The sequence below is a fragment of the Exiguobacterium profundum genome (assembly GCF_001909285.1).
In the GTDB taxonomy this organism is placed as follows: Bacteria; Bacillota; Bacilli; order Exiguobacteriales; family Exiguobacteriaceae; genus Exiguobacterium; species Exiguobacterium profundum.
The window spans coordinates 221,850-337,192 of record NZ_MRSV01000001.1 but is presented as its reverse complement, the minus strand read 5'-3'; the positions used below and the strand labels follow the sequence as shown (position 1 = coordinate 337,192).

121 protein-coding genes (1 of these 121 only partly in view) are annotated in these 115,343 nt (G+C 48.1%); 76 read left to right on the top strand and 45 right to left on the bottom strand.

Annotated features, from left to right (window positions below):
- The 4 genes from BBB58_RS01865 to BBB58_RS01850 all read right to left on the bottom strand — a co-directional run.
- Positions 1-1,406 carry the 5' portion of a catalase gene (locus tag BBB58_RS01865; protein ID WP_074035142.1) on the bottom strand. It extends 604 nt beyond the left edge of the window, so the window shows 1,406 of its 2,010 coding nt (coding positions 1-1,406); it begins with the start codon at positions 1,404-1,406; its stop codon lies beyond the left edge, outside the window.
- Positions 1,407-1,529: 123 nt separating this feature from the next.
- Positions 1,530-2,183: a hypothetical protein gene (locus BBB58_RS01860; RefSeq protein WP_074035141.1), complete on the bottom strand. Its 654-nt coding sequence runs from the start codon at positions 2,181-2,183 to the stop codon at positions 1,530-1,532.
- Positions 2,184-2,231: 48 nt separating this feature from the next.
- Positions 2,232-3,434: an NAD(P)/FAD-dependent oxidoreductase gene (locus tag BBB58_RS01855; RefSeq protein WP_074035140.1), complete on the bottom strand. Its 1,203-nt coding sequence runs from the start codon at positions 3,432-3,434 to the stop codon at positions 2,232-2,234.
- 100 nt (positions 3,435-3,534) lie between these two features.
- Positions 3,535-7,041, bottom strand: coding sequence for a DUF8508 domain-containing protein (locus tag BBB58_RS01850; protein ID WP_074035139.1), 3,507 nt, complete (start codon positions 7,039-7,041; stop codon positions 3,535-3,537).
- Positions 7,042-7,413: 372 nt separating this feature from the next.
- Here BBB58_RS01850 and BBB58_RS01845 point away from each other — a divergent pair, with 372 nt between their 5' ends.
- The 5 genes from BBB58_RS01845 (at position 7,414) to BBB58_RS15110 (ending at position 10,786) form a co-directional block, all read left to right on the top strand.
- A complete protein-coding gene (locus BBB58_RS01845; protein WP_074035137.1) occupies positions 7,414-8,175 on the top strand; it encodes an alpha/beta hydrolase in 762 nt (253 codons plus the stop codon).
- A gap of 132 nt (positions 8,176-8,307) precedes the next feature.
- Complete coding sequence (locus tag BBB58_RS01840; RefSeq protein WP_074037853.1) at positions 8,308-9,963, top strand: glycoside hydrolase family 13 protein; 1,656 nt, start codon at positions 8,308-8,310, stop codon at positions 9,961-9,963.
- A gap of 54 nt (positions 9,964-10,017) precedes the next feature.
- Positions 10,018-10,356 (top strand): hypothetical protein, encoded by a 339-nt coding sequence (locus BBB58_RS01835; protein ID WP_143180208.1) that lies wholly within the window; start codon positions 10,018-10,020, stop codon positions 10,354-10,356.
- Between the two features lie 57 nt (positions 10,357-10,413).
- A complete protein-coding gene (locus BBB58_RS01830) occupies positions 10,414-10,617 on the top strand; it encodes a YwbE family protein (protein ID WP_015880320.1) in 204 nt (67 codons plus the stop codon).
- A 1-nt stretch (position 10,618) separates the two neighbouring features.
- Positions 10,619-10,786 (top strand): hypothetical protein, encoded by a 168-nt coding sequence (locus BBB58_RS15110; RefSeq protein WP_015880321.1) that lies wholly within the window; start codon positions 10,619-10,621, stop codon positions 10,784-10,786.
- Between the two features lie 39 nt (positions 10,787-10,825).
- Here the strand turns inward: BBB58_RS15110 and BBB58_RS01825 are convergent, their stop codons facing one another.
- Entirely contained in the window at positions 10,826-11,806 is a 981-nt protein-coding gene (locus BBB58_RS01825; protein ID WP_074035133.1) for a hypothetical protein, read from the bottom strand.
- 387 nt (positions 11,807-12,193) lie between these two features.
- Between BBB58_RS01825 and BBB58_RS01820 the strand changes: the two genes are divergently transcribed.
- The gene (locus BBB58_RS01820) at positions 12,194-13,666 is read left to right on the top strand and encodes an alanine/glycine:cation symporter family protein (RefSeq protein WP_074035131.1); all 1,473 of its coding nucleotides are present in this window, start codon (positions 12,194-12,196) and stop codon (positions 13,664-13,666) included.
- Positions 13,667-13,716: 50 nt separating this feature from the next.
- Here the strand turns inward: BBB58_RS01820 and BBB58_RS01815 are convergent, their stop codons facing one another.
- Together BBB58_RS01815 and BBB58_RS01810 are read right to left on the bottom strand one after the other, a co-directional pair.
- Positions 13,717-14,517, bottom strand: a complete 801-nt coding sequence (locus BBB58_RS01815; protein WP_074035130.1) for a formate/nitrite transporter family protein — start codon at positions 14,515-14,517, stop codon at positions 13,717-13,719.
- Between the two features lie 93 nt (positions 14,518-14,610).
- Positions 14,611-15,000 carry a VOC family protein gene (locus BBB58_RS01810; protein ID WP_074035129.1) on the bottom strand — a complete coding sequence of 130 codons (390 nt, stop codon included), beginning with the start codon at positions 14,998-15,000 and terminating at the stop codon, positions 14,611-14,613.
- Between the two features lie 80 nt (positions 15,001-15,080).
- Between BBB58_RS01810 and BBB58_RS01805 the strand changes: the two genes are divergently transcribed.
- From BBB58_RS01805 to BBB58_RS01795, 3 genes are read left to right on the top strand one after another with little or no spacing between them, the layout of a single operon-like run.
- Complete coding sequence (locus tag BBB58_RS01805) at positions 15,081-16,199, top strand: GTPase (RefSeq protein WP_074035128.1); 1,119 nt, start codon at positions 15,081-15,083, stop codon at positions 16,197-16,199.
- 13 nt (positions 16,200-16,212) lie between these two features.
- On the top strand, positions 16,213-17,355 hold the full coding sequence (locus BBB58_RS01800) for a YcjF family protein (protein ID WP_074035126.1): 1,143 nt from the start codon (positions 16,213-16,215) through the stop codon (positions 17,353-17,355).
- Positions 17,356-17,403: 48 nt separating this feature from the next.
- On the top strand, positions 17,404-18,366 hold the full coding sequence (locus tag BBB58_RS01795; RefSeq protein ID WP_074035124.1) for a 2-hydroxyacid dehydrogenase: 963 nt from the start codon (positions 17,404-17,406) through the stop codon (positions 18,364-18,366).
- Between the two features lie 41 nt (positions 18,367-18,407).
- On the opposite strand, the gene BBB58_RS01790 is transcribed toward BBB58_RS01795, so the two are convergent.
- From BBB58_RS01790 to BBB58_RS01775, 4 genes are all read right to left on the bottom strand, one after another.
- Positions 18,408-19,013 carry a YflT domain-containing protein gene (locus BBB58_RS01790; RefSeq protein WP_074035122.1) on the bottom strand — a complete coding sequence of 202 codons (606 nt, stop codon included), beginning with the start codon at positions 19,011-19,013 and terminating at the stop codon, positions 18,408-18,410.
- A gap of 12 nt (positions 19,014-19,025) precedes the next feature.
- Positions 19,026-19,541 (bottom strand): YflT domain-containing protein, encoded by a 516-nt coding sequence (locus BBB58_RS01785; RefSeq protein WP_074035120.1) that lies wholly within the window; start codon positions 19,539-19,541, stop codon positions 19,026-19,028.
- A 111-nt stretch (positions 19,542-19,652) separates the two neighbouring features.
- Positions 19,653-20,555 carry a hypothetical protein gene (locus BBB58_RS01780; protein ID WP_244150771.1) on the bottom strand — a complete coding sequence of 301 codons (903 nt, stop codon included), beginning with the start codon at positions 20,553-20,555 and terminating at the stop codon, positions 19,653-19,655.
- Positions 20,556-20,557: 2 nt separating this feature from the next.
- Positions 20,558-20,971: a methylglyoxal synthase gene (locus BBB58_RS01775; protein ID WP_015880332.1), complete on the bottom strand. Its 414-nt coding sequence runs from the start codon at positions 20,969-20,971 to the stop codon at positions 20,558-20,560.
- Between the two features lie 224 nt (positions 20,972-21,195).
- On the opposite strand from BBB58_RS01775, the gene BBB58_RS01770 reads away from it, so the two are divergent.
- Both BBB58_RS01770 and BBB58_RS01765 read left to right on the top strand, forming a co-directional pair.
- The gene (locus BBB58_RS01770; RefSeq protein ID WP_074035117.1) at positions 21,196-22,947 is read left to right on the top strand and encodes a mechanosensitive ion channel; all 1,752 of its coding nucleotides are present in this window, start codon (positions 21,196-21,198) and stop codon (positions 22,945-22,947) included.
- A gap of 103 nt (positions 22,948-23,050) precedes the next feature.
- Positions 23,051-24,529, top strand: coding sequence for an HD-GYP domain-containing protein (locus tag BBB58_RS01765; RefSeq protein ID WP_074035115.1), 1,479 nt, complete (start codon positions 23,051-23,053; stop codon positions 24,527-24,529).
- A 34-nt stretch (positions 24,530-24,563) separates the two neighbouring features.
- Here the strand turns inward: BBB58_RS01765 and BBB58_RS01760 are convergent, their stop codons facing one another.
- Complete coding sequence (locus tag BBB58_RS01760; protein ID WP_074035113.1) at positions 24,564-24,863, bottom strand: AzlD domain-containing protein; 300 nt, start codon at positions 24,861-24,863, stop codon at positions 24,564-24,566.
- Positions 24,860-25,591: an AzlC family ABC transporter permease gene (locus BBB58_RS01755; RefSeq protein WP_074035112.1), complete on the bottom strand. Its 732-nt coding sequence runs from the start codon at positions 25,589-25,591 to the stop codon at positions 24,860-24,862. The genes BBB58_RS01760 and BBB58_RS01755 overlap by 4 nt, the downstream gene beginning before the upstream one ends.
- 114 nt (positions 25,592-25,705) lie before the next feature.
- Here BBB58_RS01755 and BBB58_RS01750 point away from each other — a divergent pair, with 114 nt between their 5' ends.
- The gene (locus BBB58_RS01750) at positions 25,706-26,407 is read left to right on the top strand and encodes a CBS domain-containing protein (protein ID WP_074035110.1); all 702 of its coding nucleotides are present in this window, start codon (positions 25,706-25,708) and stop codon (positions 26,405-26,407) included.
- Here BBB58_RS01750 and BBB58_RS01745 read toward each other — a convergent pair.
- Both BBB58_RS01745 and BBB58_RS01740 read right to left on the bottom strand, forming a co-directional pair.
- Positions 26,387-26,725, bottom strand: a complete 339-nt coding sequence (locus BBB58_RS01745; RefSeq protein WP_074035108.1) for an antibiotic biosynthesis monooxygenase — start codon at positions 26,723-26,725, stop codon at positions 26,387-26,389. The genes BBB58_RS01750 and BBB58_RS01745 overlap by 21 nt on opposite strands.
- Before the next feature lie 76 nt (positions 26,726-26,801).
- The gene (locus BBB58_RS01740; RefSeq protein ID WP_074035106.1) at positions 26,802-27,641 is read right to left on the bottom strand and encodes a M15 family metallopeptidase; all 840 of its coding nucleotides are present in this window, start codon (positions 27,639-27,641) and stop codon (positions 26,802-26,804) included.
- Positions 27,642-27,815: 174 nt separating this feature from the next.
- Between BBB58_RS01740 and BBB58_RS01735 the strand changes: the two genes are divergently transcribed.
- On the top strand, positions 27,816-28,034 hold the full coding sequence (locus tag BBB58_RS01735) for a hypothetical protein (RefSeq protein ID WP_074035105.1): 219 nt from the start codon (positions 27,816-27,818) through the stop codon (positions 28,032-28,034).
- A 55-nt stretch (positions 28,035-28,089) separates the two neighbouring features.
- Entirely contained in the window at positions 28,090-28,557 is a 468-nt protein-coding gene (locus BBB58_RS01730) for a hypothetical protein (RefSeq protein ID WP_074035104.1), read from the top strand.
- Positions 28,558-28,574: 17 nt separating this feature from the next.
- Here the strand turns inward: BBB58_RS01730 and BBB58_RS01725 are convergent, their stop codons facing one another.
- A complete protein-coding gene (locus BBB58_RS01725) occupies positions 28,575-29,678 on the bottom strand; it encodes a glycerol dehydrogenase (protein ID WP_074035103.1) in 1,104 nt (367 codons plus the stop codon).
- 374 nt (positions 29,679-30,052) lie between these two features.
- Between BBB58_RS01725 and BBB58_RS01720 the strand changes: the two genes are divergently transcribed.
- The 5 genes from BBB58_RS01720 (at position 30,053) to BBB58_RS01700 (ending at position 33,841) form a co-directional block, all read left to right on the top strand.
- Positions 30,053-30,712 (top strand): type 1 glutamine amidotransferase domain-containing protein, encoded by a 660-nt coding sequence (locus BBB58_RS01720; protein WP_074035102.1) that lies wholly within the window; start codon positions 30,053-30,055, stop codon positions 30,710-30,712.
- A gap of 109 nt (positions 30,713-30,821) precedes the next feature.
- A complete protein-coding gene (locus BBB58_RS01715; protein WP_015880345.1) occupies positions 30,822-31,247 on the top strand; it encodes a DMT family transporter in 426 nt (141 codons plus the stop codon).
- 14 nt (positions 31,248-31,261) lie between these two features.
- Positions 31,262-31,936, top strand: a complete 675-nt coding sequence (locus BBB58_RS01710; RefSeq protein WP_074035100.1) for a Crp/Fnr family transcriptional regulator — start codon at positions 31,262-31,264, stop codon at positions 31,934-31,936.
- Positions 31,937-31,947: 11 nt separating this feature from the next.
- Positions 31,948-32,421, top strand: coding sequence for a DMT family transporter (locus BBB58_RS01705; protein ID WP_074035099.1), 474 nt, complete (start codon positions 31,948-31,950; stop codon positions 32,419-32,421).
- Positions 32,422-32,512: 91 nt separating this feature from the next.
- Positions 32,513-33,841, top strand: coding sequence for a hemolysin family protein (locus BBB58_RS01700; RefSeq protein WP_031424263.1), 1,329 nt, complete (start codon positions 32,513-32,515; stop codon positions 33,839-33,841).
- Between the two features lie 9 nt (positions 33,842-33,850).
- On the opposite strand, the gene BBB58_RS01695 is transcribed toward BBB58_RS01700, so the two are convergent.
- Positions 33,851-35,035 (bottom strand): amidohydrolase, encoded by a 1,185-nt coding sequence (locus tag BBB58_RS01695; RefSeq protein ID WP_074035098.1) that lies wholly within the window; start codon positions 35,033-35,035, stop codon positions 33,851-33,853.
- Positions 35,036-35,163: 128 nt separating this feature from the next.
- Between BBB58_RS01695 and BBB58_RS01690 the strand changes: the two genes are divergently transcribed.
- Positions 35,164-35,712: a LemA family protein gene (locus BBB58_RS01690; protein ID WP_074035096.1), complete on the top strand. Its 549-nt coding sequence runs from the start codon at positions 35,164-35,166 to the stop codon at positions 35,710-35,712.
- A gap of 18 nt (positions 35,713-35,730) precedes the next feature.
- The gene (gene htpX, locus BBB58_RS01685; protein ID WP_074035094.1) at positions 35,731-36,615 is read left to right on the top strand and encodes a zinc metalloprotease HtpX; all 885 of its coding nucleotides are present in this window, start codon (positions 35,731-35,733) and stop codon (positions 36,613-36,615) included.
- Between the two features lie 285 nt (positions 36,616-36,900).
- Here the strand turns inward: htpX and nagE are convergent, their stop codons facing one another.
- The 3 genes from nagE to BBB58_RS01665 are packed head-to-tail and all read right to left on the bottom strand — an operon-like array spanning position 36,901 to position 39,745.
- Positions 36,901-38,391 carry an N-acetylglucosamine-specific PTS transporter subunit IIBC gene (nagE, locus tag BBB58_RS01675; protein ID WP_015880354.1) on the bottom strand — a complete coding sequence of 497 codons (1,491 nt, stop codon included), beginning with the start codon at positions 38,389-38,391 and terminating at the stop codon, positions 36,901-36,903.
- Positions 38,388-39,236: a PRD domain-containing protein gene (locus BBB58_RS01670; RefSeq protein WP_074035093.1), complete on the bottom strand. Its 849-nt coding sequence runs from the start codon at positions 39,234-39,236 to the stop codon at positions 38,388-38,390. The genes nagE and BBB58_RS01670 overlap by 4 nt, the downstream gene beginning before the upstream one ends.
- Positions 39,237-39,256: 20 nt before the next feature.
- Positions 39,257-39,745 carry a PTS sugar transporter subunit IIA gene (locus tag BBB58_RS01665; RefSeq protein WP_015880356.1) on the bottom strand — a complete coding sequence of 163 codons (489 nt, stop codon included), beginning with the start codon at positions 39,743-39,745 and terminating at the stop codon, positions 39,257-39,259.
- 458 nt (positions 39,746-40,203) lie between these two features.
- On the opposite strand from BBB58_RS01665, the gene BBB58_RS01660 reads away from it, so the two are divergent.
- Positions 40,204-42,120, top strand: coding sequence for an endonuclease MutS2 (locus BBB58_RS01660; RefSeq protein ID WP_074035092.1), 1,917 nt, complete (start codon positions 40,204-40,206; stop codon positions 42,118-42,120).
- 54 nt (positions 42,121-42,174) lie between these two features.
- Here the strand turns inward: BBB58_RS01660 and BBB58_RS01655 are convergent, their stop codons facing one another.
- Entirely contained in the window at positions 42,175-42,741 is a 567-nt protein-coding gene (locus BBB58_RS01655; RefSeq protein WP_015880358.1) for a hypothetical protein, read from the bottom strand.
- A 143-nt stretch (positions 42,742-42,884) separates the two neighbouring features.
- Between BBB58_RS01655 and BBB58_RS01650 the strand changes: the two genes are divergently transcribed.
- From BBB58_RS01650 to BBB58_RS01625, 6 genes are all read left to right on the top strand, one after another.
- Entirely contained in the window at positions 42,885-43,535 is a 651-nt protein-coding gene (locus BBB58_RS01650) for a response regulator transcription factor (RefSeq protein ID WP_074035091.1), read from the top strand.
- Positions 43,532-44,800, top strand: a complete 1,269-nt coding sequence (locus BBB58_RS01645) for a sensor histidine kinase (RefSeq protein WP_074035090.1) — start codon at positions 43,532-43,534, stop codon at positions 44,798-44,800. The genes BBB58_RS01650 and BBB58_RS01645 overlap by 4 nt, the downstream gene beginning before the upstream one ends.
- Positions 44,791-45,534, top strand: coding sequence for an AAA family ATPase (locus BBB58_RS01640; protein ID WP_208606721.1), 744 nt, complete (start codon positions 44,791-44,793; stop codon positions 45,532-45,534). The genes BBB58_RS01645 and BBB58_RS01640 overlap by 10 nt, the downstream gene beginning before the upstream one ends.
- Before the next feature lie 213 nt (positions 45,535-45,747).
- A complete protein-coding gene (gene licT / locus BBB58_RS01635; protein WP_074035086.1) occupies positions 45,748-46,599 on the top strand; it encodes a BglG family transcription antiterminator LicT in 852 nt (283 codons plus the stop codon).
- A gap of 102 nt (positions 46,600-46,701) precedes the next feature.
- Positions 46,702-48,552: a beta-glucoside-specific PTS transporter subunit IIABC gene (locus tag BBB58_RS01630; protein ID WP_074035084.1), complete on the top strand. Its 1,851-nt coding sequence runs from the start codon at positions 46,702-46,704 to the stop codon at positions 48,550-48,552.
- A 16-nt stretch (positions 48,553-48,568) separates the two neighbouring features.
- Positions 48,569-50,014 carry a glycoside hydrolase family 1 protein gene (locus BBB58_RS01625; RefSeq protein WP_074035082.1) on the top strand — a complete coding sequence of 482 codons (1,446 nt, stop codon included), beginning with the start codon at positions 48,569-48,571 and terminating at the stop codon, positions 50,012-50,014.
- A 111-nt stretch (positions 50,015-50,125) separates the two neighbouring features.
- On the opposite strand, the gene BBB58_RS01620 is transcribed toward BBB58_RS01625, so the two are convergent.
- The gene (locus tag BBB58_RS01620; protein WP_047795794.1) at positions 50,126-50,563 is read right to left on the bottom strand and encodes a hypothetical protein; all 438 of its coding nucleotides are present in this window, start codon (positions 50,561-50,563) and stop codon (positions 50,126-50,128) included.
- A gap of 187 nt (positions 50,564-50,750) precedes the next feature.
- The gene (locus BBB58_RS01615; RefSeq protein WP_074035080.1) at positions 50,751-52,538 is read right to left on the bottom strand and encodes a type I phosphomannose isomerase catalytic subunit; all 1,788 of its coding nucleotides are present in this window, start codon (positions 52,536-52,538) and stop codon (positions 50,751-50,753) included.
- Between the two features lie 134 nt (positions 52,539-52,672).
- Between BBB58_RS01615 and BBB58_RS01610 the strand changes: the two genes are divergently transcribed.
- The 9 genes from BBB58_RS01610 (at position 52,673) to BBB58_RS01570 (ending at position 59,927) form a co-directional block, all read left to right on the top strand.
- Positions 52,673-52,969 carry a PTS sugar transporter subunit IIB gene (locus tag BBB58_RS01610; protein WP_015880368.1) on the top strand — a complete coding sequence of 99 codons (297 nt, stop codon included), beginning with the start codon at positions 52,673-52,675 and terminating at the stop codon, positions 52,967-52,969.
- Between the two features lie 5 nt (positions 52,970-52,974).
- Entirely contained in the window at positions 52,975-53,319 is a 345-nt protein-coding gene (locus tag BBB58_RS01605) for a PTS sugar transporter subunit IIA (RefSeq protein ID WP_074035078.1), read from the top strand.
- A 23-nt stretch (positions 53,320-53,342) separates the two neighbouring features.
- Positions 53,343-54,650, top strand: coding sequence for a PTS cellobiose transporter subunit IIC (gene celB, locus BBB58_RS01600; protein WP_041918122.1), 1,308 nt, complete (start codon positions 53,343-53,345; stop codon positions 54,648-54,650).
- 37 nt (positions 54,651-54,687) lie between these two features.
- On the top strand, positions 54,688-56,112 hold the full coding sequence (locus tag BBB58_RS01595; RefSeq protein WP_143180207.1) for a glycoside hydrolase family 1 protein: 1,425 nt from the start codon (positions 54,688-54,690) through the stop codon (positions 56,110-56,112).
- 79 nt (positions 56,113-56,191) lie between these two features.
- The gene (locus BBB58_RS01590) at positions 56,192-56,920 is read left to right on the top strand and encodes a GntR family transcriptional regulator (protein WP_074035076.1); all 729 of its coding nucleotides are present in this window, start codon (positions 56,192-56,194) and stop codon (positions 56,918-56,920) included.
- 41 nt (positions 56,921-56,961) lie between these two features.
- Positions 56,962-57,636: an ABC transporter ATP-binding protein gene (locus BBB58_RS01585; protein WP_078146062.1), complete on the top strand. Its 675-nt coding sequence runs from the start codon at positions 56,962-56,964 to the stop codon at positions 57,634-57,636.
- Positions 57,633-58,640 (top strand): ABC transporter permease, encoded by a 1,008-nt coding sequence (locus tag BBB58_RS01580; protein WP_074035072.1) that lies wholly within the window; start codon positions 57,633-57,635, stop codon positions 58,638-58,640. Before BBB58_RS01585 ends, BBB58_RS01580 begins: the two co-directional genes overlap by 4 nt.
- Positions 58,637-59,248: a class I SAM-dependent methyltransferase gene (locus BBB58_RS01575; RefSeq protein WP_074035071.1), complete on the top strand. Its 612-nt coding sequence runs from the start codon at positions 58,637-58,639 to the stop codon at positions 59,246-59,248. Before BBB58_RS01580 ends, BBB58_RS01575 begins: the two co-directional genes overlap by 4 nt.
- A gap of 7 nt (positions 59,249-59,255) precedes the next feature.
- Complete coding sequence (locus BBB58_RS01570; protein ID WP_074035070.1) at positions 59,256-59,927, top strand: NAD(P)H-dependent oxidoreductase; 672 nt, start codon at positions 59,256-59,258, stop codon at positions 59,925-59,927.
- 38 nt (positions 59,928-59,965) lie between these two features.
- Here the strand turns inward: BBB58_RS01570 and BBB58_RS01565 are convergent, their stop codons facing one another.
- Both BBB58_RS01565 and BBB58_RS01560 read right to left on the bottom strand, forming a co-directional pair.
- Complete coding sequence (locus tag BBB58_RS01565; protein WP_074035069.1) at positions 59,966-60,601, bottom strand: nitroreductase family protein; 636 nt, start codon at positions 60,599-60,601, stop codon at positions 59,966-59,968.
- Positions 60,598-61,044: a MarR family winged helix-turn-helix transcriptional regulator gene (locus tag BBB58_RS01560; protein ID WP_074035068.1), complete on the bottom strand. Its 447-nt coding sequence runs from the start codon at positions 61,042-61,044 to the stop codon at positions 60,598-60,600. The genes BBB58_RS01565 and BBB58_RS01560 overlap by 4 nt, the downstream gene beginning before the upstream one ends.
- A 181-nt stretch (positions 61,045-61,225) precedes the next feature.
- Between BBB58_RS01560 and BBB58_RS01555 the strand changes: the two genes are divergently transcribed.
- From BBB58_RS01555 to modB, 6 genes are all read left to right on the top strand, one after another.
- Positions 61,226-63,409: a malate synthase G gene (locus tag BBB58_RS01555; protein WP_208606699.1), complete on the top strand. Its 2,184-nt coding sequence runs from the start codon at positions 61,226-61,228 to the stop codon at positions 63,407-63,409.
- Positions 63,406-63,702 (top strand): hypothetical protein, encoded by a 297-nt coding sequence (locus BBB58_RS01550; protein WP_074035065.1) that lies wholly within the window; start codon positions 63,406-63,408, stop codon positions 63,700-63,702. The genes BBB58_RS01555 and BBB58_RS01550 overlap by 4 nt, the downstream gene beginning before the upstream one ends.
- Positions 63,703-63,777: 75 nt before the next feature.
- A complete protein-coding gene (gene aceA / locus BBB58_RS01545) occupies positions 63,778-65,055 on the top strand; it encodes an isocitrate lyase (RefSeq protein WP_015880381.1) in 1,278 nt (425 codons plus the stop codon).
- Between the two features lie 145 nt (positions 65,056-65,200).
- Positions 65,201-65,908, top strand: a complete 708-nt coding sequence (gene ric / locus BBB58_RS01540; RefSeq protein ID WP_074035063.1) for an iron-sulfur cluster repair di-iron protein — start codon at positions 65,201-65,203, stop codon at positions 65,906-65,908.
- Positions 65,909-66,015: 107 nt separating this feature from the next.
- A complete protein-coding gene (gene modA / locus BBB58_RS01535; protein ID WP_074035061.1) occupies positions 66,016-66,747 on the top strand; it encodes a molybdate ABC transporter substrate-binding protein in 732 nt (243 codons plus the stop codon).
- The gene (gene modB, locus BBB58_RS01530) at positions 66,747-67,385 is read left to right on the top strand and encodes a molybdate ABC transporter permease subunit (RefSeq protein ID WP_244150653.1); all 639 of its coding nucleotides are present in this window, start codon (positions 66,747-66,749) and stop codon (positions 67,383-67,385) included. Before modA ends, modB begins: the two co-directional genes overlap by 1 nt.
- Here the strand turns inward: modB and BBB58_RS01525 are convergent.
- Positions 67,382-67,753, bottom strand: a complete 372-nt coding sequence (locus tag BBB58_RS01525) for a DUF3221 domain-containing protein (RefSeq protein WP_074035058.1) — start codon at positions 67,751-67,753, stop codon at positions 67,382-67,384. The two genes, modB and BBB58_RS01525, sit on opposite strands and share 4 nt — an antisense overlap.
- A gap of 134 nt (positions 67,754-67,887) precedes the next feature.
- Here BBB58_RS01525 and BBB58_RS01520 point away from each other — a divergent pair, with 134 nt between their 5' ends.
- From BBB58_RS01520 to BBB58_RS01490, 7 genes are all read left to right on the top strand, one after another.
- On the top strand, positions 67,888-69,015 hold the full coding sequence (locus BBB58_RS01520) for an MFS transporter (protein WP_015880386.1): 1,128 nt from the start codon (positions 67,888-67,890) through the stop codon (positions 69,013-69,015).
- Positions 68,996-69,283, top strand: coding sequence for a hypothetical protein (locus tag BBB58_RS01515; protein ID WP_074035056.1), 288 nt, complete (start codon positions 68,996-68,998; stop codon positions 69,281-69,283). Before BBB58_RS01520 ends, BBB58_RS01515 begins: the two co-directional genes overlap by 20 nt.
- Entirely contained in the window at positions 69,276-71,522 is a 2,247-nt protein-coding gene (locus BBB58_RS01510) for a molybdopterin oxidoreductase family protein (protein WP_074035054.1), read from the top strand. Before BBB58_RS01515 ends, BBB58_RS01510 begins: the two co-directional genes overlap by 8 nt.
- Positions 71,519-72,061, top strand: coding sequence for a 4Fe-4S dicluster domain-containing protein (locus tag BBB58_RS01505; RefSeq protein ID WP_015880388.1), 543 nt, complete (start codon positions 71,519-71,521; stop codon positions 72,059-72,061). The genes BBB58_RS01510 and BBB58_RS01505 overlap by 4 nt, the downstream gene beginning before the upstream one ends.
- Positions 72,062-72,081: 20 nt before the next feature.
- The gene (locus BBB58_RS01500; protein WP_015880389.1) at positions 72,082-72,588 is read left to right on the top strand and encodes a QcrA and Rieske domain-containing protein; all 507 of its coding nucleotides are present in this window, start codon (positions 72,082-72,084) and stop codon (positions 72,586-72,588) included.
- Positions 72,578-72,781 carry a hypothetical protein gene (locus BBB58_RS01495; RefSeq protein ID WP_015880390.1) on the top strand — a complete coding sequence of 68 codons (204 nt, stop codon included), beginning with the start codon at positions 72,578-72,580 and terminating at the stop codon, positions 72,779-72,781. Before BBB58_RS01500 ends, BBB58_RS01495 begins: the two co-directional genes overlap by 11 nt.
- Before the next feature lie 110 nt (positions 72,782-72,891).
- Entirely contained in the window at positions 72,892-73,584 is a 693-nt protein-coding gene (locus tag BBB58_RS01490; RefSeq protein WP_034780597.1) for a Crp/Fnr family transcriptional regulator, read from the top strand.
- On the opposite strand, the gene BBB58_RS01485 is transcribed toward BBB58_RS01490, so the two are convergent.
- The gene (locus BBB58_RS01485) at positions 73,585-74,097 is read right to left on the bottom strand and encodes a hypothetical protein (RefSeq protein WP_074035053.1); all 513 of its coding nucleotides are present in this window, start codon (positions 74,095-74,097) and stop codon (positions 73,585-73,587) included.
- A 222-nt stretch (positions 74,098-74,319) separates the two neighbouring features.
- On the opposite strand from BBB58_RS01485, the gene BBB58_RS01480 reads away from it, so the two are divergent.
- The 13 genes from BBB58_RS01480 (at position 74,320) to BBB58_RS01425 (ending at position 83,742) form a co-directional block, all read left to right on the top strand.
- Positions 74,320-75,636: an MFS transporter gene (locus BBB58_RS01480; RefSeq protein ID WP_047795803.1), complete on the top strand. Its 1,317-nt coding sequence runs from the start codon at positions 74,320-74,322 to the stop codon at positions 75,634-75,636.
- Between the two features lie 63 nt (positions 75,637-75,699).
- Positions 75,700-76,707: a GTP 3',8-cyclase MoaA gene (gene moaA, locus BBB58_RS01475; RefSeq protein WP_074035052.1), complete on the top strand. Its 1,008-nt coding sequence runs from the start codon at positions 75,700-75,702 to the stop codon at positions 76,705-76,707.
- Positions 76,708-76,712: 5 nt separating this feature from the next.
- The gene (locus BBB58_RS01470; RefSeq protein WP_015880395.1) at positions 76,713-77,216 is read left to right on the top strand and encodes a MogA/MoaB family molybdenum cofactor biosynthesis protein; all 504 of its coding nucleotides are present in this window, start codon (positions 76,713-76,715) and stop codon (positions 77,214-77,216) included.
- Complete coding sequence (locus BBB58_RS01465) at positions 77,213-77,761, top strand: molybdenum cofactor guanylyltransferase (RefSeq protein ID WP_074035051.1); 549 nt, start codon at positions 77,213-77,215, stop codon at positions 77,759-77,761. Before BBB58_RS01470 ends, BBB58_RS01465 begins: the two co-directional genes overlap by 4 nt.
- Entirely contained in the window at positions 77,761-78,996 is a 1,236-nt protein-coding gene (locus BBB58_RS01460) for a molybdopterin molybdotransferase MoeA (RefSeq protein ID WP_015880397.1), read from the top strand. Before BBB58_RS01465 ends, BBB58_RS01460 begins: the two co-directional genes overlap by 1 nt.
- On the top strand, positions 78,972-79,448 hold the full coding sequence (mobB, locus tag BBB58_RS01455; RefSeq protein WP_074035050.1) for a molybdopterin-guanine dinucleotide biosynthesis protein B: 477 nt from the start codon (positions 78,972-78,974) through the stop codon (positions 79,446-79,448). Before BBB58_RS01460 ends, mobB begins: the two co-directional genes overlap by 25 nt.
- Positions 79,426-79,881, top strand: coding sequence for a molybdenum cofactor biosynthesis protein MoaE (locus tag BBB58_RS01450; protein WP_015880399.1), 456 nt, complete (start codon positions 79,426-79,428; stop codon positions 79,879-79,881). Before mobB ends, BBB58_RS01450 begins: the two co-directional genes overlap by 23 nt.
- Complete coding sequence (locus BBB58_RS01445) at positions 79,878-80,105, top strand: MoaD/ThiS family protein (RefSeq protein ID WP_015880400.1); 228 nt, start codon at positions 79,878-79,880, stop codon at positions 80,103-80,105. Before BBB58_RS01450 ends, BBB58_RS01445 begins: the two co-directional genes overlap by 4 nt.
- A 3-nt stretch (positions 80,106-80,108) precedes the next feature.
- The gene (moaC, locus tag BBB58_RS01440) at positions 80,109-80,573 is read left to right on the top strand and encodes a cyclic pyranopterin monophosphate synthase MoaC (protein ID WP_074035048.1); all 465 of its coding nucleotides are present in this window, start codon (positions 80,109-80,111) and stop codon (positions 80,571-80,573) included.
- A complete protein-coding gene (locus tag BBB58_RS01435) occupies positions 80,570-81,580 on the top strand; it encodes a ThiF family adenylyltransferase (RefSeq protein WP_074035047.1) in 1,011 nt (336 codons plus the stop codon). Before moaC ends, BBB58_RS01435 begins: the two co-directional genes overlap by 4 nt.
- 18 nt (positions 81,581-81,598) lie before the next feature.
- Positions 81,599-81,766 (top strand): hypothetical protein, encoded by a 168-nt coding sequence (locus tag BBB58_RS15105; protein WP_160300237.1) that lies wholly within the window; start codon positions 81,599-81,601, stop codon positions 81,764-81,766.
- Positions 81,767-81,982: 216 nt separating this feature from the next.
- Positions 81,983-83,308: a PepSY-associated TM helix domain-containing protein gene (locus tag BBB58_RS01430; protein ID WP_074035046.1), complete on the top strand. Its 1,326-nt coding sequence runs from the start codon at positions 81,983-81,985 to the stop codon at positions 83,306-83,308.
- Positions 83,305-83,742: a hypothetical protein gene (locus BBB58_RS01425; RefSeq protein WP_074035045.1), complete on the top strand. Its 438-nt coding sequence runs from the start codon at positions 83,305-83,307 to the stop codon at positions 83,740-83,742. The genes BBB58_RS01430 and BBB58_RS01425 overlap by 4 nt, the downstream gene beginning before the upstream one ends.
- 26 nt (positions 83,743-83,768) lie before the next feature.
- On the opposite strand, the gene BBB58_RS01420 is transcribed toward BBB58_RS01425, so the two are convergent.
- Both BBB58_RS01420 and BBB58_RS01415 read right to left on the bottom strand, forming a co-directional pair.
- Complete coding sequence (locus tag BBB58_RS01420; protein ID WP_047795807.1) at positions 83,769-84,032, bottom strand: LlsX family protein; 264 nt, start codon at positions 84,030-84,032, stop codon at positions 83,769-83,771.
- A 65-nt stretch (positions 84,033-84,097) separates the two neighbouring features.
- Positions 84,098-85,291: a LysM peptidoglycan-binding domain-containing protein gene (locus BBB58_RS01415; RefSeq protein ID WP_074035044.1), complete on the bottom strand. Its 1,194-nt coding sequence runs from the start codon at positions 85,289-85,291 to the stop codon at positions 84,098-84,100.
- Positions 85,292-85,556: 265 nt separating this feature from the next.
- Between BBB58_RS01415 and BBB58_RS01410 the strand changes: the two genes are divergently transcribed.
- Positions 85,557-86,306: a FixH family protein gene (locus tag BBB58_RS01410; protein ID WP_015880407.1), complete on the top strand. Its 750-nt coding sequence runs from the start codon at positions 85,557-85,559 to the stop codon at positions 86,304-86,306.
- Between the two features lie 31 nt (positions 86,307-86,337).
- On the opposite strand, the gene BBB58_RS01405 is transcribed toward BBB58_RS01410, so the two are convergent.
- From BBB58_RS01405 to BBB58_RS01380, 6 genes are all read right to left on the bottom strand, one after another.
- Positions 86,338-87,963 (bottom strand): ABC-F family ATP-binding cassette domain-containing protein, encoded by a 1,626-nt coding sequence (locus BBB58_RS01405; protein ID WP_074035043.1) that lies wholly within the window; start codon positions 87,961-87,963, stop codon positions 86,338-86,340.
- Positions 87,964-88,128: 165 nt separating this feature from the next.
- On the bottom strand, positions 88,129-88,848 hold the full coding sequence (locus tag BBB58_RS01400) for a PDDEXK family nuclease (protein ID WP_074035041.1): 720 nt from the start codon (positions 88,846-88,848) through the stop codon (positions 88,129-88,131).
- Positions 88,835-89,299: an SACOL1771 family peroxiredoxin gene (locus BBB58_RS01395; RefSeq protein WP_074035039.1), complete on the bottom strand. Its 465-nt coding sequence runs from the start codon at positions 89,297-89,299 to the stop codon at positions 88,835-88,837. The genes BBB58_RS01400 and BBB58_RS01395 overlap by 14 nt, the downstream gene beginning before the upstream one ends.
- A gap of 52 nt (positions 89,300-89,351) precedes the next feature.
- On the bottom strand, positions 89,352-90,590 hold the full coding sequence (gene pepT, locus BBB58_RS01390; RefSeq protein ID WP_074035037.1) for a peptidase T: 1,239 nt from the start codon (positions 90,588-90,590) through the stop codon (positions 89,352-89,354).
- Between the two features lie 97 nt (positions 90,591-90,687).
- Positions 90,688-91,362 (bottom strand): LrgB family protein, encoded by a 675-nt coding sequence (locus tag BBB58_RS01385; RefSeq protein WP_074035035.1) that lies wholly within the window; start codon positions 91,360-91,362, stop codon positions 90,688-90,690.
- Complete coding sequence (locus tag BBB58_RS01380) at positions 91,359-91,712, bottom strand: CidA/LrgA family protein (protein ID WP_074035034.1); 354 nt, start codon at positions 91,710-91,712, stop codon at positions 91,359-91,361. The genes BBB58_RS01385 and BBB58_RS01380 overlap by 4 nt, the downstream gene beginning before the upstream one ends.
- Positions 91,713-91,861: 149 nt before the next feature.
- On the opposite strand from BBB58_RS01380, the gene BBB58_RS01375 reads away from it, so the two are divergent.
- A complete protein-coding gene (locus tag BBB58_RS01375) occupies positions 91,862-92,599 on the top strand; it encodes a YwqG family protein (RefSeq protein ID WP_074035032.1) in 738 nt (245 codons plus the stop codon).
- Between the two features lie 45 nt (positions 92,600-92,644).
- Here the strand turns inward: BBB58_RS01375 and BBB58_RS01370 are convergent, their stop codons facing one another.
- A complete protein-coding gene (locus BBB58_RS01370) occupies positions 92,645-95,797 on the bottom strand; it encodes an efflux RND transporter permease subunit (RefSeq protein WP_074035031.1) in 3,153 nt (1,050 codons plus the stop codon).
- A 32-nt stretch (positions 95,798-95,829) separates the two neighbouring features.
- Positions 95,830-96,396, bottom strand: a complete 567-nt coding sequence (locus BBB58_RS01365; RefSeq protein WP_074035030.1) for a TetR/AcrR family transcriptional regulator — start codon at positions 96,394-96,396, stop codon at positions 95,830-95,832.
- A gap of 226 nt (positions 96,397-96,622) precedes the next feature.
- Here BBB58_RS01365 and BBB58_RS01360 point away from each other — a divergent pair, with 226 nt between their 5' ends.
- The 3 genes from BBB58_RS01360 (at position 96,623) to BBB58_RS01350 (ending at position 100,162) form a co-directional block, all read left to right on the top strand.
- Complete coding sequence (locus BBB58_RS01360; RefSeq protein WP_074035029.1) at positions 96,623-97,684, top strand: Fe(3+) ABC transporter substrate-binding protein; 1,062 nt, start codon at positions 96,623-96,625, stop codon at positions 97,682-97,684.
- Between the two features lie 133 nt (positions 97,685-97,817).
- Positions 97,818-99,455: an ABC transporter permease gene (locus tag BBB58_RS01355; protein ID WP_031424332.1), complete on the top strand. Its 1,638-nt coding sequence runs from the start codon at positions 97,818-97,820 to the stop codon at positions 99,453-99,455.
- The gene (locus BBB58_RS01350; RefSeq protein ID WP_015880419.1) at positions 99,455-100,162 is read left to right on the top strand and encodes an ABC transporter ATP-binding protein; all 708 of its coding nucleotides are present in this window, start codon (positions 99,455-99,457) and stop codon (positions 100,160-100,162) included. Before BBB58_RS01355 ends, BBB58_RS01350 begins: the two co-directional genes overlap by 1 nt.
- Before the next feature lie 50 nt (positions 100,163-100,212).
- Here BBB58_RS01350 and BBB58_RS01345 read toward each other — a convergent pair whose 3' ends face one another.
- From BBB58_RS01345 to BBB58_RS01335, 3 genes are read right to left on the bottom strand one after another with little or no spacing between them, the layout of a single operon-like run.
- The gene (locus tag BBB58_RS01345) at positions 100,213-101,112 is read right to left on the bottom strand and encodes a class F sortase (protein ID WP_074035027.1); all 900 of its coding nucleotides are present in this window, start codon (positions 101,110-101,112) and stop codon (positions 100,213-100,215) included.
- Positions 101,113-101,131: 19 nt separating this feature from the next.
- Positions 101,132-102,472 (bottom strand): copper amine oxidase, encoded by a 1,341-nt coding sequence (locus BBB58_RS01340; protein ID WP_074035026.1) that lies wholly within the window; start codon positions 102,470-102,472, stop codon positions 101,132-101,134.
- Positions 102,473-102,511: 39 nt separating this feature from the next.
- The gene (locus tag BBB58_RS01335; protein WP_074035024.1) at positions 102,512-103,336 is read right to left on the bottom strand and encodes an AraC family transcriptional regulator; all 825 of its coding nucleotides are present in this window, start codon (positions 103,334-103,336) and stop codon (positions 102,512-102,514) included.
- Positions 103,337-103,460: 124 nt separating this feature from the next.
- Between BBB58_RS01335 and BBB58_RS01330 the strand changes: the two genes are divergently transcribed.
- Complete coding sequence (locus tag BBB58_RS01330; protein WP_074035022.1) at positions 103,461-105,110, top strand: glycoside hydrolase family 13 protein; 1,650 nt, start codon at positions 103,461-103,463, stop codon at positions 105,108-105,110.
- A 103-nt stretch (positions 105,111-105,213) separates the two neighbouring features.
- Complete coding sequence (locus BBB58_RS01325) at positions 105,214-105,720, top strand: flavodoxin domain-containing protein (RefSeq protein ID WP_074035020.1); 507 nt, start codon at positions 105,214-105,216, stop codon at positions 105,718-105,720.
- On the opposite strand, the gene BBB58_RS01320 is transcribed toward BBB58_RS01325, so the two are convergent.
- A complete protein-coding gene (locus BBB58_RS01320) occupies positions 105,684-107,282 on the bottom strand; it encodes a glycoside hydrolase family 55 protein (RefSeq protein ID WP_074035018.1) in 1,599 nt (532 codons plus the stop codon). The genes BBB58_RS01325 and BBB58_RS01320 overlap by 37 nt on opposite strands.
- Before the next feature lie 261 nt (positions 107,283-107,543).
- Here BBB58_RS01320 and BBB58_RS01315 point away from each other — a divergent pair, with 261 nt between their 5' ends.
- From BBB58_RS01315 to BBB58_RS01300, 4 genes are all read left to right on the top strand, one after another.
- On the top strand, positions 107,544-107,744 hold the full coding sequence (locus BBB58_RS01315) for a cold-shock protein (protein WP_015880427.1): 201 nt from the start codon (positions 107,544-107,546) through the stop codon (positions 107,742-107,744).
- Between the two features lie 117 nt (positions 107,745-107,861).
- Complete coding sequence (locus BBB58_RS01310; protein WP_143180203.1) at positions 107,862-108,275, top strand: pyridoxamine 5'-phosphate oxidase family protein; 414 nt, start codon at positions 107,862-107,864, stop codon at positions 108,273-108,275.
- Between the two features lie 183 nt (positions 108,276-108,458).
- Positions 108,459-108,965, top strand: coding sequence for a DoxX family membrane protein (locus tag BBB58_RS01305; RefSeq protein WP_074035013.1), 507 nt, complete (start codon positions 108,459-108,461; stop codon positions 108,963-108,965).
- Between the two features lie 80 nt (positions 108,966-109,045).
- Complete coding sequence (locus tag BBB58_RS01300; protein ID WP_074035012.1) at positions 109,046-109,342, top strand: DUF3817 domain-containing protein; 297 nt, start codon at positions 109,046-109,048, stop codon at positions 109,340-109,342.
- A 21-nt stretch (positions 109,343-109,363) separates the two neighbouring features.
- Here the strand turns inward: BBB58_RS01300 and BBB58_RS01295 are convergent, their stop codons facing one another.
- Positions 109,364-110,617 carry an MFS transporter gene (locus BBB58_RS01295; RefSeq protein ID WP_074035011.1) on the bottom strand — a complete coding sequence of 418 codons (1,254 nt, stop codon included), beginning with the start codon at positions 110,615-110,617 and terminating at the stop codon, positions 109,364-109,366.
- 109 nt (positions 110,618-110,726) lie between these two features.
- On the opposite strand from BBB58_RS01295, the gene BBB58_RS01290 reads away from it, so the two are divergent.
- Positions 110,727-111,917, top strand: coding sequence for a helix-turn-helix domain-containing protein (locus BBB58_RS01290; protein ID WP_074035010.1), 1,191 nt, complete (start codon positions 110,727-110,729; stop codon positions 111,915-111,917).
- Positions 111,918-111,921: 4 nt separating this feature from the next.
- On the opposite strand, the gene BBB58_RS01285 is transcribed toward BBB58_RS01290, so the two are convergent.
- Positions 111,922-112,929, bottom strand: a complete 1,008-nt coding sequence (locus tag BBB58_RS01285) for a S66 family peptidase (protein ID WP_074035007.1) — start codon at positions 112,927-112,929, stop codon at positions 111,922-111,924.
- 63 nt (positions 112,930-112,992) lie between these two features.
- Positions 112,993-113,319: a winged helix-turn-helix transcriptional regulator gene (locus BBB58_RS01280; RefSeq protein ID WP_015880434.1), complete on the bottom strand. Its 327-nt coding sequence runs from the start codon at positions 113,317-113,319 to the stop codon at positions 112,993-112,995.
- A gap of 106 nt (positions 113,320-113,425) precedes the next feature.
- Here BBB58_RS01280 and BBB58_RS01275 point away from each other — a divergent pair, with 106 nt between their 5' ends.
- Entirely contained in the window at positions 113,426-114,229 is an 804-nt protein-coding gene (locus tag BBB58_RS01275; protein ID WP_074035005.1) for a VOC family protein, read from the top strand.
- 13 nt (positions 114,230-114,242) lie between these two features.
- Here the strand turns inward: BBB58_RS01275 and BBB58_RS01270 are convergent, their stop codons facing one another.
- Complete coding sequence (locus BBB58_RS01270) at positions 114,243-115,235, bottom strand: 5'-3' exonuclease (protein WP_074035004.1); 993 nt, start codon at positions 115,233-115,235, stop codon at positions 114,243-114,245.
- Positions 115,236-115,343 lie beyond the last annotated feature (108 nt).

The following is a 115,343-nucleotide window of genomic DNA, read 5'->3' as shown; positions in this document are numbered from 1 at the left end:
AAACTGCAGGCATCTTGGATGTGTTGTTTTTCGACATCGGTCATGCTGTTATAGAAGAGTTTCGCCTGTGAATAGAAATCAAGGAAGCTGTCGCTACGTCCCCGAATCTTATGTCCATCGATTTTCTCTTGATAGTGCTCAAATCCACCTTGATCGGCTGGCACAGGTTCCGGCTGATTATTGTTGAGCGCATTTTTATGGTAGCTCGTCTGACCTTTGTGGACGGCCATTTGATGCATCCCGTCCCGCTGGTTGTTGTGGAAAGGACAGACGGGCTTGTTGATTGGGATCTGGTGGAAGTTTGGTCCACCGAGACGTGAAAGCTGCGTGTCCGTATACGAGAACAGACGACCTTGTAAGAGCGGATCGTTCGAGAAGTCGATTCCTGGGACGAGATGACCCGGGTGGAAGGCGACTTGTTCGGTTTCCGCGAAAAAGTTGTCGACGTTCCGGTTGAGTGTCATCTTCCCGACGAGTTTCACTGGAATCTCTTCTTCCGGCCACAGTTTGGTCGGGTCTAAGATGTCGAAGTCGTAGTTGAACTCGTCTTCTTCCGGGATCAGCTGCAGGCCGAGCTCCCATTCCGGATAGTCGCCTTTATTGATGGCTTCATACAAGTCGACACGGTGGAAGTCAGCGTTTTTCCCGACTGCCTTTTGGGCTTCGTCCCATACTTGTGAATGAACCCCGAGCTTCGGTTTCCAATGGAATTTGACGAAATGCGCTTTTCCTTCCGCATTTACGAGACGGAACGTATGCACCCCGAATCCTTCCATCATGCGTAGACTACGCGGAATCCCCCGGTCACTCATTGCCCACATGACCATATGGGCTGTTTCATGGTTTTGTCCGACGAAATCCCAAAACGTATCGTGCGCGCTTCCCCCTTGCGGCACTTCCGTATGTGGTTCAGGCTTCACGGCATGAACGAGGTCAGGGAACTTGATGGCATCTTGGATAAAGAAGACCGGAATGTTGTTTCCGACTAAATCATAGTTCCCTTCGTCTGTATAGAACTTCGTCGCAAAACCACGGACGTCACGTACCGTATCCGCGGACCCGCGTGAGCCTTGGACGGTCGAGAAACGGACGAATACCGGTGTCGTCTTCGAAGGGTCATTCAAAAAGTTCGCTTTTGTGAACTCGGCGAGCGGTTCATACACCTGGAACTCCCCGTGTGCCCCGACGCCGCGCGCGTGGACGATTCGTTCCGGAATCCGTTCATGGTCGAAGTGGGTCATCTTTTCGCGGAAATGGAAATCCTCGATCAATGTCGGACCACGACGTCCTGCTTTCAGCGAGAATTCGTCTTCCGCCATCTTCAGACCTTGGTTTGTCGTCAAGCCAGCTTGTTGTTCGTTATCAATCGTATGTTGTTTTAACTGCTCTTCTTTCTTGTTCCCCATGTGATTGCCTCCCTTAAGTATGACTGACCGTCGTAAGTCGCGTTTTGACCTACTGTATCGGTGTTCCCTAACGCCAATAAAAAAATCCCTCTTTTTCAAAAAAGAGAGATTTCACACAAATATTTATAACGCGGCCCACACATGTTGTTTCAATACGATTTGTTGTACCGTTTTTGGGTCGAGTTCGTATTTTGTGGCAATGATGCGTGTTACTTTCGCTTTCGCATCGGGGTCGTCAGGATTTTGTTTCGTATATTGATTTTGCCATGACCTCCAAATTTGAATCTCTGCATCGGTCAATTTGGTCGCCCATTCTTTTTCTCGAAGTTGCCAACCGAACATCATCTCGTCTGTTTGACCGGGTTCCACCCAGTCTGCAAGTGCATAGTCGCCTTCCGGAGCGAATACGGCTTCACCAAGTGGCGGTTCCGTCCCGATATAGGCAGCATCATCATAAAATCGTAACAAGGCGGCCTGGAACTGATCAGACTGTTTCACGTCATCGATGACGTCATGGCTGACAGATTGAAGCTCATCCGTACTCGGTTCACCATGTACGACGATATCATATTCGAACCGAGTGATACCGTCTTCTTCAATGGGAGTACGTTCTTCAATCGTATATATTTCCTCGGAAATGGATGCTTGTTCAGCCTTTAACTGCGTCGTGGGGACGGATTCCTGTGGCCAAAACCAGAAGGCGCAACCGAGAGGGACAAGGAATACGGCAAGACGACGTAGTCGGTACACCCTGTTTGATTTTCTTTTTTTCTTCAATCCAAAAACACTCCTTCAATTATGTAACAATCCCCAAAATGTCGAGGATTACGTTCGATCTAAACGAACGAGGTCCGCATCGGGATGCGACTGACCACGAACGAGAGCACTCAAAATACGAGAGCCAAGCATGCTATACACGGTCCCATTTCCCCCATATCCGAGCAAGTAAAACAAGTTCGGTCGATTCGGGTGCTCCCCGATGAACGGGAGTTGGTCCACCGACTCTCCAAACAAGGCGACCCAAGCATAATCGACTTCTAGGTCATACATCGGGAAGAGCTCGGCGATTTTTTCTTTCACTCGTTCCGCCCGATCGTTCATGAGCGCCTCATCGTGCGGCGTTTCGGCCTGGTCTTCGTCAAGCCCACCCGCGATAATTCGCCCGTCCGGAGTCGTGCGTAGATAGAGATATGGTCGTTTCGTCTCCCAAATGAGCGCGCGTCCTTCCCATTCGCTGAATTCGGCGATTGGATTCGTTGCGATGGCGTATGAGCGATTCAAATCGATCCGATGGGAGTCGAGTAGCGGAGCTGGCCCATAACCTGTCGCAAAGATGACTTTATTCGCTTTAAATGTCCCGTTCGAGGTGAACACAATCCATCCATCACCATCAGACACGACCTCATCCACCGACGTCTCTTCAAAAATCGGGACGTGTTGTTTTGATAAATGGCGGATGATTTGACGACTGAGCGTGAGCGGATTGACCTCGGCATCGCCTTTTGTGATGAGGGCCGCCGGTTTTTCAAATGGGAAGCGTTCACGTAGTGCCTCACGATCCAACCACTCTACATCAAAACCGTGTTTGGCTAGCATCTCATACTCACGTTGCAATTTGGCAACATCGTCCTCTTCACTCGCAAAACAAAGGCTGTCCCGTCGAATATATATATCGGATGCATCGACATCTTTCGCCACCTGGTCGAGCGATTCGACCGCGTCGAGACATAATTGATAGAAGCGTACCGCTGCCGCTTCTCCAATTTTTTCTGCAAGTTCATGTAACATGATGTCATTTGAATATTGAATTAAACCGGTATTTGCTGATGTGCTTCCTGTACCGACTTTTCGCCCATCGAGCACCGCAAAATCGACTCCATCCTGCTGAAGCGTATAGGCCGTCAACGTTCCAGACATGCCGGCTCCGATGACGAGTACGTCGTAATGCTCTTTTTTGTCAGGTCTTTCTAACACGACATCCTCTGATTCGGTCGTTGGCCAATATAAATCTCCGTTATACAATTCCATCGGTCTCATCCTCCATGATATTCAGTATCTTCCTCTTTATCCCCGCTTCAAGAGAGGTGAAACCAAAAAACCGCAGACGATGTGTCTGCGGTTCAACATGTTATTTCTTGATGATGATTGATGAAGGAGAAGCACCTTTCGTATATGTGATGCGTTGGACATGTTTCGCCCCACGAATCTCAGCAAGGTTTTTCCCGTCAACGATTACTTCTTTTACCGTCGCGCCTTTGAAGTCGATGATGGCACCGGCTTCTTTCGGTTTCACTTGAACGACGACATTTTTCAACGGTTCTCCTGTCAATTCCGTGTATACGCCACGAACGAAGATACCGTTTTTAAAGTTCGTGCCTTTTCCGATTGTCACGCCGATGTAATCCTCTTGAAGGACGAGGCGAGCAGCTTTATGGTTTTCTACAGTGTAACGCGTCAATTCCACTTCTGGTTCCGGTGTGAAGTCGATTTGTGCAAGTACTGGATCATGGTCACTCGCACGCCCTGACATCTCAGTGAAGTCCGAGTTGACGTGAATCATGTCAATTTTCGTAGAAGCGGCCAAGCGGTTCGAGACGAGGATATGATCGAGTACTTGTGAGTTCCCTTGATACACATACGAGTAGCGGTCGACAGCAGGAACTTTCTCGACCATGTTCGTCATCAAGTCACCTTTAAAGATTTGGAGCGCATCCGAGAATTCGAAATCGTTGAAGTCACCAAGTGCTACAACATTCGCTTCTGGATTCTTCGTCTTCACGTCTGCGACGAAGTTGTGGACGACTTGTGCGATTTTCTTACGTTGCACTTCACTTCCGAGTACGACCGGTTGTTGTGACCCGAAGAAGCCGGTGTCACCACCTTTTGAGTTCCAGTGGTTCGCGATCACGATGACGTTCTCGCCTTGGAAGTCGAATTGAGCAGCCAATGGTTTACGTGAACGATCGAACGCTTCGTTCGTCGGATCGATACGTCCCGGATTGTGCGTCAATTTCCCGTCAGCGTATCCGACGGCCGTCGTCGCGTCACCGGCAGGCATTCCCTCCGTCAATGACACGCGCTCAGGATCGTACAAGAAGCCGACACGGATGTTGGCATCCGGTGCACCACCGTCTTGGTTGTTCTCTGGGTCGATGTTGACGTATTTATATGTCTTCCCACCGACAGCGACAATGTTATCGATTAAGCGCTGATAGCTCTGGTCAGCGGCAGAACCTGCCCCTTTATCCTGTCCATCGTTGTCCTGTACTTCCGTCACACCGATGATGTCAGGGCTGTTCAATTCGTTGACGAACGCTTTCGCCAGTTTGAGTGCCTTTTCATCTGATGTTTCTTTGATGTTGTTCGAGAAGTTCTCTAAGTTATACGATGCAATCGTTAATTGATCTTCTTCTGCCTCGATGAATGTCTTCTCACGCTGCGCATCTCCTTTGACGAAGGCAGCTTTCATGTCTTCAAGTGAGGCTTGAATCTTATAGTTACCGAATGAATAGCCGACGACACCGACGATCGGTCCGTTGAAACGGTCGCCCGTCGCGACATCGAAGTCACGAGCTTCTGCATTTGGTTCGAGACGGAACTGAATGCGTTCTGGGTTCGCGTCGTTCTTTTTCAATAAGACACCGCCATTATATGTCTCTGTTGGCGTATCTTCGAGAACTGTGACTAAGTCACCATATTCTTGTGGTCCAACCGATTTCAAGTTGTTCGTTTGAACGCGCATCCCTTCAAGGCTCTCCCAGAAGTCGATGGCATCCTTCTCCGGGTTGAAGACGGCGAGGTTATCGCTGTCGATAAACTCGGTCGGAAGGTTTGAGGCATCAATCGTAATTGGAGTCGGAAGTGTCACGCCGCTCGCGACGACTTCAACTTTTCCGTTACGCGTATCGATTTGTGTCATCTTCATATCCGTCTGTTGGCGATCACTATATCCTTCGATTGCGTACTCGCTCACTTTTCCGTTCACTTTTACGAGGTCCCCGACTTGAATGCCAGCAATCGAACGTCCGCCGTAAAGGACAATCCCTTCAGATGTCCGTGCATCGTCATCGGCTTCCGAATCAGGCGTTTGGATGAAGTAATAGGTCGTTCCACTTGAGACGAACGTAGACGTGACGATTCCTTCGACACCTTCAACCGTCTGTCCGTTCATCGGAGTCGTATGGTTCGCACCTTGGATGTCGTGAATGCGAATCTTGTCTGTGATCTTATAAGAGAACGTTGAGACGGCGCTGAATGTGTCTCCCGTTTTCACGACCGTCTTCAATGTCGTCGAGTTTTCAATGCGGATTGGGTTTTCGTAACGAAGCCCATTCTCTTTTGGATCAGAGCCGTCGAGCGTATAGAAAATCTCAGCGTCTGCTGTCGTTGTCGAGAGCGTCACGTCTTGTGGACCAACGAATGTACCGGCACCTGGTTTCGCGACAGCCGGCCGAAGAACGGACGTATCGATAACCGTGTCCGCCGGGTCACGAGGGATGATTTGGTACGTATCGTCAAACTGTTGAACGATTCCTGTGATCGATGAATAGTTCACATCCGTCTGTAAATCAAGGATGCCTCGCTCGTCGCGAACGATGAACTCTTTTGTTCCATCCGTCGCCGTCAAGTTCTGACCGCTACCTGTGAGTGTGACATTTTTGACGGTGACGAGTTCTGATTCCACGTCCTCGTTGATTTGTTCCCCTGTCAAGACTTGGGCAGTAGGAAGTGTTGCTGCCTGTTTCGAGACGACGACGGCATTGTTCAATTGAAGAAGCTCACGATATGAACCGACGACCCCTGTGACAACGATCTCATCTCCGACGTTGACGGCAAGAGATGTCGGACGGATAGACAGACCGCCTGTCGCGTCTTGAACGGAGATGGTGTTCGCTAATTTAGCCGTGACGACTCCTTTTACGGTGACCGTCTCATTTTCTGCCTTTGTTCGTGCATCAGCAATTGAAATTGGTGTGATTGGTGCAGGAGGCTCCGTTGTGCCGCCATCTCCGTATTCGACGCCTTGGAACGTATGTAACCCGAGATTGTCGAACGTGTCTTGTGGTGTCGATGACCATTCGACAGCCGGATCGAAGGCATCACTGCCATCACTGTCTCCCTTTGCGACCGTGTCTTTACGGATGAGTGATTGGTCAGCAGTCGCAACGGTCGTTCCCCATTTTGTCCCTGGGTCGAAGCCGAGTTGACCGAAGACATCCAGAACCGTGTCTCCTTTTTTCAAGACGATCGTGTCATCCCCGTTGAAGTTCGTCACGGCGCTCGTCGTATCCGATTTTGCTTTCAATGTGTCCGACGCACTGCCGTTCACAATGACATATGTAGCTCCTGGTGCGAGTGTGCCCGTCAAATTCAATGTATTTCCGGCAGTCGTACCTCCGTTTGAATACAGTTCAATTTTGTAAGCGGAAAGGTCGATTGTCGCGTTCGTTCCGTTGAATAACTCGATTGCTTTATTGTTGCTCGATCCTTCTACGTACTCTGAAATGAAGAGGTCTGATGCGTTCAACGTCTCGGCGTTTACGTTTGCCGCAATCGGTGTCATACTGCTGACGATGAGTCCTGCTGATAAGGCGAGGCCAGTGACTGCCTTAAATGATTGTGTTGGTTTCCCCATGTGTAAGTCTCCCTTAGATGTAATGGTCTAATCCGATTTCCCCAACTCGCGTCGTTATAAATAAGTGAATTTATATCCTCCTTTTTCAAAAAAACGACATGATAGCGCTTACATTACTTTTCTTGTGACGAATTCCTTGAAAAATTATTCGTGTATTGTCAAAAATAACACGTTCATTTCCCAAGTTTTTTACTACATGTTAAACATAACCAAGCAGACGTCAGAACTCAATCCACTAAACACGAAGTTATGATTACATTTTGATTACAAGGTAAATGTAGTCGGAAGAACTTGACGAGTAGCTTAAGAACTCTTACACTCTTCTAATACGAATTAATTGTATCGGTTAAGTTGGAATTAAAGGAGGCACTAATGAAAGCAGTCAATTACCCAGTCATTCCTGGAGCAGGCGCGTTTTATTATGAAGGAAACGAAATCGGTATTTTGCTTTGTCACGGCTTTAACGGGACACCTCAGAGTGTACAGGACGTCGGAATTGAGTTGATGAAGCAAGGGTTTACGGTGTATGCCCCGCGCTTGAAAGGGCATGGGACACATCCGGAAGACTTTCGATGTTCCACGCATCGATGTTGGTATAAAAGTGTGACGAAAGGAATCGAGCGATTACGCGAGTCGTGTCAGACGGTCATCGTCGTCGGTCAGTCAATGGGTGGGACGTTGGCACTCAAGGCTGCCCTTGAAGGAAAGGCGGATGCGATTGTGACAATCAATGCCGCGTTATCGGTACCAGGATATGCGTGTCATGCGTCGGATACCGAGTGTCGATTTATCGACGAAGATGCGCCCGACATCTTGGCAAAAGACGTATATGAGATTGTCTATGACCGTGTGCCTACAAGAGCGATTCGGGAATTGCTTTCGCTGATTGACGAGGTGCGACCGCACGTCGGAGCGGTTGATGTGCCGACATATGTCATCCATTCTGCTGTCGACAACGTGGTGCCGCCTTCCGACTCCATCTGGTTGTTTGAGCAGTTACAAGGAACAAAAGAATACGCGGTGCTACCAAACTCGTATCACGTCGCGACAATGGACCATGATTGGAAGCATTTGTCGAAGCTGATCACGACCTTCTGTGAACAGGTTGGGGCGCGCCATCAAAATGCAGTGTAAAAACTGCATTTTTTTGTGGGCTGATTCTTTGCAAACGCTTGCACTAGTGCTATGGTAGATGTGAATCATACCTTATTGTAGGAGGCAAGGTGCCGTATGGAGACGTTGTTCAGCCAAACGAAACAAACAGAAATCAGTCGTGTATGGTGGAAAGAGGCCATCGCCTATCAAATTTATCCACGAAGTTTCAACGATTCGAACGGGGATGGAATCGGTGATCTTCGCGGAATCATTGAAAAGCTCGATTACTTAGAAGACCTTGGAATTGATGTCATTTGGATTTGTCCGATGTACAAATCGCCAAATGATGATAACGGATATGATATCAGTGACTATCAAGACATTATGGACGAGTTTGGGACGATGGAGGATTTTGATGCCTTGCTAGAGGCGGTGCATGCACGAGGGATGAAACTGTTGCTCGACCTCGTTGTCAACCATACGTCGGACGAACATCCATGGTTCCTTGAATCGAAAAGCTCGAAAGACAATCCGAAACGGGATTGGTACATTTGGCGAGATGGGAAAGATGGGATGCCACCGAGTAACTGGGCGAGTATCTTTGGCGGGTCCGCTTGGGAATATAATGAACAGACCGATCAATATTACTTGCACGTCTTCTCGAAGAAACAACCCGATTTGAATTGGGAGAATCGTGAAGTTCGGACGGCTGTCTATGACATGATCAACTGGTGGCTCGATAAAGGAGTCGACGGATTCCGTGTCGATGCGATCAGTCATATTAAAAAGATGCCGACGGAGACGATGTTACCTTCTCCGGACGGGAAATCGATCGTTACGGCGTTTTCGATGTACTCGAATATCGATGGAATCCATGAATATCTACAAGAGATGAAGCGAGAAACGTTCTCCAAATACGACATTATGACGGTTGGGGAGACGAATGGCATTGAGCCGGAAGAAGCCGACCAATGGATGGGACCAGAGAATGGTGCGATGAATATGGCCTTTCACTTTGATCATGTCGATATCATGCGACGGTCGCGTCTTGCCCCGCTCGATGTCGTCGAGCTGAAACGAATCTTCGATAAATGGCAGCAGGGGTTACGCGAAACTGGATGGAACGCATTATACATTGAAAACCATGACATGGTGCGAGCGGTATCTCTCGTCGGGGATGAGCATCATTATTGGCGTGAAAGTGCCACGGCGCTTGGGATGATGTACTTCTTCATGCACGGGACACCATTCATTTATCAAGGACAAGAGATTGGGATGAAGAATGTGCCGCTCCCATCTATTCATGACTATGATGATGTCGCGACGAAAAACGAGTACTTCGAACGGATCGCGAACGGGATGAGTGAAATCGACTCGATGCAACAAGTATGGGGCACATCTCGTGATAACGTCCGGACACCGATCCAGTGGGATGCCTCACCTTATGCCGGTTTCTCGACGACGACCCCATGGATGCCGATTCACGAAGAGTATGAGACGCTCAACGTCGAAGCACAGCGAAACGACCAGCACTCCATTCTGTCGTTCTATAAGGAGATGATCCGTCTTCGTCGAGCTGAGGAGACGTTTACGTATGGTCGTTATCGTGACGTCTTGCCTGAACATAAGCAAGCCTTCGTCTATGAGCGTACGTTTGAGAACAACCGATTCTTCGTGGTCGTCAACTTGACCGCCAATCCGGCAGAAGTGACCGTTCCGGAAATTGCAGGCGCCACGCTTGTCATGACGAATGAGATTGACCCCGAGACGATTGATACGGAAACGTTTATGCTTCGACCATTCGCAGCACGGTTATATCGTTTATGATAGAAAGGTACCTTCCTAGGAGGGTACCTCTTTTGAATGAAGGGTGGGACGAGGATGCATACGATTGAATTTTCTAATGACAACGAGGTCGTACGCATGGTCATTGGTGGTGCCGATCGCGAACGGTTGGAATTGATGATTGATGAGCGACGCGTTACGATTTACGTGAAAGCGTATCTCGATTTTGGAGAGGCGTTCGCTAAGGCGTTTCATTCGTTGAAAGGGACGGCCGCACTCCGTGATGTGGAAGGACAGTATGTCATGGATGTGACCTTTTCGCATCGAGGGGTCAGCGTTCGATTGCATGATCCGTTTCCTAAGAAGACGCTTCAGACCGATCAAAGTTACATGACAGAAACGATGCGACAAATTGGCATCTGGAATAGGCTGTGACAAATGAGGGAAAAGAGCATATGATAGAGATTGACTAAATGGAAAGGGGTGTCGGGTATGGATGGAACGAAACGTGCTGACATTCGCCCAGGACTCCACGTCCAAATCGTTTTAAAACAAGATCAACGAAGCGGAAAGCTGACGAAAGGCGTCGTTCAAGATATATTGACGAACTCGCCACGTCATCCGCACGGAATCAAAGTGCGTTTGAGCGATGGGCAGGTCGGTCGTGTGAAAGTGATCGAAGCTGGAGGTGAGTAAGATGAGTGAGAAAAAACTATCTTTTCAAGAGGCGATGAAACAAAAGCTGGCAGAGAAGAAGCAAAATCAAACGAAGGTTCCCACGGGTTTACATGGTACAAAACAGAAACCGTTGACGAGCCAATTGACGAAAAAACCAAATAACCAGAAGAAACGTACTGGTATATAAAAAGCAGTCGCTCCTCAAAAGCGACTGCTTTTTTATCTGTTAATCGTGTAACGTGTTTACGAAATAACCATTGTTAAACTGATCGAGAAGTTTTTGATAGTATTTCATTTGATCAATATTTTTGTTGGAAAGAGCGACTTCTGCACCTGACAATAGTTCACCCACGGTCAAGCCAGTCGATACACCACTGTCTTTATAAATGAGCTCAAGACTCAAGAGCGATGGATCGTTCAATAGTACGTTGATTTTTGCAGCTGTTAATTGCATAATCAAACGTTTTTCTTCAGTCATTGATTTCGACGAGCTTGTCATTAGTGCGGACAAGGCTTGCTGTCCTTCAAGCGTGCTGACATCATAAGCAATTCCTTGAATATAAACGATTGATCCATATTCGAACGATACTTTCTCATAATTGAAGATGTTTTTCCAGAAACCAATTGTATAGACCCCATAATCAAATTCTGGTGGCGGTGGTGTACAGTCTTCAACGGTAAGTGTCACATATCGTACCCAAGGATTTCCTGTACCTGGATCACCAGGATAAGCAGTTTCCGTTTCTCCATTAACGATTGTATCTAGGTGGAGGAAGACGTTAAATTGGAAACCGTCTGATTTTAGAACGCTTTCGTCCACACCAAGATAACTTGCTAACGAGGCGTAAGGAATTAAGAGATATGTTGGATCAACGAGGGATTTTGTTTTAAACTCATATGCGCCAGGACTACCGCGCTCAAGCAATTCACTTGTTAATCGAAAATCAATTTTAATGTTTTCAGGTACGTCGGCTAACGTCACTCCGTCATTTAAATCGATGACAATCTTTAAGCCTTCCGCGATAAACTCAAAATCAACGGCTCCAATGGGAATGTTTTGACCAGCATAGATAGTAGAATCAGAAGTCGAAGATACACACCATTGCGTCTCTCTAGTCGCTTCCGCCACATTTCCCTTCATAGGCAACAATGACAACACGAAGGCCAATACGACAAACCAGGATAACCACTTCCGATGTCTTTTCATGATTCTTCCTTCTTTCTTCTAGATGACTTTTCGTGATGAACAGAAGGTGACAGCTATAGTTAGTTAATACCCGGGAAACAAAAAAATCATAGATTAAATGTGAAAAAACAAATGATAAAAAAGGATGAGTGATTGATTTATCCTTGGAAATAATGAAATTTAATTTTAAAAAGTATCTGCGCAGACATGATTTAATATTTCTAAACATTTTTATGTAAGCGCTTTAAGTGCTTATAAATAAGGGATCTCGCTTATATGATGTGAAAAAAGAGTGAAATGACCTATAAAAAAATTATTGATAATTGTCAGAATCTTTGTATAATTCAGAACTAAGACATCATAAAAAATTCTCAACTTCAGATTCACACAACAGGGAGGAACTTATTCATGGAAGCGATTCAAGGTATGTTACAAGGAAGCGTCGACTTTTTGAACAACATCTTATGGTCGTACGTATTGATCGCCGTTCTCGTTGGAGCCGGGATCTACTTCACGGTCAGAACACGTTTTATGCAGTTCCGTTACTTAAAAGAAATGTTACGTACGGTGACAGATAAATCGGACGTTACACTTTCAAAAGACGGGAAGAGTATTTCTTCAATGAAATCATTCTTTATCGGTGCCGCGACTCGAATCGGTACAGGTAACCTTGCCGGGGTCACGGTAGCGGTCACACTTGGTGGACCGGGAGCGGTCTTCTGGATGTGGATCGTCGCCCTTCTAGGTGGTGCGACAGCCATGATTGAAAGCACGCTCGCTCAAGTATACAAAGTGAAAGACGATGTCGCGTACCGCGGTGGTCCGGCTTACTACATCGAAAAAGGTTTAAACAACCGTGCACTTGGAATCGTATTCGCGGTTCTCATTGCTGTCACATTCGGACTCATCTTCAACTCTGTTCAATCGAACACAATCGCTGCGGCATTCGATAACGCATTCGGAATCGATGCAGCAATCGGTGGAGCAATCTTGGTTGTTCTTACTGGTCTTGTCATCTTTGGTGGTGTACAACGTGTCGCGAACTTCTCGGCAATCGTCGTACCTGTCATGGCTGTTCTCTATCTTGCCATCGCACTCTACGTTGTCGTTGTGAACTTCGCTGAACTTCCAGGCGTCTTCGCTATGATTTTCCAAAGCGCATTTGGTTTGAACGAAGCAGTCGGTGGTTCAATCGGTGCTGCAATCTCAATGGGTGTACGCCGTGGACTCTTCTCGAACGAAGCAGGTATGGGTTCTGCACCAAACGCAGCAGCAGCTGCTGAAGTATCGCACCCTGCGAAACAAGGTTTCCTTCAAGCACTCGGTGTATTCTTGGATACGTTGATCGTATGTACAGCAACTGCAGCGATCATCCTTCTCTCAGACAGCTACGCTGCTGGAAACGGTGAAGGGATTGTCCTTCTTCAAAACGCATTGACTGAGCAAATCGGAGCACTTGCTCCAGCATTCATCGCTGTCAGCGTCTTCTTGTTCGCCTTCAGCTCGATCGCAGGAAGCTACTACTACGGTGAAACGAACATCGAATTCATTAAGAAGAGCAAAGGTGCAGTCCTCGGATTCCGTCTCGCGACAATGGCATTCGTCTTCATCGGAGCGGTCGCAAGCCTCGGATTCGTCTGGAGCCTCGCTGACCTCTTCATGGCAGGGATGACATTGATCAACATCGCGGCGATCACATTGCTCGGTGGCGTTGCCTTCAAAGTTCTCAAAGACTACGAAGAGCAACGAGCTCAAGGTCTCAACCCACGCTTCTCGGCTCGTAAACTCGGTATCGAGAATACAGAGTGCTGGGATGTGGAAGAAGACGAAGTGGCACAAGGTACTGTTCAAGCAGCAGCAGCCGACGCTTCAAAATCATAATTCGTGAAATGCAACAAACAGGGACCCTGCTAATCGGGGTCCCTGTCTTTTTATGCATGATAACGTATCGGCTTGACGGTTTGTTCCGTCTCCGATTTGTTCAAATACAAGTAACTTCCGGCAACGAACAACGCACCACCGACAATATTACCGAGTGTGGCGAAGAATAGATTGTAAAGGGCACCGCTAAAGGTGACGAGGTCCGACGGTACATAGTGGAGCGCGAGAGCGAAAACGCCCATGTTCGCAATCGAGTGCTCGAATCCAGCGGCGAAAAATACGACGACCGGAAGCATCGTCAGCATAATCTTCGCGACATCATTGTTCGTTTTGAGTGGCATGAAGATGGCCAAACAGACGAGCACGTTACATAAGATTCCTTTCAAGAAAATAGCAAGGGCGTCTCCACCGATTTTCTTCGCGGCGACGACAGCAAGCAAATGGTCACCCGACACGTCACCCATGCTGTGAGCTCCGATGACGAGAAGCGATAGCAGGACGGCACCAATCAAGTTACCGACCCAACTGAGTCCCCATATCTTTGCGAGGTCGAACCAAGCGACACGTCCTCGTTTTGCACCGGTGTAGAGATACATGGTGTTGCTCGTGAACAACTCTCCCCCCATCCAGACAATGAAGACGAGGGCCACCGAGAAACTGGCGCCTGCAATCAGCATCGTACCGGGGACATCGATGAACATGTTTCCGACGGTGAATGAGAAGACGACTCCAATCCCGATTAAAAAACCGGCGATTATCGATCGTAACATGTATTTAGGAAATGAATGTTGAAGCAATGATGATTTCTTGAATGCGGCTTCTTCCATATAATCGACGACTTGCTTTTCCATGAAAAAACCTCCTTTAGACCCTTTCAGTCTAGGAGGTCGACGTCAAGTTTGCAATTGTTTTCACAAACTTTCAAGAAGTTCTCAAGAAACCGTTCACATCGCTGCCACGAGTTCAACTTTGATGCGGTCCGGGTCTTCAAAAAATAGTGCTGTATAGTTTGGGCCACCTGCGTGGGGGAAGCGGTCCGCGTACAATTCACGAAACCCGTGGGATGCAAGTTGTTGCCGAACTTCTTCTAGTTGTGCGAGGGAGGACGCATGAAATGCCAAGTGATTAAGACCAGTCTTTTTTCGGTGATAAGGTGGCGTCAGGTGGGCCTCTTCCGTTTGAACGAACACGAGATATGTTTCACGGTATCGATAGCTCCGTCCTTCTGGCCAAGATTGATAGAGCGTGTAATCAAGTTGTTCACACAGGAGCCATTCCCAGGCACGTATACTGTCGTGTAGGTTTGAAACGTAAAGCTCAACATGGTGAAGCATGAGAATCATCCTTTCGATGGACGTTTGAAAATGGTCCGTTCGGTATAATTGAACTATACAACGAATGAGGGAGGAAACGTATGGATCGGACAGGGCTCGTCTCAAATATTTTGATTGCCGGAAAGACCGGTGTCGGAAAGAGTGCGTTTATCAACTATATATATGGACATGACGTCGCCGAATCGCGTGCTGGAAGTCCGGTCACCGCAGAAGGACTTCACGAATATGAGTATTACGATTTAGAGCGGGGTATCTTGTTTCGTTTTTTTGATACGTGGGGGCTCGAAGCAGACCGCTCTGAAGAGTGGCATCAAGCGATCTTATCCATCGTCCATCAGCGTGAAGGCGCGCTCGATATCGCGGAGTGGTTTCATACGATTTACTACTTGTTGTCGGTGCAGTCAGGACGTGTCGAGGCATATGAGCTCGAGGCGATTTTAAAACCTTTATATGAGCGGGGGAGCAACGTCGCCCTAATATTGACTAACTACAATGAAGACGACCCGATGAGTGTACAAAAGGCAGAGGCGATGGAACGGGTATTGTTACGTGCACTACCGATTGAAGAAGAGAACATCATCCGTGTCAACAGTGTCGAAAAGAAGTTACTCACAGGAAAACACGTCCCGGTAAGAGGATACGAAGAGGTATGGAATCGGAATCGGACGAACCTATGGAAAGACATCGAGCGAAAACTTCCCATTAACCTGACGAATCATCTTCTTGAAGAGTTAGAGGATTGGCGAATTCGTAGTATCGCTTCGTCAGAGACGATTCGCATGCTAACCCCGCAAGCGATGATCAGTTGGAAAGCTAGAAAAATAGAGAAAGATTTAGAAAAGACGCTTGAAGAGGCAGCTTTGACGACGGAAGAGGCGATGGCAGAAGGGGTGCGTCATTATATCCAACTCATGCAACGATACCCGCTAGTCGGAGAGCAAGCAGACCTTTTGTTTAGAACGAGACGAGTTGAGCTCGGATTTGACTACTCGTTCGGAAAAACAGTTCGAAAGATGGTTCTCGGAATGATTCCTGGAGTGCACTTCATCTACTGGGCATTCAAGCGTCGGACGGCAGAGCGAGGGATTAAAAAGGCCATCGAGCAACAATATGCATCTGTAAGACAAACGATTGAAGAAGAGATTCGACGCGGCTTTGAGCGCGAGATGGGTCAGCTTGGTCGCACGCTCAACTCATAAGGGGGAAACGTAAATGGAATCGACGAAACGATTTGATTTTAAAGATTATGATTTAAAGGCAGAGCTCGAGCGGCTACGGGGTAATGTCAAAAAACCAAACATCCTCATCGCGGGAGCAACGGGAGCAGGAAAGAGTTCTGTTGTGAACTACGTGTTTGGACGTGATTTGACGAAAGTAGCAGCCGGGGAACCGGTCACAAGAGGAATTCATCAATATACGAGTGATGATATCGCAGTCACCTTGTTCGACAGCGAAGGATATGAGATCGGGAGTGCGCGGCAACAACATTACGAAGAGGAAGTCATCGGGTTTGTGGAGAACGCAAAGCGGCAAGAGGCATCCAAACGAATTCATCTCGTCTGGTATACCATCAACGCTGCGACAAAGCGTGTCACACCACTCGACAAGGCCTTGATTCGCCGTCTACGTGAATCGACCGCTGTCGCTGTCTTATTCACACAAATCGATCAGGTCGATTTAGAGGAACTGACGGCATTACGGAATGAACTGAATGGAATCCTTCCGGAAGAAGCGATCTTCCAAGTCAGCATTTCTTCGGAAATATTGAACGATGAAGCGTTGCGTCAATATGTGGATTGGGAACGACTGATTGCGTGGTCGGTTGAACAGCTAGATGCTTCCTTGCAGGAAGGGCTCTTGATGGAGATTCATGCAGAGAGTGAAGCGATGCTCAAGTTAAAGCGTAAAAAGGCGAATCGAATCATCTCTGGCTATGTCGCGAGCGCAGGAACGGCTGCTGCGGTTCCGCTCCCGTTTGCTGATGCCGTGGCATTGACGCCGATTCAGGTGACGATGAGCGTCCATCTATTTCGCTATTGGGGTGTCAAAGCGAGTGATGATTTGTTAAAGACGCTCATTGGAAGTACCATCATTCCACAAATCGGTCGCACGTTATCGAAAACGATCTTATTGAACGTCATGAAGTTTTTCCCGGGAGCGAACGCAGCGGCCGGTGTCATCAATGCGACCGTCGCATCAGGGATCACGTGGGCCATCGGACTCGCAATTAACGAAATCGCTTATCGTAATGCTATGGATTCATCGAAAACGATTGAACAGTTGTTAAATCAAGAGTTCGGATCGCTATTTGAACAGTTTTTGAAGCAAAAACCGAAGGCGGATCAACCCTCTTAACGCCTCCCATTTGTTAGACTACAAGTAAGTGTAGAGAGGGGGAGAAAAATGAAAAAACGAATCTATATTACGCGTCGCTTGCCAGAAGAGGCAGTCGAACCGCTTCGCGATCAATACGATGTGCGCATGTGGAAGCATGAAGGGGAAAGTGTGCCGCGAGAGGTTCTTTTAGAAGAAGCGTCATCTGCGCATGCGCTCTGGACCATGCTCAGCGACACGATTGACCGTGAAGTGTTTGAGCGTGCCACAGATTTAGAGGTCGTCTCCAATTTGGCGGTCGGATATAACAATATCGATTTGAACGCAGCGAAAGAGAATGGCGTCATCGTCACCAACACACCCGATGTCTTGACGGAAACGACAGCAGATTTGACGTTTGGTCTCATGATGATGACGGCACGACGTCTCGGAGAGGCGGAACGTGACTTGCGCGCCGGGGAGTGGAAGTCCTGGCTGCCGATGGGCTACGTCGGGATGGACCTTTATCAAGCGAAATTGGGTATCATCGGAATGGGGCGAATCGGTGAAGCGGTCGCACGTCGGGCAAGAGGATTTGACATGGAAGTTCTATACCATAACCGGACACGGCGACATGAGTCGGAGTCGATGTATGGCTTCACCTATGCGGAACTCGATGAACTATTGACACAATCCGATTTCGTCGTCGTTCTCGCACCGCTCACGGACGAGACACGGGGAATGCTCGGGGCTAAAGAGTTTGCCAAGATGAAGGAAACATCCATTTTCATCAATGTGGCTCGTGGAGAAATCATCGATGAACAGGCGCTATATGAAACACTTAAAGCGAGGAAGATTTGGGGAGCGGGATTAGACGTATTCACAAAAGAACCAATCGACCTCGGTCATCCATTATTGACGCTTCCGAACGTGACGACATTACCGCATATCGGGAGTGCGACGATTCGGACACGTCTGGCGATGATGGCATTGAATCGAGATGCCATCACAAATGTGCTCGAAGGGAAAGAACCGAAGAATCGTTTGACGTAAGAAGAGCCTGACGCGGGTGCGTCAGGCTCTTTGTTACTATGTTAGAAACGTCGGATATTATCCGGATCTTCTACGTCATTTCGATAAGCACGATCATCGAGACCACGTAGTTTTTCCTCGCGATCTGGATTCTTCGTTTCTTTATCCAGTTTATCTTGCTCCGGGTCTACGGGATGGCTTGGGTCGACGGTCTGAGCCTCACGGTAAGGTTTTGAGTCGATTTCCAATCCATCGTCAGTATGACTACCAAGATGAGTCGATGATGCGTCTTGATATGGTTTCGAATCGACTGTCACCCCGTCTTGATGACGACGTTCAAAGTCTTCATCCACATAAACGAGGATTTTCCCGGCTTCTACATCGTCATAGTGACGTTTTACTTCCTCTTCGCTCAGTCCCATGTTGCGTAGACCGGCGTGCACGTCTTCATGACCGCTGAGGAACGCCCGAACCTTATCGAACCAGCTCGCTTGATGGGTCGCTTCCGTATGAACATCTGTATCACGTCTCAAAATCGAAACGTTGTCTTCATGTTTTGTGACGACATAAATGTGGGAGTCTTCATAACCTTTCGCTCGCAACTCCTCGATTTTCCCAAGTGCTGCATCCTGCGTATCGTGCATGCTGATAAATCGTTTCTCATTCATAGTCGTTCCTCCTTATAATCGGCGATGATCTTCTAATCCAGAATGACCGCGTACAATCGGATCATCCTTTGTACCACGTGGCTTCTCGTCGTGATCGTTAAATGGTTTCGCGTCAAAGGCGATCCCATCCGCTTTTTCCCCTTTATCATGATCGAGCTCACTGTCTTTTTTATACATGTTCGGATAGCGGTCGTACGAGTGTCGATCGATGTAGAGTAAAATTTGTCCTTCATCGATGGCATCATAATACTGTTCCGCTTCGGCATCGTTGAGCCCCATATTGCGTAACTCATCACGAATGCGGTCACTTCCGTGTAGGAATGCTTTGACACGGTCAAGCCAATTGACGTCACGGATACCGGACTCGGCATTCACATCCGTGTGGTCACGTAACGCAGAAATTTCCCCGTCCCGCTTGGCGACCACATGCATATTCTTTTCAGCCTCCCCTGCGGCTTTCAGCTCTTCCACTTTGTGCATGACTTCCTGTTCGCTCTGGAACAGGCCAATCATTTTTCGATCTGACATCGAATACCCCCTTTAGAATTTTCAATCTAAAACAAGCGTCACAATAGGAGTAATTTCCGTTCTCGCCATAATTGAAACAAAAAACGCCATCTCCTAAGAGGAATGGCGTGGTTAGTAATAAAGCATGAGCGTATCGTCTCCGAGAGAACAACGTGTACTCTTCCAGACGAACTCGATTAATGTCCAGATGGCCATAAAGCCACTGATTGCCATTAAAATGAGCGCATAGAGTGGGGTCAACTGAATGACGAATGACCAACCAATTGTCATTAAGAGCGGTTGAATCAGGAAAATGGACGTGATGTAGACGACAACGATGAGTAAGGCGAACGTAATCCGCCGACCTAGCGTCTGGATGTGATGTCGGAAGCGGGTCAATATGCCGAAGATGGCACCGGTCACGAGGACGGGTAACAGGAAGGCCAGATAATCAATTGGATACGTCGACATGGGGGCGGTGAATAGTCGACCGCTAAAGACATCGTCAATCACGAGCAGTAAGTTGGCGTAGGCAAATGCCAAAATCATGCCGAGTAGCCAGCCGAAGCGGTTCCAAATCGTACGAGACGATTTGAGTGCTTCAATCTTTGTGTAGGCGAGGAAGGCAAGGTCGCGCACTTCGATTTCTTTTAACGAAAGCTTGGCTTCGTCCAATTGATTGACGGCCCAATCGAATTCCCGGTTTGCTTGCGCTTTTTCATGAGGTTTTAATTCATCCGAGGCATCAATCAACACGTGATAGCGTCGACGATATTCTTCATTTGTTTCGGGTTGTTCAATGAGGAAACGAGCGTATTCCTGAGGATCTTGATTTAAAAGGCTTTCGAGCGACTGACCACTTTTCTCAGCATGCCGGATGTAGCCAGCGAGTGCGAGTAGATGTCGGTCCGCTTCCGCCTCATTTCCAAGAAGTTCGATGAGGCGCTGGCGCACTTCGTTAAAGAACTGTTGGACGTTCGGGTCGTGAATCATATTCGGTTCCAGGGAGATTCCTCTCCTTTCTTGGTTTGTCATGGTCAAGCGGGTGGTTCGTCATTATGAGAGAGTTTAAGTGACTCGAAATCACCTTGCTCGATACTTCGAATCAAAATCTCGCTTCCTCCCATGTTCGTCGAAAGTGGGATGGAGTAGACGTCACAAAGACGCATCAATGCGCTCACATCCGGTTCGTGAGGTTGAGCAGTTAATGGATCTCTGAAAAAGATGATCATATCCATCTCCCCGCGTGCGACGGCAGCACCGATTTCTTGGTCCCCACCAAGCGGTCCTGATCGGAAGCAATGAACAGGTAAGCCAGTCGCTTCCGCAATCCGTTTACCCGTTGTACCGGTCGCAAACAACTGATGCTTTTTTAGAATATGCGCGTACGTTTTAATGAGGACGATTAAATCGTCTTTCTTTTTGTCGTGAGCCACTAGAGCGATATTCATCCTAAATTCCTCCTAACATGACGTCTCTTGTTATTCGTATCATATTTGACTTCATTTGGCACGATTTCTCTCTTAAACTAACGTACCCATTTCCAATGAATCGTAATAGTCATGTAAACGAATTGACTTACAGTTCAGGTTTGATGATTTTGAAATATAGGTATGTATGAAATAGCACTGTTAAATAAAAACAATCATTTCATGTGAAAAAGGAGGAAGATTCGATGAACAACACAACGTATAACTTCAATACGTTCATGTCATGGCTACCAGAGCTTTTGCTGGCAATTGTTATTCTTGTAGTCGGTTATATCTTGGCAAAAGTATTGGAAAACGTGACACGTAAAGCATTGAAGAAGGCACGACTCGATGAGCGGGCCGGTATCAAAAAAAATGAGGAGAAAGGAGAAAAGTGGACCCCTGAACGCATTATCGGAAAAGTCGTGTTCTTTGGGGTATTACTCCTCGCATTCCTGATCATCTTTGAATTCATGAACGTTCCAGCCATTACGGAACCATTCAGTCAGATTTATGAAGGATTCTCTGGATTGATTATCGGTGTCATCAAAGCCGGCTTGATTTTACTCGTTGCCTGGGTCATCGCTACCCTGTTGAAAAAAGGGATTCAAATGGCGGGACATCGTTTGAATTTGAGCAAGTTGATGGAAAAAACGGGGCAAGAATCGACAAGCGTCAACCAAACGAAGTGGGTCGACACGGTCGCGAACATCGTCTTCTATCTCGTGCTCTTATTGGCATTACCGGCTGTACTTGACGCCCTTGGACTTCGTGGGGTCAGCGGACCATTCGAAGATTTATTGAACAGTTTCCTCGGATTCATTCCGAAACTTGTCGCAGCAGCGCTCATTTTTGCAATCGGATATGTGGTTGCGAAGATTGTCCGCGACATTTTGACGAAATTCCTCGAAGCTGCAGGACTAGATCGCTTGGCAGAGCGATTCCATCTATCTGATTACGTGAAGGGATCGAGTCTTGCGAAAGCAATCGGTACAATCGTCTTCATCTTCATCATGATTCCGGTGACGATTTCGGCGCTTGAGGCGCTCGATATTCGAGGGATTTCGGAACCAGCGATTGCGATGCTCAATGATGTACTGGTCATGATTCCAGACATTCTCGTTGCGATCGTCCTCGTCCTCGTCGGGGTGTTCGTTGCAAAATGGTTGAAAGGGGTCGTTGTATCACTTCTTGAAAATCTTGGCGTCAACTCGTTGGCTCAAAAAATGGGCTTCGGGGAACGTGCGTCTTCGATGTCAATTGCCCAAGTGGTCGGTGTCATTGTCCAAGTAATCGTGATCTTGCTCTTCGTATCCGAAGCGCTTCAAGTCGCGAATCTTGAGTTCATGGCATCCCTCGCAACAGCCATCTTTGCTTACTTGCCGATGGTCATTGCAGCACTCATCATCTTGGCAGTCGGATTTTGGTTGGCGAACATGGCAGAGCGCTTAGTTGGAAGTGTACTTGTTGATGGAGCTGGACAACCGAGTGCGCTTCGCTACGTAGCGAAGTATGCGATTCTCGGACTCGTCTTCTTCATGGCAATTAGTCAGCTCGGCATCGCACCGATGATTGTCAATACAGCATTCCTTCTTATTCTTGGAGCTGTTGCCCTTGCCTTCGGTCTTGCTTTCGGTCTTGGTGGTCGCGAGACGGCGGCACGTTATTTGAAAAAGGCAGAGCGACGTATTGATGAAACGGAAGTTTCAAAAGAAGGTCTCGAGCAGGAGAAAGAACAGATGAGCCGCGAAGCGGAAGCTGCAAAACAACAAGCGAAGCAAGGCGTGGAGCAGTCGAAACATGAAGCGGAACAATCGAAACACGAGTTGAAGCGAGATGTTCAAAATCCAAAAGTTGACCATGTTGATGGACCGGAACCGAATCCGTTCCATGAAAACATCACTCCGGATCAGGACAATCGATCACTTGATGATAACGATGGTCCGTTACGCCCATAATCGATGCTTGAACGGGTCTCCTACAAGGAGATCCGTTTTTTTGTGTTCAACTCAAGCATAAATCTGGTCGATAGTAAAAGAAAAGAGTGTAGGGGTGAGGGGAATGTTTGAACGTTTTCAACGGACGCTCGTGATGAACTATATCATCGGCTCAGGTTTGGCTGTCTTTGGAGTAGGTGGTGTCTTTATTTTTCAAACGCTTGACCTGTCCATTCGAGAGATTTTACTACTGTTAGGCATCATGTTGGGGTCAGGGATAGTTATGATTTTCTCAGAACTACTCTTATACCGTCGCCACATTCGACCGATACGACAGCTTTTTATGACCGAATCCCCATCGATTGACGAATTGACGTCGGCATTCGAACAAGCGAGTCGATTCCCGATTTTAACGGTGCAACGGATTTTAGGTCCTCATTTGTTTGGATTATCCATCCCGTCAATTGGTTTAACCGCCGTTTTTATTCAGATGGGGTGGATTGACTTACCTTATCGTTTGATCGGCTTGGCTGCAATCGGGGCCGTCATGATTGCGGTACTACATGCCTTGATTGAATATTTTTTGACGGTTCGATCGGTTGAGCCATTACTTGTATACATGAAAGAAAGGCATCTCGAACTTTATCATCTGCCTATTCATGCAACGTATCGATCATTTAGTGTCCGAACTAAATTATTGATCAGTATGCTCATTACGGGTATCTTTCCCATCATGTTGTTCATGTTGGCGTCGAGTGTCCAATTGTCGACTTCGACTCGAACGGATACGTATTGGAATTGGGCGCTCGTGATTCTTGTCATCATCGTTGGAATTGCGGTGTTATGCAGTTTCTTACTCTATGACAACATCAAACGTCCGATTGGATTTTTGACGTCCGGCATCGAACAAATGGAGTCGGGACAACTTCAGAAAATCGAGAATCCGTACTTAGATGAGTTCGCCCAACTGATTGGGGGATTCAATCAAATGGTTGAGACGGTAACTGCTCGTGAACAAGAAAACGCACAGCTGTTAGACAGCCTCTTCATTTTATTCGCAGCAACGCTCGATGCACGTGATCCCTACACAGCAGGTCATTCTGAGCGTGTCGCGATGTATTCCGTTGAGCTTGCTCGCGCCATTGGCTTACCGCATGCACAAGTCGATTTACTCAACAAGTCGGCACTTCTACATGACATCGGGAAAATTGGAATTCGAGATGACGTCCTACTAAAAGAAGGGAAGCTGACAGACGAAGAGTTTTCAAAAATTCAAGAACATCCGACCATTGGCATCCATATTTTGAGTCAAATTCATTTACCTGCATCGCTTCAACCGATTTTAGCCGGAGTTCGATCGCACCACGAACGAATCGATGGGAAAGGATACCCGGACCGCTTACATGCGGTCGACATTCCGTTATTCGGAAGAATCATGGCGATTGCCGATGCTTATGATGCCATGACATCAGATCGACCCTATCGGTCAGGGATGCCAGTGGAAAAGGCGCTTTCCATATTGGAGAGCGGTCGGGGAACACAATGGGACGCGGAATTTGTGGACGTGTTCGTCCAGCTTCGTCGTCAGGCCATATCAGCATAAGAAAAGGAGCAGCACCTCGTGTGCCGCTCCTTTGTCATATAGTTTGAAAGGCATATACCCCGAATACAGCTCCAATGACGACAACGACGAGGTTGACCCGTAGTAGCGCCAGGAAAGTGGCTACCACTCCTCCGAATAAGGCAGACGAGGTGGTGGTCGTGGAGGATAGGACGCCCGGAAAAATCAAACTAGCCAGTACCGCATACGGGATGAAGGAAAGAAATCGTTTCATATATGCCGGTAACGCCAATTCCTTTAGCCAGAGTAGCGGGACGAGGCGAGGGAGATACGTGACAAGTGCCAATCCTAGAACGAGTAGAAACAACGATATCATGTGACCTCTTCCTCCTTGAATAGAAAAGCACCGAATCCGGCTGCGACAACGGTCGCGACGATGATTCGAATCCCATCTGAGATTGAGAAGAACGGGGTGATGACCCAATGGAGTATGGCTTGAATAATGATAGCTAAGCTTGCTACGACGAAGACGGGACGAGTCGTTAATGATGGAACGAGTAACCCGATGAACATCGCATATAGCGCAATCCCCATACTCGCCTGTAATGTGCTTGGAAGACCGAAGGCGAGGAAGACCCCCATCCACGTCCCGACATTCCAAGCAAGAAATGCGATTGTATTCAACCCGAGCACGAACATACCGGAACGGGCCTCTTGACGAGTAGAGGCGATGCTGAACGTTTCGTCGGTCACACCAAACGCGATGGTAGCCAATAGTCTTCGAGATGTACTCTCAATCCGTTGGGATAGTGAGGCGGACATTAAAAAATGACGAGAGTTTAGAATGAACGTCGTCAAAATGATTTCCCAATACATCGAACCGGCCATCAGAAGTTGTACCGTAATGAACTGACTTGCCCCGGCAAAGATCAAAAAGGACATCGATAATGTGATAGCATTCGGCAAGTTGAAAGATTGTGCCAAAAGACCGAAGGCAATCGCAATCGGGATATATCCGATGGCGACGGGAATGCCGGCGCGTAGTCCTGCGCGAAACGTGGGTTGCGGTGAAGTTGGTGATGTGGGATGAATCGAAGTCGCCATGATAGCCCTCCTCCATAATTAAGATGATTTTTATGTCATTCGGGATGAATAAACGGTTTCCTGCTCAAATGATAAAAAAGAGGGTATACATGTATCGTTAAGGAGGGTGATCACATGAGTCGTGCTGAAGAATTTTTGGCATCCTATCATCGAATCGAGGACTACTTGAGTCGAGAGATGGGAGATGGGCAACATTTCAGTTTTAGTAACATGGTGAATCGGTTAGCGAAACAAAATCCAATCATCGACCGGTATAAAGAAGATTTACATCAGATGAGTCAACTACGAAATGCCATCGTCCATGAGCGGCGTGAACCTGATTTTATTATCGCGGAGCCACACGAGTCGCTTGTTGCATTGATTTTAGAAGTAGAGCGAGAGCTCCTTCATCCACGTCTCGTCATTCCATTGTTTGCGAAATCGGTGGTGACGTTTCAGTCGGAAGATTTTTTGACGGAAGTACTCCGGGAGATTCGAGATAAAAATTATTCGCAATTCCCTGTATATCATGACAATGGGTCTTGGCGCGGACTGTTGACGAAAAAAGGAGTGACCAGTTGGCTAGCCGAAACAATCGACGGGCCCAACTTGTCACTCAAAGGAGTTCGCGTGAAGCACGTGCTCCACCACGATCCGCATATGCACCGGTATCGATTCATTCGAAAGGATGCGACCGTAATCGAGGCACAGCACTGCTTTACGCAAATGAAAGAGGGCGCACGATATGACGCCCTTCTGATTACAGAGACCGGAAATCCAGATGAACCGCTACTCGGCATCATCCGTCCTCAAGATTTATTGAACGCGCTCCGTTGAGGCAAGATGTTCAATGGCGACCTCATATTGGGTAACGGTGTTGCCGAGGACGATTGGTTTCACTTCTGAAGTCCCGTCATCACGTTTCTTATGGGCGTGCTTATAAGCATTGCTGTCGCGCCAGTTCTCAAAGCTGTCTGCATCACGCCATGTGGTCATGATGACGACATGATCCATCGCCTCATCAGACGTATCCGTCAACACTTGCATACGGACAAAGCCATCCATCGCTTCGATTCCTTTTGTCGTTTCGAAGCGTGCTTTGACCGCGTCGGCCTTTCCTTTTTCAACGTCTAGTTTGTTCATCACAATCCACATCCCACATTTCCCCCTATACGAATAAGATGACTCCATTATAACGTGAACAGGGAAATGCCTGAAAAAGGATGCTCACTCAACGTTTGCTCCACCATTCTTCGAACGCCCAGTTCTTCTGCTTCATCATCGTCGCTTCAGTGACACCGACATAACGCAAATGCCAAGGTTCGTAATTGTATCCCGTGATTTTCTCTTTTCCTTTTGGATAGCGGACGATAAATCCATAGAGATGGGCGTTTTGAAGCATCCATTTCCCTTCAGGCGATCGGTCGAAGGATTCATATAGCCCTAGACGCATGCGTTGACTCGTCATATCAACGGCGAGACCCGTTTGATGTTCACTATGACCGGGACGTGCCACATATTTTGAAGCATATGCGACCCCACGTGTGTTGACGTAATAGGCATAGAGTGACTTTTGTGTCGAGTAAGATCGGTAGGCGCTAAGGGCGTATAACGTATGACCTTGCTTCCGACCGGCGTAATATAGTTTAGCCAAAGCGTATGCTGCTTCCGCTGTCATCAAGGTCCGTTCACTCCCTTTTTGATAAACAGTTGGAATGGTTAATGTGACAAGTTGTGGGGAACGGTAAGTGGACGGGAGTGCATTCGCCTTGTTGACTAGTCGTAAACGGTCTGCAGAAGGCATTTTAGGGATGCCGGCTTTCAAGTTGGCAGAGGGAGTGAAGTACTTCGTATTTCCGATATAGACGTTCGACCAGCTCCGGTTACAGGTCGTGTAGCGGACCGGGACGTTCGTTCGTAGCGTCTTAAGAATTGGAGAAGATTGCATGGCACGACCGTACAAATACGTCGTTTTAATCGTATAACCTAGTTGTGGGGACGAGGATGCCGCTGTCACCGGCGACACTTGAAACAACAGCAAACAAATGATCAAGATACGCAAGGACTTCATGGCAAAACGCCTCCTCGAGAGTTAGATGATGTTCCTTTTCCCGTTTTCTTGATAGATTGTGCATCTTTTATCCATCTTTAGGTCGGAAGAGGATACGGCTTGGGCCCGATGAAGGTGAGCAAGAAATCCATTACAATTAAAATAACGAATGAGATCGTAGAGAGGAGTGAGCGAATGGAAGCTTTAGTCGGTTTACCACTTTTATTGCTCGTCCTATTCTTTGCCTTTTTGTATTTTAATATCAAAGGGCTATCGAATATGTGGAAGGACTATAATCGAACGAAATCGATGATTCCGCTTGGTTTTTTCATCGTCGGGATTATCGGGATTTTCACAGGAGTGTGGACGTGGCTCGTCATTTTGATTTATTACGTCGTCCGACCGAAAGAATAAACACTGTATGCAGACGCATACAGTGTTTTTGCTATACTGAGGACGAGGTGTTGAGATGGAGAAATTGATAAAAGCATGGTTTATCGTGACGTTGATCACGTTTGGAATCTTTAAGCTCGGTGAAGTGCTGACGACCCCTTACTCGGAAACACCGGGTGAAGGGAATCTATACTGGATTGTTCTCTTGATTGGATGGCCGTTTCTTTTATTGTTTATTTGGATCACCATTCGTTTGACATATCGAGTCGTCTCTTCTGTGCGACCGTTTGGAAAGGTCAGTTTAGCGATCGGAAGTTTCGTCATGGCCGGTATAGCTTGGATGACTAACCAATCACAGGCGACGTCTCTTCGAGAAGGAATTCGTTTATCAGCCAATGAGTCGTACGCAGAAGGATGGAACCAGTTCACGAATATCATCTATATGAACCAGCTGACGTTCTTCCTTTTGACGGTCAGTTGTATGGGAGTCGGAATTCTCTCATCATTCTTCCTGAACAAAAAACAGCGAGACGAAGCCGTGTGAGCTTCCTCTCGCTGTTTTTATAGGTGTTCTTTATAAAGACGTGCATAGCGATCCGCAGCGATGATGGCGTCAGCAACTTCTTCAGGTGTAACATCGAAACCGCTATGAATCGTTTCGCCATCTGCCGTGGCCGCTTTCCCGACCTTCAAGATATCGTCTCGAGATGCATCTTTTAATTTGATATCTTCAAGTGTGACCGGTAAGTCGAGTGCCATATAAAAGGCAACATACTGCTCGAACTCTTCTTGAGGGCGTCCTTCGAGTGCGAGTTGCACGAGTGTTCCAAATGCAACTTTTTCACCGTGCGTCAAATGGTGGATGTCTCCTTCAAGTGCGGTGAATCCATTGTGAATGGCATGGGCTGCAGCCAAGCCACCACTTTCAAAGCCGAGCCCGCTCAATAAGGTGTTGGCTTCCACAACAGCTTCAAGCGCAGGTGTGACGACTTTTGCTTTCACAGCTTCATACGCTTGAATCCCATATGTGAATAGAACCTCTTCACACCGTTCGGCAATCGCCTCCGCTGCAAGTGTCGGGACACCGCCAGCCATCGTCTTGCCTCCGAATGCCAGGACACTTCGCACTTCCACCCATGTGGCCAATGCATCGGCAATACCTGACGCTAAGAAGCGTGGCGGTGCTTGTGCAATCAATTCCGTATCCACAAGGACGAGATCCGGATTCTTTTTATAGAAACGGTAGCTTTCGAAATTGCCTTCATCTGTATATATGACCGACAATGCGCTCGTCGGTGCATCCGTAGAGGCGATGGTCGGTACAATGACGATACGCGCATCCAATTCATCTGCGACCGCTTTTGCTGTATCGAGCGTTTTCCCACCGCCGAGACCGATAACAAACGCTGTTTCATGCTTCTTAGCGTCTGTAGCGATTCGAGTGATTTCGTGCTTCGACGCTTCTCCGATGAAATCAGCTTTCGTCGCCTTGAGCTGGCTCGCTTGCAGAGACTGGGTCACCCGTTCGCCGATCAACTCCCATACGACGTCATCCGCGATGAGTAAAGCGTTGGAACCGAAGTGAGCGACAAACTCTCCGATGCGATCAATCGTTTGCTTCCCTTGCACATACTTGGCCGGACTGATGAAAATGCGTTCTGACATAGTGAACTCCATCCTTTCATATCAGGTTTGGTGTAAGTGCTTACAAGGCAATCATACTACAACTGGTAAAGAATATACGTGAAGATTACATGAAGAACGGCAGCTGACCAAGCACAAGCAATAGGATGATGATGGCGACGACAATGAGAAATCCCCAGTCGTTCATTCGTTTCGTCATAGCACACGTCTCCTTCATGGGTTGGAATTGCAATTCTTCCTCAGTATAGAAGGTGGTAAGAAAAAGGGAGGATGAATAAATAACCAGGTTAAAAAAAGTTACGCCTTGTCGTGAGCGGACAGGTCATCGGGTTTAACAGATGATGAATCGGGAACACTAGAGTCGTATGTTGATTTTCTTGAAGGAGGAATTGAGTATGTCGAAACATGTACTGATTGTCACAACGTCAGCAAGTCAATTATCAAATGGTCATGCAACGGGATTATGGCTTGAAGAGTTTGCCGTCCCTTATTTATTGTTCGAAAAAGAAGGGTATAAAGTGACGGTCGCGAGTATCGAAGGTGGAGACGTGCCAATCGATGCGAATAGTTTAGAAGATGGTTTGTCAGAAGACATTCTTAACACACGGGAATTGCTTAAAGACACAGCCCGTCTCGATCAAGTCGCAGACGAGTCGTACGATGCAATCTTCTTACCGGGAGGTCACGGGACAGTTGTCGATTTCCCAGGGAATGAAACATTACAACGTGTCATTCGTAACGTATACGAAAGTGGAAATATTGTCGGGGCAGTTTGTCACGGACCAATTGGATTGGTCAATGTGAAACTCAGCAACGACGAGCCACTCGTTAAAGATAAACAGGTGACAGGGTTCACCGATGCGGAAGAAAAAGAGATGCAACTCGATTCTGCCGTACCGTTCTTACTTGAAACGGGACTACGCAATCAAGGCGGGCAGTTCAAAGGAGCTGACAACTGGGCGGTGAACGTGGCAGTTGACGAACGTCTCGTCACTGGTCAGAACCCTCAGTCTTCTGAAGCGGTCGGGAAAGAACTTGTTAAGCTACTCGGATAATCGTGTGAAGCAACTTCGAATGTCGAAGTTGCTTTTTAGTGTTTGGACATATGTCCTATTCAAGTCTTCTTTCTTTTCGTAAAGTCAGACGGAGAGAAAGGGGAATGACATGGGAATTTTATTTGCCATCTTATCAGGGACGTTCATCGCCCTTCAAGGAATCTTTAATGCAAAACTAGGAGATGCGGTAGGCGCATGGATGTCCGTCACCATCGTTCATTTTGTCGGACTTCTGTTGGCACTTGCGATTTACTTCTTCAAGCGAGATGCGGACATGACAGCCTTCAAGCGCGTACCTTGGTATTATAGTTTAGGAGGATTGTTCGGTGTATTCGTTGTCTTCGGCGAATTGACGGCGATTCAACAACTAGGGGTCACATGGGCAATCTGTGTATTGCTTGTGGCACAATTAGTAGGAGCCTTCATCATCGATTTGAATGGTTGGTTTGGTGTCAAACGGAAACCGATGAACACGGGACAGGTCATGGGACTCGTCTTGATGGTTGTTGGAATCGGAATCTATACATTTTCTTAAGGAGTTCACTTTACATGATGGATATTATGGATGCACTGAAACGATTGCAGTGGAATCATCTGTTTTCGAATGAAACGCTTGAGTCCTCGTCCGTAGTGACATATGCGTCTGGGACCATGTTATGTTCGAACGATCAGCACATCGAATCTTTATTCGTCGTCCTTGAAGGGCGTGTCAAAATTTATACGCTCAGTGAAGAAGGGAAATTGCGATTGTTGCGTCTGAAGGCTGCTCCAACATTGATTGGAGATATCGAATATGCGAGCGGACGCAATGTATTGCATACGGTTGAAGCGGTCGGTCCCGTGACGTGTCTGCGCATCCCTTTCGAGGCGCTTCGACGATATAATCGCACGGTCGAATTCACGGAGCATCTGTTACGAGGCGTGTCCGAAAAATTATTCATCGAGGCAAACGCCTCGTCGAATCATCTCATGTCGACTCTCGAAGAGCGGTTGGCCGGTTACTTGATCTCACTCAGTGAATCTGGGAATGAACTGTTTCAAGCGGAGATGAGTCAACTGAAACGGAAAGAAGTCGCAGAGTGGCTAGGGACGAGTTATCGTCACTTGAACCGAACGTTGCAGGCATTCGTGGATGAAGGATTGGTCAAACGAACGAGAAAAGAAGTCATCATTTTAAATAGTGAACGATTGAAAGAACGTGCGAACGGCATGTTTTATGAGTAAGGAGGAGTTATATGATTTTTGGTATCATCTGTTCGGCTGTGGCTGGGGCGTTTATTAGCGTACAGGCGGCGGTCAACGCGAAAATGAATACAAATTTAGGGGCTTGGGCCACCACCGTATTGGTCTTTATCGTTGGTTTGGTCGGATCCATCATCCCGTTAGTATTATTTGGAGGAAATCTTGCTGGATTACGTGACTTGTCGCCAATCTATTGGCTCGGTGGTTTATTTGGTGTCGGTGTCGTGTACTGTGTCATGCGCAGCATCCAGTTACTCGGACCCACATTGTCTGTGTCACTCATTCTCGTGTCACAACTCATTTGGGCGTTAGTTGTCGATTTGTACGGAGCCTTCGGGATGCCTCGAATCACGTTATCGGCCGGACAAATTGTAGGGCTCACCATCCTTCTTGTCGGGGTCATTCTCTTTAAACAGTCTCAGACGGCGGCTATCGCCAAACAAGCTGTCAACGAAGCCACTTCTTGAGGAGTGGCTATTTTTCTGAGCAAAACGGGTACAGGTTGGTAACGATTTTTTGATAAAATGAAGCAGTATGCTTTAAAAATTAGCTGAGGTGATGAAAAAAGTGGATTCTTCCATAGTGATTGATTTGTTGATTGTTTTGTTTTTGATTGTGTTGAACGGGATTTTTGCGATGACAGAAATTGCGCTCATCTCATCGAAACCTGCAAAACTTGAGGTTGAAGCAAATCGAGGAAAACGAAGTGCCAAGATTGCGCTTCATTATTCGAAAGACCCGACAGATTTGTTGTCGACCGTTCAAGTCGGAATCACATTGATTGGGATTATTAACGGGGCATACGGGGGCGCACGCTTCTCGGCACCGCTCGCATCGGCATTTGAACAAGCCGGAATGAGTACGCAGTATGCCGGAACCGTTGCTTATGTGGCCGTCGTTACGATTATTACGTATCTGTCGCTCATCATTGGTGAATTGGTCCCGAAACGGATTGCGCTCGTTTCGCCTGAGAAAGTCACGATGGCGATTATTCCTTCGCTCGATTTATTCAGTAAAGTGATGAAACCGTTCATTTGGATTTTATCGAAATCGACACTCTTTTTGTTCAAATTGTTAGGGTTGAAGGCGGAACAGACGAGTGGGGAGACTGAGCTCGAGATCAAACAACTCTTGTTTGAAGGCGCCCAGCAAGGGCAGTTCGCTCATGAAGAAGTTCGACAAGTCGAACGGGTCTTTGCGTTTCATGATCAATTGATTTATGAGCTCATGCAACCACGGACGACGCTCGAATGGGTCGACTTAGAAGATGACATGGACGATATGAAGAAATCGATCTATGAAAGTAAACATAACAAGTTACCGGTTGGACGCGACTCGCTTGACGATTTTGTCGGGTACATCGACGTACGTGACATCTTGACGTTGCCGACACTGCGTGAGCCGTCACAGATTTTGAAGCGCATCAAACAGCCGCTCATCGTTCCAAAACAGCGAGAGGCGAGCCAGGTGCTTCAAATGATGCAGAAAAATGGCGTCGAAATCGCCTTTGTTTTAGATGAATACGGCGGATTCCTTGGCATGGTCACCTTGTTCGATATTTTAGAAGAAATCGTCGGAGAGGTGATGATTGAAGAGGATACACCGGAAGTGGTACGTCGTGAAGATGGATCATATTTGGCGGATGGGTTACTCGGGATCGAGGATTTGAAGCGAACGTTCGAGATTCGGGATGACCGATTCGATGAAGGGCGCAACTCCTATCATACGCTCGCAGGACTCGTCATTTACGCACTCGGTGATTTTCCGAAACGAGGCGATGTGGTCGAAGCCTATGGTCTTCGCTTTGAAGTCGTGGATATGGACGGAAAGCGTGTCGACCAAGTGCTTGTTTCAGAATTAAAAGAACCAATTACTGAAGAGGACTGATGCGATGCATCAGCCCTCTTTTTCGTGTGTCATCCACGTTCGTCGTAAAGCTCCTAACAAGACTTGGGCTGTGTGCAACATCGCTCGTTCATCCACGTCGAAGCGGGGATGATGATGCGGAAAGATTGCGGAGAGCTCGGGATTTCCTGCTCCTGTGAAGAAAAAGCTACCAGGAACGTGCTCGACATAATAAGCGAAATCTTCCCCGACCATAAGTGGTGCCATCTCAATGACACCGTCTGCACCAACGACCTCCACCGCACTCTCACGGACGAGTTCCGTTTCGGTCACATGATTCACGACAGCAGGATATCCTTTTATATACTCCAATTCATAATCAGCATCGCTCGCTTCACAGACGGAACGAATGATCCGCTCCATATCGGAGATGATTTTTTCTTGCGTCTCCCGAGTGAATGTACGCACGGTACCCGATAATTTGGCTTCTTCGGCAATGACGTTGAACGCTTGCCCGGAATGGAGCGTACCGATGGTCAGCACGGCAGGTTCGAGCGGATCGATTCGCCGACTGACGACCTGTTGGAGATGATTCGCCACGTTCACGGCAACCATGAGGGCATCGACTGTATGTTGCGGAATCGCGCCATGTCCACCTTTTCCTGTAATGGTCAATTCAAAGCGATCTGCCGCAGCCATGACAGGACCTGTTTTCACGCCAATCGTTCCGAACGGAAGTGGCGTCCAAATGTGCGCACCGTATATATAATCCACGTTGTCGAGACAGCCGTCTTCAATCATCGGTTTGGCACCACCTGGAGCCAATTCTTCGGCGAACTGGTGAATCAACACGACGTCTCCTGGAAGGCTCATCTCAGTCAATACTTTCGCTAAAACGAGAAGTGTCGCCGTGTGGGCATCGTGTCCACACGCATGCATGACCCCGTTCACTTTTGAACGATACGGGACATCTTTCACATCTTGGATGGGAAGGGCGTCAAAATCGGCACGTAATGCGATGGTCGGACCGTCACCGCCTTTGATTCGACCGACGACCCCATTGCCGCCAACGTGCTCACGTACTTCAATCCCAAGTTCACGGAGATACGAGGCAATCATCTTTGGTGTTTCGACTTCTTGAAAAGACAGTTCAGGATATTGGTGAAAATGGCGTCTTAGGGACACCATTTCTTCGAACAACTCGGTCAAACGTACTTCGGCATGCGTGACGATCATTGCGAACACTCCTTTGTGGTTACCATGTCAAGAAATGAATTCATTTACAAATTGTTATGAAAGTTAAGCTTATCTTATACGAGTAAAGGGAATTAATACAGGAGAAAATGAAGAAATGAGGTGCCAACATGGGGTGGATTATTGCGATTGTAGCGGTTGTCGTGCTTGTACTCATCTATTTTTCGATGTACAACGGGCTCGTCAAATATCGAAATTGGGTCGATGAGGCATGGGCTCAAATCGATGTACAGTTGAAGCGGCGGTATGATCTGATTCCGAACTTGGTCGAAACGGTGAAAGGCTATGCGAAACATGAACAAGAAACGCTTACAAAGGTCGTCGAACTGAGAAACCAGCTCGGAGAAAAGTCGAATCGTCAAGACCAGATGGCAGTGAACGATCAATTGAGTGGAGCACTGAAAAATCTCTTCGCGCTTCGTGAGGCGTACCCAGATTTGAAGGCGAATGAGAACTTCAAGATGTTGCAGGAAGAATTGACGCAGACAGAAAACAAAGTGGCGTATTCGCGCCAGCTCTATAATAATACGGTCATGAAATATAACACGAAAATCGAATCGGTCCCGACGAACATCATCGCTTCCGTCCATCATTTCGAAAAGCGCGATATGCTCGAGGCACGTGCCGAAGAGCGCGAGAACGTTCGCGTTTCGTTTTGATGAATCGAGGTGGCGCGTATGCTCCTCTATGAACAGATTCGAAAGAATAAAGTGAAGACGGTCTTCATCGTCACAGGGTTTGTCCTATTCGTCCTTCTCGTTGGGGCGGCGATTTCCTACGTCAACTACGGGGACGCAGTTCCAGGTTTAATTTTCACACCTATTTTCTCGTTGTTTTATGTCGGTATCGTCATCATGTCGAGTACGAACATCGTCATGAAGATGAATCGGGCGCAAGAAGTGACATCGGTGGAAGAGCACCGCTTTTTATGGCATACGGTCGAAAACATGGCGATGGTCGCGCGAGTGCCGATGCCGCGCATCTTTATCATCAACGACCCATCGCCAAACGCATTTGCGACGGGGTTGAAGCCAGAAAAGGCGGCTGTCGCCGTCACGACGGGACTGTTGGATCGATTATCGCGCGAAGAAATAGAAGGGGTGATTGCGCACGAGGTCGCGCATATTAAAAATTATGATGTCCGACTCTCGACGGTCACGCTCGCACTCGTTTCAGTCATCGCTATCATGAGCGATATCGGGTCGCGCATGCTGTTCTTTAGAAGTATCGGTGGAAGACGCGATCAAAACCAGAATCCCATCCTTTTGATCATCGGACTCGTCTTGTTGGTGTTGGCACCGCTCATCGCGATGCTCATCAATATGGCGATTTCACGGAATCGTGAGTTTTTGGCAGATGCGAGTGGGGCGGAACTGACCCGCAACCCGGATGCTCTCGCCTCAGCGCTTGAGAAGATTGCGAACGTCGAGACACCGGTCGAGCAAGCGTCGAGTGCCTCGGCACCACTTTACTTCTCCGATCCACTCAAGAAGAAAGTGAGTGGTCTATTCTCAACACATCCCGATCCGGTCGAACGCATTTCCCGACTTCGTCAAATGTAGTCAGAGCCTGTCCGGTTGCGGCAGGCTCTTTATGTTACACTGAACTGGGAAAATAAGGGGGTGGATGAGTTGAATAAAAAGATATACATAGGTTTAGGCGGCGCTTTACTAGTCGCATTATTTTTATTTGGGCTAGGGCCATATATTGTACATACAGTACTTAAGGTTTTCATGTGGCTCACACAGTACATCTTACCGTGGATCTTCCTCTACTATTTCATTCAATTTTACAAACAATATACAGCCAAACAAGAAAAGCCACCTGAATGAGGTGGCTTTCGACATTTATCCGGCGCGGTGGCTACGGATTTTTTCAATCTCATCGAGGACGAACTGAACGTTTGTGCCGACAATGACTTGAATATGGTTTGGACTGACGACTTTGATTCCCGGAATACCGGCTTTTTTGATTTGATCTTGGTTGACCGTATCCATGTCTTTGACATCGACGCGTAGGCGTGTGATGCACGACTCGATGCCTGTGACGTTGCTGTCACCGCCAAGACCGTCATAAATCATATGTGCCATTGCTGAGTATTCGCTACCTGAAGCTGATGCGACCGGAGCGACTTTCGCTTCACCGTCTGCCGTCTCACTTGCAACCGCATCGACGACTTCATCTGGTTCACGGCCTGGCGTCGCCAAGTTGAGCTTCACAATCATAAAGCGGAAGATGACGTAATAAATGACTGCGAACACGAGACCTTGAACGATGAGCATGTACGGTTGGTTCGCAAGCGGCAAGCGTGAGCTCAAGATAAAGTCGACCAAGCCTGCGCTGAACCCGAAGCCAGCTGTCCATTGGAACGTTGCTGCAACGAAGAGCGAAATTCCTGTAAGGACTGCGTGTACAAGGTAAAGAACAGGAGCGAGGAACATGAATGAGAACTCGAGCGGTTCTGTTACACCTGTGAAGAATGAAGCGAATGCCGCTGCGAGAAGAAGTGAAGCGGCTTGTTTTTTCCGTTTCGTTTTCGCTGTGTGGTACATCGCGAGTGCTGCGGCCGGAAGACCGAACATCATGATTGGGAAGTAACCTGCTTGGTACATCCCCGTTACACCTTTTTCACCTTGACCTGACCAGAAGTTTCCGATGTCGTTGATTCCTGCGACGTCGAACCAGAATACAGAGTTGAGGGCGTGGTGAAGGCCGGTTGGAATCAAGAGGCGGTTAAAGAATCCGTAAAGTCCGGCACCGAATGCGCCAAGTTTTGAAATCGATTCACCGAAACCGACGAGACCTGTATAGACGACCGGCCAGATGAAATAAAGTGCGACCGATACAAGAATCATCGAGAAGGCTGTCATGATTGGTACGAGACGCTTCCCACTAAAGAAGGCGAGAGCATCTGGCAATTTGACTTGACTGAAGCGGTTATACATGGAAGCGGCGACGAGACCGGATAGAATCCCGACAAAAGCATTCCCAATCTTACCGAATGCCGGGTTGACGGCTTCTACGTCGATTCCTTGGAACAATGCTACCGTTCCTGCGGAGAGAAGCGTTGTGACCGTCAAGAAGGCAACGAGTCCACTTAGTGCTGCTGAACCGTCACGGTTCTTAGCCATTCCGAGCGCGACCCCGACTGCGAACAGAATTGGGATGTTATCAATAATAGCGGCCCCTGCCTTAATTAAGAATGCAGCGGCAATGTTTTCAGATCCCCAGCCGACTGGGTCAATCCAATAACCAATCCCCATGAGAATGGCAGCAGCCGGTAGTACGGCGACCGGTAACATGAGGGAACGTCCGAGACGTTGGAAAAAGTTCATCATTGTTGATTTCCTCCTTTTTGATGGTGTTGATCTTGTAGACGTTGGATGTGAAGCGTAATATAACCAAGTTCTGACTCGGGCAAGACGATGCCATAGGTCTCTTCCATTTCTTTTGCGACATCTGATGCACACGCATAGGCAGAGGTGAACTTTGTCTGAATCATGCGGAGCATGTCTTCATCAATCGTATGATGATCGTAATGGTTGACCCGATCCATGACGAACCGTAAATGAGTTAATAATCGTTGGTAGGATAAGTCATCTTCTTCAATGGATACATCGAGTCGTCGTGAAATCGATTGAATCATGTCGCGGACAATTGTTGTCTGTTTGACCGTCTTGCGTAAATCACCTCCTTTCACTTTCATCGTATGAATATGAAGCGCGATGAACGCAGCTTCGTCTTTCGGCATTTGGACGTTGAGCTTTTCAGCGATATGCTCAATCGCCCATAGTCCAATCTCATATTCATTCCGATAGAGGATTTTAATCTCGTTCAACAGTTTGTTGCGTAATGAGATGCCATCCATTTCCCGCTCGATGGCGAACGAGATGTGGTCGGTCAAGACAATGTGGATATGTTCGTTGAACGATGTCTCGAGACGTCTTTCCGCATAAGAGATAATATCCTCGGAAACGGTGAAGTGTTCAACGGGAATCCGGCTCAATAACTGTTGGAACTTGTCATTCTCTGGCATGATGAACAACTTTTCGATTTTATGGGGATTGACGATGTCGTTCTTCGCTTTTTTAAACGCGACGCCAGGGCCAATCGCAATCTTTTCTTCACCCTCGTCTGAGACGATGACCGCATTGTTGTTTAGAATCTTTTTGATTTTAATCATGTGTCCTCCTTATTCCGGAGTCACGCTTCCACTCGGGCGACAATCGTCTTGCCCGGAACAGCTTCCTTCGTGAACGTGAAGGCGTAATGATGGGCAAGTGCGCCACCATTCGTCACGACCATTGGCGTGACCGTGTCCTTACCAGCTTGATGAATTTGCGCCAAGTCTGCTGTGAGTAACAGCTGTCCCGTCTTGACGTGGTCGCCCACATCTACTTGAAGATCAAATGGTCGACCTTCGAGTTCAACGGTATCGAGTCCGACGTGTATCAAAATCTCAGCCCCATCCTCGGTCCGAATGCCGATGGCGTGCTTTGTTGGAGCGATTTGTACAATCTCTCCATCAGCCGGTGAGACAACGGCACCGTCTGTTGGTGTGATGGCAATGCCATCGCCCATCATTTTTTCACTAAAGACCGGGTCCGCAACTTGTTCGAGTGGAATGACGTCTCCTTCCATTGGTGAGTGCAGTGTCGGTTTGTGTCGATTCATTAACTTATTCCATAGCATGTCTACTACATCCTTTCTTGAAACAAAACACCGAAAAACAAAACAGGCATGGAGTATAGACGGGTGGCATGCACCGTACGTCTTACCCCATGCCTGATCGAATCAGTCACATGTGATCACTATTCGTTTCTTCACGTTCAACATAACATGTGTTGGTTTGAGACACAAGTCTTTTTTTGAAAGCGTTCTCTAAAATTTTACAAGGGAACGAATCTATTGTATAGTAAGGGCGAATCTAAGTAAGAAAGGTGTTGCATGTTGATGAGTGAGGTTGTATCTGCCTAACGAACTGAAAAATGTCGGATGACACGTCTTTTTGTCATGCCGTCATGTTCCGTTACAGATACCGCCCATCAAAAACTGCCAGACACCCGTCTGTCTTTTTGCGTTGGTCGTCATCGACCGACGCTTTTTTGTTTGCGCGGTATCTCGATTCTATCATTTGAGGAGAGAGAAACATGAACGAACAAACATTTGAAAAATTACAATACAGCGAATTGATGATGAAAGTAGAACGCTTCTGCATCAGCGGATTCGGGAGACGATTACTCAGACAGCAACGCCCAACGAGCCACATTACGACGGTGAAGAAGCGCCTGCAAGAAACATCCGAAGCCCGAGCGATTTTAGATGCGACGTCACACGTCCCGTTCATCGGTGTGTCTGACATGGAGACCATTATCGGAAAACTGCAACGAGGCATCCAACTCGAGGCAACAGAGCTTGAAGCGGTCGCCGAGTTTTTACGAGGGGCACGCAAACTCAAGCGATTCATGCTCGAGCATGAATTCTTTGCACCGCTTCTTTCGGCTTATGCTTCAGGAATGGGCGAATGGCGGACGTTAGAAGAAGACATCACACAATCGATTCGAGCCGGACAGGTCGTCGATGAAGCATCAAAAGAGTTGAAGCGGATTCGGAAGCAAGTCGACATTTTAGAAGGACGAATCGAGGAACGATTGAACAAGTTCTTAAAGAGCGCCGCCAATCGCGAGATGATCCAAGACGGATTCGTCACGAAAAAACAGGATCGCTTCACCATCCCAATCAAAGCTTCCTATAAGCATAAAGTGGCAGGGACGATTGTGGATACATCGAATCGTGGGACGACGGTCTTTATCGAACCGGAAGCGATCGCGAAGTTAAACGCTGAACTTGTCGTCAAGCGTACAGAAGAAGCGGTAGAGGTGTATCAAGTGCTAGCGACGTTGACGGGAGCGGTGACAGAAGTCCTTCCTGACATCGAATCGACGCTCGATGTCATCGCCCAGTACGATATGGTCTTCGCCAAAGGGAAGTACAGTCAGTCGATTGACGGGGTGACACCACACGTCAATGCGAGCGGTCGCATCCGATTGAAGCAAGTACGTCATCCACTTTTAGAAAGCGCCGTTCCACTCGACTTTGCCATCGGTACAGACTATCGCGGCTTGATCATCACCGGACCGAACGCCGGAGGGAAGACGGTCGTCTTGAAAACGATTGGACTCCTTAGTCTCATGACGATGACGGGACTGCATATCCCGGCTCACACCGATACAGTCATTTCGACATTTGATGAGGTGTTCGTCGATATCGGAGATAATCAGGATTTAGAGTCGGCACTCAGTACGTTCTCTGCACACATGTACAATGTGGCGAATATCATGCAGACCGCTGGAAAACGGTCGCTCTTGTTATTCGATGAAATCGGAAGCGGGACGGAACCGAACGAAGGGGCGGCTCTTGCAATTGCCATCTTAGAAGCGGCATATAAACGGGGCGCGATTGTTGTGGCGTCGACGCATTACGGAGAAATCAAATCGTATTCTGAAGCGCACCCGGATTTCATGAACGCTGCGATGCAGTTTGACCCGGAAACGCTTGAACCGAAATACAGACTGCTCATGGGACAGTCTGGCGACAGCAACGCCCTCTTTATCGCCCGTAAGATGAAGTTACCGGAATCGATTCTGAAACAGGCATCCCGTTACATGAACGAGAAAACGTATGATATGACGAAAGTCGATGATTCTAAAATTACGCGAGAAGTGGAAATGGTACCACTTGAAGAGGCAGAGCACTTTGAAAAAGGTGACCGTGTCCGCTTGTTAGAGACGAATCAAGTCGGTCTTGTCTATTCGTTTGATGCATCGCGTCGACATGTCCGCGTGTTCGTAGATGCGGAATATGTAGAGTTGCCGAGCCGCCGCGTTCGTCTTGAGGCACGTGCGACAGAGCTCTATCCGGCTGACTATGATTTAGATACGTTGTTCACGACGTATCAGGAACGTAAGGAGGCTCACGACTTTGCCCGGGGATCGAAGAAAGCGTTACGACGAGTAGAGAAAGAGATCCGAGAAAGGAAGAAACAAGAGCAATCTAACCGGAAATAAAATGTCTAGATTCATTTAGAAAGGGCGGCCACCGCGAGTGACTGCCCTTTTGACTTATAAGCTGTTGCTTTGATTTTCTACGTTGCTGTCGCTCTCTGTTGAAGCATCGTCATCTGAAGAAGAAGTATCATCATGGTGTGGACCGTGTCCATGACGACCACCTTCACGTCCACCTCGCATACCACGAATATCTTCCAAGTCATCGTAACTTGTCACATCGGCAAACCGTTCTTCGTGATCCGCAAGAATTTGATCGGCTTCTTCTTGCGTCAAGTTCCCTTCTTCCACAGCGGTTGCGAGTTTTTCTTCATGCGACGTCATGATGGCGTCGATGAACGCTTCAATTGAAATGCCTTTTTCTTCTGCGAGTTCAGGGAGAGATTGCCCGTTTTCGCGAGCCGCATCCACTTCTTCTTCCGTTAAACCGAGCGCTTCGATGAGAGCGGCATGACCTGCTTCCCGGTCACCGAACATACCAGGACCTCGTTCACCACGTTCGCATTGTGTGGATTCCGTCGTTGGTGATTCATCAGTCGTCGTGTCATTCGTCGCGGCATATACGCCTGTGCCTGAGACGGCCAATAGACCGGCTAAGGCGATTGCTAGTTTTGTTGATTTCATGTGTATCTCCTCCTTTGTTAATTCAAGTGTAGGACTGAAGGCGTTAGAAGTTGTGAGGGAGTTGCAAGATTTCTGCAAATTGTCTTTGGGAAACGGTGGGACGTTCGATGGGTACGATATAATGGAGGTGGAGGCGATATGAGATGAACGTACTCGTTGTGGAAGATGAACTAAAACTGGCGGACGGCATGTCCCGCTTTTTAACATATGCCGGATTTGAGGTGACCGTGGCGATGACCTTGAGTGAGGCGAAGCAACAGTTACATCAACGGTTTGATGCGGTCTTATTGGATGTCCGTCTCCCTGACGGAGAAGGCTGGACCTTGATTCCGACATTGAAAGCGCAACATCCTACACCCGCTATCATCTTGACGACGGCCCGCGGGGAGGCGGATGACCGCGTGTTCGGATTGGAACTCGGTGCAGACGATTATTTAGTCAAACCCATCGTTTTAAAAGAGTTGGAGATTCGATTGAAGCGTCTCGTGAAACAGACGGATATGATTCAGTTCGGGGCGCTCACCATCGACGTCAAATCGAGAATGGTACAAGAGAACGGACATCCGCTTCGATTGACGAATAAAGAGTATGAATTGCTACTGTATCTTTGGAAACATGTCGGGGAGGCGTTAGACCGGAACCGCTTGCTCGACGACGTATGGGACTACGCATTCGTCGGAGATACACGAACGGTCGACACCCATATTAAACAACTGCGGGACAAATCGCCGACCTTAAAAGAACAATTGAAGACGGTGCACCGGGTCGGTTATCGATTAGAGGGACTGTCATGAATCGATTAATGAAGAAGTTACTTTGGACGGCCATTCTACCACTTGCCGTGATGGCACTCTTAACATTCGGACTCACGTCATTATTGATCGGACGCTTCGCAGAAGATGAGACGTACGCACAATTGGAGCGTGAGGCGGCGATTGTGTATGAAGCTATTCAAGAGGGACGTGGAATCCCGGGGCAACTTGACGTGCTTGTATTCCAAAATGGACAACGAATCGAGTTCGAACGAGGCGGACGGATGCATCGCATGATGCCGATCAGCCTCGACCCGAATGACTTAGCGATTCAGGACGAAGTGAGCGTGAATGGGACTCGTTTCTTGACGTATCTACAAGAAGAAGGGGACATTCAAATCGTGACGTATAGCCCCGTTCCGTTCTCGAATCCACAATTCCAGCAAATCTACCTCATCTTAGCGGGTGGGTTTATTCTGGCCGTACTTGTCGCAATCGCTGTCACGTATTGGATGAGTCGTCGGCTCACGCAACCGCTCGTCGAGTTGAAACAAGCGACCGCATCCATTATGGAGGGGCGACACGATGTTAGCTTGCCGAGCGTGACGAACGATGAGATTGGGGATTTGACCGTCACCATCGGACAGATGAACACATCACTTCAAGAAAAAGAGGCGCTTCAAAAATCATTTATCTCTGGGGTCACACACGATGTGCGTACACCGCTCGCTATCGTTCGAAACGAGGCGGAACTATTAGAGCTCGGTGTCGTCCATGAAACAGAGATGGCCACAACCGGTAAAAGCATTACCGAGGAAGTGGACCGGATTGACCGACTCGTCAATCAGATGCTCGAATACTCTAAATTGTCCGCAGGTTCGATTCCCCTTGAAATGGAATCGATTCAACTGGATGAATTGGTTCGTCGGTTGACGCCACGCATGTCTGAGTGGTTCCGACAAAAAGACGTGACACTCGACCTCCGACTCGAAACAGTATCAATCCAAGCTGATCGATTGGCGATGGAACGAGTGCTCTCGAATTTCATAAGCAATGCGTATGAGGCGAGCCCTGTCGGGGGAAGAATCACCATCACTCTAACCCCGAAGCGATTAGAAGTGACCGACGAAGGAAACGGGGTTGATCCTTCCATTCAGCATGCGATATGGGATATGTATGTGAAAGGAGATCGCTCCAACGGCCATGGTTTAGGTCTCGCTATCACGAAATTACTTCTTGACGCACAAGGACTTTCTTACGGGGTCGATTCAGATAAGGGGGCGACGTTTTGGATCGGATGGACATGACTTTATTTTTACGAGGGGTACGGTTAGAGAGGGAACGCATTCATTCAACGGGTTATCCGTACTCGTTACCAATCTTTCAGACACTCGATGAACTGACGTTTCATCATCCTGTCACGTTTCTTGTTGGAGAGAACGGGAGTGGGAAATCGACGTTGATTGAAGGGATGGCGGTGGCGGCCGGATTCAATCCGGAAGGCGGGGCGCCGTCCTTCCAATTCGAAACAGAGTCGACACATAGCTCGTTGTATGAGGCGTTGCGTCCGATTCGAGGACCATATCGACCAAAGGATGGCTTTTTCTTACGCGCCGAGACGGCATACCAGCTGTCGAGTTATGTGGATGAGATGGCGAAATTAGGACGAGATCCTGAGCGGTTTTATGAATCATACGGCGGACGTTCTCTTCATGAACAGTCGCATGGGGAAGCGTTTCTCTCCCTCATGTTGCACCGATTTCGTGGAGAAGGGCTTTACATTTTGGATGAGCCGGAGGCCGCATTGTCTCCGATGCGCCAACTGACGATGCTCGCACGCATGCATGAACTTGTCCAGTCCGGGAGTCAATTTATCATCGCGAGTCATTCACCCATCTTGATGTCGTATCCGGGTGCGATGATTTTACAAGTGGAAACGGGACTCTCCCCGACGTCGTTTGACGAACTCGAGCACGTGAGGGTGATGCGTGACTATTTACAGGCACCGGAACGGATGCAGCGAATCTTGTTTGAAGAGTAAAAAACGGTCACGATGTAAGCGGTTTACTTTTTATGTTGACGTCAAGATTTATAGGGAGTATGCTTATATCGAAAAGAAGAAAATCCACTTTAGGATTGTTACTGGTGATGCAGGCAAAACCTAAATTGACGCCACGACTGTATGTTGGACGTTGGTGTGAATTTAGGTTTTTTTCTTTTTAGTTCAGTCGAATGAGAGTGAGGTGAGGAGACCATGCAGATTTCAAAAGTGTTCAATAATAACGTCGTAGCAATTGATGCGAACGGTCAAGAACAGGTCGTGATGGGGCGCGGGATTGCATTTCAAAAAAGGCCAGGCGATCCGATTGACCAGACGCGAATCGAAAAAATCTTTACGCTCGAGAGTAAAGAAAGTTATGAGCGTTTCGTTCACTTTTTAAATGAAATGCCGACGGATGAGATGGAGACGGTGAAACAGATTGTCAGATTAGCCGAAGAGCGATTAAAACAACCTATTCATGATTCGCTCTACGTGACGCTAGCGGACCACCTTCATTTCGCGCTTAGTCGGTATCAGGATGGAATCCAGATTCGTAACCCTCTCGTTTGGGAAGTGAAACGATTTTATGCTCCGGAGTTCGCTGTCGGCAAAGAAGCGGTAAAATTGATTAATGCGCAACACGAGGTCAACCTGGATGAAGATGAGGCGGTAGCGATTGCCTTACATCTCGTCAATGCGACGATGTCTGGCGTGAAAGGTGAAAACCTGCATCTCGTAACGGAGATGACAAAAGCCACCCAAGCCATTTTGACCATTATCACGTATCATTTTCAAATCGAGCTGGATGAAGAGTCATACGCCTATTCTCGATTTCTGACTCATTTAAAGTACTTTGTGCAGCGCCTCGCATCGGGGGAAAAGGTCAAGTCCACAGGTGACGAAACCTTGTTCTTGATGGTGAAGCAGAGATATCCGGAAGCGTTCGAATGCGTTGAAAAAATCGCTGGATTGATCGCGACGAAATATCGTTATGATGTATCGATGGACGAACGGCTGTATATGATGATTCATATCGAAAACTTAATGAAAGAACGTCGATCCTAAGGATGGTTACTGATGACGCAGGCCAAACCTAAATGACTACACCTTTATTTGTGTAGTGATTTAGGTTTTTCTTTTTATCCAAAAACATGAGGAGTGAACAAGATGGACCAATATAAACAACTGGCAGAGACGATTGTGCAGCATGTCGGTGGGAAAGATAACGTCAAAAGTGTCTTTCACTGTGCGACACGACTGCGTTTCAAATTAAAAGATGAATCAAAGGCAAATGCGACTACGCTGAAGGAACAAGATGGCATCATCACGGTCGTTCAAAGTGGAGGACAATTTCAAGTCGTCATCGGGAACAATGTACCATACGTCTACAAAGAGGTTGTCGATGTTGGTGGTTTCCAGACATCTTCGACTGATGATGAAGAAAAATCAGGAGTATTCAACCGATTGATTGATGTGATTGCTGGAATCTTTACGCCGATTCTCGGACCGATGGCAGGTAGTGGTCTGTTGAAAGGGTTACTCGCCATCCTTGTCGCGTTTGGATTATTGACAGAAGAAATGGGCACATATGTCGTCTTGAATGCCGCGGCGGATGCACTATTTTACTTCCTACCCGTGATCTTAGGACATTCGGCGGCTAAGAAATTTGGTGGGAACCCGTATATTGGGATGATTATCGGTGGGGCGCTTGTCTATCCATCGATTGTGGCCATTCAAGGAGCCGGGGAGGCCTTGACGTTCCTCAATGTGCCTGTCGTCTTAATGAGTTATGCGTCTTCGGTTATCCCGATTATTTTGGCGACATACGTTTCTTCAAAAGTCGAAACATTCTTTAACCGTCATACGCATGAAGCTGTACGAAACTTCACAACACCGATGATGGCGTTGTTACTCGTTGTCCCGTTGACGTTTTTAGCAATTGGACCGGTTGCGACGTATGCGAGTCAAGGTTTAGCGAATGGTTACTCGTTCTTGTATGAGTTGAGCCCAACCATCGCCATCGCGTTCATCGGTGCGTTCTGGCAAGTGCTTGTCATGTTCGGTCTCCATTGGGGACTTGTACCAATTATCATCAATAACTTATCGGTTGTCGGTACGGATACGATTGTTGTCGGTGTATTGATGGCCACGTTCGGTCAAGTAGGGGCAGTTCTAGCGATTACCTTAAAAGCCAAAAATCCGAAAGTGAAAGGGTTAGGAACATCTTCCACGATTGCAGGTGTGTTTGGAATTACGGAGCCGGCTATCTATGGCTTGACGCTTCCCCGTAAAAAACCATTTGTGTTTGGGGTTGTGGGTGGAGCGGCTGGTGGTGTCGTAGGAGGTTTGTTCGGTACGGCGGCTTATGCGATGGGAGGCCTCGGAATCTTTAGCATCCCAGTCATGATTCCTCCAACGGGTGTCGATTTAGCCTTCTATGGAGCATTTATCGGAATGGCGGTTGCAACAGTAGTCGCTCTCGTCTTGACGATGGTCTTCCACAAAGAAGAAACGACCGTCGAGTCGACAGAAAAAGTGGTTGTACAATCAATCTCTGAACAAGTCGGCTTTCCTGTATCGGCTCCATTGAAAGGAGAAGTCGTGTCGCTTGAAACGGTTCGTGATGAAGTGTTCTCAAGCGGGGCGATGGGGAAAGGGATTGCGATTATGCCTTCAGAAGGCGCGGTATATGCACCGTTTGACGGAGAAATCGTCACGGTCTATCCATCGAAGCATGCAATCGGTCTTCGATCTGATACAGGTGTGGAAGTATTGATTCACATTGGATTAGATACGGTCAAGCTAAATGGACAGTATTTTGAAACGGTCGTTACGGACGGTCAGAAAGTGACAGAAGGAGAACTGCTCGTCCGATTCGATATAGATGCCATCGCTCGTGAAGGGTATGATACCATCACCCCGATTATCGTAACAAACACCGAACATTATCTCGATGTCTTACCGGTTTACACAGGTGTGGTTGAAGCCAATCATGGCGTATTGCGTGTCATTGTATAACAAAGGAGGAGACAGTATGAAACAAGTATCAAGTGAATTTCTATGGGGCGGGGCTACTGCGGCCAATCAGTTAGAAGGTGGTTATCAAGAAGGTGGTAAAGGACTTTCGATTGCTGACGTGATGCCAGGCGGAAAACAGCGAATGAAGATTATCCATGATCCGACGTTTGATTTTGAACTACATGAAGAGTATTCATACCCGAACCACGAAGGAATCGACTTCTATCATCGTTATAAAGAAGATATTGCCCTCTTTAAGGAAATGGGATTCAAGACGTTCCGCATGTCAATTGCGTGGTCACGAATTTTCCCGAACGGAGATGAAGTGGAACCGAATGAGGAGGGACTCCAATTCTATGATCGTGTGATCGATGAATTAGTCGCCCAAGGCATTGAACCACTCGTGACCATCTCCCACTATGAGATGCCCCTACATCTTGCGAAGCATTATGGGGGATGGCGAGACCGTCGCTTAGTCACATACTTTGAACGATACAGTCGTGTCTTGTTCGAACGTTATAAAGGGAAGGTCAAATACTGGTTGACGTTCAACGAAATCAACGGGGCACAGTTCATGCCGATGCTCAGTCTAGGGATTGCGGTTCGGGAAGAAGAGAATACGTTACAGCTCACCTATCAAGGATTGCATCACCAACTGGTCGCAAGTGCCCTTGCGACAAAGGCGGCCAGAGAGATTGACCCATCGATGCAAATCGGATGTATGCTCATTGCGGCTCCGGTTTATCCGTATAGTTCAAACCCGGATGACGTTTGGTATGCTCACGATGCAGAACGGATGATGAACTTCTTCTGCGGAGACGTCCATGTACGCGGCAAATATCCGAGCTTTGCGAAACGATTCTTCCGAGACAATGGCATTGAACTCGCTATGGAAGATGGCGACCTTGATATCCTCAAAGAGAATACTGTCGACTTCTTCTCACTCAGTTACTACATGTCGCGCACTGAAAAGGCTGAAAAAGGTCAGGATGAGGCGGAAGGTAATATTATGAGCGGGGTCAAGAATCCATACTTACAGGCGAGTGACTGGGGATGGGAAATTGATCCGACAGGACTCCGCGTCATCTTGAACAAGTTATATGAGCGTTATGAGCTCCCATTATTCATCGTTGAAAACGGGCTAGGTGCTTATGACAAAATTGAGTCGGACGGAACGATTCATGATGACTATCGCATCGATTACTTACGTGATCACTTGAAAGGGATGATGGATGCAATCGACGATGGAGTCGAAGTGATGGGATACACGAGTTGGGGGTGTATCGATTTAGTGAGTGCCTCGACAGGTGAGTACAGCAAACGGTATGGTTTCATTTACGTGGATCGACATGACGACGGTACCGGTACGTTAGAACGAAAACGGAAAGAGTCGTTCTTCTGGTATCAAGAGGTGATTCGTTCACAAGGTGCGAGCTTATACGAAGAAGAATCAGTCAAATGAAAAAGCGGCCTCGGCCGCTTTTTCATGCTTTCGTGATTTTTCGCAATAAGATGATCGCGAGGCTAATGCCCCCAGCAATCAACATATACAAGATAATTTCCATCCAAGTGTTCATTCGTCGTCTCCATCCGCAAAGATTGCGAGCTCCCCTTGTGGCATCGCGACCAACAGATAGGCGTCTCCACCAAGTGGTCTCGCGTCCCCTGCTTGCCAGCACTCAAAGTGTTCTTGATATCCATTGATGAAGAGAAGGGATCCGGATTCAAATTCCAGTTCGAGGTGGGGGTGTTCGTCACCGAGGCGTACTTGATGGATGCGCTCTCTTCTTAAGCGCATGAGCTGTTCGAGTTGTTCACCTTCGTCAAACGTATTTTGCGTCGCATGGACATGCCACGGTCCCTCAATGGAGATCCAAGATTCCAGTCCTTGACGACTGAAATAGAGAAGATGATGGTTCGGACCAGAACCGAAATCGATTCCGACAAAAGAAGAGGCGGTAAAGAGGTGATGCAAAATAGATGTCGCTTGTTCGTGCTCTGTGGTAGACACACCGTCACCTCACTTTAAAGAGTTGTTATCATTATCATTTCACGTTACCACGCTAAAGTAAACGAATCTAACTCAATCTAGAAAAGAAACTGTAGATGATTCGCAAAGTATAATTTTGATTTATTTCACATTTCTGTATACAAAAAAACGGACATTCACGATGAATGTCCGTTTTTTTCAAACCTCATTATGCTTCGACAAAGGCAGCGCCGATCACACCCGCATCTCCTGACAATTGAGTGAGGCAGAGACGCGTTTTTCCACTAGCATGTGGATACATTTTATTCGAGACTGCTTGTTGTAATTCGTTCCAAAATAATGAGGCCGACATCATGACGCCGCCTCCTAATACAATCACATCAGGATCGACGGTATGAATGATGTTAGCTAGTCCGCTAGCCAGTTCCTCGACGAAGTGATGGCGGTACTCGTCATCTGATAATAGCGAAGGGACGTTTGTATATCCTTTTTCGCTTGCGCGACTCATGAGCGCGGTACCACTTGCGAGTGATTCGAGAGAGCCTCGATTCAGTACAGGGTGAACTGGTCCGTTCGAACGGATAATCATATTTCCGATTTCACCGGCACTGCCGTTCGCCCCTCGAATGATTTGATGTTTATAGACATAACCGCCACCGATTCCAGTGCTGACTGTTACATAAAAAACAGCATCGAATCCTTTTCCTGCTCCAAATTTAGCTTCTGCGAGAGCTGCTGCATTCGCATCGTTTTCAAGGGTGACAGAAAAGCCGAGGCGCTGTGTTAAAGGCTCAACGATTTTTTGATTGTGCCAATTCGGGAGGTTTGGAGGCGTTAAAAACATCCCTTGTTTCAAATCGAGTGGACCTGGAGCCACAATTCCAACATGCTGGATATCGAATTCAACATTGAATTGATTAATCGCAGTCTCAATAGATTTTAGTGTCTCTTCGAAAGGAAGTTGAGGCTGCGTGTTAAACGTGAGTTGTTTCAGTACTTCACCTTTGAGTGAAACAGCTGCAATCCGAGTGTTTGTCCCTCCTAAATCAATCCCGATTCGGACAGCTTGTTTTTCATCGGAAGGAACACCAGTCACTAGACAAATCGCTTCTCCCTCAATCAAGAACGACTCATTGGCCGGGAGAAGGAGTGTACCTCCCGTAGGTACTTCCATCTCATCAATGATTAATGTTCCTTGCACGACAGATAGTAACCGGAACGTGTCGGTCGAAATCTTTTCTTTCGCTGTAACATGCCATTTTTCCACGAAGAAGAATGGATTCTTCGTCAAACGTGTTCGAAAGTGATCGAGTTGACGGATTGGTTCACTATAGCCAAGGTGAGGGACGAAAGAAGCGAGAATGCCCTTTTCTACGTGAAGTTCACGTGGACGACCGGTCGTCACATCCAGTCGCTCGTAATCGTATAGACGATAGGTTGTGTCCGAACTTTGTTGAATTTCCAGTACGCATACCCCTTTTGTCAATGCATGGACCGTTCCAGCTGGGACATAGAAAAAATCACCGGCATGAATCGATTTTCGTATCAATCCGTGTTCCAAATCGCCTGTTTCAAGCGCTTTGTTGAAGTCTTCTGAGGTGGCATAGGAGTGACCGTAAATGAGTGTCGCATTTGCTGGAGTATCGAGAATATACCAACATTCATTTTTTCCATATGATTCGTTTTCGAGTTGTTCCGCTAACGAATCATCAGGATGAACTTGAATAGACAAATCATCGTTCGCATCAATCCATTTAATCAGTAGCGGAAACACGTCCGCTTTAATTTGAAACAACTCTGGATATTGTTGATAGAGTTCACGCAAAGAAAGACCAACGTAGGGTCCGGAAGCAACGGCTGAACTACCTTTTTCTAATGCAGAAGCCGTCCAAGCTTCACCGATCGAAGGGTCATTGAAATCGAAACCAAATTGCTTCAGACGCTCCCCTCCCCAAAGTCGCTGTTGATAGTGTGGTTTTAAAAGAATAGCGCTCATATCCTGTCCTCCTGTTAATTTGATATACACTTATGAATTTAAAAACTAAACAAAGTTTAAATCAAGTATAGACATGAAATAAATCATGTGTATAATAAAACATGTAACCGATTTCAAATAAGGAGTGAGGACACATGAAGAAAATCTTATTAGCGTGTAGTTCAGGGATGTCGACGAGTTTACTCGTAACGAAGATGAAAGATCATGCCACATCAATCGGGGATGAGGCGAAGATTTGGGCAGTCGGTCAAGATCAGGTCGTAACCGAGATGGACGAGGCAGATGTGATTTTGATTGGTCCACAAATGCGTTTCTTGTTGGATAAATTGAAAGCGCAAACATCAACACCGATTGAAGTGATCGATATGATGGCATACGGCACGGCGAATGGAAAAGCTGCATACGAACAAGCGATGAAATTAATGGGGTGAACAACGTGGAACAGGTAGACGAGTTAACCTTGGAGCAAATGGCATTCATGATGATTTTGCACAGTGGCAATGCGAGAAGTACGATTCAGGAAGCGATTCAACTGTATAAAACGAGTTCTTATGAAACGTTCGAAGAAAAGATTGATGAGGCACGTGGACAATTAAAAGAAGCACATCAAACACACTTTTCACAAATCCAAAGAGAAGCAAAAAAAAAAAAAACAGACGTCTCTTTATTGCTTCTTCATGCAGAGGACCATTTAATGTCTACGCAAACGATGCTTGATTTGACAGCGGGTTTGGTCGAAATGGTCGAACAAAAGATTGTAAATCCTAATCAAGAAGGGTGAATCATATGTCACAGGACAATAAGATGTTCAACATGATCAGTAAACTGCTCATGCCGATGGCGACCTATTTAAACAACAGTCGCTATTTACAAGTATTGCGAGATGCATTCATGCTCGCTTTCCCGATTACCATGTTTGGGTCAATCATCGTCGTCATTGCAAACCTGCCGTTCCTCGACCGTTTCATGTCCGAGAGTACACTCAGTGTATTTAAAACATCACTCGGAAACGCACCATCTGCAACGATGGGGATTATGTCTATCTTTGTCGTCTTCGGCATCGGGTATTATCTATCGAAAAGTTATCAAGTCGAAGCTGTCTTCGGAGGAGCGATCTCGCTCGTGTCTTTCCTTCTCTTAACGCCTTTCTTGATTGAAGTTGACGGTATGTCAGAGGCAGTCGGGAATGTCCTTCCGTTGGATCGCCTTGGAGCGAAAGGGATGTTCCTTGCGATGATTACCGGATTCCTGTCCGGTGAGATTTATCGATTTGTCGTTCAAAAGAACTGGACGATTAAGATGCCGGATGGAGTACCGCCAGCTGTTGCGAAATCATTCTCAGCACTTGTTCCTGCATTATTAACCTTGACTGTATTTTTAACATTCAACATCATCGTGACGAACTTATTCAATACGAATCTTCATGACGTCATTTTCAACGTCGTTCAGCAACCACTTGTGACATTGGGGAATGGTCTCATTCCAACGTTGATTGCAATCTTCTTCGTTCAGCTATTTTGGTTCTTCGGACTTCACGGTCAGGTCATCGTCAACTCGGTGATGGACCCGATTTGGAACACATTATCTGTGGAGAACTTGACGGCTTATACCTCGACTGGAGATGTTCCGAACATTATCAGTAAACAGTTCATTGAAATTTACACGGTAGGGCTTGGTGGTTCCGGATCTACACTTGCTGTCGTCGTGGCCATCTTGTTGTTCTTGAAATCGAAACAGTTGAAACAAATCGGGAAACTATCTCTCGGACCTGGACTATTCAACGTAAACGAGCCGGTCATCTTCGGACTTCCAATCGTTATGAACCCGCTCATCATGATTCCTTGGATTGTCGCACCGCTCGTGACGGTAACGGTCACATATTTTGCGATGTCGACAGGCTTAGTCCCACCACCAACGGGTGTCGCTGTTCCATGGACTGTCCCAATGTTCTTGAGTGGTATCATGGCGACGAACTCGCTTGCCGGAGGTCTTCTTCAAATCGTGAACTTCTTCATTATTTTGGCGATTTGGTTCCCGTTCTTGAAATTTATCGACCGCATGAACTTGAAAAAAGAGTTAGAAGAATCAACAGATAAACAAGAAGCAGTGTAAACAAATAGAGAAAATAGAAATAAGGGAGAGATAAAAGATGACGAACCCGACACAAACACGAATGAAAGAGCAAAAGACCTATCAATTTCCGACAGACTTTTGGTGGGGAACGGCTTCTTCTGCTACACAGATGGAAGGTGCTGCTTTTGAAGGTGGAAAAGGATTGAACATCTGGGATTACTGGTACATGCAAGAGCCGAATCGCTTTTTCAATGGCGTGTGCGCAACAGAGGCCTCAAACTTCTATCATTTGTATGAAGAAGATATCGCATTGATGAAAGAACTCGGGCATAACACGTTCCGTTTCTCCATTTCATGGTCACGTCTTTTTCCAAAGGGTTTCGGGGAAGTAAATGAAGAGGCAATCACATTTTATAACAATGTCATCAATTGCTTAATCGATCATGGTATCGAACCGTTCATCAATCTGTATCACTTCGATATGCCGATGGCGCTTCAAGAACAAGGTGGTTGGGAATCACGGGAAGTCGTGGAGGCATATGTCACCTTTGCGAAGACATGCTTTGAGTTGTTTGGTGACCGCGTCGAGAAGTGGTTCACGCATAATGAACCGATTGTACCGGTAGAGGGTGGATATTTATATGATTTTCATTATCCAAACGTTGTTGATTTCAAGCGAGCTGTCCAAGTAGCGTACCACTCGATCTTATCGAGTGCGAAGGCAATCGAAGCGTATCGTGACATGGGACAATCTGGGCAAATCGGGATCATCTTAAATCTGACACCCTCATATCCGAGAAGTCAGCACCCAGCTGATTTGAGCGCAGCGCGCATTGCTGATGCGATGTTCAATCGCTCGTTCCTCGATCCATCTGTTTTAGGCACGTTCCCTCAAGAACTAGTAGAAGTACTGAAGTCTGAAGATGCGATGCCACAGATGGAAACAGGCGATCTTGAACTCATTCGAAAACATACAGTCGACCTGCTTGGCATCAACTATTACCAGCCGCGTCGCGTGAAAGCAAAAGCATCACTGCCGAATCCGGACGCACCATTCTTACCGGAAAACTTATTTGATTTTTATGAGATGCCTGGACGTAAAATGAATCCATATCGTGGATGGGAAAAAAAAGAAAAAGGAATCTATGATATATTAATCAATCTAAAAGAAAACTATGGTAATATTCCTTGCTTCATTTCAGAGAATGGAATGGGGGTCGAGGGTGAAGAGCGTTATCGTGACGAGAACGGAAGTGTCCAAGACGATTATCGAATTGATTTCATTCGCGAACATCTGAAATGGATGCATCAAGCGATTGAAGAGGGTTCGAACGTAAAAGGCTATCATCTTTGGACGTTCATGGACAATTGGTCATGGAGCAATGCTTATAAAAATCGCTATGGATTTGTAGGCATTGACTTAGATACGCAACAACGTACTGTAAAAAAATCAGGGCACTGGTTTAAACAGTTGATTGACGCTAATGGTTTTACAGAATAATGAAGTAAGCTGACAAAGACTACTCTTTGTCAGCTTTTTTTGATATATTGTACATATATGTCTATACATGAGGTGCTATATGTCTACTAAAAAAAAACCGAAATATGAAACCATTGCTGATGAAATTCGTAAAAGAATTATTGAACACGTTTATCCGCTAGAACATGCATTACCTGATGAAATCCATTTGGCCCAAGAGTTTGGGGTGAGCCGAATGACGATGAAACGTGCGCTTGAGATTCTCGTCATGGAAGGGCTGATTTATCGTAAACGTGGTAAAGGAACATTCATTTTACAGTCGAGCTTCCAAAAAGATCGCATCAACGTGATTAGTAAAGAAACGAGAGGGTTGACTCAAGTAATCGGAGATCGCTCGTTACGAAGTGAGGTCCTCAATTTTGAGGTAAAGTTTCCGTGTCAGGAAGTCGCCAATCATCTCATGATTGAGCTGACAGAACCAGTCTATGAAATACGTCGTGTGCGTTACGTAGACGATGAGCCATATGTCATCGAATTGACGTACATGGTTGCTAACCTCATTACAGGAATCACACGTGAAATTTTGGAAAAATCCGTGTACGCGTATATTCAAGAAGATCTTGGTTATACGATTACAAGCTCGCATAAAGTGATTCGAGCAGATAAACCGGATGAGTACGATCAAGCTTACTTGAAGAATGATATCACTGAACCGATTATCGAAGTCGAGCAAGTGGTCTATTTAAGTAACGGGAAACCGTTCGAGTATTCGTTTGCCCGTCATCGATACGATAAATTTGTGTTTTCATCGGTCAATATTGTGAAGTAAAAGTCGCCGCGATGGCGACTTTTTCGTAAGGAGGACCCATCGTGGATGTGAAAATTGAACAAGCAGGATACGAGATAAACGAGCCCGTCATCCAAGACATTTCGTTTGATGTACGGGCAGGTGAGATTTTAGGGGTGATTGGGTCGAATGGTGCGGGAAAAACGACTACCATCGCCTGTCTTACCGGAACGATTCCTTGGATGAAGGGAACGGTCGAGATGGAACGCTATGCGTTTATCCCGGAACAACCGGTCTACTATGATTATTTGACGCTATCTGAACATATCGCACTCGTCCAAGAATTAACGGGAATCGATTCCACAGAAAAAACGGAGGAGTTGCTACAGCTATTCCGGTTAGAGCATGTGACCGATCGGTATCTCTCCTCTTTTTCAAAAGGGATGAAACAGAAGGCGATGATTCTATTGGCGCTCATTCAAGAAGCGCGGGTATTGATTGTCGATGAACCATTTATCGGATTGGATGCGACGACGACGATTCAGTTACTTCGACTGTTAGAAGCGGAGCGTACGAGGGGGGCAAGTGTCTTATTAGTCACACACGTTCTTGATACGGCCGAGCGATTATGCGACCGATTCGTATGGATTGATGATGGACAACTGCTCGCGAGTGGGACGAAAGTGGAGATTCGTGAAGCGCTCGATACAGAGGGGATGACCTTGTTTGACATGATGGAAGATGTGGCGATGCGATGATTGCGAAACGATTGTTTTGGATGCGTGTCTCCCGGTACATAAAACAGCAATGGAAGACGGTCCGATTGATTGTCGACTGGACGATTTTTTTATACGTTGTCCTTCCTCTTCTCATATGGGCAGGCTATTCCTACTGGCAAGTCTGGGAAGGGAACTTCCCCTGGTTAGGTGACATCCCTTATTTTCTCTGGGCACTTCTGATTGGATGGTTCATGTGGCAAGACCGTATGTTTGTCTGGATTGAGCGTGCCGATCTCATCCTTGTGTCAAACCGGAGCATGATTCGGGATTTAAAAAAGTATTCGGTTTGGTATCAACTTACGCAACACGTGATTCAATATGGATGCTATCTGCTGTTGCTTGCACCGATTCTATACGTAAAAGGAAGGGACGTGGGCGAGATTCTCACGTTTGGGGCTGCACTTTTTCTACTCGCTTGGTGTCACGCATGGGTCCAGTATCATCTACGTCTCCGACATGCCCATCTCATGAAGCGATTTTTAATCGTACTCCTTGCTTTTGTAGGCGTGTATGCGTTATTGATTGAGTCGATATTGCTTAGTGTGTTGATCGGAAGCATCATGGTCACATTTGCGTCATACGTAGGGGAAGGATGGATGTCGAAACATCCGAGTGTCGGTCGAGAAATTGAAATCGGAGAACGTGAGCGTGCCTCATTCGATCGTGTCCTGTTGACGACGTCAGGAGCCATCGAGAAGACGAGTGAGCGGAAACGTCCCCTGTATCGACCGAGACCGAATCGCTTCGGCACCGTCAGACGGACGATGGCACTCCTTATGTACTTCAGAACGCCGAGTCATCGAAATTTATGGTTTAGACTCATTCCGCTCGGGATCACGAGCGTGATTCTTCTCCCAAGTTGGTTCAAACTAGTGGTTCCGATTTATCTGTTGTATGTCGCCTATCAAGAACAGACGTCGTTCACGAGAGAAATGGAGCGACATCCATTCTTTCAATCCATTCAAGAAAGAGGTTCATCATGAACGAACAGCAGTATGAGCAACTGTTACAAATCGAGACGGCCAAACCTCAGCAAGGATTCCCGTCCTCAGCCGAGTATAACCGTTATGAACCGACTCCTTACGAAGCACTCGATTTGCTTCGGGATGCGTATCCGTTAGAGTCCACAGATACCATCGTGGATTTCGGTTCAGGAAAAGGACGTCTGCCGTTCTATTTAGCGTATACGTTTCGTGTCAGGGCAATCGGTGTCGAGATGGACGGTGGATTTCATGAGGAGGCACTTCAAAATTGGATGAGCTATACGAAGAAACATCGTAATCGGGGAAGTGTTCAATTGGAACAGGGATTCGCGGAGGGATTCATGATTCCACCGGATGCGAATCGATTCTACTTCTTTAATCCGTTCTCGGTGAACGTCTTCCGCCAAGTGATTGCCAACATCATCGAATCTGTTGAAACGGTTCCTCGCCCGGTCGATGTGATTTTATATTATCCGGCGGATGAGTACCTCCATTATTTGAACGACGAGACGCCTTTTCAGTACGTACAAACGGTGCGATTGCCGCTGAAGAATCTTCATGAGCGATTTTTGATTTATTTTTTTGATATGATGGAGTCATCTTGGTAATGGAGGAGTGAGCACGAAGAAAAAGAAAGACATTTTAGAAGCGTATCGTTGGCGTCAAGCGACGAAAGCGTTCGATGCGGATCGTAAAATCAAAGAAGAGGACATGGAGTTCATTTTAGAGACGGGACGTCTTTCGCCGAGTTCGTTCGGATTCGAGCCATGGCAATTCGTCGTGGTGCGTCGGGAAGATTTACTCCAAAAGATTAAAGATCATGCATGGGGAGCGCAAGGTCAGGCACTGACTGCCAGTCACTTTGTATTGATCCTCGCAAGAACACCGAAAGCCATGCGTTACGATGCAGACTATATTCGTCACATCGTCACAGGCGTGCAAGGACGGACGGAAGAAGAGTACGCACAGCGCGTGAAACGAGTGCAAGAGTTCCAGGAGAACGACTACCGTCTCTTAGACGATGAGCGTGTCTTCCAGGAATGGATCAAGCGTCAGACATATATCCCTCTTGGGAACATGATGACGGCTGCCGCACAAATCGAAATTGATTCATGCCCGATTGAAGGGTTCAATCAAGAGGAGATCGATGAGTTGTTAATCTCAGAAGGTGTGATGGAACGTGGGGAATGGTCACTTTCAGTCATGGTCGCATTTGGGTATCGAGCGCGCGACTTTGCACCAAAAACACGTCGTGATTTTAACGAAGTCGTCAAATATATCGGATGAAAAAAAGGTCAATCGCCTCAGCGATTGACCTTTTTGAATTATTTCCAGTCTGTGATGCGGTCGACTGGGAAACGGACTGATGGGTAACCTTCTTCGGCTGCTTTCCCGATAGAGAGAAGCATGACTGGGAGGTAACGCTCTTTGTCGAGACCGAACGCTTCAGCGATGTTCGCTTTATCATATCCACCGATTGGGTTTGTGTCATATCCGTGTGCGCGTGCGACGAGCATAAGCTGCATCGCAACGAGACCTGAATCGAGCATGATGCTATCTTTGATCATTTCTTTCGGTGCATCTTTGAAGATGCCTTTGATCATGTCGACTTGACGGTCACGGACCTCAGCCGGCATCATACCGCGCTCTACTGCTGTATCGAAAATCTCTTCTGTGTAATCTGCCATCTGATAGTCGGCGAAGAGTGCGATCACAGCTGAAGATGTTTCCACTTGGCGTTTGTTGAAGCTTGCGAGCGGGAGGAGTGTTTCTTTTCCTTCTGCGCTATCGATGACGACGAAGCGCCATGGCTGTAAGTTAAGTGATGAAGGAGCTGTTGTTGCTTCTTCAAGAATTTGTGTCATTTCTTCTTTTAAAATTTTGACGTTCTCATCGTATACACGAATCGAGCGACGTCCTTTGACAATCTCCATAAAGTCTTTTTGTGTGGCATTTTTCATATTGTAGTCTTCCTTTCATGGTCAATAGTATCTTGTAACATCGTTAGGGATGCTAATAACTGTTGTTGATCCTCTACCTTCATGTTGACAAAAAGTCGGTCCGTTAAGCACTCTTTTTGCTCAGTCCATTGTGCAATTTGTTCACGACCATCGTCTGTCAATTCGACATAGATGACACGGTTGTCTTGTTCACAGCGTCTCCGCGTGATGAGTCCTTGTGTCTCTAACTGTTTCAAGTGCCTGGTGATGGCGGCATGGTCGACATCGACGCGTTGCTGCAATTCACGTTGCCGCAATGGACCGACATGATACAAGTTGCTTAAAATGTCATAGCGGCTCAAGCTGAGCCCGTCCATTTCAGAGTCGAATAATTGCCCCAATTCTTTTTGTACGGTGATGATGTGATAGAGAATTTGATCCCGAAGCGAGCAAGAATCTCGCATGCACATCGCCTCCTCAAATCATTGATGACTCAATCATTGATGGGTCACACAATGTATAATAAACCCATCCTGACGATATTTCAAATAAAAAGTTTTAAAAAATAAGTTGTCAAACTGTTATATAATAGTCTATATTATAAACAACTGATATATAACAATGATTAAAGGAGGATGTGAACGCTTGGAACACTATGAACGACTAGATAAGTATCATATTCATGAGAAACTGCTCGAATTTGTGAATAAAAACGTTCTTGAACCTCATGAAATCAATGATTTTTGGGAAGGGGTCGAATCGCTTCTAGAGCGTTTCATTCCAGTGAATCAGACACTTCTGGAGCAGCGCAAGACATTCGAGCGATTGTTACAGGAGTGGTACAGTCGTCAAGACGAAGTCGATCCAACCGAGTACGAGACATTTTTAACGTCGATCGGCTATATCGAACCGGTAGTCGAAGATTTTCAGATCGACGTGTCGAATGTCGATCGCGAAATCGCTCATCAAGCGGGACCGCAACTCGTCGTACCGTTAGACAATGCCAGATATGCACTCAATGCCGCCAATGCCAGATGGGGGAGTCTCTACGACGCCCTTTATGGGACGGACATGATTGACGAGGCAGACGGCATGGAAAAGGGGCGAACATATAATCCTGTTCGCGGAAATGAAGTCATTCGGTTAGCTAAACAGTTTTTGGATGACACGTTCCCACTGTCGTCCGGGTCACACAGAGACGTATCACGATATGTCGTTCGTGACGACGTCGCCTACGCGGTGATTGGAGACGAGGAGCATTTATTCGCTTATGATTCCTTCGTCGGTTATACCGGCGAACCGAACGAGTTGAAGACGTTGATGCTAAGGCACCATGCCTTACACGTTGAACTTCAATTCGACCGAGAGCATCCGATCGGAAAGATTGATCCTGCTGGACTGATGGACATCGAGCTTGAATCAGCCCTCTCCGCTATTGTGGATTGCGAAGACTCGGTCGCAGCCGTTTGCGCAGAAGACAAAGTTCATCTGTATCGTAATTGGCTCGGTCTAATGGATGGGACGCTTGAAGCCTCGTTCCAAAAAGACGGGAAGCGACTCTCTCGGCGTTTAAGCGAAGACAAGCGTTTGATTGGAAAAGGTGGGGTGGAAGTCGTCCTCCCAGGACGCGCGCTCTTGTTCATTCGGAACGTTGGACACTTGATGACGACGGACTTGATTCTTGATGCAGAAGGTCGCGAGGTACCAGAGGGGATCGTGGATGCCATCTTTACTTCATTGATTGCAAGTCGCCATCTTCATCGTCGTCTCAACTCTCGGGAAGGATCGATTTACATCGTCAAGCCGAAAATGCACGGCTCTGAAGAAGTGGCATTCACCAATGTTTTGTTTGATGCCGTGGAAAATCTGCTGGACCTTCCTCGCTATACATTAAAAGTCGGCGTGATGGATGAAGAAAGACGAACGTCGCTCAACTTGAAAAATTGTATCGCGCAAGTAAAAGAACGGGTCGTCTTCATCAACACGGGCTTCCTTGACCGGACGGGAGACGAGATTCATTCTTCGATGACGCTCGGACCGATGCGTCGGAAGGGAGAAATGAAGACGTCACCTTGGCTCGCTGCATATGAACGGTTGAATGTATCGATCGGTCTCGAGAGTGGGTTCCATCATCAAGCACAAATCGGAAAAGGGATGTGGGCGATGCCCGACCGGATGCAGGACATGATGCGTGAAAAAATGGCACACGTACGCTCCGGGGCAACGACGGCATGGGTGCCTTCCCCGACCGCGGCGACACTCCATGCGATGCACTATCATCAACTTGATGCTTTTGATGTACAGCGAGAATTGATGCAACAGCCTGTTTTGAAACACGAACGACAACAGCTTCTTGATATCCCGCTCGCGACGCGCATCTATTCGCAAGAAGAGATCAAAGAAGAGCTTGAGAACAATTTGCAAGGATTGCTCGGGTACGTCGTCCGTTGGGTCGAACAAGGTGTCGGTTGTTCGAAAGTGCCGGATATTCACCATGTCGGACTGATGGAAGACCGGGCGACACTCCGGATTTCGAGCCAACACGTGGCCAACTGGTTGCATCACGGCATTTGTTCAGCAGAACAAGTCGAGGTCACCCTTTATCGGATGGCACGAGTCGTCGATGAGCAAAACGAGTCAGACTCGAATTACCGGCCGATGACACCGAACGTCGATCAATCGATCGCCTATCAGGCCGCCCACGAACTCGTGTTTCATGGGTTGAAACAGCCAAACGGGTACACGGAGCCAATCTTGCATCGTCGCCGCCGTGAATTTATGAAACGTCAAACTGTGGAGTTAAACCTTAAAGGAGGAACCTCATCATGACAAAAAAAAAAATGGAAAGCGAACAGTTGATTGAACGTTGGGTCGTCCGCCGCATCGTATCTGGAGAAACGACAGCATCTTTGGCGAATACGGCATTCGTATACGGCAACGACTTGATGCGCCTCGTCTTGGATCGTGCAGACGGTTCGCTCCAAATCATGAAAGAGCCGATCGATGAAGTCGTCGTTTTCCGCAAACCAGAGGACCGTGACGAAGAAAATGTCTGTCGTTGCTGCGGGATGGAGCATTCGACGTTTAAGGCAGCGTTGGAATGCTGCGCTTACCTCGACTAAATCATTTCGTTTGCACTATCTGTTATATAACAAATTAAATTTTATTAAATTAATATAATACAGGAGGGTTTGTTGATGAAAAAACGCGAAGAATTGTTGAACAGCTGGAAGTCAGAACGATTTGAAGGGGTAGAACGTCCATACTCTGTAGAAGACGTCATGAAATTACGAGGGTCTATCGTGATTGAACATACGCTTGCGACAAAAGGAGCGGAACGCCTGTGGCAATTGATGCACGAGCGTGACTACGTCCATGCACTCGGTGCGTTGACAGGGAACCAGGCGATTCAGCAAGTAAAAGCAGGACTCGAAGCCATCTATTTGAGTGGTTGGCAAGTAGCGGCGGATGCGAACCTGTCAGGTCACATGTATCCGGACCAGAGTCTATATCCGGCCAACTCGGTGCCAAGTGTCGTCAAACGAATCAACCAAGCGCTTCAACGTGCTGACCAAATTCAAACGGCAGAAGGGAAAGGCGACACGCATTGGTTCGCACCGATTGTCGCGGATATGGAAGCCGGATTCGGTGGGGTGCTCAACGTATTCGAATTGACGAAGGCGATGATCGAAGCGGGGGCTGCCGGCGTTCACCTTGAAGACCAGCTCTCGTCTGAGAAGAAATGTGGTCACCTCGGTGGGAAGGTGTTACTCCCTACGCAGACGGCTGTGAAAAACTTGATTTCGGCTCGACTCGCGGCAGACGTCATGGGTGTCCCGACAATCATCGTAGCGCGGACAGATGCGCACGCGGCGAACTTGATCACGAGCGACATCGACCCAATCGATCATCCGTTCATCATTGGAGAGCGTACGCCGGAAGGCTTCTATCGTACGGAAGCTGGTATCGAGCAAGCAATCGCTCGTGGTCTCGCTTATGCACCGTATGCAGACCTCGTCTGGTGTGAGACGTCCGAACCAGATTTGGCAGAGGCACGTCAATTTGCCGAAGCGATTCATGCGAAGTATCCAGGCAAACTTCTCGCTTACAACTGCTCGCCATCGTTCAACTGGAAGAAGAAGCTGTCAGACGAAGAGATCGCCACGTTCCAACAAGAAATCGGCGCAATGGGATACAAGTTCCAGTTCGTTACACTCGCTGGATTCCACGCGCTCAACTTCGGCATGTTTGAGCTCGCACGCGGTTACAAAGATCGTGGCATGGCGGCGTACTCGGAGTTACAGCAAGCAGAATTTGCGGCTGAAGTACATGGTTACACGGCGACACGTCATCAGCGTGAAGTCGGAACGGGTTACTTCGATGAAGTCTCGCTCGTCATCTCAGGTGGACAATCATCAACGACAGCGCTCGCAGGTTCGACCGAGACTGAACAGTTTGAAACGCCGTTGCATTGAGCGATGCCCCTCGACAAGAGGGGTTTTTTGTGTCCAAATTTGGAACACCTGCATCCTGTTCACTTAAATGTGACGTATTTCACATTTTTGTTGTCGAACTCTTGCTACGCTGAACATGTCAAAATGAATATGGAGGTTATGACAGATGACACAGACATTCACGGGCGATACGCACGTATCTGAAATCGTCAAACAATGCCCGCAAGCGGCAGACATTTTCAAACGGAACCGAATCGATTTTTGTTGTGGCGGCAACCGACCACTCGATGAAGCGACTGACAAATCGAAACGGTCGACGGAAGACATTTTAGAAGAAGTTAATGCGCTTTATCAACGCAAGCAAGAGATGAACGAGAAGAGCATCGATTGGGATGCCGCTTCTTCTTCGGAATTGATTGAGCACATCATTTATAAGCATCACCAATTTTTGACGGACGAATTGCCACAGCTCACACCATATGTGACAAAAGTGTTCCGGGTCCACGGACAAAATCATCTGCACCTCGGACGCATTCATCAACTGTTCAATCAATTGAAAGTGGAACTTGAACAACATATCGTCAAAGAAGAGACAGAAGACTTCCCGACGCTGCTTCGTCACGAGACCGCACCGACAGCTGAAACGAGACGGGAGCTTGATGACATCTTGGCCTCGCTCGAGTCAGAACATGCAACAGCCGGGGACATTTTAAAAGAGTTGCGTCACATCACAAACGACTATACGCCGCCTGAAGGAGCGTGTGGGACGTATCGTCTTGTCTATCAACGGTTAGAAGCGCTCGAATCGGATACGTTTGAACACATTCATCTCGAAAACAACATTTTATTCCCGCGGGCGCGCGCGTTCGCTTAAGCAGTGGCACACCTCTACTTACGTAGAGGTGTCTTTTTGTGACGTTTGATACAGATGGGAGGCAAATCAAGCGCTACGATAAAGGGGAGGCAAAGGAGTGATTAATCATGAAACGGGTGAGTGAAGTCATCGTAGGGGTGACGGTCGCCTTATTACTAAGTCAAGTCTGGTCGAGTTCAGATTCGGAGGACACCGTGACCATTTTGGCGGCGGCAAGCTTAGGACCGGCTTTAGAAGCGGTCGAGCGACAACTTGAAGCAGAGTTCGATGGGATCGATGTTCGAGTCGTGACGAACGGGAGCGGCGCCTTGCGAGCACAAATCGATCACGGGTCTCCGGCAGATATCTTTTTAGCCGCGAGCGTTGATGATGTCGACCGACTACAAATCCCGATTCTAGAGCGGGATGCGTTCTTGTATAACGAGCTGTGGCTCGTGACACCGAAAGGGAAACCGTGCGCGGAGACATGGTACGACTTAAACGCATGTGCTCGGATCGTCATCGGTGACCCGGTCAATGTCCCGGCCGGTCGCTACGCGAAAGCGGCGCTAGAAGTGGAAGGCGTGTGGGAAGAAGTGGAACCGCGAATCATGTTCGCCCAGAATGTAAGACAAGTATTGACGCTCATCGAACAAGGCGACGCCAATGCGGGATTCGTCTATAAGACGGAACTGACGACGGACGTCGAGTCGCTTCAGTCGGTCCCGTTTGAAGCGACGGGTACGATCGCGTATCCGGCGGTCCGGTTGACGCACAACCCATACGTACACGAGGTGTACGCGCGTTTGTTTGACGATGATATCCAAGCTCACTTTTTAGCGAAAGGATTTTCTAAATGATGCAACATCCACTTCAACTCACATTCGAAGTCGGGATGATGGCGACGGTGAGCGCCTTCGTCCTCGCCTTCGGAGCGGCTTATTTCATGCATCACCGTCAATTCAAAGGAAAGCGGCTGCTCGAGACGGTGTTTTTACTGCCGCTCATCTTGCCGCCGACAGTCATCGGACTATACGCCTTGATTGTCCTCGGGAACAACGGGATCGGCGGATTGTTACCGATTACGATCTTGTTCACGAAACAGGCGAACATCATCGCATCCGCCTTGGCCGCGTTTCCGCTCATCTACCAAACGATTCGTCTCGGTCTTAAACAACTCGATGCGGAATGGTATGAGGCCGGACGCGTGCTCGGTGGGTCAGAGCGCCAACTGTTCACCTACGTGACGATTCCGCTGCTGTTACCTGCGTTGACGAGTGGGTTTGTCCTTGGTTTCGCACGGTCAATCGGCGAGTTTGGGATCACGATGATGATTGCCGGAAATATCCCGGGCGAGACGATGACGCTCGCCACAGCGATTTATATGGCGACAATCAACGGAGATATGACCCAGGCGCTCGTCTGGAGCGGATGGTTGGTTGGTTTGGCATTTTTAGTCCTCTGGCTGAGTGAACGTTATGGCAAGCGTTCATATTAGTCGATCACGTCGATTTTTTTCACATAAGACCGGTTCGGAGTATTTAAGATACTCGGACCGGTCTTTTTCCAAATGTGGACGTGGTCTCCGACAGTGATTTGCTCGAACATGGCTTTCACTTGAAACTTGAACCAGCTTACGTCTTCCGGTTCACTTTGTGCGAACAAGGTGTCAGGAGAGAGCGTGGCCTCTTCTGCGGTAATTCCGCTGATGACGAGTGCGGTGCGGTCAGATTCATTTATTTCAATCACATACCCCTCGACATCTGGTTCGGTCGTCGCTCGATTGGCGAAGACGAAACCGATGGAAAAGACGACGAGCATGGCCGCGATGGTGAGGAATAACATGATTTTAAGCGATGATTTCATAAGGGAACGCCTCCTTCGTTCATTATTCTGTCACGTCTCGAATCGCTTATCTGTGAAAAAAGTAACAGTTAAGTCGAGATGTCATCTTTATGATGAAACTATGAAGTCGCTCGGAAAGAGAAGGGGGAACACATATGTCCGATCGTTATTTTTATTCGACCGCCGCAAAGTGGTCGTTCGTAGGATTCACCGTCTTGGTGCTCTCGACATGGATCGCCTCGGCAGGATTTGAGCACGTAGACATGGCGCTGTTCGGCTACTATATCGCCGCCGTCATTTGCATGATTGGGATGGTCGTCCGCTTGACGTTATTTTTTGCACGGCCGGCCACCTCACAAGTATTGAAGCGGAGCCTCAAACAAATGAAGGCAGAAAAGAAACGGGCCGGTAAAGCCGTCGCCACGACAACTGTCAATAACATCGTCTTACAGAAGTTCATCTGGGAACGTGGCTGGTACCGCTGGACCCAACATATGTTGATTGCCTGGGGATGTCTCGGGTCGTTCGCCATCACATTCGGGCTGACGTTCCAATGGATGCGGTTTGATTTGATTGATATCGAGACGTATCAGATTGTCGTCTTTAACATCCCGACCATCAAGATGGCTGCGCACGGGTTGTTCGCGGAGCTCGTCTATAACGGGTTGAACATCACCGCGCTCATGTTGCTCGTCGGCGTGCTCATGGCACTCTATCGCCGGATCAACGACCAGGACGTGAAAGTGACCCAGCGGTTCGAATTTGATATTTTACCGCTTCTCATGTTGCTCATCGTCACTGTCTCGGGGTTGTTGTTGACCGTTTCGTACGTGTTCTTCGGAGGCTTCATCCATCACGAGCTCGCCTTGTTCCATCAATTGACCGTCATCATCTTTTTATGTTACTTCCCGTTCGGTAAACTGTTCCACTTGCCGGTCCGACCGATGGCGGCCAGCGTCCCGATGAACTACCGGGAAGTCGAAGCGGATGAGACCCGTGTCTGCGCCGGGTGCGGGACACGTTATGCGACGGACAATCAAGTCGAGGACGTCCAAGCGATTTTGCAAGCACAGACGATCCAGCTCGGGCTCAGTGACGGGACCCAGCTCTCCGATTACTGCCAACCGTGTCGACGTTCGATGCGTGTGAAGATGCAATTGAACTTGATGAACGGACAGTTACCGACACACCCGGTCGATACGAACACAGGCATGTCGATGCCAGGATTCGGCCGACCGAAGGAGACGAAAGGTGAGGCAAAAGATGAGACACCTGTGCGTTAAGTGCGGCGAACCGACCGGCACGCTTGAAGAGATTGAACAAGTGAAACAATTGCTCGAAGGGTCGGACCAACTCGTGAAAGTCGATGCGGCGCACACGGTCCAAGACCTCTGTCACGGCTGTCGTCGTCGGGCCCGGCTCGATTCGGCGCTCGGACGGCCTGGAAGTGAAGGGATGCATTATCCGCTTCAAACGATTAACGGCTATCACGTCAGTGGATTTTCAAAACGAAGAGCGGAAACGTTCTATGGAGGGGAAGACGATGAGTGACTTTTTAACGTCGCCAGAAGTACAGAACTTAATCAAACCAGGCGAAAAATTGATTACAACCCATTGCTGTTACTGTGGCATGCAGTGCGGCATGCATATCCGGGTCGATGAGAAAACCGGGGCCGTCAAAGGCGTTGAACCACGCTACGATTTCCCGGTCAACAAAGGAAAACTTTGTCCGAAAGGCGTCACGGCCTATCAAACGATCGAACATCCGGACCGCATCATGACTCCGCTCATCAAACGGAACGGCAAGTTTGAAAAAGCGACATGGGAAGAAGCACTCGACGTGATCGAAGCAAACTTTAAACGCATTCAACGAGAGCATGGGAAAGATGCGGTGTCCGTCTTCGGCGGCGTCTCGATGACGAATGAAAAATGTTACCTCGTCGGGAAGTATGCGCGGGTCGCACTCGGCACACGGTTCATCGATTACAACGGTCGCTTCTGCATGTCGTCAGCTGCCGGCGGTTTCTTAAAGACACTTGGGATTGACCGCGGAGCGACGCTTCCGTGGACGGAGTTCGAGCACGTCGACACATTCTTTGTCGCCGGTTCGAATATCGCCGAATGTCATCCGACGACGACGCAACATATTTGGAAGGCGAAAGACAAAGGCGCGAAAATCATCGTCGCCGACCCGCGTGAAATTCCGATGGCGCGCGTCGCCGATGTCCATCTCGATTTGAAGCCAGGGACGGATGCGGCGCTTGCGATGGGACTGCTCAACTTTTTAGTCGAACACGATTATGTTGATCAAGCGTACGTGGATGAGCGTTGCGATAACTATGAAGAGTTGAAAGCGTCGGTCCGAGACTGGACGCTCGAACGGACGAGTGAGGTGACCGGTGTCGCCATCGAAAAACTCGAGAAGGCAGGTCATATTTATGGGAAGAGCCCACGTTCGGTCATGTTGTTCGCTCGCGGCGTCGAACAACAGTCAAAAGGCGTCGACAATGTCTCGCTCTATACGTCGATGGCGCTCTTACGAGGCATGATTGGGCAGTTTGCTTCGGGCGTCGCCACGATGACGGGGCAAGGGAACGGGCAGGGTGGACGAGAACATGGACAAAAAGCAGACCTGTTACCAGGCTACCGAAAATTAACTGATCCGAAAGCCATTGAATATGTGAGCGGGGTTTGGGGCATCGATCCTTCCGAGATGCCAAAACCAGGTGTGTCCGCGTTCGAAATGTTCGATGAGATTCAAGCGGGAACGATTCGGGCGATGCACCTCATGTGTTCGAACCCAGCCGTTTCGGCACCGAACCTTCCGTACGTGTGGGACAGTTTCAACAAACTCGATTTCTTCGTCGTTAGTGACTTCTTCATGTCGGAATCTTGTGAGTTCGCTGATGTCGTCTTACCGGCTTGTTCGTGGGCCGAAGACGAAGGGACGACGACAAACTTAGAAGGACGAGTCATTCGGATCCGGAAAGTGCGCGAACCGCTCGGGGATTCGCTTCCAGACTGGGAAATCATGAAGCGGATCGCTGAGCGGATGGGACGCGGACAGTACTTCCCGTATGAGACGGCGCGTGACATCTGGGAAGAGTTCCGCATCGCGACGAAAGGTGGAGCGGCTGACTACTCTGGGATCACATGGGAACGAATCGACGACGAGTATGGTGTCTTTTGGCCATGTCCGTCCGAAGATCATCCCGGCACACCGACGATGTTCAAAGAACGGTTTGGAACGGCGAATGGAAAAGCAAATTTGCCTGTCGTCACATATCGGCCGGCCGGTGAATATGCGAATGAAGAATATCCGGTCACGCTCACGACAGGTCGGGTCGTCTTCCATTACTTATCGGGCAATCAGACGCGCCGTGTCGACTTCTTGAGCACGATGTCAAAACTGCCGTTCGTGGAGATCCATCCGGAGTTAGCATCAAGTTATGGCCTTCAAACGGGCGACAAAGTCGAGCTTCGCACACGTCGCGGGTCGATTGTCGTCGAAGCACGTTTGACGAAGGCGATTCGAAAAGATACGGTCTTCGTCCCTTATCATTGGGGCAAGGAGCTTGCCATCAATCAATTGACGAACCCGTGTCTCGATCCGATGTCACGCATGCCGGAGTTCAAGGTATGTGCGGTACAAATGAAAAAGTTACCGGCCAACACCCCGTTACACATTAATCCGTTGACGGTCCCGCTCGGATCAAGTGTGCCGTTCATGGCGGACCATACGATTGCGACGAGCTGTCACGTCATGGATGAGGAGGTTCATACGAAATGAATAAGGTCATGTATTTAGAGTTTGAACGTTGTATCGGCTGTCGGGCCTGTCAGGCAGCTTGCCGCGAATGCGGGGACCACGAGGGGCTCGAGCGCAACTATGTGGATTATATCGATTTCTCGGAGAACCGTCAGACGTTCCCGATGATCTGTATGCAGTGTAAAAATCCGGCTTGTGCTCAAGTATGTCCGGCGAATGCGATTCAAATCACGCCAGAGGGCGTCGTATTATCGGCTTCAGAAGAAAAATGTATCGGCTGCCGGAACTGTACGTTCGCTTGTCCGTTCGGGATTCCGAAGTTCGACTTTGAGAAGAATAAGATGTATAAGTGCGACATGTGTTACGACCGCTCCAAACATGATATCGCGCCGATGTGTGCGTCGGTTTGTCCGTCGGATGCGATTCGCTTCATCGACCATGACGAGATGATGCAACTCCGTCGTCAACGCGTCCAAATGAACATGATCGAAGGGAAAAAGCCTTCGCAAGACGATAAATGGAATTACGTCCCTGAATTCTTTGGCGTCTATTCCGATTGAGATGGAAAGGAAGATGACTTATGTCGAATGAATCAAAAGACCGGGAACGCTTATCCGAACTCGTCGATAACTTGAGTCGGGCCGATGACGTGAAACTGAATCGACGGGCGTTCATCAAATCAACGTTCGGCGCAGGTATCGCACTCGGTCTCGCGACTATCCCGTTCAATATCGCGGCCTTCGTTCGAAGCGAGCCGAGAACCGACCGTCAGTTCATCACGACGGTCGAGGCGCTAGAGCGCGGGAAATCACTCGAATTTGAATATCCGGGTACGGAACCATCGTTGCTCGTTCATTTAAAGAATGGTGAATTCGTCGCCTATAACAACAAATGCACTCATCTGCAGTGCCCAGTGTTTTATGTGGAGGAAGAAGATGTTCTTCTTTGTCCGTGCCATCGTGGTTACTTCGGTGTCGACGGCCAACCACAGGCCGGTCCGCCGCAGCGGGAACTCCCTAAAATCTTGCTTGAAATCGAGAACGGGAAGATTTTTGCGGTCGGAAGAGAGATTCATCATGGGGCGTAACGGTTGGAGTTTAATCGGATTGGTCATATTGCTCGCGACGAACATGATACTCTTGCAATATACAATTGAGAGCTACATGGTGTATAATCACGCCTCGATGCGACTGTATATGATCATCGCCGTCATCAATGTCGGATTGATCGGCTTATTATATCGATATTGGAAAAAAATTGAATATCGTACGAAAGAATAGTCCTCCCCTTGAAACGCTTCCAAATGTTGATTGCGTTTCGAGGGGGTTTGTGTTTAGAATGAAGGCAAGCTTTCATATGGCGCAACGTGTTTTAAGGAAGGTCGGTGGAAATGGCTCATTCAAGTAAAGCGATGGTGCTCGAGGAAACAAAAAAATTGGCACATCGAATCATTCATGTCCCAAAAGGCGGTTTTCTGTTCCGAGAACAAGAAGACGCAGCTGAATTTTATATTGTAAAGAGTGGACTGATTCAAATTTCGAAATTGACGGAAAATGGAAAAGAATTGACGTTACGTTGTTTAAGCGCTGAGGCTTGTTGCGGAGAGTTGACGTTATTCGCAATCGAACCAAAATATTTATTTAACGCCAAGGCGTTAGAAGATAGTGAAATTTACGCGGTCAAAATCGAGCGTATTGAAACGATGATTTTGTCGTCGAACCCGGAATTCGTCCGCGAGTTCATGGTCATGATCAACGAACATATGCGGAAACAGCATACGAAATTTAGAGACTTGGTGCTGAACGGGAAAAAAGGAGCGCTCTACTCGACGCTCATTCGTATGGCGAACAGCTATGGGGTGGAAGTCGAAGACGGCATTCTCATCGACTTGAAACTGAAAAACCAAGAGCTCGCCAACTATTGCGGGACATCGCGTGAACGCGTGAATCGCATGTTGAACGAGCTCGCCCAAGAAGGGATTATTTCACTCCCTTCCCGTCAAATCATTATCCATGACCTCGACCGGTTGAAACTGCTCAACCATTGTGAGGACTGTCCGGTCTCGGTCTGTGTCATCGATTGATCACATTACGGCGGCAAGCGATAGCTCGCCTTCAAAATGCTCCAATCCATCGGTCTCGATTGTACAGGCCGATACATAAAACTCGCCATCTTCCATCAATTCATAAGACCGGAGCACGCCTTCGGCTAGCTTGATCCCGTTGGCACGGACCTCGACGACGACACCTTCCATCGAGCGGACACGCGCTGCGGACAAAAAGTCGAGCCATCGTTTGAAATGGCGATAAACGGTGACCGTGGTCCCGTCCCCTAAGTAACCGATAACTGCCTGGGTATCATCGATCGTCACGTCATGGTGAGTGGCGATCCGAACGAGCAAGGTGTGCAGCGCTTCTAGTTCTTCTAACGGACTTTCAAGTGGGAATGTGATATCGAGCCCCGTTTCGGTGAACGCAGCCTCGGCGATCGCGACGCCGAAGACACGGAACACGTGGGCCCCGTCTTGACTGAAGAAATATGGTTGTAGCGCCAAGCGAACTTCGGGCGCACAGTGGATTTGAATGAGATGTGACAAATTAATCCCTCCTCTATTCCTTATCGTAAGGAATCGGGGAGGGTTTTTCTGTGTTCAATGTCACAGAAACAAAAGATAGGCGATTTTGTCACAGATTGATGACAGGGTGAGAAAAAAACGCAAGATGCGAAATAAGTGTGAAAGAAGGCACACTTTTTTTAGGGGGTGGCCGATAGGATGAGATTAGGGTACGAATTGAACCGTTAAGAGGAGGAATAGACTATGCAACAATTAGACAAAGGGTCACACGCACTCGCGGAGTGGAAGCCAGAGGATGTGGGATTCTGGGAAGAGACGGGAAAACAAGTCGCCAATCGGAACTTGCTCGTTTCGGTCCCGGCACTGACGCTTGCATTCATCGTCTGGCAAATGTGGTCGGTCGCGGCCGTCCAATTGAATTCGATCGGGTTTAGCTTTACGCAAGGCCAGCTGTTCACGTTGGCCGCCCTACCTGGACTCGTCGGGGCGACGTTGCGCTTTTTCTATACGTTCGCAAACAGTATATTCGGCGGTCGGAACTGGACGATCTTCTCGACATCGATTTTGTTGTTGCCGCTCCTAGGCATCGCCTATGCCGTTCAAAACGTCAATACGCCGTATTGGGTATTCATGATTTTGGCCGCACTTTGCGGACTAGGCGGCGGAAACTTCTCGTCATCAAACGCCAACATCGGCGCGTTTTATCCGAAAGCGAAAAAAGGGACGGCGCTAGGGATTAACGGAGGCATCGGGAACTTGGGCGTCTCGCTCGTCCAATTGATCACACCGCTCGTCATCACGACAAGTATTTTCGGGTTCATCGGCGGGAACGCCCTCGTGACCGAGACCGGCGAAGAGATTTGGCTTCAAAACGCCGCGCTCCTTTGGGTCGTGCCGACCATCATTTTGACGGTCTGCGCATACTTGTTCATGGATAACTTACCGACCGCGCGTCAATCGCTTCGTGAACAGGCGAGCGTGTTTAAAGACAAACATTTTTGGATTCAAACGTTGCTCTACACGGCGGCGTTCGGTTCCTTCATTGGATATGCCGCAGCGTTCCCGATGATTTTAAAGTTAAAGTTCCCTGAGTCGGACTTGATGGCGCTCGCCTTCCTTGGTGCATTCCTTGGCGCCTCTTCGCGTCCGTTTGGGGGCTGGATCAGTGATAAGATCGGAGCGGCCAAAGTGACATTAATCGTGTTCGGAATCATGGCGCTCGGTACGATCAGTGTCATCATGGCCATCACGAACAGCAACTTGACGATGTTTTTCATCTCCTTCGTCGTCTTGTTCATCGCAACAGGACTCAACTCTGGAGCGACGTTCGCGATGATTCCCCACGTATTCGTGGCGACGAAGACACCGGCCGTCGTCGGATTCTCGGCAGCGTTTGCTGCTTACGGCGCATTCTTCATTCCGAAGATGTTCGGTTGGTCGCTCGAGCTCGTCGGTTCGTTCAACGGTGCGTTGTTCGTCATGCTAGGGCTCTATGCGATCTCGATTGCCACCACAATTTATTATTACTTGCGCAGCGGTGCTGAGAAGCCGATTCGCTGACAAATCGACGCAGGGACTGTGAGGGTCCCTGCTGTCGTTGATGGATAGAAAGGATGAACCAAGATGACACCATGGACCGATCGGCGGAGACGACCGTTGGAAGACTTACGCATCTCAGTCATTGATAAATGCAACTTTCGTTGCCGATACTGCATGCCGGAAGAAGCGTTCCGCCACCACCAATTTTTAAAACGAGATGAGTTGTTATCGTTTGACGAGATCGAGCGCTTCGTTCGCATCATCGCCCCACACGGCGTGAAAAAAGTGCGTCTGACCGGGGGCGAACCTCTACTCAGGCCGAATCTCGATGAACTGATTCGCCGCCTTCGCGCGGTCACGACCATCGAGACTATCGGGTTGACGACGAACGGCGTCTATTTAGAACGGATGGCGAAAGTGTTGAAGCAAGCTGGGCTCGACCGGGTCAACGTCAGTCTAGACGCCTTATCGGCCGAGACGTTCGGGATGATGAACGGACGCGGCACGTCGCCCGAGACGGTATTACGAGGAATCGATGAGGCGAAACGGCAAGGGCTCGAAGTGAAAGTGAACATGGTCGTCCGAAAAGGCTGGAACGATCATGAAGTCGCCTCGATGGCCGCTTATTTCAAAGAACGGAACATCACACTCCGTTACATCGAGTTCATGGATGTCGGCACGGCGAATGAATGGAACGTCGAACATGTCGTGTCGTCTGAATCGATTCTTGAGGTGTTGAAACAACGAAATGGATTACTTGAACCGCTTGCACCCGAAACACTAGGAGAAGTCGCGCAACGTTACCGTTACACGGATGGGGCGCAAGTCGGCTTCATCTCTTCGGTCAGCCAACCGTTCTGCGGAACGTGTACGCGAGGTCGCCTATCGAGTGACGGCAAATGGTACACGTGCCTGTTCGCAGAAGACGGGACCGATATCCGCGAATTGCTCCGTAGTGGGGCGAGCGATGAATTGATTGCCATGACACTAAAAATGGTATGGGAAGTACGGGACGACCGCTATTCGGAAGAACGGTCGCGAACTGGGAGTCGGACGCGAAACCGAATTGAAATGAGTTATATCGGAGGATGAAGACGATGCAAGCACACAACCATGTACATCAAAACACACAGCGTGTCCGGGCAGCGATTTTGACGATCTCGGATACGCGAACACTGGATACGGACGTGTCTGGCGAACATATTTGTACGCTATTAAAAGAAGAAGCACATACGGTCACATACCGTGAGATCACGAAAGATGACTCATTTGAAATCGAAGCGGCCGTCAGACGAATGGTCGACGAAAAAATGGACGTCATCTTGACGACCGGGGGAACGGGCATCACGAAACGGGACGTCACCATTGAGACGATTCGACCGCTGCTTGACCGAGAAATGGTCGGCTTCGGCGAGTTGTTCCGTTATGTCAGCTTCACGGAAGATATCGGACCGGCGGCGATGTTGTCGCGAGCTTTAGCAGGACGCATCGGGGATACGATCATCTTTTCGATGCCAGGGTCGCGAGGCGCCGTCGACTTGGCGATGACTCGCTTGATTCTCCCTGAGCTCTCCCATATCGTCTGGGAAGCGACGCGATGATCGGCATCGTCTTGGCAGGCGGAAAATCGCGCCGGTTCGGATCCCCTAAATGGCAAGCCTGTTATGAGGACATCTCGTTTGAAGAGCGGGCGCGACAGACACTCGTTACAACGACGACGTCCCAATGGAGCGTCGTACCGGCCGGACAGTCGATGACCTCATATCAACTTGAAGATGACATGGAATGGCGCGGCATGGGGCCGCTCGCCGGCATCGTCACCGTCATGCGGCACGTCCCGGCTGAATGGTATGCCATCTGTGCGTGTGATACACCTTTGTTGCCGTCGACCGTTTATGAACGGCTTGTGATAGAACGAGAGAATCAGCCGGTTGTCGCCTACGCAGATAATCGAATCCATCCGCTCATCGCCTTGTATCCCCGCTCGATACTGTCCCAGTTCGAAGCCGCTTTACGTCGAGGCGAACGGGCGGTCATGCCTCACTTGACAGAGGCGACAATCGTCTCGTTTGCTGAACGGGACTGGTTTAAAAATGTGAACACACCGAGTGATTATGAAGAATTGCTAGGAAAGGAAGTGGAGTAATGGAAAAGATGTCGACGCTATTTCGTAAGCCGCTCGCCGTTGACGAGGCGGTCATCCGTGTCCAAGAAGCGACGGGGAAAGGTCGGACGGAAACGGTACCGTTGTATCGAGCGAACGGCCGGATTTTAGCGATGGATCTCACTGCGACGCATGACGTTCCAGCATTTAATAAATCTCCGTATGACGGTTTTGCTGTCCAGTCCGCGGATTTGTTGAGAGCGAGCCGCGATGAACCGGTGACATTACCCATTCAATACGTTCAGGGAGCCGGACACGTCGGAGAACCGCTCCGCGCCGGCGAGGCGATTCGCATCATGACCGGGGCAAAAATTCCAGACGGAGTCGATGCGGTCGTCATGCTCGAGCTCGCACAAGCGGATGAACGAGTCGTGACGTTCAAGCGACCGGCCCGCGATGCCAATATTTCCTATCGTGGGGAAGATATGACGGCGGGGACGAATATCGTTGACCGAGGCACCCGCATTAATCCGGGCGTCATCGCCTTGCTCGCTACGTTCGGGTATGAGCAGGTCGACGTATACGTAAAACCGCACATCACCGTGTTTGCGACCGGTGATGAGCTCGTTGAACCGGGACAGAAAAAAACCGATGGGCAAATCTATAATTCGAATGCATATATGATTCTCGCTCAAATCGAGGCACTCGGTGGCGCGGCGACATATGGCGGTATCTTGCCGGATACGTTCGCTTCGACAAAGCGGGCGATTGACGAGGCACTTCGGACGAGTGATGCCGTCGTCACGACAGGCGGGGTATCGGTCGGAGATTTTGATTATTTACCGGATGTATATGAGGCGCTCGGGGCGACGGTGCTGTTTAATAAAGTTGGGATGCGGCCAGGGTCCGTCACGACGGTCGCGCACGTCGAACATCGGTTGTTGTTTGGATTATCCGGGAATCCGTCGGCGTGTTTTGTCGGAACGGAACTGTTTGTAGGCACGTATATGAAGACGTTATTCGGGCAAGCGGAGCGACCTGTCATCCAGGCGGAACTTGGTGTCGATTTCCCGAAAACGAATCCGTTCGACCGGTTCGTGCGTGGACATGTGACGATTGATGCGACCGGGCAGACGGTGGTTCATCCGAGCGGGAAAGACAAGTCGGGCATCGTCTCCTCACTCGCGACGTGTAACGCGTTGATTCATCTGCCAGGCGGAACGAGAGGGTTTCAAAAAGGGGACTCGGTGCGATGTCGAATCATCGATCAGCTTTGATTTTACAAGTGGTCGGCTATCAAAATAGCGGTAAAACATCGTTCGTTTCTGAGCTGACAGCACGCTTGTCGGCGACGGGGCTCCGTGTCGGTGTCATCAAACACCACGGTCACGGAGGGACGTTCGACTTGCCGATGACGGACTCGCATCGTCACGCGTTGGCTGGTGCCGTGCTATCGAGTGTGATCGGTGAAGACGGGACGTTAATCGAGTGGCAAGCGGTCGACACGTTTGAGTTGCTCCTCAACTGGTACGAGGCGCACGTCGACATCGTGATCATCGAGGGATACAAACGGAAAGATTATCCGAAAGTGATGCTCGTGCGAGACGGGCATGAACAACCGGTCGATGTGACGAACGTGATCGCGCGCGGAGATTCCGTGGCAGACAAGGACCGGTTGATGCGTTTAGTGGAAAGGTGGATGGAGAATGAAATGGTATCAAGTGAATGAACATCCGCTCGAACCGATGGCGCTTTACGAAACGGTCCGGCATCGAAACGTCGGGGCGGTCGTGCTGTTTATCGGGACGGTGCGAGAAATGACGGGTTCCAAACAGACTGAGCTCTTGGAGTATGAATCATACGTACCGATGGCCGAGAAGATGCTCGAACAAATCGCGAAAGAAGTGGCGGAACGTTGGCCTGGTGCGTTGACGGCGATCCATCACCGGATTGGACGACTCGATATCATGGAAGAAGCGGTCGTCATCGCGACGAGTTCTTCCCATCGCGCCGACGCATACGAGGCGAATCGTTACGCCATCGAACGGATTAAAGAAATTGTCCCAATTTGGAAACGGGAGCATTGGACCGACGGCACGAAATGGATGGGTGATCAAAAAGAACAACACCCAGGACGCCCGGAAGGAGTGACGTACACATGATTGAGGTATTATGTTTTGCCCACGTGGCAGAAGAGTTGGCGGTCCGGTCCTATACCGTTTCGGCTCCACAAACAATCGCCGCCTTGCGAGCGGATTTGGCCGAGCGGGGCGTGTCGGGAGCGGAACGTCTCATGTTCGCGGTCAATGAGCGCTATGAGACGGACGAATATACGGTTGCAGACGGAGACACGGTCGCCGTCATTCCAATGGTGAGCGGAGGATAAACGATGGAACTGACACACATGAACGACCAAGGGCGGGCGCGGATGGTCGATGTCTCGGATAAACCGGAAACGACACGGACAGCTCGGGCCCACACATCAGTTGAATTGAGCAGTGAACTGAAACAGCTCATCACGGATGGTGACCTTGCGAAAGGCGACGTGCTTGCTGTCGCCCAAGTGGCCGGGATTATGGCCGCCAAAGAGACGAGCCGCATCATCCCGATGTGTCACCCGCTCGCCTTGAAAAAAGTCGATTTAACATTCGAATGGGACGAGACACAGCTCATCATCGAGTCGTTCGTGAAGACGAAAGGTGATACCGGTGTTGAGATGGAAGCGTTGACGGCCGCATCGGTCGCAGCGTTGACCGTATACGATATGACGAAAGCGGTCGATAAAGGCATCGTCATCGGGCCGACATACTTGCTTGAGAAACAAGGCGGGAAGTCAGGGGACTACGTCCGATGACACATGTTCCGGAACGTTACGCGCGGCAGGCCCGGTTCCACGGTATCGGTGAGGACGGGCAAGAACGTCTGATGGTGAAACGAGTGCTCGTCGTCGGTCTCGGTGCGCTCGGAGCGGCCGTGAGCGATCAACTTGTTCGGGCCGGCGTCTCACTTATCCTCGTCGACCGCGACTATGTAGAGGTGACGAACTTACAACGACAGACGCTCTATACGGAACAGGACGCACGTGCCGAGACGCCGAAAGCGGTCGCGGCGCTCGAACGCCTGCGGACCATCAACTCAGACGTTGAGTTGGACGCGCAGATCGCCGACGTATCGTGGGATTGGCTTCGGCCTTTGCCGCCCGTTGATCTCGTCTTGGACGCGACCGATAACGTCGAGACACGTCTTCTATTGAACGATTTCGCACTCGAGCGCGGCATTCCGTTCTTGTTTGCCTCTTGTGTCGGGGCATACGGCATGAACTACACGGTGATGCCGGAAGAAGCGCCGTGTCTTCGTTGTCTCATGCGTCATTTGCCGTTAGCCGGACAGACGTGCGCGACAGCGGGGGTGGTGGCTCCCATCGTGCAACATGTGGCGAGTCGTCAAGCCGTCGAGGCGTTGAAATATTTGACCGGGCGTCATGAACAAATGGAACGTCGACTGTTGATTGAAGACATGTGGGAGAATCAGTCACAGCGGCTCGATGTCGCACGGCTCGTCGACGTGTCTTGCCCGTCTTGTCAGACCCATGACTACCCGAGTCTTGTTTCAAGTCGACAGCAGACAGCGCTCCTATGTGGTCGCGATGTCGTCCAAGTCCGTCGCTCCATCGAAGGGCTTGACCCGATTGCGCATCAACTCGAGCGGGCGGACATCACCGTGAAGCAGACCCCGTTCACGTTAGAATGGCGATGGCGGAATCATCGGATGCTCTTGTTCAAAGACGGAAGGGTTCTCGTCCATGGCGTTGACGATGCGCATGTCGCGGTCGCGATGGTCGATGAATGTCTTGGTACGTAATTCATCGCATCATAGAGCTTGTTTCTCCCTAAAAAAATACAAAATGATACAACAATTTCTGCGACACGTCATCAGCGTGAAGTCGGAACGGGTTACTTCGATGAAGTCTCGCTCGTCATCTCAGGTGGGCAATCATCAACGACTGCACTGGCTGGGTCGACAGAAGCAGAGCAGTTCACAAATTGATCATATTTTGGAGACGCCAACTTGTTGGTGTCTCTTTCTTTATGTGAAAGTATGTGAGATAGATTGATGAATATGTGAAAAAAAGATGAACCAAAGTTCATTTTCACTTCTCCAATTCGACGAATAGTTGTCACAAATAGTAAGAATAAACCGTTTCCATTCCTTGTATACTCAATCTGTTCACAAGTTGGACACAATGATAAAGGGGGAAGCATCATGCAAGGGGAACGATTGAATAAACGCAACGCTTGGTATCAAGCGGTATGGCGTTGGCACTTTTATGCAGGTCTCATATTTGCACCAATTTTTATTATCCTGGCTGTGACAGGAAGCATTTATTTATTTGAACCGCAAATAACGAAGATGCAATACAAAGACATGATGACGGCAACTTTCACGGAAGAACAGCCGATTGAAGTCCAAAAGGAATCATTCATGACGGAATATCCGGATGCGATGATCACATCGATTCGTTTGCCGGATGAAGGCGAATCGACTCGAATCGGTTGGATGAACAAAGACGAGATGATGTATACATATATTCATCCGGAAACTACAGAAGTTTTAGGAACGCGGTCTGCTGAAGGTAGCATGGATTTATTAGTTGTGATTCATGGCACACTATTAGGTGGTCAAATCGGGAACTGGGTCGTCGAACTTGCGGCGTCCTGGGCAATCATTCTTCTTATTACGGGGACATTCTTGTTTTGGCCGCGTGGTAAGAATCCGCTTCGGATGCTTATGCCGAAGCTTGGGAAAGGACGACAGTGGTGGAAGCAGATGCACGGTAGCATCGCTTTGTGGTCATCGCTAGGCCTCGTGCTCATTATCAGTTCAGGGTTGGCTTGGTCATCCGTTTCGGGTGCGATGTTGCAGTGGGTTTCCTCGTCGACAAACACGGGAGCACCGATGTATGCCTATGCGTTTGGCGCCAAGCCAGAATCGACCGTGACGACAAAAGAGGTGGCAGAAGACGTACCTTGGGCGACCCAAGCAGATCTCGTTCCAACGTCTTCTCCAAGTACGATGTTGCCGATTGATTTAAATCAGGTGGTGAACAAGTCCACGATTGATCGACCGTACACAATCTCGCTTCCGGAAGGCGAAACAGGCGTCTATACTGTCACATCGGCAGCAGGTCATCCATTTAAAGAATCGACGGTGAACTTAGATCAATATAGTGGTGAAACACTCAGCTCTGTGACATACGCAGATTACGGGATTCTCGGAAAACTGATTACGGTTGGAATCGCGTTCCATGAAGGTCGCCTGTTCGGTTTACTCAATCAATTGGTCGGTGTCGCGCTTTGTCTAGGTCTCATTTTCGTGGTCATCAGCTCGTTCATGATGTGGCGCAAACGAAAAGTCGGATCCATTGAACAGATGAAGCGGTTTGAGGACGAACGCATTAAACGAATCGTCGGTATCTTGATTTTACTTCTAGGTGTGACATTACCGCTCGCAGGAATCAGTATTCTTGTCGTTCTCCTATTTGATTGGTTGATTGGTCGCCGGAAGTTGAAAGCGGAGGTGGCAGCATGAAACGATTTAAAGCAGTCATTCCTGTCATCCTAGCGACAATTTGGTTAAGCGCGTGTCAACTTCAATCAGTAGAACGCACCATTGATCCGATTGGGATTCAACTGATCGTACCTGAACGTATAGAAGTTGGCTCGACGACGCTTGCGATGAAAGTATCGAATGATGAACGTGTGACGGAAAGCCATATTCAAGTCACGCCTTACGATTCGGAAGAGACCCGGACGTATGAAGTGACAGAAAAGGATGGCTATCTCGTGACGAGCGTGAAACTCGATCAGGGAATCTACCAAGTGAACGGCATGGTCCATGAAGGGCAGAAGGTCTATACGCCGTCCGCATGGATGATTGTCGGTGATGTACCGCAAGACCAAATCGACCAATTGCAGCAACCAATCGTTCACTCACACGACCATGGTGGTGAACATCAGCATTAAAAAAGTAACCGTTGCGTATGCAGCGGTTACTTTCGTTTAAGACGTATCCCGATCTCTCCAATGAGAACGGCAAGGCCCATGAATCCGGCACCGAGAATGGCCATCTGATTCTGGTTGGCGACCCCGATTCCGTTCTCGAATTGATAAATCTCACGTGTTAAGAATTGGATCGGCTCACCGGATGTGAGTGCTTGTTCATAACCGAGCCAAATCAAAATCGAGAATGTGGCAATTGAAACCAAAAGTCCGATGAATGCGGTAGTACTGACACGGATTACGGTTCGAGTCATAGCAATTCCTCTTTTCCTGTTTGTATACGATACGTCACAGAAATAGGAAAAGATTCACAGTGCACTCATTTTGGAATGGTCAACACTTGTCCGACGTAGATGGAGTTGACGTTTGTGATGTTATTGGCCGCTGCGATCTTCGCGACAGTCGTGTTGTACATCGTTGCAATCTTGTAGAGTGTGTCGCCCGATTTCACCGTATATTTCACGGTCGTCGTAGGAGGTGTGACGGTCGTGGTTGGAATGATGAGTACTTGTCCGACGTAAATGGAGTTGACGTTTGTGATGTTATTGGCGGCTGCGATTTTTGCGACGGTCTTGTTGTACATCGTCGCAATCTTGTAGAGTGTGTCGCCCGATTTCACAGTGTATTTCACAGTCGTCGAAGGGGGTGGTGTGACGGTCGTCCCTGGGATGATGAGCACTTGTCCGACATAGATTAAGCTGTAGTTCGTGATGTTGTTGGCAGCCGCAAGCGCCGACACGGTGACACCGTATGTCCGTGCGATACTGTACAACGTATCACCTGACTTCACGGTATACGTTTTGTTCGTCGATGTGTTTTGATAGGCCAGTAATTGCGAGACCGTGACAAATTTGTACCCTTTTGCTTTGAGTTGTGAAATCATCGTTGGGAGTGCGAGCGGTGTACCCGGGGCCCCGGCTCCGGTATGCATCAAGACGATTGAACCCGGTTTGATGTTGGTCTGAACTTTCGTGTTGATTTGGCTCGCGGTCAACCCTTTCCAGTCAATCGTATCAATGTTCCATTGAATCGTGTATCCGTATCCTGCAGCCCCGACACCGCTCAATACGGTACTATTCACTGCACCAAACGGGGCTCTGAAAATCGGTTTTGTCGTTTTTCCGGTCAACGATTTAATCAAAGCTTCCGTGCGGTCGAGTTCGGATTTCATCTGCGTGGCAGTCAGTTTGGTGAAGTCAGGGTGTGTATACGAGTGATTTCCGAGTTGATGTCCTTTTGCGGCGATATTTTTAATGTACTGTGGATGGTTATTTGCGCCCGACCCCGTTAAAAAGAAAGTGGCTTTGACATTGTTTTTTGTTTTTTTGTCTAAAATCTTGTTCGTGTTCGCCCCGTCTGCCCCGTCATCGAACGTCAATGCGACGACCTTGCTCGTCGTGTTCACGCTCGTGACAAATTTTGAAGCGGCGGCACTGACGGAAATCGATTGTGTGATCACCATCGCCAATAAGATGAACAGTGCCATCGCCCCACGAATGACCTTACGTTTCATCTGAATTCGCCTCCATTCATGATGTAACTCTCTTGATGTTAAGACTTTCCAAATGATTGACCTTGATATATTTTATATACCCCTTTTTAGAAATGATTTACTAAAATTCGGAAATGTACTCAATAAATTTTGATTCAACTATATGTGTGAAATTTGTGAGAATGTATCGTGGGATATATCACAGAATGCTCACACTCTTTTTGGAAAGAGATGGTATCATGAACAATGTGTGAAAGATGTAAGCGATTTATAAGGAGGACTTATGATGAAAAAGATGATGACACGGTTTGGGGTCGTGTTTGGACTCATCGGGTTATTCGTACTCGGTGCGTGTGGTACGGAGAAAGAAGCGGAGAGCGCGGCTGTTCCACAGTCAATGGAACCGGTCGAGGCAGAGTTGACGGTAGAGGCAACGGCTGAAAAGGGAGAGGCGGTACCTTTATCAGTAACAGTCACGCAAGATGGTCAACCTGTAGACGATGCGGATGAAATCAAGTTCGAGGTATGGAAGAATGGTGCGAAGGAAGAAAGTGAGATGATCAAGGCGTCACTCACGAAAGACGGTATCTATGAAGCGGAGACGACGTTCGCGGAAGAAGCGGTCTATACGGTTCAGGTTCACGTGACAGCGCGTTCGATGCACACCATGCCGACGACAAACGTGACGGTTGGACATCCAGAAACGGCTGCTGAAGCAGAAGAAGAGAGTGAGCATCATCACCACGCTGGAGCGGATATCACGCTTGACCCGAAAGAGGCGACAGCAGGGGAAGAACAACCATTCATGGTACACGTCATGATTGAAGACGAGATGCTCGCTGGAGCGGACGTACAGCTCGAAATCTTCCAAGATGGGGCAGAGAAGCATGAATGGGTGAAGTTGGAGGAAGCAGATGCTGGGATGTATAAAGGTGCACACACTTTTGCTGAATCAGGCGCATACAACGTTCAAGTCCATGTCACGAAAGGTCATGACATTCATGAGCACGTGATGGAAACGGTAAACGTTAAATAAAAAATCGGCTCGCGTTTGAGCCGATTTTTTATTATGCATTTTGGTAAAGGGATTCAACTTGTTGTTGAAGCGCCTCGTTCTCCAAGTACTCATCGTATGTTGCTTCTTTATCCACGATGCCATTCGGTGTCACTTCAATGATGCGTGTCGCAATCGTCGAGATGAGCTGATGGTCATGTGAGCTGAAGAGAAGCACGCCTTTGAACGACTCGAGACCGTTGTTGAGTGCCGTGATTGATTCGAGGTCCAAGTGGTTCGTCGGATCGTCGAGGACGAGCACGTTCGAGTTCGAGAGCATCATCTTCGAGAGCATGCAACGTACTTTTTCTCCCCCTGATAGTACAGACGCCTTCTTCATGACTTCTTCACCTGAGAAGAGCATGCGGCCAAGGAATCCACGAAGGAACGTGTCTGACTCATCGGCAGGCGAGAACTGGCGCAACCAGTCAAGGATGCTCTTTTCTGAGCCCTCGAAGTATTCTGAGTTGTCTTTCGGGAAGTATGACTGAGTCGTCGTTACGCCCCATTTGACTGATCCTGTGTCTGGCTCCATCTCACCCATGAGGATTTTGAAGAGTGTCGTGATGGCAACGTCCGAACGACCGACAAACGCGACTTTGTCCGTCTTGTTGAGTGAGAACGTGACGTTATCGAGCACTTTCACGCCGTCAATCGTTTTCGATACGTTGTCGACATAGAGAACATCGTTTCCGATTTCGCGCTCCATCGTAAATCCAACGAACGGATAACGACGTGACGACGGACGGATGTCATCAAGTGTGATCTTATCGAGCAACTTCTTACGCGACGTCGCTTGACGTGCTTTCGATGCGTTCGAGCTGAAACGTGCGATAAAGTTTTGAAGCTCTTTGATTTTCTCTTCTTTCTTCTTGTTCTGATCTGCCGCCATACGTGTAGCGAGTTGGCTAGACTCATACCAGAAGTCGTAGTTCCCGACATACAATTGGATTTTTCCGAAGTCGAGGTCGGCCATGTGCGTACAGACTTTGTTCAAGAAGTGACGGTCGTGGGAAACGACGATGACTGTGTTTTCAAAATTGATCAAGAATTCTTCTAACCATTGAATCGCTTTTAGGTCAAGTCCGTTGGTCGGCTCGTCTAAGAGGAGGATATCTGGCTTACCGAAGAGCGCTTGGGCAAGAAGGACTTTGACTTTCTCCCCACCTGTGAGTTCGCTCATTTGTTTCTGGTGGAGCGCTTCAGAGATACCGAGACCCTGCAGGACCATCGAGGCTTCCGACTCTGCTTCCCAACCGTTCAACTCAGCGAATTCCCCTTCGAGTTCAGCTGCGCGCATCCCGTCTTCATCTGAGAAGTCTTCTTTCATGTAGATGGCGTCTTTTTCTTTCATTATTTTGTAGAGACGCTCGTGACCCATGATGACGGTCTCGAGAACTGCACTGTCCTCATACGCGTAGTGGTCCTGTTTGAGGACGGCGAGACGTTCGCCTGGTGTGATGCTGACATCACCCGTCGTCGTATCTTGCTCACCTGATAAAATCTTTAAGAATGTCGATTTACCGGCACCGTTCGCACCGATCAATCCGTAACAGTTGCCTGGCGTGAACTTGATGTTCACCTCTTCGAACAACTTGCGACCGCCAAATTGTAGGCTGACGTTATTTACTGTAATCATGTATGGTATCCCTCGTTTTTCTGATTAGTTTACGACGTGTATTGTATCACGTTTTTGAAAATCGCGCAGTCGCGTAAAAAGTGGAAAAGAAAAATGACTCTATTCGGTAATTCCCAACATATCATATGTTTAGTAAAAACATAACGTCTCACTTAATACATTTGGTTACTTGAAGTGAGACGTTGTGTCAAAGCAACGAAGTAAACGAATTCCTTCAGGGGAAATAGTGCAGTTCAGTTGCCATATTTCTAATCCGGAAGGTATCGCATCGTTAATCAATTGACGAATTAGATGGTCTTGTTTTCGGTTGGAATTACCGGTATAAATTGGTGCGTAAAAAAAAAAAACATATAAGAGGACTGCTCTTCCGGTTTGGGGTAGAGTGGAAATCAGAGCGTGGAGATGACGAATCAACCGTTCTGTCTCGATGGGTCGTTTCAATCGTCTACGTTTAAAGTGTGGGAGAGGAATAGTGAGTAGTTCGCTGAGCGGAGCCTTCACTTCCATGAAGATTCCATCAATCTGAAAATCGATCCGTGCACCTTCAATTACTATTTCACGTTTGATTCCCCTCGGGGTTGAGAAAGCATCAAGCTGGTTCTCGAGTAAGAAAGCTTCAACATAGTCGTTTACACGACCTTGATTGATTCCAATCCATTGTTCACCATCGACTGAAATGGCTTCGACTGTAAAGTGGGTTTTACGATTCGAGTCATAGGTTTCTGAGACGAGGCAGGGGATGTTTTCAAATATAATATCCCCAATCCTTCCTGTTACAGGACAATGGCAAGGCGCGAGCAAATCATCAACGAGTACGTCCATGACAAAGCGATTACGTCTGTTTACAATTATCGCTTTTTTCAAAGTTTTTTCAAATAAAATCATTGCCACTTTTACGTGAAATGACGGTATTCAACTCAAATGCTACATTTCCTGCGAGTGCGCGTGAAATCATACATTGATCTTTCGCTTTTTTCGCGATTTGCTCGACAAGCGTGATGTCTCGGTCGGTCATCTCTGTAGGTACATGAATCGTTGTCGCATAGCGAATTGTCTCGTAAGTGAAGATGCCGTTTGTCACATCGACGATGCCCTCTGCATCAATCGTGATGCCACGGTGAGTCAAATCACTTCGCCCGAGTACGGCTGCGAGGGTGATGATATAACACGTTGCCGCTGCCCCGAGTAACATCTCATCCGGATTCGTGCCAACTCCAGGACCGTCCATCTCTGGCGGAATTGAAATCTGTGTCTTTAATCGCTCGGCCTCGAGGGTGCCGACGTCATTTCGTCCGCCATCCCAGCCGAGGTTCATGCTAAATGTATGTTTCATCAAAAATCGCCTCCAATGTCTCTAGTGTAAAAGAGAACGATTGGAGGCGCATGTGTTATGCTTGTGCACGTTTCGCGAATGTGCGAAGTGTTTCGATGATGACTGTTGTCGCTTTTTCCATGTTATTCACAGAGACATATTCGAACTTCCCGTGATAGTTCTCCCCACCCGTGAAGATGTTCGGCGTCGGGAGTCCCATGTAAGAAAGTTGCGAACCGTCTGTCCCACCACGAATCGGCTCGATCTTCGGTTCGATGCCAAGACCACGCATGACATCAGCGACGGTATCCACGATGTGTTTGACCGGCTCGATTTTCTCAGCCATGTTGTAATACTGGTCTTCCATCTGGAGTTCAATCCGTTCTTCCCCGTATTTTTGTTTTCTTTTTAGGACAAGTTTCTCCATCAACGCTTTACGCGCTTCGAACTTCTGTTTGTCGTGATCGCGGATGATGTATTGAAGCGTCGTCTTCTCGACGTCCCCATTGAAGCCGTTCAAGTGGAAGAATCCTTCATAATTGCTCGTCCGTTCTGGTGCCTCATCAGCAGGTAACCGATTTTGGAACGCCATCGCGAGCTTCATCGAGTTCACCATCTTATTTTTCGCGCTACCTGGGTGTACGTTCGTTCCGTGGAAGGTGATGGTCGCACCGGCTGCGTTGAAGCTCTCATACTGCAACTCTCCGAGTGGTCCGCCGTCCATCGTATAAGCGAAGTCTGCATTGAATCGGGCGACATCGAATTTATGTGGTCCACGGCCGATTTCTTCATCTGGTGTGAAGGCGATGCGGACCGTCCCGTGTGGAATCTCAGGATGGGCCAATAAGTATTCAACGGCTGTAACGATTTCAGCAATCCCTGCCTTATCATCCGCGCCGAGGAGTGTCGTCCCGTCCGTTGTCATGAGCGTATGCCCGACATACCCGTCCAGTTCCGGGAAGTCTTTTGGTGATAACACGACATTCAATGACTCGTTCAAGACGATGTCGCCACCTTCATAATGCTCGACGAGTTGAGGGGACACGTTCGTTCCTGTGAAGTCGGTCGCCGTATCGACGTGAGCAAGGAAGCCGATTGTCGGGACGTCATAATCGACGTTACTTGGAAGTGTGGCGAAGAGATAGCCGTATTCGTCCGTCTCAACGTCTGTCAGTCCGAGATCTTTCAATTCTTTCTCCAAATGGCGAATCAAATCCCATTGTTTGGCCGTCGATGGTGTTGTCGCACTTGTGAAATCCGACTGTGTATCAATCTTCGCGTACGTCATTAAGCGTTCAATTAATTTTGCTTGCATGGATTGCCCTCCTATAATAAGTTTCATCTTCATTAGTTTATCACGCGCAATCGAAGTCGAAACAAAAAAGTCGCGCCCATCGATGGACGCGACCTGTTCAAAAGAGAAACGGATATAGAATCGGCAAGATAAACGAGGTGAAGATTGCGGTCAATCCCATTGCGGCACCACCTGTTGCACCGGACAACGGATGTTCCGTTGCCGCCTGAGCGGTCCCGATTCCATGACTGATTGTCCCGAGTGTGAGTCCACGCGTGAACGGGTCGTCCATACGGATCCATGTCAAGAGTACCGGTCCAAGCATCGCCCCTAAAATACCGCAGGCAACAGCAATCGAGGCGGCAAGTGTCGCATCTCCTTCTAGCTGTCGAGCCAACTCAAGGGCAATCGGAGACGTCGCTGATTTGACCGATAGCGCAATCAATACGTTTTCGGTAAACGAAAACAGTTTGCCGAAAAGTACAGCCAAAAAAATCGTAGAGAGTGACCCGAGTACGATGGCACTCAGGGCCCGTTTTGCCCGGGCGAGTAGTACAGGTAAGTTGCGATAGAGCGGTAACCCGAGGGCGACCGTCGCCGGACCAAGTAAGATGGTGATGATGTCGGTGGCTGGTTTATACGTATCATAGGACTGTCCTGTCACGAGTAACAGAAGAATCAAAATTGCTGTACTTAAGAAGACGACATTGGTGAACGGAGATGCCCACTTCATGGAAAGTCGACGACTGAGCGAATACACGAGAATCGTCAATCCAATCCAAACGTATGTCATGATATCTCACCTTCTCTCCCGGAAACAAACGCCGTCACGACCATCCCGACCGCCATGCTGGCGAGTAACGTGATGAGGAGCGGGATGCCGGCAGCTTTTAACAACGTTCCGTATGCCATAAGACCGACGGCGATCGGGATGAAGAAGAAGGCGAGGTGCTTCGTTAAATATCCGGCACTGTCCTCAATCCATTCCACGCGAATGACTTTTGTCAACAAGAGGATGAGCAAGAGCACCATGCCGATGACGCTGCCTGGTACTTTCCACGAGAACGTCTCAACCATCCAGTTTCCGAGCGTGCTCAGTCCGAATAAAAGAGCGAGCCCAATCATCCATTTTAATAATTTCATATACATGACTTCCTTTCACGTCATTCAAAACGTATGAATCTTCTCAAATTCAACGAGAGAGGTCAAGAATAGAAAATGACAAAAAAGATAAGGGGTACATACGTTCGGGATGCTATACTACATCTATCATAAACAAGCGGGGTGTCGAGATGGAACTAAAAACGATTGAGCAATTTATTCAAGAGCATGGATTACAAAACAGGGAAGACATTTTACATGCGTTCACAAAGCGGGTCAATTTGACAATTTTGCCACGGACAACAAGGGAAGAAGTAGCGGTTGGCCATTCTAAGTTTGGCGGGTATCCTGACTTACCACACGCAGACTTGCATCCTGGAGAGAATATGACGTTTTTAGCTCAGTTTCGTTTAAGTGATTTGGCTGAGTTTGAATCCGTAGATGCACTCCCAAAAGAAGGTTTGTTGTCTTTCTTCTATGACTTGGAAGAACAACCTTGGGGAGATGAGGACGAGCGTCATCTTTGGCGTGTCTTGTATACGGAAGAAACGCAACTTGAGCGAGTGCGGGTTGGAGAAGCTTTGAATGAGCGTGCTGTTTCCTTTGAAGAAAGCTATGCAGAGAATGAATACAGTTTATATGAGCTGCTCGACGAAGAGATGTATGATCGGTTACTCGAACAATTCAATCAAGAGGAACTTCATGCAATCGGTGGACATCCGAGTGAAGTACAAGGTGATGTTTTTGAAGAGATACAGGAAACATATGGGGAACGATTCGATCATCCTTTCCTATTGTTTCAAATGGACACGTCTGAGGAGTTAGACGTCATGTTCGGGGATTCGGGTATTCTCTATTTTCTCATTCCGGAAGATGCTCTCCGTGCCAAACGGTTTGGAGAAACCGAAATCATTATGCAGTGTTATTGAACGCAAAAAAAGGGAGCCGACTCGAATGAGTCGACTCTCTTTTGATTACGCTTGTTTTTTCTTACGGAATCGTGCGAAGAACTCATAGACGATTGGTACGATGAGCAACGTGAGGAGCGTCGAACTTGTAAGTCCGCCGATCACGGTGACGCCGAGACCTTTCGAGATGAGTGCCCCACCCTCGAGACCGAGTGCGAGCGGTGCGAGTGCACCGATTGTCGCGAGTGCGGTCATCAAGATTGGGCGAAGGCGTGTGCCTGCTGCCTCAAGTAACGCTTCACGTGTTGATAAACCAGCTTCTTCTTTATGAATGACGCGGTCAATCAAGACGATGGCGTTCGTGACGACAATCCCGATCAACATGAGTGCCCCGATCAAGGCAGAAACCGAAATCGTTTCACCCGTGATGAGGAGGGCGACAAGTCCCCCGATAATCGCATACGGGAGTGAGAACAACACGACGAATGGTGTGAGTGCCCCTCCGAATGTGATGACGAGAACCAAGTAGACGATGGCGATCGCGGCGAGCATCGCAAGACCGAGCTGTGTGAACGATTCTTGAATCTGTTCCGTTACACCGCCGACATCATACGAGACGCCAGATGGGAGCTCGATGTCCGATACGCGTTCTTCAATCGCAGCAGACGCTTCTGTCGCTTTATCTGTGCTGAGTTCAACACTTACTTGCGCAAGCAGTTTTCCGTCGCGCTCGACGAGTGTGTCCGGTGTTGTGCCTTCTTCGATTTCAATGAAGTCTGAAATCGGGCGTGGTCCGAACGGTGTCGTGATTTCTTGTGCTTGCAGGTCATCGACACTGTCATACGTCACTTGCTCGTTCGGGATGACGACGTCTAACTGTTTGTCATCCACTGTGACACTTGTAAGTGGACTTTCTGGTGCCTGGAACTGACTGATGACTTGCGCGATTTGACCTGCCGACACACCGGCTTCTGCAGCGGCCTGTTGGTCGACGTTGAACGTGTATTGTACATAGGACTCACGTAAGTCAGATGTCGCTTGACGGACATAATCCGTTTCCTCTTCAATCGTTTCGATGAAAGTCGGCACGATGGCTTCTAGATCTTCAAGGGAGTTGGCATAGACGTTGTATGTGACACCGCTCGTTGCGCCGCCACCTGAGAAGTCTTGTTCTTTCCATTCCCCGTTCGAAGCGAGTTCGTTCAATTTCTCGATATCAGCTAACTTCACATCCGCGAAGTCTTCCGTATCTGGATCATATTGAACGATGAAGATTCCTTGTTTGTTGTTTCCGGGGTTCAGCGGGTTCTCTCCACCGACCGTGAACTGAACATCGGTTGCGTTCGGTTGTTCTTCCATGAAGTATTCTTCTGCCACTTCTGCTGCGGCAATCGAATCTTCAAGTGTTTGACCAGGTTCTGGGTCGAACGTGACGAACAACGTCTTCTCCGAATCCTGATTCAAGAAGTTGACCCCAATCGCTGGGACAAGGGCAAAGCTACCAATCAATAGGGCAGTCGCGAGACCGAACACGACGAGTTTATGGTTCAGTGACCAGTTCAAGACGCCACGATACCATTCCGCGAGCTTGCCTGGACCTTCTTCTGGCTTCAACTTGTCGCGGTTTTTAAAGAACGAGTCGGCCATCATTGGTACGACCGTGATCGCCACGAGTAACGAAGCGAGTAATGCGAAGACGACCGTCAATGCGAACGGCAAGAACAGTTCACCGACAAAACCAGTGACAAATCCAAGCGGCAAGAATACTGCAATCGTGACGATGGTCGACGAGGCGATCGGGATGAATACTTCTTTTGTTGCCGCGATAATCAACTCTTTACCGCGAAGTGGTTCGTTCGAACGCGTGAGTCGACGGTAAATGTTCTCGATGACGACGATAGAGTCATCGACGACACGCCCAATCGCAACGGTCATCGCACCGAGTGTCATGATGTTCAATGTGATGTCCAATTGCTTCAAGACGATGAGTGCCATGAGAAGCGATAACGGGATCGAGATGACAGCGATGATCGTCGATCGGAAGTTACGCAAGAACACTAAGATGATGAGGATGGCGAATAGGCCACCGAGCAACGCTTTCGATAACATCGTTTCGACCGACTCTTCAATCGGTTGTCCTTGGTCGAGTGTAATTGATACATTCGCCGTATCGTTTTCAGCTTCGAAGTCATTCAATACTTCTTTGACGGCGTTGACGACATCGACCGTGTTCGCATCTTGTGTCTTCGTCACTTGTACGCCGATGGAACGTTCACCGTTCGAGCGAGAAATCGATTCTTCGATTCCTTTGTCCTCGATTGTCGCAAGTTCACTCAACGCGACAGTCGGAACCGTCGTCGGAACGTTCGGTGGTAATGCCGATGGTGTTTCCGTCGGGACATCTGTTGGCACGTCTGGCGTTTGACCAGGTGGCAATTCAGTCGGGGCAGACGGTGTCGTCGGCGTTGATTGTGCTGGTGAGTAAGGGATTTGGATGTCGCGGAACGCTTCGAGCGTCTCCGACTTGCCGTCGATGACGACCGCTTGCTCCGTGTCACCTAATTCATATAATCCGAGCGCGATACGGGCATCATTCGCTTGAATCAATTGTTTGACCGTGTCTTCTGTCAAATTGTATTCAGCGAGCGCTTCTTGATCGAATTGAAGCTCGACGCGGCGAATCTCTTGCCCGGCAATTTGGACGGTTTGCGCACCTTCCACTCCTTCAAGAGCAGGCTGTACTTCTTCCTCGACGAGTTTTGTCAATTCGGCCAAATCCAGGCTTTCATCCGAGATGGCAGCCCCGATTACCGGGAAAGCGTCGAAACTGAGACGCGACACTTGAGGGTCTTGTGCCGACTCCGGCAATTCGACGTTGCTTAACGCATCTTTGACTTGTTGCTCCGCTTCATCCATATCGGTGCTGAAATCATAATCGATTTGGATGTTTGAAGCGTTTTGGAACGATGAAGAACGAACTTGCTCTACGCCATTCAAATTCTGAAGTCGGTCTTCTAACACAGTGCTGACTTCTTCGAGCACTTGCTCAGGGGATGCACCTGGATAAATGGTTGTGACCGAGACGGTCGGAGTCGTAATGTCCGGTAACGTCTCGAGCTTCATCGTCAGACCGGCGAAAAGACCGGCGGCCGTCAAGATGATCGTCATCAACCAAACCGCAAACTTGTTGTTAACGGAGAAGGACGTGATTTTCTGCATGGGTTTTTAATCTCCTCTATTATTATGTTGTTTTATGACTCACAATCGATGTCGTGGGCTCGTTCAATCAAGCGTGCGATAATCGCTTGTTTGAGTTCGGTAGGGGGAACACCGACACCGAAGTGTTCGGACATCATCATACCTTCGAGTGCATAACGAATGATCATCGTTTCCACCGGGTCGGCCGTTTGTTGGAACTGTGCGAAGAACGTATCTAAATCATGTTTCCAACGATTGGCGTACTCTTGGTCGACTTCGAACAACGTGAGAAATGCAATCATCTTCTCGACGTCGATTTGGATGGCAGCACGCTCAGGATGTAACTTCGTTTCATCAAATAGACGAACGAATGCCTCGACAGGTCCATAGCCTTCTTGTTGCAATGAAGCATATAGCTCGTTTTGTTCTTGTTGTAATCGTTCGACCATCGCCGTCATCAACGCTTCTTTTGAAGGATAATGATAAAGCAGTCCACCTTTAGATACACCCGCAGTCTTGGCGACTTCATCTAAGGTAAGTTGGTGCACGCCGTGGTTCATGATGATGTCGGTTGCCGCATCCAACAGCTTTTGCTTTGTAACGTTCGATCGGTTTGACATATCTTCACCTCTTTCTGTACCGACCAGACGGTTTGTTTGATTTTACTATATCGTTCGTATTCTTTTGAAGTCAAGAAATGATGTCCTCAAAACTGTCACCAATTACACATGTAATGTGATAGCGATTGCAGAAAAGTCTTGACGTGAGAATGATTATCAGTGATGATAAGTACTGAGAGTAATTATCATTACCAGAGAGAAATAACCGAACGTGGGGGAATGACAGATGAACAAAAAATATGCAGCTTTAGGAATTTCAGCAGCGTTAACGACATCGCTCCTTGCCGCTTGTGCAAGCACAGATGAGACAACTTCAAATGAAGGCTCAGACGATTCGAACGTCGTCAATGTTTACTCGAGTCGCCACTACGATGTCGATCAACAATTATATAAACAGTTTGAAGAAGAAACAGGCATCAAGGTCAACGTGGTGGAAGGGAAGAGTGACGAACTTCTCGAGCGTTTGAACACAGAAGGGGAGAGCACAGAGGCTGACCTCTTCATCACAGCAGATGCCGGAAACTTGTATCAAGCGAAAGAAGCAGGACATCTTCAAGCGGTCGATAGCGATGAGCTTGAGTCAAACATTCCTGAAAAATATCGTGACACGGACAACGAATGGTTCGGTTTGACGAAACGTGCGCGTGTCATCGTGTACTCAAAAGATCGCGTGAAACCAGAAGATTTGTCGACGTATGAAGCGTTGACAGAAGAACAGTGGAACGGTAAAGTGCTCGTCCGTCCATCTGAAAACATGTACAACATCTCACTCCTCGCATCGTTCATCGAAGTGAATGGTGTCGATGAAGCGAAAGAGTGGGCGAAGGGCTTAGTGAACAACATGGCACGCGACCCACAAGGGAACGACCGAGACCAAGCGAAAGCGGTCGTCGCTGGCGAAGGGGATGTGGCCATCATGAACACGTACTACATGGGGCTCATGTTGAATTCTGAAGACGAGGAAGAGAAGAAAGTCGCTGAACAACTCGGTGTCTTCTTCCCAAATCAAGATACAACAGGCACACACGTGAACATTTCTGGTATCGCGATGACGAAAGCATCGAAAAATACAGAAAACGCTCAAAAATTGATGGAGTTCATGTCAGAACCGTCAGCTCAAGAGAAGTTTGCGAGTGTGAACTACGAATATCCAGTCAACGAGTCGGTTGAGCCGAACGAACTTCTTCAATCATGGGGCGAGTTCAAAGAGCAAGACATCAACCTCTCTGCACTTGGTGAAAACCAACAAGAAGCAATCCGCATCTTTAACGAAGTAGGTTGGAAGTAAGATGACTTCGGCTTGAACGCGAGTTCAGGCCGGAGATTTTTGCGTTCTTCTCACCCTAAGCGCTACACGGGATGCGCAGAAACTGATATGATGGGACAGGAATTGATAGTTTACAGAACGGGAGCGGTACGACATGAACTGGCACGCAGTAAAACGACAACTGAATGGATGGGCGATCCTTAGCTTTCTCGCGATTTTATTGATCGTCTTGCCGGGAATTGTCGTGCTCGTCGAATTGTTCGCCCCGGTCAATGACAATTGGCAGCACATTCAGGAGTACCTGTTGCCCCGTTACGTGCGAAACACGTTGTTCATTATGGTGGCTACCGGTGTCTTGACGACCGTGATTGGGACGAGCCTCGCTTGGTTCGTGACCGTCTATGATTTTCCGTTCCGTCGCTTCTTTAAATGGGCACTCATCCTGCCGCTCGCGATTCCGCCTTATATCGGGGCGTATACGTATCACGGCATTTTAAATTACACCGGAGTGATCCAAACGACGCTACGAAATCAGTTCGGGATCACCGTCGATCAGTCGTACTTCAACATCATGTCGATTCAAGGAACCGTGTTTATTTTCACGTTGTTCCTCTATCCATATATTTATACGATCACTCGTGCGTTTCTGCATAACCAGTCATCCTCGATGATTGAGAACGCACGGATTCTCGGTCGTGGGTCGTGGGACATCTTCTTCACCGTCGTCATTCCGATTTCTCGAGTCGCCATCATCGGCGGTGTCAGTCTCGTCTTGATGGAAGTGCTCAACGACTATGGTGTCGTGAAATACTTCGGGATCCAGACGTTTAGTACCGCCATCTTCAGCACATGGTTCGGTATGAAGGATACGTCGTCGGCGCTGAAACTTGCGGGCACGCTCATGATTCTCGTCATCGCGATCTTGACGATGGAACGGCTCGTGCGAGGACGGAAGCAGTTCAGTTACGCTTCAACGAAAGTAAAACCGCTCAAACCGAGACCGCTGCAAGGCTGGCATCGCTATGCGGTATTCGCATATGTTTCGCTCGTCTTTGCGATTGCATTCGTCATTCCGTTCACTCAGTTGACGGCATGGACGTTTCTGACGTTCGATACGGTCTTCACGGAAGAATTTTGGCAACTCGTTTGGAATACGGTTCGGGTCGCCTTTACTGCAACCGTGATCATCTTACTGTTCGCACTCATCATTGCGAACTATACACGACTCTTCCCGTCAAACATGACGCGTGTCATTTCGAAAGTGACGACACTCGGGTATTCGATTCCGGGAGCGGCGATCGCCATTGCGGTCATCACGCTCTTCTTGTGGCTCGATGACAAAGTGCTCGATTTGGCACGGGCGCTCGACTTGAGTCAGACATTCGTGTTCCGCACGACGCTCATCATGCTCATCTTTGCCTACGTCATCCGCTTCCTCGCCATCGGCTACAACTCGATTGAGAGCGGGTTTGAGAAAGTAGGGAAGTCGTTTACCGAAGCATCCCGTATGCTGGGGTGGAATACGGTCCAAACGTTCTTTCGCGTCGATATCCCGATGATCAAAGGCGCCATCATGAGCGCGTTTATCCTCGTCTTTATTGATATTATGAAAGAGTTGCCGTTGACGCTCTTTTTACAACCATTTAACTTTTCGACGCTTGCGACACAGGCGTTCAAATACGTGAGTGATGAGAAGATTCACGAAGCGGCACTCGCTTCCATCGTCATCGTCCTCATGAGTGGACTGTTGATTTTCGTTTCCCACAAGGTGCTTGATAAGGAGGCCGACTAATGTTTGTTCAAATCAATGATTTACATTTTAGCTATAAAGGTGCACATGAAGAGACAATCAAAGGGTTCTCGATTTCAATCACGAAAGGTGAAATCGTCTCGCTTCTTGGGGACAGCGGATCGGGGAAGAGTACGATTCTCCGTTTGATCGCAGGACTCGAGATGCCGAACCAGGGCGTCGTCGTCGTGAATGACTGTGTCTGTTGCGACGATTGTCAGTTCATGCCGCCAGAAGATCGTGGCGTGGGGATGGTCTTCCAAGACTATGCACTCTTCCCGCACATGACCGTTGAAAAGAACATTCGATTCGGTCTTCATAAACTGAACCGCAAGGAACGGAATGCGCGTGTCGAAGAGATGCTCGCGCTCGTCAACTTGACGGAGTTCCGTCACCGTTATCCGTACGAACTCAGTGGGGGACAACAACAGCGTGTCGCGCTCGCGCGTGCGCTCGCACCGAAGCCGGCGCTCTTGATTCTAGACGAGCCGTTCAGTAATTTGGATACGTCACTTCAACACAGGATTCGCGACGATTTGCGTCGTCTCTTGAAGCAGACAGGTACGACAACGATTTTCGTAACGCACGATGAGGAAGATGCCGAGGCACTTGCCGACCGGATTGTCTACCTTGGAGAAGGCAAAATTAAAAAGCAGATCATGACGGAGAACAACAAGACGTTCAACCCGCAAATTCCTTGCTTCGTATAAACAACAAAAGACCCCTTACTCATTTCTAAAGCGAGTAAGGGGTCTTTTTGTCATTTTGTCATCTCGGAAGGTTTTGACTCATTTCCAAGTTGGTCAATCGCAGTCACGTAGTAGGATGCATTGTTCTCATTTGTGACCTCGATACTTTTTCGTGCATGGGTTGGGATACTTTCGATATGAGTCGCTTTTCCGTCAATGACTTCATAGATCCGATATCCAATCACGCTCTCTTGACGAACGGCGTGCCATGTCAATAAGTTACCTTTTAGTTCGACTGCCGTCGGTGTCTCGAGATCGACAGTTTCGTTCAGTTCGGTATCCACCAGCTCTGTATAGACGACGAATCGTTCATCATAGCCCCCGTCCCCGAACGTCCCCGAACAGGTAATCAAATTTAAGTTCCGATTTGATGTGGCACCGAAAATCTCTTCGATTGGCGCGGTTTTTGTATCATAGCGTTCTGTTTTTGTGACGCGGAACCGGAGTGTGTTACCCGCTTCATCTTGAATCAGAACGTCATCGCCTTTTGTCAGTTGATCGAGTTGATAAAAGATAGCCGGACCGGTCTTGCTGTCGACGTGACCGGCAATCACAGCATTTCCTTTGCTACCCGGTGTGACACCGGGTTCGAACCACCCGACCTGGTTCTCATCTTCTGGTACACCCATCTGTCCATTATCGAGGACCCCGACTTGTTCGATGGCGGTGTCGACATCGATTTTAGGGATCTGGATTTGAACAGGGGTGACGGCCTTGGCGTTTTCTTCTTCCTCGGCTAAGCGTAGCTTTTTCACCTCTTCCTGTAGAAGTGAGAATTCAGCCGTTAAATCCGGGCTCTCCTCTATTTGTTTTTCTTCTACAGGTGGTGACGACGATTCTTGGGCGCTCGTCCACGTCCAGAAGCTAAAACAAAAGAGAGAGAGCGCCAGAAACAAAAGGCGCTTGTTCATGGGACTCCCTCCTTATTGATTATTGTTCAGATACTTTACGTTTGCGAAGCGTTACGAAGGCGAGTAAGATTCCGCCAAGTACAGCTAATCCAGCGTAGAGAGTGTTCATTGATTGTTCTTGTGCACCACCGAGACCTGTTTCAGGCATCTCTTCAGGCATCATTGTTTCTTCGAACTTGTCAGGCATTTGTGTCACGATCGCGTTACCGAGTGTTTCACCAACACCGAACATGAACGCATATCCTTCACGGAATGACATCCAAGCCGCTTCTGCATCGCCAGCGACATATTGATCGAATGTGTCGAGTACGAGCGCTTCGTGCTGTTTGATTGCTTCTTCACCGGCAGCTTGTGGTAAGTTACCTTCTGTTGCTGCATCGAGGAATGTGCTGAAGTCGACAGCGAATGTGTCGAGGCGCATACGCGCATCTTCAATCATCGCTTCGTCACCTTCGAGTGTAGCGGCAACGATGTCACCTTGTGCTGTGATGTGATCTGAGTTCCATACTTTCTCGAATTGTGCTGCACCTTCGTCACCATATACGGATGCGATGGCTGCTTTGAAGTCGAGTGTGTTCTGGTCTTCTGCCCATGTCACGTAGTCATAGTCCTCTGCTTGGTCGTACCCTTTTTGCATACCGATTGCAGCGAGGGCGAAGTGTTCACCTGCAAGACTGTTCAATGTTGAGCGGAGTTCAACAGCTGGTGTGTCTGCTCCAGTCGTAAATTTGTCAGGCATTTGTGTGACGATTGCACCCGAGAGAGCTTTACTGATGTTGAACATGTGCTTGTAGCCTTCACGGAACGTCATGTAAGCTTCTTCGTAATCTCCTTCGACGTAGTTATCGAATACAGAGAGGACTTGGTCTTCATGAAGTTCGAGTGCATCAGCTGCTGCGTCCTTCGGTAAGTTGCCTTCCGTCGCTGCGTCGAGGAATGTTGAGAATTCTTCTACGAACTCATCGACTTCCGCTTCAGCTTCCATGCGTAGTTCCTGGTTGTCTGATTTTGCTGCTTCTACGAAATCAGCTGAGTAGTCGTTGTGACCACGGAAGATTTCTTCAAATTGTGCAGCGCCTTCTTCACCGTAGATGGAAGCGATGGCTGGTGTCATGTCGAGCGCGTTTTGATCGAGAGCTTGATCCGCGACCTCAGCATCTGCCGCCTCGTCATATCCTTTCATCATCGATGTGACGGCTAACACGTAATGCTCAGATAAGAGTTGATCGAGTGTGGCGCGAAGGTCACCTGCTGGTGTGCTTGCTGTCGGTGTGTGATCCGCTGCCTGTGCGTTGACTGGTACGAGTAGTCCTAAGGCTAGTGCCGGTGCTACGATTTTGTTTAACGTCTTCTTCTTCATGGGTAATCGCTCCTTTTCGTAAGTGAGTGTTGTCGTTATTTACACCCATCTAACGGAGCAGATCAAAAAATGGATCACTCTTTTTTTATTTTTTTTTTTTTTTTGTTGAAGAGTACGATAAACCCCTGGTGCGACGCCATATTTTCGTTTAAAAATTCTGTGGAAATATGGGTAACTTCGAAATCCAGACAGTTCCGCTATCGTTTCTAACGAATGTTTTGTATAGCGCATTTGCTCTTCGGCAAGCTGTAAGCGAATCGATTGTGCATATTCGATGATTGTCATCCCGGTCCCTTCTTTAAAGAGATGAACGGTCCGTGAAACGCTGAGTCCGACGGCGTCGGCGACGTCTGAAACTTTGAAGTCACTCGTGACGTGCGCTTCGATAAAGCGCATCATACGAGAGACGACTGGAGGTCGCGCATGGGAATGCACATCTTGAATCGAACGATCGAGCATGAGCAGAAGTGCTTGAACGAGTGTTTCAATTAAAACGGCACTTTGTTCAGACGGTGGACGGCGCACTTCTTCCGTAATGTGTTGCCATAGTGAGAGTAGGCGAGAATCGATAGTGATGGCATATAGTCGCTCCCGTGGAGTCGCATGCCACCATGTATCGATTGAATGCCCGGTACAGAAGATATGATAGTCTCCGCTCGCGGGTGTATCGACATGCATTTCATAGAAGTCACCCGGACGAACAATCAATACGTCACCAGGTCGTGTGATCATCGTTTCCCCATTGACCACAATCCGAGCCGTTCCTGCCGTTTGTAAGCGAATCAGATACGTATCGAGTCGATTAGCAAATGGAAAAGTATAAGTCGTTGTATGGTATGAATAGCCACAAAAGCCGATTTCCATAATAATCTCCTCTTTTAATAGCAAGATTGTACATATCTTAATCATATCATGGATGGTCATGATTCCTTGGAGGCAGTACGATGAAAGCGTTGAAACGGAAAACGAACTTCAAGGAGGACATAACATGAAACAATGGTGGAAAGAAGCGGTCGTATATCAAATTTATCCACGTAGCTTCAATGACTCAAACGGAGATGGGATTGGCGACATCCAAGGAATCACGGAGAAGATGTCATACTTGGCAGAACTCGGGATCGACGTCATCTGGCTCTCACCGGTATACGATTCACCGAACGACGATAACGGATACGATATTCGTGATTACCGTGCCATCATGGACGAGTTTGGTACGATGGATGACTTTGATGCGATGCTTGAAGAAGCACACCGTCACGGGATTAAAATCATGATGGACCTCGTCGTCAACCATTCTTCTGACGAACACCAATGGTTCATGGAGTCGCGTTCTTCAAAAGACAGCCCATATCGTGACTATTACATTTGGAAAAAAGGGAAGGACGGTCAGCCACCGACGAACTGGGGGGCTTTCTTCGGAGGCAGTGCTTGGCAGTATGATGAGGCAAGCGATGAGTACTACCTCCATCTCTTCAGTAAGAAACAACCGGATTTGAACTGGGAAAGCGAGACGCTTCGTCGTGAAGTGTATGACCTCATGACATATTGGCTCGATAAAGGGGTCGACGGGTTCCGGATGGACGTTATCAATATGATCTCAAAAAATCCGAGCTATCCAGATGGTCAAACGCAAGGAACAGGGTTCGGTGACGGTACACCATTCTTCTTTAACGGACCACGCATCCATGAATTCATGCAGGAGATGAATCGGGAAGTCTTATCGAAATACGACACAATCACGGTAGGGGAGATGCCAGGGGTCAGTGTGGAGGAAGCCAAACTTTATACGGGTGAAGACCGCAACGAACTGAACATGGTCTTTCATTTTGAACATGTGGACGTCGGGAACGGAAGCTTCGGGAAGTGGAATCCGACAGACTGGAAGTTGACTGAGTTAAAGACAATCTTCTCGCGTTGGCAAGAAGGGCTCGAAGAGGAAGGATGGAACAGCCTGTACTGGAGTAACCATGACCAGCCCCGTGCCATCTCACGCTTTGGAAACGATTCGCCTGAATATCGCGTTCGTTCCGGGAAGATGCTCGCGACACTTCTTCATCTATTGAAAGGGACGCCTTACATTTATCAAGGAGAAGAGTTCGGCATGACGAACGTCGCGTTTGAATCAATCGATCAGTACCGAGATATTGAGACGTTGAACGCCTACCGTGACTACACATCCAAAGGGTTGTTAACGCACGACGAGATTTTCCGTGGCATCCATGAGCGAGGACGTGACAATTCACGTACACCGGTACAGTGGTCAGACGAAGCACATGGTGGATTTACGACAGGGACGCCATGGATCGAGGTCAACCCGAACTTTGTTGACATCAATGCGGAAGCGGCAAGGAAAGATCCGAATTCACTCTTCCATTACTACCGTCAGTTGATTGCGCTCCGTAAAGCGAAACCGCTCGTCGTCTACGGAAAGTATGAGCTGTTGTTACCGGAAGATGAGGCGGTCTATGCATTCACACGTTCATTCGAAGGTGAGACATGGCTCGTACTCTGTAACTTCTCCGACGAGACACAACAACGAGAGCTACCATATGACGTGAAAGAACGTGTCATCGGAAACATGGAACCGATAGAAGCGTTCACCCTTCGTCCTTATGAAGCACAAGTGTATAAACTGTGACGAAAAGCTCGCCAGACGGCGAGCTTTTTTAAGTGCATACGTATCTTCTCTCGATGATTCGGGAATAGTGTAAGTAACGTCTGACATGAAAAGAGGGAACGACATGGGTACTTTAATCGCGTACTCTTCCAGATATGGAACGAGAAAAAAAGTGGCGGCTTTACTCGCCGAACGTCTATCGGGTGACGTTCGTGTCCAAAATATCGTAGAAGAGCCGAACGTCACGTGGGAGATGGTAGATCACGTCATCGTCGGGAGCTCAATTCGAATGGGCACGATCCAAGACGAGATGAAGGAATGGTTGACGCTTCACGAAGCACACTTGCTTGAGCATCCCCTCGCTTTATATTTGTGTGCCGGGACACCGACAGAGTCGGAACGGATTCGCGAGCTAGAAGAAGCCTATCGTGACACGCTGCGCGAACATGCCTATTTCGTCGAGGTCGTCGGGAGCGGGTACGACTTTGAACGAATGGGCTTTTTAGACAAAGCAATCGTTCGCATGATGGAAAAAAAAAAAGAGAGTTCACTTCAACTCGACGATGCCAAACTGAATCAACTCGTGGAAGCCGCTCAAACGTCTGAGCGCACCCGGTCTGAAAATCCTTGAGCGAGTAAATCATGCACATCAATCGGGCTTTTCGTGGAGATGAGTACATCTCCGCTTTTTTTCTTCTTTTTTATCTGATGAAGAGCAAGGTGTTCGAGGTGACGACCGATTTTTAGAGCGATAGGTGCAGATTCTTGGCATCGTAAGGCATCGATAGTCACTTCATCGGTGCGGTTATCTCCCCCAAATAGTTCGAGGTCGGCTCGGGCTGTGGTAAACCCGCGCACGGCGATTCGTTTCAGTTGAACGCGTCTCGATTTGTATTGGATCGCAAGTGCCGGATGTTGTTCGTAATCGTAGGTCGGGTCGCCGATTGCAGTCAAACCATGAATCAAGACGTCCTGATAGGCCGATACAACCAGGCTTCGTGGTGAGGATTTTGTATAGAGTGAACTGTGAACCGGCTCGACGGACACTAAGTTTGTGCCTGATAGGAAGCGGGCTGTCTCTGAGTTCGGATCGTCTGCTAAATGATGACCGATGTGACGGAAGTTAAATGAACGATTGTCATGCACCGAAAGATGGCCGAAGATATGAACGTCGTGTGCGGCAGATGAGGTCCCATGTGCTTTTACTTCGATGCCTCCAAAGCAGCCTTCCGTTCTATTGTGAACGAGTGTGACGTGCCGCGAACCGTCATCAATCTCAATCCCATTTGAGTTTGAGAACCCTAAGGCGTGTGTTCGACCGTGAGGATGATGACAATAGCAGTTGGTAATATAAATGGCATCACTATGGTGTGTGGTGATTCCGTCATCCCCATAATTCATCGCCTCGAGATGATCGAGATGGATATATCGGCTCCCGTTTGCCGCGCGAAGCCCGTCCCCTAAGTAATGATAGTGCGGAGACGTGATGTCGAACGCATGGAGCCCAGCATTTTTAGCCGTCACATGATGCACCCATCCATATGTCACATGGGCAAACGTCAAGGCGCTCGATGTCGTGTCACCGCTCGTCGTCCGTTTCACATCGCCTAATCGTGCGACATTCCAATCGAGCGTCAGGTGACAAACCTCGATATGATGATTTCCTGCAAAAGGGGTGGCGTTTCGTAGCAATCGTCGATGCTTTGGTGCATGGTCGGACAGTTTGAGAATCGTGACGTCTTGTCCGGCACCTTCGAGCACGCAGTTGGAAGGCAGACGAATCCCCCGAACGATATAAACGCCTGCTGGGACAAAGACACGACGGTTAGAACGGATGGCGAGTCGAAAGGCGAGGGTACAATCCGTTTTTCCATCTCCGATAGCACCATAGTCCGTCACATCAACACGTTGTTTCGTCGTCTGCAGTAAATTCAAATATTCGGCATCGAGCCGACGCATCCAGACGGGACGAACGATGCCGTCGACTTGCTCGAGCGGAAAGGACGTGCGGACAGGGGTGATCCGTTCCGTCAATGGGATTCGACACGGGAGAGATTGTTGTTGCTCGAAGTAAGAAGCTTCCCGTGTAGCACGGTGCCATTCAAGTGATTGCTGGATGAGGTCTTCTTCCGACCAATCGGAATAAGAGGCAATCATCGATGCGATTGATTGTGTGTCCTTTACGTTTTTCATAATAAATCCTCCTAGCATCATCTTCTCTAGCATGTACCCGTTTCACCTTGTTTTTTAGCAATCAGAAGTATTTACTAGACAGAAACATCTAGTCGTGTTATATTCAATATGTGCTTAATTAAGAATAGCTGGAATCATAATTCACAAGTGCTTGGGATTATTTTTCATTAGATAATCCAGAGGCTTGTATTTTTTTTGTTTATGTTTTTTCTAGTAAGGCACTACTATAACGCATAGCGTTTATTTCAGGAGGGTTCATTCATGAACACAGGTAAAGTAAAATGGTTTAACTCAGAAAAAGGTTACGGCTTCATCGAAATGGAAGGCGGAGACGACGTATTCGTACACTTCTCAGCAATCCAAGGCGACGGCTTCAAAACACTTGAAGAAGGCCAAGAAGTAACTTTCGAAATCACTGACGGAGCTCGTGGACCACAAGCTTCTAACGTTGAAAAAATCTAATCTTCCTTTCTAAGGAATATGATACCTGCTCGCATCGGCGAGCAGGTTTTTTTGTTTTTTATCTCATAGTTTGAGGGAACAGTATACGAGCGACAAATCATGAAGGAGGAATTTGGAATGAGTGCAAAAGACACAGCGTTAAAAATTCTAGAGGGTAGCAATGTCGGGACGATGGCGACCGTGTATAAGGTGAAACCCCACAGTCGATATATGACATTTTTCCATGATGATTTCACACTCTACACAGCAACCTCTAACGATACAGATAAAGTAGAAGAACTAGAAAAGAATCCATATACGCATATTTTAATCGGCTACGATGGAGATGGTGTGGGCGACACTTACTTAGAAATCCTCGGTAAAGCGACCGTGTCGGATGATGAATCGATGAAAGAGAAAGTATGGAATGAGAAACTTGAAGGATGGTTCGATGGTCCGGACGATCCAAAGCTTGTGATCCTTAAAATCGAACCGGAATCGATGCGCGTGATGAACAAGAAAGGTCAACCACCACAAGAAGTGACACTATAATCTCTTCTAAGACACCTAAATCAGGTGTCTTTTTTTGTGGATGATTGTGAATAGAATATGGCGTACATATGGACGAATCATGAACAAAGGAAAATACATATGTGAAATAGTGAACATGAATGGTATATTGTGAATGTAATCACATTATACATTTATTTAACTTCTTGAAAGGGAGGAATTATGATGTTCACGAAATTTTGGCAAAATCATAACATCGCTACAGCGATCTTGACGGTGTTACGTGTATGGCTCGGTTATCATTGGTTAACGGCAGGTTGGGGTAAAATCACGGGAGGTTTTGGAACAGAAGGATTCTTAAACAATGCGGTGTCACTCGCTTCTGGAGAACATCCGGCCGTTGCTGGATGGTGGGCTGCATTCCTAGAAAACTTTGCGATTCCAAACGCCGGGCTATTCGATGTCCTGATTCCTTACGGGGAATTCTTGGTAGGCTTAGGATTATTGCTCGGTGCCCTCACACGTAGCGCAGCGTTCTTCGGACTTGTCATGAACATGGCGTTCTTACTATCAGGAACAGTCAGTACGAACCCAACGATGTTGATCGTATCTGTCTTGATTTTAGTTGCCGGTCATAACGCTGGAAAAATTGGGGTCGACGGGTTGTTCCTTCGCCGCTTTGTCGACACGAAAGTGTTACATCGTTCACCAAATCGTCAAATAGCCTCGTAACTTTTATGCGTTCTCTTGTGACAAACCTCTCACGTTTCGGCTACGATAGACATAGCCTACAGAAATAAAGGAGAACGCATATGACTACGACTCATTTTAAATGGCTTGGCTACACAGAAGGTGTATCCTTCTTGTTGTTACTGTTCATCGCGATGCCGTTGAAATATATGGCCGGCATTCCACTCGCGGTCAGTATCGTAGGTGCAGCACATGGTTTCTTATTTGTGGCCTACGTGCTCGCAGCGATGTATATGGCATGGCGCTTGCGCTGGGGATTCAAAGTTTTGACACTTGCTGTCACGGCATCGGTTATCCCATTCGGACCATTTTTATTAGAAAAACGGGTACTCCCGTCAACAGAGAAGACATCGAACTGATTCGTTCGATGTCTTTTTTCGTTACGATACACGTTCCATTGACTGGGCTGCATCTCGTTCTGCTTGGATGTCATGCCGGATTCGGTACGTAAGGACGAACGTACAGATGAGTAGACCCACCATACAAGCGGTGTAGAGATGGGCAACCGAGACGAGGTCGCTCAATACCCCGAATAGGATAAAGCCAATCGGTGTAATTCCCATCGCGAGTGATTCGAGTACCCCAATCACGCGTCCTAAATAGTTTGGATCCGTATTCGTTTGGAGGAACAATTGAATCGGGATGTTGACACGCACAATCAAGAAACCACTCAATAAAGCGAATGTCGCGAAAAAGAATATCGACGTGAGGACGTTGAAGTTAAAATATAATGGAATGGCAGGTCCGACGAACAGGATACTAAGAATGGTCAAAGCGGATCGCATCGTTGCTAAGCGATGTTTGATTTTGAATAACGGTAAGGCATGAAGTAAGGAAGCGACTAAAAAACCAATGGCGACCATGCTTTCAAGGAGTCCGAATTGAAACGGGGACACACCGACTTCCTGTAACGCTGCAATCGGGAACAACACTTCCGATGCGACGAAGAAGAAGTTCAAAAATGCGGCGAGGACAGCAACTGTCCACAAGACTCTTTGTTGTTTCAAGTAAGACAGACCGGACCGTACGTCTTCCCAAGTCGATTGTTCGGTGGGTGCGACCTCTTTCTGATGAAATTTAAGTCGAGAGGCGAGAAGTGCGGCAATCATAAAGAATAGAGCAGAACTAAAAAAAAAGACAGGAATCGGTATAAGCTTAAACAGTGCCCCGGCAAGAAGCGGGGTACCGATGCTTGAGATGGAGATGATACTTTGAATGAGAGAGTTGGCGCGTTGCAGTTCATCTTCCTCAAATAAAAGAGGAATCGAACTTGATAACGTGACCGATAAGAAAGTGGAAACGATCGCTAAGAAGAATGTGATGACGTAAAAAGCGGGTGCTTCAAACGTCCAAAGTAAGCTTCCAACACCTGCGAGTAAAAATAATCCTCCGTTCAAAGACTCCATCCTAATGATGACTCGCTTTCGGTCAAGTTTGTCTGCATAAGCGCCGGCGAATGGGGATAGAAGCACACGGGGTAATGTACCTGCGAGGAGAACGAAGGCGAATTGGAGCCCAGATCCGGTCGTCGTCAACACCATGAGTCCCGCCACAAACGTAAATAAGTTGGATGCGAATAACGACATGAATTTACCGAGCAGTAAAATTGATAGATTTGAAGAGAGAAACTTCATAGAAACACTCCTTTGCAAATTAGTTAAATGTGATTTAACATTATCATAAAGGCAACGAAGTGAATTGTAAATATAAAGTTCAATATAATTTAACTTTTAGAGGTGACATATGATTGGTGAGCGCATTAAAGCATTGCGAAAAAAAAAAAAAATGACTCAGACGCAGCTGGCGGAAGGGATTGTCACAAAATCGATGCTCAGTATGATTGAGAACGGAAAAGCAGAGGCATCGATGCGCAGTTTACGAGAACTTGCCAGTCGATTAGATGTCTCGATGCAACAGTTATTGACCGATCCAAAAGAGGTCGAACTACAGTCGCTGGTGGAAAAGCTAGAATTTGAGGAGATGCAACTCATTTCACTACCGGATCAAAAAATTCGGGAAATGCTCAAGCCTTACTTACAGGAAGAAATGAACTCCGTGTGGCAAGGAAAAGCATATATGCTGTACGGTGATACGTACTTTCAAGAGGGCGAGAATGAGAGAGTACTAGCTTACTATGACCGCGCGATTGAGATTTTTGAGAAGCTAGGTGAGTCCGAAGAATTGGCGATGGGACGAATTAGCCAGGCTTATTATTTATTGATGTGGAACCGCTACGAGGAATCGATTGAACGGATTGAAGCGATAGAACTACTTGATGCAAAATATATGAAAACAAAGACACGAACTGAATATGCCATGTTAATTGTATTTAAGAATCTTCTTTGTGATGAGGATTTAGAAGGGGCAATTCGACAGCTTGAAGACGTGCTCGAGTATATGACACGGACAAGAATCTACTACCGTGCGGACGACGTGTATCGCACCATTTCGATTTGCGCGCTCTATTTGAACGATGAGAAGAAAATTCATGAGTCGTTACAAAAGGCGAAGCAATATATTCAATTCACGGAAGATCGTTTGGCTGAAATCAAAGTGGCACTTTCTGAAGCGCTCTATGCGATGGAATATCGACATGTCAAACTATTAGGAAAGAACATCAAATTGATGGAATCTCTCACGACAGATGTCGAACCATTTATAGCAGCGATTTCGATGGCGAAAGGTGTGTACTACGCTTTTCGAGGGGAAACGGAAATGGGAAGAGAGTGTTTATTGGCATTATGGGAAAACAGAGATGAGTGGAAAACACATAGCTTAGTCGATATCGCGATTTACTACGAAGGTTTATTAAGGGGAACACTGAACGGATGCGGAGACGACTGGGTACCGGTCATCGAAGAACAAGTAGCAGAGTTCCCGCAAGGTCTGTTTCGCAAACGTTTAGAAACGTTGCTACAACAAATCAAGGGCTGACGCATCAGCCCTTGAACGTTTGAATCAATGTCCCTTTGCCATACTCGACCTGCACAGAAGCGTGAGCCCCGTTGACGAGTGTCATCTGAGGAGGAACGTGTCCGCAGTCGATGTCGAAAAAAATAGGAACTTCTAACATGTGATGAAGCTCCTCATACACCATCTCGACCGTATAGTCTTGATGTACAGAGGGGGCATCACTCCGTCCGAATAGAATACCAGACGTATGATCGAACCAACCGGCCCACTTCATTTGAAGGAGGGTCCTTTTTAATGCGGGGACGTTCATCTCGGCATTCTCAAAGTACCAAAGGATCGGTTCATTGTTCAGGTGATTATGTTGGAACGTCTTGACGTCTCCATATGGCGTCCCAATTGTATGTAAGAGCACATCGAGACATCCACCAAGCAATCGACCTGTCGCTTTTTGCCCACCGTTCGCTTTCCATTCGGTCGTCTCCGTCAGATGAAACAGATGTGGCGTCGGATTATCATGCTGCCATTCGTTTTGGAACTTCTCGGACGAGCGTTGGATGACCGTTTCGTCGGTCCGCGTCGACAATACATCGAGCCAGCGTGAACTCGTCTCGTCCCACATATCGGCACGCAAGTCGACTAAGTTTGGACCGTGGGCGGAGGCGATTCCGGTTTTTAGCGTATACACAAAAAGTAATAGACTCGTATCCGAATAACCGAGCATCCATTTTGCGGACAAGGACTGCCACTCGATGTGATCGAGGATTTCCATTAAGAGTTCCCCACCCCAGGGCGGAACAATCAAGTCGACATTGTCATCTTGAAGTAGAGATGTCAGTTCATGTGCACGGACTCGAGCCGGAGCGGACTTCCCAAATCGTTGTTTCCACGCATTCGGAGTGAATTGCAATGTGAACCCTCGATTGGAAAACTTATGTTCCGCTTGATGCAATAGATGGTGCAGTTCTTCTGGTATACCTGACGAAGGGGCGGTGACACCAATTTGATGACCGGTTAACTGTGGATAACGAATCATGACAACCTCCTGTGGATAAGTGATATGTTCAGTAGAAAAAATGGGTTATCCACATGTGGACAACTAATTAGAGCGCATCCGTTCGGCATGACGCATTCCCCATTCGTTCATCGCTTCGAGAATCGGAATCAGTGTTTTCCCGTACTCACTTAAGCGATAATCGACACGTGGTGGAACTTCTGGATAGACGGTCCGGATGACGATATCCTGTTCTTCTAAGTCGCGGAGTTGTGCGGTCAATATCTTTTGGCTGATTTTTGGTAACGCGCGTTTCAACTCACTGAAACGCAATGTATCTCCATTGATCAACACGAGGAGGATGGAATGTTTCCATTTTCCTGTAATCAGTTCGAGTGCCGTATCGACTTCACAGCTTGTTATGTTAGTCACGTCGCTCTTCCTTTCCAATAGTATCGTTGAAGTAACTATACCACCTTTTTGTGCCTTTTTCTGTAACATCGACCGAGCGGGTATAGTGAAGGTGAGGTGATAATATATGAAAAAAAAAAAAATCGAACTCGGTCCGGTAACGCTTCGAGTCCGTGACATTGAACAGGTGACACGATTTTACGTAGACGTGATTGGGATGAGTATTTTAGAAGAGAGCGAAGAGCTCATTACACTCGGTACGAAGGAACGTCCGCTTGTCATCTTGCACAGTGTCCCGCAAGCGAAAACCAATCCACGGGCGGCAGGCTTGTTCCATTTAGCTATTCTGTTCCCGAACCGTGTAGAGTTAGGAAGCATGTTGGCACATCTCATTGAGCGACGCATCGAAGTGGGGCAAGGCGACCATCTCGTGAGTGAAGCCTTCTACTTGAGCGATCCAGAAGGAAACGGGATTGAATTGTATGCCGACCGCCCGAAGGACCAATGGACGTACGAGGCAAACGGCCATGTGAAAATGGCGACCGAGCCTGTCGACTATGAATCGATGCTTCAAGCGGCAGCCAATCGGTCGTTTACTGGTTTACCGATCGGAACGATGATGGGGCACGTGCATTTTAAAGTACGCTCAATCGAGGCGGCGAAACGTTTTTATCATGATCGGCTTGGCTTCTCCATTACGACGGATTCTTATCCAGGCGCACTTTTCCTAGCAGCTGATGGCTACCACCATCACATCGGAACGAACGTGTGGGCCCGTCCGAGCGATCCTGTGGGAATGGAGACCGGAATCGAAGCATGGACGCTTCTCGTCAATGAAGAGACGAACCAGGCGTTAGGCGGAACATCGTCTGAATGGTCGTTGACCGATGAAGACGGGATTACCGTGCATATTAAAAGAACGAACGCTTGAGCGTTCGTTCTTTTTAACGTGCGGATGTTTTCTTCTGACCTGCGTTAAACGAGAGACGAAGTCCGCGTTTTTGATACGCTTGCTCGACTCGTTTAGGATTGAGGCTGAGCTCAAGGTGAGCTAGCTTCAAATGTTCAAGTGCCGGCACCGTGACATCGAGGCGAACGAGCTCCATATTGCGCTCTGCTTTTTTGCGTGTTCGTCTCAAGTTACGGGGCACCTCCTCTGACGTCAGTGCCGCGATCGTTTCATTTACTTGTTGTCGTTTTTCACCCTTGATTCTCAAGGCAGAATACAGCTTATCGAGCGAACCGAATCGTTTGATGAGTTGAACCGATTGGCTTTCGTCGAGCCCGGCAACTGGAGGGATTCCGTCAGAACGGTCTCCTGTCAACGCTTTGACGGCTGACAGTTGCTTCGGTTTCAATCCTTCGTATAGCGCCGCAATCTCTTCTGGTCGAATTTCTAAATGACGCTTGAGTGGCAACGGACGATTATCACGAATGTCACAGCGAGCCTGCATTTGCTGAAGCTCCTGTGTCTGTAACCAAACGGTGATTCGTGGACTGACAAGCTGTAACAAGTCTTTGTCTTTTGTCATGATGACGACAGGGGCACTGCAACTGAATTTACGGGCGATGTGGGCAATCAAGTCTTCCCCTTCATACCCTTCTACTTGGAATTGTGGGATTCCACTATCCTCAAGCAGTTGGCGCATGAGTTCCATCTGCGCTTTTAATTCAGGCGGTGTTTGACGTCTGCGACGTTTGTAGCCTGGGTACAGTTCTCGACGCCATAATGTTTCACGTGAGACGTCCCAAACAACGACAAAATGAGTCGGACGATGTCTGCGTAGAATCGTCCGGATGAGGCCGGTCATTCCGATGACGGCACTCCGATCGTTTTTAGATACCTCGCGTCCTTTTTTCGTTCTGCTCGCGGCGGCACCATAATAAGCACTGGCCAGCATGGAGTTACCGTCAATCAAAAATAGTTTGCGTTCCATGCGTAACCTTCTTTCTATTTCTTTCTGTTTAAACCGAACATCTCGCCATGTTTCGGTGATGTTGTGTCATTGAGTGGGTGACACTCAAATAAGCAACATATGTGCAGT

Coding starts and splice junctions, on each gene's coding strand:
- BBB58_RS01855 (WP_074035140.1), bottom strand. CDS start 3,434: ATGGAATTGTATAACGGAGATTTATATTGGCCAACGACCGAATCAGAG.
- BBB58_RS01850 (WP_074035139.1), bottom strand. CDS start 7,041: ATGGGGAAACCAACACAATCATTTAAGGCAGTCACTGGCCTCGCCTTA.
- BBB58_RS01845 (WP_074035137.1), top strand. CDS start 7,414: ATGAAAGCAGTCAATTACCCAGTCATTCCTGGAGCAGGCGCGTTTTAT.
- BBB58_RS01835 (WP_143180208.1), top strand. CDS start 10,018: ATGCATACGATTGAATTTTCTAATGACAACGAGGTCGTACGCATGGTC.
- BBB58_RS01830 (WP_015880320.1), top strand. CDS start 10,414: ATGGATGGAACGAAACGTGCTGACATTCGCCCAGGACTCCACGTCCAA.
- BBB58_RS15110 (WP_015880321.1), top strand. CDS start 10,619: ATGAGTGAGAAAAAACTATCTTTTCAAGAGGCGATGAAACAAAAGCTG.
- BBB58_RS01825 (WP_074035133.1), bottom strand. CDS start 11,806: ATGAAAAGACATCGGAAGTGGTTATCCTGGTTTGTCGTATTGGCCTTC.
- BBB58_RS01820 (WP_074035131.1), top strand. CDS start 12,194: ATGGAAGCGATTCAAGGTATGTTACAAGGAAGCGTCGACTTTTTGAAC.
- BBB58_RS01815 (WP_074035130.1), bottom strand. CDS start 14,517: ATGGAAAAGCAAGTCGTCGATTATATGGAAGAAGCCGCATTCAAGAAA.
- BBB58_RS01810 (WP_074035129.1), bottom strand. CDS start 15,000: ATGCTTCACCATGTTGAGCTTTACGTTTCAAACCTACACGACAGTATA.
- BBB58_RS01805 (WP_074035128.1), top strand. CDS start 15,081: ATGGATCGGACAGGGCTCGTCTCAAATATTTTGATTGCCGGAAAGACC.
- BBB58_RS01800 (WP_074035126.1), top strand. CDS start 16,213: ATGGAATCGACGAAACGATTTGATTTTAAAGATTATGATTTAAAGGCA.
- BBB58_RS01795 (WP_074035124.1), top strand. CDS start 17,404: ATGAAAAAACGAATCTATATTACGCGTCGCTTGCCAGAAGAGGCAGTC.
- BBB58_RS01790 (WP_074035122.1), bottom strand. CDS start 19,013: ATGAATGAGAAACGATTTATCAGCATGCACGATACGCAGGATGCAGCA.
- BBB58_RS01785 (WP_074035120.1), bottom strand. CDS start 19,541: ATGTCAGATCGAAAAATGATTGGCCTGTTCCAGAGCGAACAGGAAGTC.
- BBB58_RS01780 (WP_244150771.1), bottom strand. CDS start 20,555: ATGACAAACCAAGAAAGGAGAGGAATCTCCCTGGAACCGAATATGATT.
- BBB58_RS01775 (WP_015880332.1), bottom strand. CDS start 20,971: ATGAATATCGCTCTAGTGGCTCACGACAAAAAGAAAGACGATTTAATC.
- BBB58_RS01770 (WP_074035117.1), top strand. CDS start 21,196: ATGAACAACACAACGTATAACTTCAATACGTTCATGTCATGGCTACCA.
- BBB58_RS01765 (WP_074035115.1), top strand. CDS start 23,051: ATGTTTGAACGTTTTCAACGGACGCTCGTGATGAACTATATCATCGGC.
- BBB58_RS01760 (WP_074035113.1), bottom strand. CDS start 24,863: ATGATATCGTTGTTTCTACTCGTTCTAGGATTGGCACTTGTCACGTAT.
- BBB58_RS01755 (WP_074035112.1), bottom strand. CDS start 25,591: ATGGCGACTTCGATTCATCCCACATCACCAACTTCACCGCAACCCACG.
- BBB58_RS01750 (WP_074035110.1), top strand. CDS start 25,706: ATGAGTCGTGCTGAAGAATTTTTGGCATCCTATCATCGAATCGAGGAC.
- BBB58_RS01745 (WP_074035108.1), bottom strand. CDS start 26,725: ATGTGGATTGTGATGAACAAACTAGACGTTGAAAAAGGAAAGGCCGAC.
- BBB58_RS01740 (WP_074035106.1), bottom strand. CDS start 27,641: ATGAAGTCCTTGCGTATCTTGATCATTTGTTTGCTGTTGTTTCAAGTG.
- BBB58_RS01735 (WP_074035105.1), top strand. CDS start 27,816: ATGGAAGCTTTAGTCGGTTTACCACTTTTATTGCTCGTCCTATTCTTT.
- BBB58_RS01730 (WP_074035104.1), top strand. CDS start 28,090: ATGGAGAAATTGATAAAAGCATGGTTTATCGTGACGTTGATCACGTTT.
- BBB58_RS01725 (WP_074035103.1), bottom strand. CDS start 29,678: ATGTCAGAACGCATTTTCATCAGTCCGGCCAAGTATGTGCAAGGGAAG.
- BBB58_RS01720 (WP_074035102.1), top strand. CDS start 30,053: ATGTCGAAACATGTACTGATTGTCACAACGTCAGCAAGTCAATTATCA.
- BBB58_RS01715 (WP_015880345.1), top strand. CDS start 30,822: ATGGGAATTTTATTTGCCATCTTATCAGGGACGTTCATCGCCCTTCAA.
- BBB58_RS01710 (WP_074035100.1), top strand. CDS start 31,262: ATGATGGATATTATGGATGCACTGAAACGATTGCAGTGGAATCATCTG.
- BBB58_RS01705 (WP_074035099.1), top strand. CDS start 31,948: ATGATTTTTGGTATCATCTGTTCGGCTGTGGCTGGGGCGTTTATTAGC.
- BBB58_RS01700 (WP_031424263.1), top strand. CDS start 32,513: ATGAAAAAAGTGGATTCTTCCATAGTGATTGATTTGTTGATTGTTTTG.
- BBB58_RS01695 (WP_074035098.1), bottom strand. CDS start 35,035: ATGATCGTCACGCATGCCGAAGTACGTTTGACCGAGTTGTTCGAAGAA.
- BBB58_RS01690 (WP_074035096.1), top strand. CDS start 35,164: ATGGGGTGGATTATTGCGATTGTAGCGGTTGTCGTGCTTGTACTCATC.
- htpX (WP_074035094.1), top strand. CDS start 35,731: ATGCTCCTCTATGAACAGATTCGAAAGAATAAAGTGAAGACGGTCTTC.
- nagE (WP_015880354.1), bottom strand. CDS start 38,391: ATGATGAACTTTTTCCAACGTCTCGGACGTTCCCTCATGTTACCGGTC.
- BBB58_RS01670 (WP_074035093.1), bottom strand. CDS start 39,236: ATGATTAAAATCAAAAAGATTCTAAACAACAATGCGGTCATCGTCTCA.
- BBB58_RS01665 (WP_015880356.1), bottom strand. CDS start 39,745: ATGCTATGGAATAAGTTAATGAATCGACACAAACCGACACTGCACTCA.
- BBB58_RS01660 (WP_074035092.1), top strand. CDS start 40,204: ATGAACGAACAAACATTTGAAAAATTACAATACAGCGAATTGATGATG.
- BBB58_RS01655 (WP_015880358.1), bottom strand. CDS start 42,741: ATGAAATCAACAAAACTAGCAATCGCCTTAGCCGGTCTATTGGCCGTC.
- BBB58_RS01650 (WP_074035091.1), top strand. CDS start 42,885: ATGAACGTACTCGTTGTGGAAGATGAACTAAAACTGGCGGACGGCATG.
- BBB58_RS01645 (WP_074035090.1), top strand. CDS start 43,532: ATGAATCGATTAATGAAGAAGTTACTTTGGACGGCCATTCTACCACTT.
- BBB58_RS01640 (WP_208606721.1), top strand. CDS start 44,791: ATGGACATGACTTTATTTTTACGAGGGGTACGGTTAGAGAGGGAACGC.
- licT (WP_074035086.1), top strand. CDS start 45,748: ATGCAGATTTCAAAAGTGTTCAATAATAACGTCGTAGCAATTGATGCG.
- BBB58_RS01630 (WP_074035084.1), top strand. CDS start 46,702: ATGGACCAATATAAACAACTGGCAGAGACGATTGTGCAGCATGTCGGT.
- BBB58_RS01625 (WP_074035082.1), top strand. CDS start 48,569: ATGAAACAAGTATCAAGTGAATTTCTATGGGGCGGGGCTACTGCGGCC.
- BBB58_RS01615 (WP_074035080.1), bottom strand. CDS start 52,538: ATGAGCGCTATTCTTTTAAAACCACACTATCAACAGCGACTTTGGGGA.
- BBB58_RS01610 (WP_015880368.1), top strand. CDS start 52,673: ATGAAGAAAATCTTATTAGCGTGTAGTTCAGGGATGTCGACGAGTTTA.
- celB (WP_041918122.1), top strand. CDS start 53,343: ATGTTCAACATGATCAGTAAACTGCTCATGCCGATGGCGACCTATTTA.
- BBB58_RS01595 (WP_143180207.1), top strand. CDS start 54,688: ATGACGAACCCGACACAAACACGAATGAAAGAGCAAAAGACCTATCAA.
- BBB58_RS01590 (WP_074035076.1), top strand. CDS start 56,192: ATGTCTACTAAAAAAAAACCGAAATATGAAACCATTGCTGATGAAATT.
- BBB58_RS01580 (WP_074035072.1), top strand. CDS start 57,633: ATGATTGCGAAACGATTGTTTTGGATGCGTGTCTCCCGGTACATAAAA.
- BBB58_RS01575 (WP_074035071.1), top strand. CDS start 58,637: ATGAACGAACAGCAGTATGAGCAACTGTTACAAATCGAGACGGCCAAA.
- BBB58_RS01565 (WP_074035069.1), bottom strand. CDS start 60,601: ATGAAAAATGCCACACAAAAAGACTTTATGGAGATTGTCAAAGGACGT.
- BBB58_RS01560 (WP_074035068.1), bottom strand. CDS start 61,044: ATGCGAGATTCTTGCTCGCTTCGGGATCAAATTCTCTATCACATCATC.
- BBB58_RS01550 (WP_074035065.1), top strand. CDS start 63,406: ATGACAAAAAAAAAAATGGAAAGCGAACAGTTGATTGAACGTTGGGTC.
- aceA (WP_015880381.1), top strand. CDS start 63,778: ATGAAAAAACGCGAAGAATTGTTGAACAGCTGGAAGTCAGAACGATTT.
- ric (WP_074035063.1), top strand. CDS start 65,201: ATGACACAGACATTCACGGGCGATACGCACGTATCTGAAATCGTCAAA.
- modA (WP_074035061.1), top strand. CDS start 66,016: ATGAAACGGGTGAGTGAAGTCATCGTAGGGGTGACGGTCGCCTTATTA.
- modB (WP_244150653.1), top strand. CDS start 66,747: ATGCAACATCCACTTCAACTCACATTCGAAGTCGGGATGATGGCGACG.
- BBB58_RS01525 (WP_074035058.1), bottom strand. CDS start 67,753: ATGAAATCATCGCTTAAAATCATGTTATTCCTCACCATCGCGGCCATG.
- BBB58_RS01520 (WP_015880386.1), top strand. CDS start 67,888: ATGTCCGATCGTTATTTTTATTCGACCGCCGCAAAGTGGTCGTTCGTA.
- BBB58_RS01515 (WP_074035056.1), top strand. CDS start 68,996: ATGAGACACCTGTGCGTTAAGTGCGGCGAACCGACCGGCACGCTTGAA.
- BBB58_RS01510 (WP_074035054.1), top strand. CDS start 69,276: ATGAGTGACTTTTTAACGTCGCCAGAAGTACAGAACTTAATCAAACCA.
- BBB58_RS01505 (WP_015880388.1), top strand. CDS start 71,519: ATGAATAAGGTCATGTATTTAGAGTTTGAACGTTGTATCGGCTGTCGG.
- BBB58_RS01500 (WP_015880389.1), top strand. CDS start 72,082: ATGTCGAATGAATCAAAAGACCGGGAACGCTTATCCGAACTCGTCGAT.
- BBB58_RS01495 (WP_015880390.1), top strand. CDS start 72,578: ATGGGGCGTAACGGTTGGAGTTTAATCGGATTGGTCATATTGCTCGCG.
- BBB58_RS01490 (WP_034780597.1), top strand. CDS start 72,892: ATGGCTCATTCAAGTAAAGCGATGGTGCTCGAGGAAACAAAAAAATTG.
- BBB58_RS01480 (WP_047795803.1), top strand. CDS start 74,320: ATGCAACAATTAGACAAAGGGTCACACGCACTCGCGGAGTGGAAGCCA.
- moaA (WP_074035052.1), top strand. CDS start 75,700: ATGACACCATGGACCGATCGGCGGAGACGACCGTTGGAAGACTTACGC.
- BBB58_RS01470 (WP_015880395.1), top strand. CDS start 76,713: ATGCAAGCACACAACCATGTACATCAAAACACACAGCGTGTCCGGGCA.
- BBB58_RS01465 (WP_074035051.1), top strand. CDS start 77,213: ATGATCGGCATCGTCTTGGCAGGCGGAAAATCGCGCCGGTTCGGATCC.
- BBB58_RS01460 (WP_015880397.1), top strand. CDS start 77,761: ATGGAAAAGATGTCGACGCTATTTCGTAAGCCGCTCGCCGTTGACGAG.
- mobB (WP_074035050.1), top strand. CDS start 78,972: ATGTCGAATCATCGATCAGCTTTGATTTTACAAGTGGTCGGCTATCAA.
- BBB58_RS01450 (WP_015880399.1), top strand. CDS start 79,426: ATGAAATGGTATCAAGTGAATGAACATCCGCTCGAACCGATGGCGCTT.
- BBB58_RS01445 (WP_015880400.1), top strand. CDS start 79,878: ATGATTGAGGTATTATGTTTTGCCCACGTGGCAGAAGAGTTGGCGGTC.
- moaC (WP_074035048.1), top strand. CDS start 80,109: ATGGAACTGACACACATGAACGACCAAGGGCGGGCGCGGATGGTCGAT.
- BBB58_RS01435 (WP_074035047.1), top strand. CDS start 80,570: ATGACACATGTTCCGGAACGTTACGCGCGGCAGGCCCGGTTCCACGGT.
- BBB58_RS01430 (WP_074035046.1), top strand. CDS start 81,983: ATGCAAGGGGAACGATTGAATAAACGCAACGCTTGGTATCAAGCGGTA.
- BBB58_RS01425 (WP_074035045.1), top strand. CDS start 83,305: ATGAAACGATTTAAAGCAGTCATTCCTGTCATCCTAGCGACAATTTGG.
- BBB58_RS01420 (WP_047795807.1), bottom strand. CDS start 84,032: ATGACTCGAACCGTAATCCGTGTCAGTACTACCGCATTCATCGGACTT.
- BBB58_RS01415 (WP_074035044.1), bottom strand. CDS start 85,291: ATGAAACGTAAGGTCATTCGTGGGGCGATGGCACTGTTCATCTTATTG.
- BBB58_RS01410 (WP_015880407.1), top strand. CDS start 85,557: ATGAAAAAGATGATGACACGGTTTGGGGTCGTGTTTGGACTCATCGGG.
- BBB58_RS01405 (WP_074035043.1), bottom strand. CDS start 87,963: ATGATTACAGTAAATAACGTCAGCCTACAATTTGGCGGTCGCAAGTTG.
- BBB58_RS01400 (WP_074035041.1), bottom strand. CDS start 88,848: ATGATTTTATTTGAAAAAACTTTGAAAAAAGCGATAATTGTAAACAGA.
- pepT (WP_074035037.1), bottom strand. CDS start 90,590: ATGCAAGCAAAATTAATTGAACGCTTAATGACGTACGCGAAGATTGAT.
- BBB58_RS01385 (WP_074035035.1), bottom strand. CDS start 91,362: ATGACATACGTTTGGATTGGATTGACGATTCTCGTGTATTCGCTCAGT.
- BBB58_RS01380 (WP_074035034.1), bottom strand. CDS start 91,712: ATGAAATTATTAAAATGGATGATTGGGCTCGCTCTTTTATTCGGACTG.
- BBB58_RS01375 (WP_074035032.1), top strand. CDS start 91,862: ATGGAACTAAAAACGATTGAGCAATTTATTCAAGAGCATGGATTACAA.
- BBB58_RS01370 (WP_074035031.1), bottom strand. CDS start 95,797: ATGCAGAAAATCACGTCCTTCTCCGTTAACAACAAGTTTGCGGTTTGG.
- BBB58_RS01365 (WP_074035030.1), bottom strand. CDS start 96,396: ATGTCAAACCGATCGAACGTTACAAAGCAAAAGCTGTTGGATGCGGCA.
- BBB58_RS01360 (WP_074035029.1), top strand. CDS start 96,623: ATGAACAAAAAATATGCAGCTTTAGGAATTTCAGCAGCGTTAACGACA.
- BBB58_RS01355 (WP_031424332.1), top strand. CDS start 97,818: ATGAACTGGCACGCAGTAAAACGACAACTGAATGGATGGGCGATCCTT.
- BBB58_RS01350 (WP_015880419.1), top strand. CDS start 99,455: ATGTTTGTTCAAATCAATGATTTACATTTTAGCTATAAAGGTGCACAT.
- BBB58_RS01345 (WP_074035027.1), bottom strand. CDS start 101,112: ATGAACAAGCGCCTTTTGTTTCTGGCGCTCTCTCTCTTTTGTTTTAGC.
- BBB58_RS01340 (WP_074035026.1), bottom strand. CDS start 102,472: ATGAAGAAGAAGACGTTAAACAAAATCGTAGCACCGGCACTAGCCTTA.
- BBB58_RS01335 (WP_074035024.1), bottom strand. CDS start 103,336: ATGGAAATCGGCTTTTGTGGCTATTCATACCATACAACGACTTATACT.
- BBB58_RS01330 (WP_074035022.1), top strand. CDS start 103,461: ATGAAACAATGGTGGAAAGAAGCGGTCGTATATCAAATTTATCCACGT.
- BBB58_RS01325 (WP_074035020.1), top strand. CDS start 105,214: ATGGGTACTTTAATCGCGTACTCTTCCAGATATGGAACGAGAAAAAAA.
- BBB58_RS01320 (WP_074035018.1), bottom strand. CDS start 107,282: ATGAAAAACGTAAAGGACACACAATCAATCGCATCGATGATTGCCTCT.
- BBB58_RS01315 (WP_015880427.1), top strand. CDS start 107,544: ATGAACACAGGTAAAGTAAAATGGTTTAACTCAGAAAAAGGTTACGGC.
- BBB58_RS01310 (WP_143180203.1), top strand. CDS start 107,862: ATGAGTGCAAAAGACACAGCGTTAAAAATTCTAGAGGGTAGCAATGTC.
- BBB58_RS01305 (WP_074035013.1), top strand. CDS start 108,459: ATGTTCACGAAATTTTGGCAAAATCATAACATCGCTACAGCGATCTTG.
- BBB58_RS01300 (WP_074035012.1), top strand. CDS start 109,046: ATGACTACGACTCATTTTAAATGGCTTGGCTACACAGAAGGTGTATCC.
- BBB58_RS01295 (WP_074035011.1), bottom strand. CDS start 110,617: ATGAAGTTTCTCTCTTCAAATCTATCAATTTTACTGCTCGGTAAATTC.
- BBB58_RS01290 (WP_074035010.1), top strand. CDS start 110,727: ATGATTGGTGAGCGCATTAAAGCATTGCGAAAAAAAAAAAAAATGACT.
- BBB58_RS01285 (WP_074035007.1), bottom strand. CDS start 112,929: ATGATTCGTTATCCACAGTTAACCGGTCATCAAATTGGTGTCACCGCC.
- BBB58_RS01275 (WP_074035005.1), top strand. CDS start 113,426: ATGAAAAAAAAAAAAATCGAACTCGGTCCGGTAACGCTTCGAGTCCGT.
- BBB58_RS01270 (WP_074035004.1), bottom strand. CDS start 115,235: ATGGAACGCAAACTATTTTTGATTGACGGTAACTCCATGCTGGCCAGT.